The organism is Leisingera sp. McT4-56, from assembly GCF_020514995.1.
Classification (GTDB): Bacteria; Pseudomonadota; Alphaproteobacteria; order Rhodobacterales; family Rhodobacteraceae; genus Leisingera; species Leisingera aquaemixtae_A.
The window spans coordinates 1-112055 of the sequence record NZ_JAJALF010000018.1 but is presented as its reverse complement, the minus strand read 5'-3'; the positions used below and the strand labels follow the sequence as shown (position 1 = coordinate 112055).

Annotated in this window: 98 protein-coding genes and 1 tRNA gene; 49 read left to right on the top strand and 50 right to left on the bottom strand. The window is 65.8% G+C overall.

All coding sequences use genetic code 11. The annotated features are described in order from the left end of the window. Positions 1-82 precede the first annotated feature (82 nt). From LHL23_RS17670 to LHL23_RS17645, 6 genes are all read right to left on the bottom strand, one after another. Positions 83-157, bottom strand: a tRNA-Gln gene (locus tag LHL23_RS17670). A gap of 311 nt (positions 158-468) precedes the next feature. Further along, complete coding sequence (locus tag LHL23_RS17665; protein ID WP_226430911.1) at positions 469-2400, bottom strand: acyl CoA:acetate/3-ketoacid CoA transferase; 1932 nt, start codon at positions 2398-2400, stop codon at positions 469-471. A 224-nt stretch (positions 2401-2624) separates the two neighbouring features. After that, complete coding sequence (locus LHL23_RS17660; protein WP_226430910.1) at positions 2625-4658, bottom strand: peroxidase family protein; 2034 nt, start codon at positions 4656-4658, stop codon at positions 2625-2627. A gap of 233 nt (positions 4659-4891) precedes the next feature. Further along, positions 4892-7258, bottom strand: coding sequence for a response regulator (locus LHL23_RS17655; RefSeq protein ID WP_226430909.1), 2367 nt, complete (start codon positions 7256-7258; stop codon positions 4892-4894). A gap of 25 nt (positions 7259-7283) precedes the next feature. After that, positions 7284-8282 (bottom strand): cytochrome-c peroxidase, encoded by a 999-nt coding sequence (locus LHL23_RS17650; RefSeq protein ID WP_226430908.1) that lies wholly within the window; start codon positions 8280-8282, stop codon positions 7284-7286. A 110-nt stretch (positions 8283-8392) separates the two neighbouring features. Beyond that, entirely contained in the window at positions 8393-9589 is a 1197-nt protein-coding gene (locus LHL23_RS17645; protein WP_222482328.1) for an NnrS family protein, read from the bottom strand. 243 nt (positions 9590-9832) lie between these two features. Here LHL23_RS17645 and LHL23_RS17640 point away from each other — a divergent pair, with 243 nt between their 5' ends. Continuing rightward, positions 9833-10528, top strand: a complete 696-nt coding sequence (locus LHL23_RS17640) for a Crp/Fnr family transcriptional regulator (protein ID WP_222482327.1) — start codon at positions 9833-9835, stop codon at positions 10526-10528. Between the two features lie 60 nt (positions 10529-10588). Here the strand turns inward: LHL23_RS17640 and LHL23_RS17635 are convergent, their stop codons facing one another. The 4 genes from LHL23_RS17635 to LHL23_RS17620 form a co-directional block, all read right to left on the bottom strand. Continuing rightward, the gene (locus tag LHL23_RS17635; protein ID WP_222482326.1) at positions 10589-11110 is read right to left on the bottom strand and encodes a GNAT family N-acetyltransferase; all 522 of its coding nucleotides are present in this window, start codon (positions 11108-11110) and stop codon (positions 10589-10591) included. Positions 11111-11214: 104 nt separating this feature from the next. Further along, the gene (locus LHL23_RS17630; RefSeq protein WP_226430907.1) at positions 11215-11661 is read right to left on the bottom strand and encodes a GNAT family N-acetyltransferase; all 447 of its coding nucleotides are present in this window, start codon (positions 11659-11661) and stop codon (positions 11215-11217) included. A 14-nt stretch (positions 11662-11675) separates the two neighbouring features. Continuing rightward, entirely contained in the window at positions 11676-11933 is a 258-nt protein-coding gene (locus tag LHL23_RS17625; protein WP_226430906.1) for a YjhX family toxin, read from the bottom strand. A gap of 300 nt (positions 11934-12233) precedes the next feature. Continuing rightward, entirely contained in the window at positions 12234-12443 is a 210-nt protein-coding gene (locus LHL23_RS17620; RefSeq protein ID WP_222482323.1) for a hypothetical protein, read from the bottom strand. Positions 12444-12567: 124 nt separating this feature from the next. Between LHL23_RS17620 and LHL23_RS17615 the strand changes: the two genes are divergently transcribed. Genes LHL23_RS17615 through LHL23_RS17590 form a run of 6 tightly spaced genes read left to right on the top strand, consistent with a single transcriptional unit; the run spans position 12568 to position 17455 of the window. Continuing rightward, entirely contained in the window at positions 12568-13020 is a 453-nt protein-coding gene (locus LHL23_RS17615; RefSeq protein WP_226430905.1) for a c-type cytochrome, read from the top strand. Positions 13021-13032: 12 nt separating this feature from the next. After that, complete coding sequence (locus tag LHL23_RS17610) at positions 13033-14376, top strand: cbb3-type cytochrome c oxidase subunit I (RefSeq protein ID WP_222482322.1); 1344 nt, start codon at positions 13033-13035, stop codon at positions 14374-14376. A 3-nt stretch (positions 14377-14379) separates the two neighbouring features. Then, positions 14380-15174 (top strand): CbbQ/NirQ/NorQ/GpvN family protein, encoded by a 795-nt coding sequence (locus tag LHL23_RS17605; RefSeq protein WP_222482321.1) that lies wholly within the window; start codon positions 14380-14382, stop codon positions 15172-15174. Positions 15175-15178: 4 nt separating this feature from the next. Beyond that, a complete protein-coding gene (locus LHL23_RS17600) occupies positions 15179-17059 on the top strand; it encodes a nitric oxide reductase activation protein NorD (protein ID WP_222482320.1) in 1881 nt (626 codons plus the stop codon). A gap of 1 nt (position 17060) precedes the next feature. Further along, positions 17061-17234: a hypothetical protein gene (locus LHL23_RS17595; RefSeq protein WP_167592837.1), complete on the top strand. Its 174-nt coding sequence runs from the start codon at positions 17061-17063 to the stop codon at positions 17232-17234. Then, complete coding sequence (locus tag LHL23_RS17590) at positions 17231-17455, top strand: NnrT protein (protein WP_226430904.1); 225 nt, start codon at positions 17231-17233, stop codon at positions 17453-17455. The genes LHL23_RS17595 and LHL23_RS17590 overlap by 4 nt, the downstream gene beginning before the upstream one ends. A 129-nt stretch (positions 17456-17584) precedes the next feature. Here LHL23_RS17590 and LHL23_RS17585 read toward each other — a convergent pair whose 3' ends face one another. Continuing rightward, positions 17585-17830, bottom strand: a complete 246-nt coding sequence (locus tag LHL23_RS17585) for an EF-hand domain-containing protein (protein ID WP_226430903.1) — start codon at positions 17828-17830, stop codon at positions 17585-17587. 320 nt (positions 17831-18150) lie between these two features. Here LHL23_RS17585 and LHL23_RS23575 point away from each other — a divergent pair, with 320 nt between their 5' ends. Next, positions 18151-19275, top strand: a complete 1125-nt coding sequence (locus tag LHL23_RS23575) for a GNAT family N-acetyltransferase (RefSeq protein WP_226430902.1) — start codon at positions 18151-18153, stop codon at positions 19273-19275. An 89-nt stretch (positions 19276-19364) separates the two neighbouring features. Here the strand turns inward: LHL23_RS23575 and LHL23_RS17575 are convergent, their stop codons facing one another. The 8 genes from LHL23_RS17575 to LHL23_RS17540 form a co-directional block, all read right to left on the bottom strand. Beyond that, on the bottom strand, positions 19365-20507 hold the full coding sequence (locus LHL23_RS17575; RefSeq protein WP_226430901.1) for a M56 family metallopeptidase: 1143 nt from the start codon (positions 20505-20507) through the stop codon (positions 19365-19367). Then, entirely contained in the window at positions 20497-20913 is a 417-nt protein-coding gene (locus LHL23_RS17570) for a BlaI/MecI/CopY family transcriptional regulator (protein WP_019298165.1), read from the bottom strand. The genes LHL23_RS17575 and LHL23_RS17570 overlap by 11 nt, the downstream gene beginning before the upstream one ends. Before the next feature lie 245 nt (positions 20914-21158). Further along, the gene (locus LHL23_RS17565) at positions 21159-21437 is read right to left on the bottom strand and encodes a DUF2160 domain-containing protein (RefSeq protein WP_226430900.1); all 279 of its coding nucleotides are present in this window, start codon (positions 21435-21437) and stop codon (positions 21159-21161) included. Beyond that, a complete protein-coding gene (locus LHL23_RS17560) occupies positions 21437-22234 on the bottom strand; it encodes a carbohydrate ABC transporter permease (protein ID WP_226430899.1) in 798 nt (265 codons plus the stop codon). The genes LHL23_RS17565 and LHL23_RS17560 overlap by 1 nt, the downstream gene beginning before the upstream one ends. Before the next feature lie 13 nt (positions 22235-22247). Further along, positions 22248-23111, bottom strand: coding sequence for a carbohydrate ABC transporter permease (locus LHL23_RS17555; RefSeq protein ID WP_039189202.1), 864 nt, complete (start codon positions 23109-23111; stop codon positions 22248-22250). Further along, positions 23111-24211, bottom strand: coding sequence for an ABC transporter ATP-binding protein (locus tag LHL23_RS17550; protein ID WP_226430898.1), 1101 nt, complete (start codon positions 24209-24211; stop codon positions 23111-23113). The genes LHL23_RS17555 and LHL23_RS17550 overlap by 1 nt, the downstream gene beginning before the upstream one ends. A gap of 7 nt (positions 24212-24218) precedes the next feature. After that, the gene (locus LHL23_RS17545; protein WP_226430897.1) at positions 24219-25283 is read right to left on the bottom strand and encodes an ABC transporter ATP-binding protein; all 1065 of its coding nucleotides are present in this window, start codon (positions 25281-25283) and stop codon (positions 24219-24221) included. Positions 25284-25439: 156 nt separating this feature from the next. Next, complete coding sequence (locus tag LHL23_RS17540) at positions 25440-27173, bottom strand: ABC transporter substrate-binding protein (protein WP_222482311.1); 1734 nt, start codon at positions 27171-27173, stop codon at positions 25440-25442. 267 nt (positions 27174-27440) lie between these two features. Between LHL23_RS17540 and LHL23_RS17535 the strand changes: the two genes are divergently transcribed. Together LHL23_RS17535 and LHL23_RS17530 are read left to right on the top strand one after the other, a co-directional pair. Then, the gene (locus LHL23_RS17535; protein WP_226430896.1) at positions 27441-28559 is read left to right on the top strand and encodes a THUMP domain-containing class I SAM-dependent RNA methyltransferase; all 1119 of its coding nucleotides are present in this window, start codon (positions 27441-27443) and stop codon (positions 28557-28559) included. A 97-nt stretch (positions 28560-28656) separates the two neighbouring features. Continuing rightward, positions 28657-29457 carry a TIGR03084 family metal-binding protein gene (locus LHL23_RS17530; protein WP_226430895.1) on the top strand — a complete coding sequence of 267 codons (801 nt, stop codon included), beginning with the start codon at positions 28657-28659 and terminating at the stop codon, positions 29455-29457. 63 nt (positions 29458-29520) lie between these two features. Here the strand turns inward: LHL23_RS17530 and LHL23_RS17525 are convergent, their stop codons facing one another. Further along, positions 29521-30369 carry a 2-dehydro-3-deoxygalactonokinase gene (locus LHL23_RS17525; protein ID WP_226430894.1) on the bottom strand — a complete coding sequence of 283 codons (849 nt, stop codon included), beginning with the start codon at positions 30367-30369 and terminating at the stop codon, positions 29521-29523. Between the two features lie 810 nt (positions 30370-31179). Between LHL23_RS17525 and LHL23_RS17520 the strand changes: the two genes are divergently transcribed. From LHL23_RS17520 to LHL23_RS17510, 3 genes are all read left to right on the top strand, one after another. After that, positions 31180-31863 carry a sugar transferase gene (locus LHL23_RS17520; RefSeq protein WP_226430893.1) on the top strand — a complete coding sequence of 228 codons (684 nt, stop codon included), beginning with the start codon at positions 31180-31182 and terminating at the stop codon, positions 31861-31863. 74 nt (positions 31864-31937) lie between these two features. Continuing rightward, positions 31938-32864: an exopolysaccharide biosynthesis protein gene (locus LHL23_RS17515; protein WP_226430892.1), complete on the top strand. Its 927-nt coding sequence runs from the start codon at positions 31938-31940 to the stop codon at positions 32862-32864. A 115-nt stretch (positions 32865-32979) separates the two neighbouring features. Continuing rightward, positions 32980-34230 (top strand): DUF874 domain-containing protein, encoded by a 1251-nt coding sequence (locus LHL23_RS17510; protein WP_226430891.1) that lies wholly within the window; start codon positions 32980-32982, stop codon positions 34228-34230. A gap of 164 nt (positions 34231-34394) precedes the next feature. Here the strand turns inward: LHL23_RS17510 and LHL23_RS17505 are convergent, their stop codons facing one another. Further along, on the bottom strand, positions 34395-35765 hold the full coding sequence (locus tag LHL23_RS17505; protein ID WP_226430890.1) for an oligosaccharide flippase family protein: 1371 nt from the start codon (positions 35763-35765) through the stop codon (positions 34395-34397). 237 nt (positions 35766-36002) lie between these two features. On the opposite strand from LHL23_RS17505, the gene LHL23_RS17500 reads away from it, so the two are divergent. Further along, a complete protein-coding gene (locus tag LHL23_RS17500; protein WP_226430889.1) occupies positions 36003-37211 on the top strand; it encodes a glycosyltransferase in 1209 nt (402 codons plus the stop codon). Positions 37212-37348: 137 nt separating this feature from the next. On the opposite strand, the gene LHL23_RS17495 is transcribed toward LHL23_RS17500, so the two are convergent. From LHL23_RS17495 to LHL23_RS17460, 8 genes are all read right to left on the bottom strand, one after another. Beyond that, positions 37349-38185 (bottom strand): glycosyltransferase family 2 protein, encoded by an 837-nt coding sequence (locus LHL23_RS17495; RefSeq protein ID WP_226430888.1) that lies wholly within the window; start codon positions 38183-38185, stop codon positions 37349-37351. Further along, positions 38182-40686, bottom strand: a complete 2505-nt coding sequence (locus LHL23_RS17490) for a hypothetical protein (protein WP_226430887.1) — start codon at positions 40684-40686, stop codon at positions 38182-38184. The genes LHL23_RS17495 and LHL23_RS17490 overlap by 4 nt, the downstream gene beginning before the upstream one ends. Then, the gene (locus LHL23_RS17485) at positions 40683-41621 is read right to left on the bottom strand and encodes a hypothetical protein (protein ID WP_413229484.1); all 939 of its coding nucleotides are present in this window, start codon (positions 41619-41621) and stop codon (positions 40683-40685) included. Before LHL23_RS17485 ends, LHL23_RS17490 begins: the two co-directional genes overlap by 4 nt. Continuing rightward, positions 41618-42307: a 4'-phosphopantetheinyl transferase family protein gene (locus LHL23_RS17480; RefSeq protein WP_226430886.1), complete on the bottom strand. Its 690-nt coding sequence runs from the start codon at positions 42305-42307 to the stop codon at positions 41618-41620. The genes LHL23_RS17485 and LHL23_RS17480 overlap by 4 nt, the downstream gene beginning before the upstream one ends. Next, positions 42304-46869 carry a MupA/Atu3671 family FMN-dependent luciferase-like monooxygenase gene (locus LHL23_RS17475; RefSeq protein WP_226430885.1) on the bottom strand — a complete coding sequence of 1522 codons (4566 nt, stop codon included), beginning with the start codon at positions 46867-46869 and terminating at the stop codon, positions 42304-42306. The genes LHL23_RS17480 and LHL23_RS17475 overlap by 4 nt, the downstream gene beginning before the upstream one ends. Continuing rightward, positions 46866-47882, bottom strand: a complete 1017-nt coding sequence (locus LHL23_RS17470; protein ID WP_226430884.1) for a glycosyltransferase family 2 protein — start codon at positions 47880-47882, stop codon at positions 46866-46868. The genes LHL23_RS17475 and LHL23_RS17470 overlap by 4 nt, the downstream gene beginning before the upstream one ends. Before the next feature lie 5 nt (positions 47883-47887). After that, on the bottom strand, positions 47888-54340 hold the full coding sequence (locus LHL23_RS17465; protein WP_226430883.1) for a type I polyketide synthase: 6453 nt from the start codon (positions 54338-54340) through the stop codon (positions 47888-47890). A 261-nt stretch (positions 54341-54601) separates the two neighbouring features. Beyond that, positions 54602-56065: a hypothetical protein gene (locus tag LHL23_RS17460; protein ID WP_226430882.1), complete on the bottom strand. Its 1464-nt coding sequence runs from the start codon at positions 56063-56065 to the stop codon at positions 54602-54604. A 192-nt stretch (positions 56066-56257) separates the two neighbouring features. Between LHL23_RS17460 and LHL23_RS17455 the strand changes: the two genes are divergently transcribed. Then, on the top strand, positions 56258-57010 hold the full coding sequence (locus LHL23_RS17455; RefSeq protein WP_226430881.1) for a WecB/TagA/CpsF family glycosyltransferase: 753 nt from the start codon (positions 56258-56260) through the stop codon (positions 57008-57010). 7 nt (positions 57011-57017) lie between these two features. Here the strand turns inward: LHL23_RS17455 and LHL23_RS17450 are convergent, their stop codons facing one another. The 4 genes from LHL23_RS17450 to LHL23_RS17435 form a co-directional block, all read right to left on the bottom strand. Then, positions 57018-57968 (bottom strand): glycosyltransferase family 2 protein, encoded by a 951-nt coding sequence (locus tag LHL23_RS17450; RefSeq protein ID WP_226430880.1) that lies wholly within the window; start codon positions 57966-57968, stop codon positions 57018-57020. Next, positions 57965-59002: a glycosyltransferase family 2 protein gene (locus LHL23_RS17445; RefSeq protein WP_226430879.1), complete on the bottom strand. Its 1038-nt coding sequence runs from the start codon at positions 59000-59002 to the stop codon at positions 57965-57967. Before LHL23_RS17445 ends, LHL23_RS17450 begins: the two co-directional genes overlap by 4 nt. 92 nt (positions 59003-59094) lie before the next feature. Beyond that, positions 59095-62721 (bottom strand): translocation/assembly module TamB domain-containing protein, encoded by a 3627-nt coding sequence (locus tag LHL23_RS17440; protein ID WP_226430878.1) that lies wholly within the window; start codon positions 62719-62721, stop codon positions 59095-59097. Beyond that, positions 62718-64520, bottom strand: a complete 1803-nt coding sequence (locus tag LHL23_RS17435) for an autotransporter assembly complex protein TamA (RefSeq protein ID WP_226430877.1) — start codon at positions 64518-64520, stop codon at positions 62718-62720. The genes LHL23_RS17440 and LHL23_RS17435 overlap by 4 nt, the downstream gene beginning before the upstream one ends. A 474-nt stretch (positions 64521-64994) precedes the next feature. On the opposite strand from LHL23_RS17435, the gene LHL23_RS17430 reads away from it, so the two are divergent. Next, complete coding sequence (locus tag LHL23_RS17430; RefSeq protein ID WP_226430876.1) at positions 64995-65261, top strand: hypothetical protein; 267 nt, start codon at positions 64995-64997, stop codon at positions 65259-65261. 87 nt (positions 65262-65348) lie between these two features. After that, entirely contained in the window at positions 65349-65936 is a 588-nt protein-coding gene (locus LHL23_RS17425; protein ID WP_409996788.1) for a hypothetical protein, read from the top strand. 58 nt (positions 65937-65994) lie between these two features. Here the strand turns inward: LHL23_RS17425 and LHL23_RS17420 are convergent, their stop codons facing one another. From LHL23_RS17420 to LHL23_RS17410, 3 genes are all read right to left on the bottom strand, one after another. Further along, the gene (locus LHL23_RS17420) at positions 65995-66978 is read right to left on the bottom strand and encodes a type I glyceraldehyde-3-phosphate dehydrogenase (RefSeq protein ID WP_226430875.1); all 984 of its coding nucleotides are present in this window, start codon (positions 66976-66978) and stop codon (positions 65995-65997) included. Between the two features lie 121 nt (positions 66979-67099). Continuing rightward, entirely contained in the window at positions 67100-67414 is a 315-nt protein-coding gene (locus LHL23_RS17415) for a hypothetical protein (protein WP_226430874.1), read from the bottom strand. A 66-nt stretch (positions 67415-67480) separates the two neighbouring features. Then, positions 67481-68257, bottom strand: a complete 777-nt coding sequence (locus LHL23_RS17410) for an IclR family transcriptional regulator domain-containing protein (RefSeq protein ID WP_226430873.1) — start codon at positions 68255-68257, stop codon at positions 67481-67483. 213 nt (positions 68258-68470) lie between these two features. Between LHL23_RS17410 and LHL23_RS17405 the strand changes: the two genes are divergently transcribed. The 3 genes from LHL23_RS17405 to LHL23_RS17395 all read left to right on the top strand — a co-directional run bounded on the left by LHL23_RS17405 (position 68471) and on the right by LHL23_RS17395 (position 71563). Beyond that, complete coding sequence (locus LHL23_RS17405) at positions 68471-69919, top strand: glutamine synthetase family protein (RefSeq protein WP_226430872.1); 1449 nt, start codon at positions 68471-68473, stop codon at positions 69917-69919. Positions 69920-70108: 189 nt separating this feature from the next. Beyond that, positions 70109-70468, top strand: a complete 360-nt coding sequence (gcvH, locus tag LHL23_RS17400; RefSeq protein ID WP_039183528.1) for a glycine cleavage system protein GcvH — start codon at positions 70109-70111, stop codon at positions 70466-70468. A gap of 198 nt (positions 70469-70666) precedes the next feature. Further along, positions 70667-71563, top strand: coding sequence for an ankyrin repeat domain-containing protein (locus tag LHL23_RS17395; protein ID WP_226430871.1), 897 nt, complete (start codon positions 70667-70669; stop codon positions 71561-71563). A gap of 25 nt (positions 71564-71588) precedes the next feature. Here LHL23_RS17395 and LHL23_RS17390 read toward each other — a convergent pair whose 3' ends face one another. The 3 genes from LHL23_RS17390 to truA form a co-directional block, all read right to left on the bottom strand. After that, positions 71589-72524 carry an NAD(P)-dependent oxidoreductase gene (locus LHL23_RS17390; RefSeq protein ID WP_226430870.1) on the bottom strand — a complete coding sequence of 312 codons (936 nt, stop codon included), beginning with the start codon at positions 72522-72524 and terminating at the stop codon, positions 71589-71591. A gap of 79 nt (positions 72525-72603) precedes the next feature. Continuing rightward, entirely contained in the window at positions 72604-73338 is a 735-nt protein-coding gene (locus LHL23_RS17385) for an NYN domain-containing protein (RefSeq protein WP_226430869.1), read from the bottom strand. Between the two features lie 182 nt (positions 73339-73520). Then, the gene (gene truA / locus LHL23_RS17380) at positions 73521-74288 is read right to left on the bottom strand and encodes a tRNA pseudouridine(38-40) synthase TruA (RefSeq protein ID WP_222482282.1); all 768 of its coding nucleotides are present in this window, start codon (positions 74286-74288) and stop codon (positions 73521-73523) included. A gap of 112 nt (positions 74289-74400) precedes the next feature. On the opposite strand from truA, the gene LHL23_RS17375 reads away from it, so the two are divergent. Genes LHL23_RS17375 through LHL23_RS17365 form a run of 3 tightly spaced genes read left to right on the top strand, consistent with a single transcriptional unit; the run spans position 74401 to position 77254 of the window. Further along, positions 74401-75816 carry a YcjX family protein gene (locus LHL23_RS17375; protein ID WP_226430868.1) on the top strand — a complete coding sequence of 472 codons (1416 nt, stop codon included), beginning with the start codon at positions 74401-74403 and terminating at the stop codon, positions 75814-75816. Continuing rightward, positions 75813-76268, top strand: a complete 456-nt coding sequence (locus LHL23_RS17370) for a GNAT family N-acetyltransferase (protein ID WP_226430867.1) — start codon at positions 75813-75815, stop codon at positions 76266-76268. Before LHL23_RS17375 ends, LHL23_RS17370 begins: the two co-directional genes overlap by 4 nt. Then, entirely contained in the window at positions 76265-77254 is a 990-nt protein-coding gene (locus LHL23_RS17365; protein ID WP_226430866.1) for a YcjF family protein, read from the top strand. The genes LHL23_RS17370 and LHL23_RS17365 overlap by 4 nt, the downstream gene beginning before the upstream one ends. A 105-nt stretch (positions 77255-77359) precedes the next feature. Here LHL23_RS17365 and LHL23_RS17360 read toward each other — a convergent pair whose 3' ends face one another. Beyond that, entirely contained in the window at positions 77360-77782 is a 423-nt protein-coding gene (locus tag LHL23_RS17360) for a group III truncated hemoglobin (RefSeq protein WP_226430865.1), read from the bottom strand. A gap of 157 nt (positions 77783-77939) precedes the next feature. On the opposite strand from LHL23_RS17360, the gene LHL23_RS17355 reads away from it, so the two are divergent. The 6 genes from LHL23_RS17355 to LHL23_RS17330 all read left to right on the top strand — a co-directional run bounded on the left by LHL23_RS17355 (position 77940) and on the right by LHL23_RS17330 (position 86281). After that, positions 77940-79247 (top strand): SDR family oxidoreductase, encoded by a 1308-nt coding sequence (locus tag LHL23_RS17355; RefSeq protein WP_226430864.1) that lies wholly within the window; start codon positions 77940-77942, stop codon positions 79245-79247. A 1-nt stretch (position 79248) separates the two neighbouring features. Next, complete coding sequence (locus LHL23_RS17350) at positions 79249-79737, top strand: DUF2269 family protein (RefSeq protein WP_226430863.1); 489 nt, start codon at positions 79249-79251, stop codon at positions 79735-79737. A 294-nt stretch (positions 79738-80031) separates the two neighbouring features. Continuing rightward, on the top strand, positions 80032-83034 hold the full coding sequence (ileS, locus tag LHL23_RS17345) for an isoleucine--tRNA ligase (RefSeq protein ID WP_226430862.1): 3003 nt from the start codon (positions 80032-80034) through the stop codon (positions 83032-83034). A gap of 236 nt (positions 83035-83270) precedes the next feature. Then, on the top strand, positions 83271-84014 hold the full coding sequence (locus LHL23_RS17340) for a hypothetical protein (RefSeq protein WP_226430861.1): 744 nt from the start codon (positions 83271-83273) through the stop codon (positions 84012-84014). Between the two features lie 151 nt (positions 84015-84165). After that, on the top strand, positions 84166-85245 hold the full coding sequence (locus LHL23_RS17335) for a transporter substrate-binding domain-containing protein (protein ID WP_222482273.1): 1080 nt from the start codon (positions 84166-84168) through the stop codon (positions 85243-85245). A 13-nt stretch (positions 85246-85258) separates the two neighbouring features. Further along, a complete protein-coding gene (locus tag LHL23_RS17330; RefSeq protein ID WP_226430860.1) occupies positions 85259-86281 on the top strand; it encodes a transporter substrate-binding domain-containing protein in 1023 nt (340 codons plus the stop codon). Positions 86282-86297: 16 nt separating this feature from the next. Here LHL23_RS17330 and LHL23_RS17325 read toward each other — a convergent pair whose 3' ends face one another. Then, positions 86298-86648, bottom strand: a complete 351-nt coding sequence (locus LHL23_RS17325) for a hypothetical protein (RefSeq protein WP_226430859.1) — start codon at positions 86646-86648, stop codon at positions 86298-86300. A gap of 116 nt (positions 86649-86764) precedes the next feature. After that, positions 86765-87142 carry a hypothetical protein gene (locus LHL23_RS17320; RefSeq protein ID WP_226430858.1) on the bottom strand — a complete coding sequence of 126 codons (378 nt, stop codon included), beginning with the start codon at positions 87140-87142 and terminating at the stop codon, positions 86765-86767. A 190-nt stretch (positions 87143-87332) separates the two neighbouring features. Between LHL23_RS17320 and LHL23_RS17315 the strand changes: the two genes are divergently transcribed. Beyond that, positions 87333-87785, top strand: coding sequence for a methylated-DNA--[protein]-cysteine S-methyltransferase (locus LHL23_RS17315; RefSeq protein WP_319005218.1), 453 nt, complete (start codon positions 87333-87335; stop codon positions 87783-87785). A gap of 44 nt (positions 87786-87829) precedes the next feature. Here LHL23_RS17315 and LHL23_RS17310 read toward each other — a convergent pair whose 3' ends face one another. The 7 genes from LHL23_RS17310 to fsa form a co-directional block, all read right to left on the bottom strand. Next, the gene (locus LHL23_RS17310) at positions 87830-88201 is read right to left on the bottom strand and encodes a hypothetical protein (RefSeq protein WP_226430856.1); all 372 of its coding nucleotides are present in this window, start codon (positions 88199-88201) and stop codon (positions 87830-87832) included. A 207-nt stretch (positions 88202-88408) separates the two neighbouring features. Beyond that, on the bottom strand, positions 88409-89101 hold the full coding sequence (locus tag LHL23_RS17305) for a CDP-alcohol phosphatidyltransferase family protein (RefSeq protein WP_222482267.1): 693 nt from the start codon (positions 89099-89101) through the stop codon (positions 88409-88411). A gap of 39 nt (positions 89102-89140) precedes the next feature. Beyond that, positions 89141-89353 carry a hypothetical protein gene (locus LHL23_RS17300; protein ID WP_226430855.1) on the bottom strand — a complete coding sequence of 71 codons (213 nt, stop codon included), beginning with the start codon at positions 89351-89353 and terminating at the stop codon, positions 89141-89143. Between the two features lie 114 nt (positions 89354-89467). Beyond that, the gene (locus LHL23_RS17295; protein WP_226430854.1) at positions 89468-89695 is read right to left on the bottom strand and encodes a GDCCVxC domain-containing (seleno)protein; all 228 of its coding nucleotides are present in this window, start codon (positions 89693-89695) and stop codon (positions 89468-89470) included. A gap of 50 nt (positions 89696-89745) precedes the next feature. Beyond that, a complete protein-coding gene (locus LHL23_RS17290) occupies positions 89746-90666 on the bottom strand; it encodes a tyrosine recombinase XerC (RefSeq protein ID WP_226430853.1) in 921 nt (306 codons plus the stop codon). Continuing rightward, positions 90663-91370, bottom strand: a complete 708-nt coding sequence (locus LHL23_RS17285) for a DUF484 family protein (protein ID WP_226430852.1) — start codon at positions 91368-91370, stop codon at positions 90663-90665. Before LHL23_RS17285 ends, LHL23_RS17290 begins: the two co-directional genes overlap by 4 nt. A 221-nt stretch (positions 91371-91591) precedes the next feature. Continuing rightward, positions 91592-92245, bottom strand: coding sequence for a fructose-6-phosphate aldolase (fsa, locus tag LHL23_RS17280; protein ID WP_222482264.1), 654 nt, complete (start codon positions 92243-92245; stop codon positions 91592-91594). A gap of 81 nt (positions 92246-92326) precedes the next feature. On the opposite strand from fsa, the gene LHL23_RS17275 reads away from it, so the two are divergent. The 4 genes from LHL23_RS17275 to LHL23_RS17260 all read left to right on the top strand — a co-directional run bounded on the left by LHL23_RS17275 (position 92327) and on the right by LHL23_RS17260 (position 97433). After that, positions 92327-94522 (top strand): primosomal protein N', encoded by a 2196-nt coding sequence (locus LHL23_RS17275; protein ID WP_226430851.1) that lies wholly within the window; start codon positions 92327-92329, stop codon positions 94520-94522. Positions 94523-94740: 218 nt separating this feature from the next. Further along, a complete protein-coding gene (locus tag LHL23_RS17270; protein ID WP_226430850.1) occupies positions 94741-95976 on the top strand; it encodes an MFS transporter in 1236 nt (411 codons plus the stop codon). Between the two features lie 136 nt (positions 95977-96112). After that, complete coding sequence (locus LHL23_RS17265) at positions 96113-96985, top strand: 50S ribosomal protein L11 methyltransferase (protein ID WP_226430849.1); 873 nt, start codon at positions 96113-96115, stop codon at positions 96983-96985. 103 nt (positions 96986-97088) lie between these two features. Further along, entirely contained in the window at positions 97089-97433 is a 345-nt protein-coding gene (locus LHL23_RS17260) for a hypothetical protein (protein WP_226430848.1), read from the top strand. Between the two features lie 174 nt (positions 97434-97607). Here LHL23_RS17260 and LHL23_RS17255 read toward each other — a convergent pair whose 3' ends face one another. Then, complete coding sequence (locus LHL23_RS17255) at positions 97608-97826, bottom strand: DUF1127 domain-containing protein (protein ID WP_222482260.1); 219 nt, start codon at positions 97824-97826, stop codon at positions 97608-97610. A gap of 327 nt (positions 97827-98153) precedes the next feature. Here LHL23_RS17255 and ruvC point away from each other — a divergent pair, with 327 nt between their 5' ends. From ruvC to LHL23_RS17180, 15 genes are all read left to right on the top strand, one after another. Then, on the top strand, positions 98154-98651 hold the full coding sequence (gene ruvC, locus LHL23_RS17250) for a crossover junction endodeoxyribonuclease RuvC (protein ID WP_222482259.1): 498 nt from the start codon (positions 98154-98156) through the stop codon (positions 98649-98651). Beyond that, entirely contained in the window at positions 98648-99337 is a 690-nt protein-coding gene (gene ruvA / locus LHL23_RS17245) for a Holliday junction branch migration protein RuvA (protein WP_226430847.1), read from the top strand. Before ruvC ends, ruvA begins: the two co-directional genes overlap by 4 nt. Positions 99338-99512: 175 nt before the next feature. After that, complete coding sequence (gene ruvB, locus LHL23_RS17240) at positions 99513-100532, top strand: Holliday junction branch migration DNA helicase RuvB (protein ID WP_226430846.1); 1020 nt, start codon at positions 99513-99515, stop codon at positions 100530-100532. 244 nt (positions 100533-100776) lie between these two features. Continuing rightward, the gene (locus tag LHL23_RS17235; protein ID WP_226430845.1) at positions 100777-101445 is read left to right on the top strand and encodes a hypothetical protein; all 669 of its coding nucleotides are present in this window, start codon (positions 100777-100779) and stop codon (positions 101443-101445) included. Next, positions 101445-101987: an RNA 2',3'-cyclic phosphodiesterase gene (gene thpR / locus LHL23_RS17230; RefSeq protein WP_226430844.1), complete on the top strand. Its 543-nt coding sequence runs from the start codon at positions 101445-101447 to the stop codon at positions 101985-101987. Before LHL23_RS17235 ends, thpR begins: the two co-directional genes overlap by 1 nt. Positions 101988-102172: 185 nt before the next feature. Beyond that, positions 102173-102556, top strand: coding sequence for a tol-pal system-associated acyl-CoA thioesterase (ybgC, locus tag LHL23_RS17225; protein WP_226430843.1), 384 nt, complete (start codon positions 102173-102175; stop codon positions 102554-102556). A gap of 106 nt (positions 102557-102662) precedes the next feature. Next, positions 102663-103358, top strand: coding sequence for a protein TolQ (gene tolQ / locus LHL23_RS17220; RefSeq protein ID WP_222482253.1), 696 nt, complete (start codon positions 102663-102665; stop codon positions 103356-103358). Between the two features lie 4 nt (positions 103359-103362). After that, a complete protein-coding gene (locus LHL23_RS17215) occupies positions 103363-103854 on the top strand; it encodes an ExbD/TolR family protein (protein WP_226430842.1) in 492 nt (163 codons plus the stop codon). 15 nt (positions 103855-103869) lie between these two features. Next, the gene (locus tag LHL23_RS17210) at positions 103870-105015 is read left to right on the top strand and encodes an energy transducer TonB (protein WP_226430841.1); all 1146 of its coding nucleotides are present in this window, start codon (positions 103870-103872) and stop codon (positions 105013-105015) included. Continuing rightward, entirely contained in the window at positions 105012-106337 is a 1326-nt protein-coding gene (gene tolB / locus LHL23_RS17205) for a Tol-Pal system beta propeller repeat protein TolB (protein WP_226430840.1), read from the top strand. Before LHL23_RS17210 ends, tolB begins: the two co-directional genes overlap by 4 nt. 92 nt (positions 106338-106429) lie before the next feature. Continuing rightward, entirely contained in the window at positions 106430-106933 is a 504-nt protein-coding gene (gene pal, locus LHL23_RS17200; RefSeq protein WP_222482249.1) for a peptidoglycan-associated lipoprotein Pal, read from the top strand. Positions 106934-106937: 4 nt separating this feature from the next. Further along, complete coding sequence (gene ybgF / locus LHL23_RS17195) at positions 106938-107792, top strand: tol-pal system protein YbgF (protein ID WP_226430839.1); 855 nt, start codon at positions 106938-106940, stop codon at positions 107790-107792. Beyond that, positions 107789-109042: a tRNA lysidine(34) synthetase TilS gene (gene tilS / locus LHL23_RS17190; RefSeq protein ID WP_226430838.1), complete on the top strand. Its 1254-nt coding sequence runs from the start codon at positions 107789-107791 to the stop codon at positions 109040-109042. Before ybgF ends, tilS begins: the two co-directional genes overlap by 4 nt. Before the next feature lie 78 nt (positions 109043-109120). Further along, positions 109121-111034, top strand: coding sequence for an ATP-dependent zinc metalloprotease FtsH (gene ftsH, locus LHL23_RS17185; protein ID WP_222482246.1), 1914 nt, complete (start codon positions 109121-109123; stop codon positions 111032-111034). Positions 111035-111195: 161 nt separating this feature from the next. Beyond that, positions 111196-111804 carry an MOSC domain-containing protein gene (locus LHL23_RS17180; protein WP_226430837.1) on the top strand — a complete coding sequence of 203 codons (609 nt, stop codon included), beginning with the start codon at positions 111196-111198 and terminating at the stop codon, positions 111802-111804. Positions 111805-112055 lie beyond the last annotated feature (251 nt).

The window sequence follows — 112055 nt, the reverse complement described above, 5'->3', positions numbered from 1 at the left end:
CGTGAACCACTGGGGCCGAAAACGGGGGCAATCTTGCTCTCTCGAGCTCTTCAGCGTCTTATTCTGTTTGGAGAGAGGCCGATGGCTGGGGTGGTAGGATTCGAACCTACGGTACACGGTACCAAAAACCGCTGCCTTACCACTTGGCTACACCCCATCGGTGAGGCGCTGTCTAAAGTTTGTTGCGGGGGGGTGCAAGGGGGTTTTTGAAAAAAAATGCAGTTCTTTTTCTGGCTGCTCCGGAAATCCTTCCGCGCTCCTTGCTGTAGTGGCGGGCTGGGCATCGAGAAGTGCCGGAAAACGGCTTTATTTCAATATGATGCCTGGCTCTGGAGGCACTGCTTTCGGGGGCGGGGAGGCCCGGAAATACGCCGCTGAAGCGGAGGCGGATGGCTGCCGGGAGGGCGCGGAACGGCGGTGCGGGGCAGGGGCCGGCCCGCTGCGGGGCCGGCCCTGGCGGTGGTGCTCTCAGGAGCCCCAGATCGCCTGATGCGCCTCTTCGCCGCTCTCGAAGATATGCGGCTGCACGCCGCGGCTGGCGAGCTCGCCCTGCATCTTCAGGCGCATGAAGGCGCTGGTGGTGTAATGGGCTACCGAGGCGCTGTTTGCCTCCAGCGTCCGTCCGACCGAGGCGGAATAGTCGTCCTGCAGGTCCTCGGCGATGCGGAAGCCGTTCTGGTTCATCACCATGCTGACATCCCGGCCGCTTCTGGCAAAGGCGTCCCGCAGCACGCGGTCCAGATCCTCGACATCCTGCTTCTTTCGGACGCTCCAGCCTTCGAGGTTGAGGAACATGGTGTGGCGGGCGGCGTCATAGGTGACGCGTTCGGAAAGATTGAGGTTCAACAGGTCGTTCATCAGCCCCATCGGCTCATCCCGGAAGATGCGTGCATCCATGAGGGCGACATTTTCGATGATGGGCTTGAACTCCATCTGATCCAGAATGTCGCGCTGCAGGTCGATGCCGGGGGCGATCTCGATCAGCTCCAGCCCCTTGGGGGTCAGCTGCAGCACGCAACGTTCGGTCACATACAGCACCGGCTGCGAGCGTTTGGAGGCATAGGGCCCTGAGAAGGTGATCTGTTCGATCAGGCGCACGAATTTCTTGTTGCGGCCTTCCTGGACGATGCGCAGCTCGCCGTTTTCCACCGCCACTTTCAGCCCGCCCGCAGTGAAAGTGCCGGCAAAGACCACGGCACGGGAGTTCTGGGAGATGTTGATAAAGCCGCCGCAGCCGTTCAGGCGGCCGCCGAAGCGGGAGGCATTGACGCTGCCCTCGGCGTCGCATTCGGCCATGCCGAGGCAGGTCAGGTCCAGCCCGCCGCCGTCGTAGAAATCGAACATCTGGTTCTGGTCGATGATGGCGTCGGCATTGGCGGAGGAGCCGAAGCTGGAGCCGCCTGCCAGCACCCCGCCGACGGCGCCGGCTTCGGTGGTGAGGGTGATATAGGGGGTGGCCTTTTCCTCGTTGGCCACAGCGGCGACGCCGTCAGGCGCGCCGACGCCGAGATTCACGGCGCCGTTGGGCGGCAGCTCAAACGCCGCGCGGCGGGCGATGATCTTGCGCTGGTCCAGCGGCATCTTGGGGATGCCTTCAACCGGCACCCGGATTTCGCCCGAAAGCGCGGGATTGTGCTGCACGCCGTAGTTCATCCGGTGCATCTCCGGATCGTCGGCTACGCAGACGCAGTCCACCAGCAGGCCGGGGATCTTCACGTCCTTGGGCTTGATCGAGCCGTCCTCGACGATGCGCTCCACCTGGGCGATCACGATGCCGCCGTTGTTGTGGGCCGCCATTGCCTGGGCCAGGCAGTCCAGCGTCAGCGCCTCGCGCTCCATGCTGATGTTGCCGGAGCGGTCGGCGCTGGTGCCGCGGATGAAGGCGACGTCGATCTTGGTCGCCTTGTAGAACAGCCATTCTTCACCATCGACCTCGTGGTAGCGGACGATGTCCTCCTCGGTCACCTTGTTGACCTTGCCGCCGCCGTGGCGCGGGTCAACATAGGTGTGCAGGCCGACCTTGGAGAACAGGCCGGGCTGGCCGGCGGCGCAGGCGCGGTATAGCTGCGAGATCACCCCCTGGGGCAGGTTGTAGCCGCAGATTTTGTTCTCCTGCGCGGCCTGGGCGACCTTGGGCATGCGGCCGAAGTTGCCGGCAATCACCCGGCGCAAGAGGCCGTCGTGATGCAGCCGCCCGGTGCCCAGCCCCTTGCTGTCGCCGGCGCCTGCGCACATGATCAGGGTGAGGTCGCGGGGGGCACCTTCTGCCAGGAAGCGCTTTTCCAGTGCCGCGTGCAGCATTTCCGGGATGCAGCTTTGCACAAAGCCGGTGGTGGTCACGACGTCGCCGTCGCGGATCAGCGCCATTGCCTGGTCTGTGGTGGTTGTCTTGTCTTTCATGGCGGCGCGTCCTTCCCGATCCTGTCGCCCTCCGCCATGCCGTGCAGCGCTGCGGAGATTTGATCGGGAATCTTAGGCGCGGGACGGGCCGCTGGTGTCCATTGATTGCGTCAGCAGACAAGGGAGTTACGACATCGCGGCCGGGCAGCCGGCTGTGAAGTTTCCGATCGGCGGCGGCACTTTCCGCGCCGGGCGCAAATGTATGCCGCCGCCGGCTGAAACCGTCAGAAAAAGCTTGCGCCGGAGTCGAGCCAGTCGTCCAGCGTGATGCCCTCAAAGGTCACGGAACAGTTGTTGCCGAAGGTGAACATCAAGCCGTTTTCTGTATCCTGCGCCTGCGCGGTGAAATCGTGCGGGCCGGTAATCTTGGTGAAATCGGTGCCAAGCTCGAAGTCGGAAACCGTATCATTGCATCCCTGCTGGCTGTTGAAGACAAAGCAGTCGGCACCTGCGCCGCCGGTGAGGTAATCGTCCCCCATGCCGCCTTTCAGGGTGTCCCGGCCTGCGCCGCCGTCCAGGGTGTCGTTGCCGCGGTTGCCAAGCAGGCGGTCCCTGCCGCCGCCGCCGGACAGCTCGTCCCAGCCCTTGCCGCCGGCAAGCCTGTCGGCCCCGGCGCCGCCATCCAGGCAGTCCGCCCCGGCGCCGCCGGCCAGGCTGTCGCGTCCGCCGCCGCCTTGCAGGTCGTCGCCGCCGCCCAGGCCGGCCAGGACGTCATCGCCCCTGCGGCCAAAGATGAAGTCCTGTCCGCTGCCGCCTGCAAGCAGGTCGTCATCGACGGTGCCGGCAATCCGGTTCATCGCGGCAAAGACGTCCTTTTGCAGCGCCTGCACATCGGTGTTGCGCAGGATGACGTCGGACAGGCTCGTGTCCCAGAGCGCTTTCAGCTCTTCCGCCGGAATGCCTTCGCGCCCTTCGCTCCAGAACGGGTCGCCGTCGCGCAGGCGGGTGAACTGGTCGATCATGACCAGCGCGAAGGTTTCACCCAGCAGCCCGTTGCCAATGGCGTCTTCGGCAAGGCCGCCGGTCCAGGCGTCCACCAGGTCTGTGTCGCCATAGGCAAGTTCGAGCTTGGCGGCCAGCGCAGCGTCCGAGGTGATGTCGGAGAAGCTCTCGGCGCGGGACAGGCCCAGGGCTTCGCGCAGGTCATTGTAGCTGGCCACGCCCATGTCGCGGCCGCGCTGGATGTTCAACGCCGCCAGGTCCAGCCCGCCGGCACCCGGCGGCCCGAACAGGAAGGAACGCACGTCCTCCACCACCTGGGTGTCGATGGCTTCGGAAGTCTGGGTGGCAGCCCCGCGCAGGACATTTTCGATCATGCTGTCCTGGCTGACCAGATGCGGCTGGAAAAACGCATCGCGCAGAGCCAGCGGGTCCAGTTGGGTGCCATTTTCGGTGACCCGCTGCAGATTGGCCGACAGCAGCGTATGCCCCAGCCGGTAGACGGCGCCGGAAAATTCGATCGCAATCCCCGGATTCACGTCCGGGTCATAGCCCTGGTAGGCGCCAAAGGCATCATCGCCAAGCAGGATTGGCAGAAATTCCTTGAAGGTGATCGCCTGCACCAGCGCCTCGACCCGGGCGCGGGCGGCCTCGAACAGTTCATCATCCGTCAGCGACGGATCCCTTGCCGCCAGTTCCTCGACCAGCCGGTTGTGCTCGCGGGTGAACAGCGTGTGCATCGAGGTCAGGGCAACATTTTCGGCGGCACGGACATCGCCGGTCAGAAAGCCATCGCCTTCGAGGTTCAGGAAATGTTCCTCGGTCATCTTCAGCTTGCCGCCTTCATCCCGCATTGCCGCGACCATCTCTTCGGTTGAACCGTAGATCATCGAGGCGTCGATGCAGGCGGTGATCTCATTGAGGAATTCACCCTCGTGCTGTTCCACACGGGTGAACGGAATGATGGCTTCGCCGGTGCCGAAGGGATCAAAGAACGGATCGCCGGCCGGAACCTCGATGTTTGCTTCGATACCGCTTTCGGCCCCGGTCAGCGACAGATCGTGGTCCAGAAACTGGCCCCAGATCCACAGGAAGTCCGAGGCTCCGGCGGCATTGACTGTCTCGCCGTCCTGCGCCGACAGAAGGTTTGAAAGCACGCGCGCGTTCGGCCGGTCCGCACCCGCCATTTCGCCATCCGGCCCCAGCGCGCTGCCGGCCATTCTCAGCAGTTCAGTGCCGGTTGCGCCCCAATCGGGATTGTCTGGATTTGCGGACGTGCCATCGGAGGGCCGTGGGGCCCCGATCTGTAAACTGGACATGTGATCCCCCAATCACTCGTAAAAACAGCCACCGGAAATGCCATCGCGCGGACCGGAAACGCCAGCGCGTCCAGTACCGGTAAATGCTTTATCCCCCGCAGATGCAGCCATGCCGGGCTGCACCTTCACAGGTAGCGCTTCACGATTTCGTGTCAAACCGTGTGCCTGCGTGAAGGAGCCGGTGCGGATGGCCTGCACCTGCCTTGGAGAAGCAGTGCGCAGGACCGGAAATCTCAGGCCGGCCGGGCCTTCTGCTCTGCTGGGGCCGCCGTCCAATAGGCGATGTATTCAAGCAGTTCCTTCTTGCGCACGGGTTTGGACAGAAAGCCCGTCATCCCGGCTGCGCGGCAGGCTGCCTCATCCGCGCTCAGCACATTTGCGGTAAGGGCAAGAACCGGGCAGGGGGCGCGGCCGTTTTCCTGTTCCCAGGCCCGCAGGCGGCGGGTGGCTTCAAGCCCGTCCATCACCGGCATCGACATGTCCATCAGCACAAGATCGAAGGTCTGCGCCGCAAATGTGCTGACCGCCTCCTGTCCGTTGCTGCACATGGTCAGCTGGATGCCAGTGGGGGCCAGCATCTTCTTCAAGACCAGCTGGTTGGTCCGGTTGTCCTCAGCCGCCAGCACCCGCAGATGGCTGAGGCTGCCCGGCGCTTGCGTGGCTCCGGGATGCACGGGGGCGGGCGATTGCGCTGCGTCAGGGCCCATCGCTTCCTGCAGCGCCTGCAGCAGCAGCCGGTTGCGGGCAGGCTTCATCAGCACGTGCACGGTCTTGCAGCTTCTGAGCGCCTGATAATCCGCCAGCAGCTGGCTGCCGGCGCAGAACACGATGGGCAGCTCCCGGCAGCCCGGCAGCGCGTGCAGACGCTGGCAAAAACCTCTGGCGTGCTCCAGCGGCAGGCTGGTTTCCACCAGCACCAGATCCGGCCGCCTCTGTTCCGCCGCCATCGCCTGCAGCTGTGACAGCAGCTCCGGCAGCCCGTCCGGGGCCAGCGTACCTGCCCCCCAGTATTCAAGCTGGCGCAGCCGCACCTCGCGGGAAAACGCGAGGTCCGAGACGACCGCCACCTGCTTGCCCGCCAGCGGCAGTGTGCGGGCCGCGGCCGGAGCGGCCACCGGCAAGGGCAGGCAGACCGTGAAACAGGAGCCTTTGCCCGACTCGGAAACCACGTCAATCCGCCCGCCCATAGCCTTGGCCAGGCGCGCGGAGATGGCCAGCCCCAGCCCGGTGCCTTCGAACCGCCGGGCGGTGGTGCTTTCGACCTGTTCGAAGGCGTGGAAAATCTGGCTGATACTGTCTTCGGGTATGCCGACGCCAGTGTCGCGCACGTCAATGCAGAGCGGGATGCCGTGGCAGGTGTCGTAGTTTAGGGTGATGCTCACCTGGCCCTTGAGCGTGAATTTGACGGCATTGCCCACCAGGTTCATCAGGATCTGCCGCACCCGGCCGCTGTCGCCGGTGAAGACTGCCGGGGTGCCTTCGGGAATGTCGATGCAGACTTCCACTCCTTTGGCGGTGGCGCTGGGCGACATCAGCGTGGCCACGTCATAGATCACGTCGCGCAGGTTGAACGGCTGCTCCAGCAGCTGCGCCTTGCCGGCCTCCAGCTTGGAGAAGTCTAGGATATCGTTGACAATGCGCAGCAGCGCCTCGGAAGAGGCCAGAATGGTGCCGGCGCAGGACTGCTGTTCGGGGGTCAGGCTGGTTTCGTTCAGCACTTCCGCCATCCCCAGCACCCCGTTGATCGGGGTGCGGATCTCGTGGCTCATGGTGGCCAGAAAGCGGGATTTCGTCTCGGTGGCGGCTTCGGCCCTGGCTTTTTCCTGCAGCAGGCGGTCGGCGATCCGCTTCTTTTCCTCCAGGCTGGTTTCCAGCGTGTCGAGCGCGGCAAAGACGGCGGCAATCTCGTTGTCGCCTTCCGGGGCTTCCGGCTGCTCGCGGGTGGCCAGCCGCCGCAGCTTCCGGGCGGCCTGCTGCATCGCGGCAGAGAAGCCGCGCGCTTTGCGAATGGCAAACATCAGCGCTGCGGCCATCAGCAGCGTGGTTCCCGACAGCCCCAGCACCAGTATGCGGGTTAGGGTTTCCTTTGCCTCCGCTGCTGCCGTTTCGGCATGCTGCGCCGCCAGCGCCGTTACGGCCGCCGCCTGCTGAGTCACCGTCTCGCTGCTCATCGTGAGCGAGCTGAGGGTGGGGATGTGCTGCGCGGGCTTGATGCCAAGAAGCACAACCGCCTTGACGCACCACTCCGACAGCGCGGTGTCCAGCGCCACAACCTGCTCCCGCAGCGGCGGGGTCAGCGGCAGACGCATCAGCGCTCCCAGATCACCGTTGATCTGATTCAGATACGCATGAAACTGGCGCGCCACCTCCTGCTGCTGGACCAGCCGTGTCATGGCCAGCACGTCCTGGGCATAGACCTGGGCAGCTGTGATGCCGGCAGTGACGCTGCTGGTCCGGCGGGTGACTTCCAGTGAGGCCTCGAGCACGGCATCCTTGCGGGCAGAAGCAAAGAACGCCATGCCGCCGACCAGCAGTGCCGCCAGCAAGGCCGCGACTGCGATCACCAGGACCGGCAGGACGATGGAGCGCCTGATGCTCATGACTGGAAGCCTTCAGCCGCCTGCATCAGTTGGCCGGCAAAATAGGGGTTGGCACATCGGTTTCCGTATCGGTCAGCGTTTCGAGAAAGGCGATCAGATCCGAAATCTCCTCTTCCGGGATGGCAAACCCATTGATCTCCGGAGAGCGGCCGGCCTCAGCGCCGCCGGCTGCATAGTGGCGGATCACTGCGCGCAGCGATCCCAGGGAGCCGTCGTGCATAAAGGGCGCCCGCAGCGCGATATTGCGCAGGCCGGGGGTCTTGAACCGGAAGTTCATGTCCTCATCCCACGGTTCCAGCCCGCCAGCACCCAGGTCGCTGCCCCGCAGCCCGATGTCATGCAGCTGGTTGTCCGTGAACATCCAGCCGGTATGGCAGGATGCGCAATTGGCGCGTCCGGTGAACAGCGCATAGCCGCGTTTGGCAGCCTCGGAAACCGCGGTCTCATCCCCTTCCACCCAGCGGTCGAAACTGGCTACGCCGCTGACAATGGTGCGCTGGTAGGTGGCCAGTGCTTTCAGGATGGTCTCCTTGCGGATGCCGCGGTCTGGAAACAGCCGTTCGAACCAGGACTTGTACTCGCGCACGGCCGTCAGCCTGGCAATGATGCCGTCGAAGGTGGCGTTCATTTTCGTCGGGTCTGTGATCGGTCCGATCGCCTGTTTCTCCAGGCTGGTTGAACGCCCGTCCCAGAGCAGCGGCATGATCCAGGCAGCATTCAAGAGCGTCGGCGCATGGCGGAGCACCGGCGTATTCGCTGCGCCGATGGGTTTTGGCACCGGCACTTCCCAGCCGAAGGACGGGTTGTGGCAGCTGGAGCAGCTGATGTTCTGCCCGCCGGAAAGGCGCGGATCGAAGAACAGCATCTTGCCGAGAGTGGCAAGTTCCCGGCTATAGGGGGCCTCATCAGGAAACGGCACCGTGTCCGGCCGACGGAACGTGTCGAGCCCGGCCGGCCCGGCCAGGCTCTGAGCAGTCCAAAACAGCAGCGGCAGCACGGCAGCGGCAGCAGCTTTCCACCGCATTCAGGACCTCCTCTTCCATTCCAGACCTTTGTTAACCGGAATATCACTGTCTGAGAAGGCCGTTAAAATTGCGTGAGCCAGGCCTTTATTGCCGCACCCTCAGGCGCGGCCTAGGGCTGTGCTTTCGACACCTTCTTCGGGCCGAGCCGCCGGGTGACAAGCCAGGGGCCGGTTTTCAGCACCATCAGCGCAAAGCCTGCGGTCCACAAGACGGCAGAGACCGTGATGCCGTCCCAGCCAGCGGCCAGTTCCGTGCTGCCCGCGATGCGCGCCGCGGCGGCGCCCAGCAGCAGCATGAAGGCAACGGTCAGGGCAGGGCCGGCCGCCAGCGGACGGCCGCTGTGGCCCATGGTGGCGCGCATCATCACCGCAAGCGTCATGCCGCCAATGGCACCGATGCCCAGGATATGCGCCGCCGCCGCCGGCTCCAGCAGTCCGAAGGGGACGCCGCCCGCAGCGATCAGCCCCGCGGGTATCAGCGCATAGGCCAGGTGCAGCATCAGCAGCAGCGGATCGGGCAGGGTGGCAAGGCCGCGCCAGCGTGCCAGCCGCAGCGTGTGCAGCAGGCCTGCACCCAGCAGAAGCGCGCCGCTGACAGCGGCCCAGGGCGCCGCGGTCCAGGCCAGCAGCGCCGCCGCGCCGAAGACCAGCGTCACGGCGTCGAATTTGCCAAAGGGCACCGGCATCTTTTCCGCCCCGTGCTTGGCCAGCCAGTTGCGGGTGAAGCTGGGGATGATCCGGCCGCCGATCAGCATGATCAGGAAGATCAGAACCGCAATGCCCAGGCGGCGCGAGACATCGGCCGCGCCCCCGGACATCGCCTCGATGTGGAAGCAGGCGTTGGCCACGCCCAGCAGGGTGACCGGCACCAGGACCTTGAGGTTGCGCCAGTTTTCACCGGCGATGATTTCCCGCGCGATCATGGCAATCACCGCGGCCAGAAAGGCGCAGTCGGCAGCCATCACCCCCAGCGCGGGCAGCCCCAGCCAGCCCGCCGCCGCCAGCCGCCCCAGCAGCCACAGGCCGGACAGCAGCGCCAGCGGCCAGCCGCGCGCGGGCAGCCGCCCGGTCCAGTTCGGCACCGCGGTGAACAGGAAACCCGCCACCACCGCAGCGCCATAGCCGAAGATCATCTCGTGAATGTGCCAGTCGGAAGGCTGGAACACGCCGCTGTATTCCAGGCCGCCCTGCCAGATCAGCAGCCAGGCGGGAACCGCCAGCAGGGCAAACAGGCAGGCGCCCAGGAAAAACGGCCTGAAGCCGAAGGAAAAGAGAACAGGTCCGGTGTATTCGGTTCGCGCAGCCATGAAGGCCTCCAAGCGTCCGGGCAGATGAAAGGCGGGCGGCACTGGTCAGGTGCCGCCCGCCGGCTCAGCGCAAGGGACGCAATCTTTCGCCGAACCCCGTGGATCAGCACCGGCGGGCAGGGAGGAGGGAGGCTCTCCCGGTTCCGGATTCCCGTTTTTTCCCGCACGGTTGTTTCCTCTGGCGTCACTATGCGATAACGGCGGGGTGATCTCTTTGTCCTTCAGCAAACTTGCGGTGCATTCTTGTCCAAGCTCGACGAAAGCCTCCTGACCGGGCTGCCGCCCTTCAGCCTCCTGGAGCGCAGCCAGATCCGCGAAATCCTCGATCAGGCGCTGCCCAAGCGCTATGACGAGGGGGCGGAGATCTTTCACGAAGGCCATGACGCCGAGCGGTTTCACCTGCTCTTGGACGGCTACATCCGGGTGGTGAAGACCACCGAGGGCGGCGAGCAGATCATCGCGCTGCATATTTCACCCGGCCAGCTGTTCGGCATCGCGCCGGCACTGAACCGCGACACCTATCCGGCCACCGCGGTGGCGGCCTCGGAATCGCTGGCACTGTCCTGGCCGGTGCGGTTGTGGGGAGAGTTTACCGCCAAGTACCCGGGTTTTGCCTCCGAAAGCTACAGCACCCTGGGCCAGCGGCTGGGGGAGATGCAGACCCGGATCACCGAGCTGGCCACCCAGGCGGTGGAGCAGCGGGTGGCGGCGGCGCTCTTGCGGATGGTGAATCAGTCGGGCCGCAAGGTGGAGGAGGGGATCGAGATCGCCTTCCCGGTGACCCGCCGCAACATCTCCGAGATGACCGGCACCACGCTGCACACCGTCAGCCGCCTGCTGTCGGCCTGGGAGAAGGACGGCATCGTGCATTCCACCCGCAAGCACATCGTGGTCACGGCCCCGCATAGGCTGGTGGTGCTGAGCGGGGCGCAGGGGTAGGGGGCAAACCAGACATCCGGCATAGAACGCCAAATGTCTGGTTCAGGATGAAACCTGGCGTCACTCGCGCCCCGATGTGTCCCACCAATGCGGTTGCATGAACTGCGGGATCGCCTGTGTCTTGCCGCTCAGTTTCCCGACCGTTCCGGGTGTCAGCTCAAGTGCCATCCATGCCTCCGGTGCTGTCAGCAGATCCGGGTAAGGCGTCTGTTTGTCAGTCGGCGCAAAACCATACCGAGGGTAAAAGGCCGGGACGCCCAGCACGAACACAGCATCCGCTCCAATGGACTTCAGGTGTTCGATACTGGTTTCCATCAACTCCTTGCCAACGCCGTGGCCTTGGAAGACCGGTGACACGCCGCAAGGTGCGAGCAGGTAGCACTTTATGTCCGGGCGGTCCTCGAAGACAAATGGCGTGAACAGCACGTTGCCTGCAAACTGCCCGTCGCGTTTTACACTGATCGAGACCGTGTCCGGGTGGTTGAGGAAGCTTTCCGCAAGTTTTGCGATTTCCGGTCCTTCTTCTTCGCCGAATGCCAGGCGGTGAACATTTATGATGCTCTCTTTTATCGTTTGGTCCATTTCAGTATTCCTTGTGATGAGTGGTTCGCGCGCCGGGCAATGACGTTGCATGCGGCGCGCACCGGTTGGCCGTCCCCCGCAAGGGACAGCCTGTTGAAAGAGAGTCAGGCACCGGGCATTGACATCTTCCGGTTTACCTGTCCGGACGGTTCATGGATCTCGTCCTCGATAAACTCGAAACCGTAGCGTTCGTAGAACGGCCGCCCGATGGCGTTGTCGCGGAAGACCTCGACCTTCAGCGGCCCTTTCAGGCCAACGGCATGATCGACGAGCGTCTTTCCATACCCTCTGCCATGCCTGGATGGGTCCAGAAACAGGCCACCGATTTCATTGCCAAGCAGGGCAATGAAACCAATGACAGTTCCTGCATCCTCCAGCACATAGGTTTCCGCATTGGGCAGATAGATGTCGCGCATTGCCTGCCGCACCTCTGCCACGAATTCCCGGGTGAGAAACGGATGAGCGAGCGCGTTGGCCTTTTGCCAAACAGCAATCACCGTCTCGGTGTCATCGGCGTGATAGGGGCGGATCGAAATAGTGTTGTCTGTCATTTGCTTACCCTTGTCTATCGCTGGTTCATTTGCGAACGCACGGATTGGTTCCCTAAATGCGTAATGCGATAGGGGTGGCCATTCTTCGATTTGATGAAGCGCTTGTCTTTCAGGCGCTTGAATACGTCCATCGTGCAGGCTGAGAAGACAAAGCCGTCACGTGTAAAACATTGAACGGATTGCACCTTACCATTGTCAGCGCGCGTGTATTTTATCTCGCCGCCTAAGGCGAGCTCATGCAAAACACGTTGCTCGTGCTTTGAGATGTTCATTGGGATGTCTCGATTTTATGAAAGCACAGAAACAGGGCACCCAGCGTAGCGCGTGAGTGTGCCTATCTTTGTTGGTGTTCCTGAATTTGCTTCGCCAGGAACGGGCGTTAGGCCCGGGTCTCTTTCATAAAATCTCCATTGCAAGAGGCAACTCGCCTCAAGCGCCTCTCGTACTTAGGCTCCAACTTTAGAAACGTCAATTGGCTTGGCAAAGGAGCGGCGCGAATCCAGCGGAGCTTCGCTGCAGGGGAATCCTTGGTGCGTTTGGGCTCGCTGCGGTCACTCCTTCCAAAACGTGGGCTATGCCCCCACCATCCCCCGCAGCTGCTCCCGGAACGCCATCTCCTCCAGCCCGTATTCCTCGCAGGCGTCGATCAGCGTGTGGAACGGCGCGATCGGGCAGCCGGGGCAGAGCATCTGGCGGCGCATGAATTCGCCGGCACAGTCGGGCCAGTGGTGGAACAGTTCTGACAGGGGCAAGTCGGGGTCGTCGAAGTCGGGTCGGCGCATCGGGCTTCCTCCTTTTCCTGCATCTTGCGTGCAGCAATGCGCCCGGTCTTTGCGCTTCAACAACATATGAGACGGTGCGCGGGTTTACGCAGAATACATCCGCAACTGTACTCAGGACCGCGATATGTCAGAGATACTTACCAAGTCGCGGGCCAGGAACGTGTTCTACGGGGGCTCCTTGTTCTTCGTCGTCGTGTTCGTGGCCATGACCGCGCATAGCCACCGATTCATCGTAAACAAATCCACAGCTGGCATGGAGCTGACCGACGAGGTGCGCCAGGGCAAGCATGTGTGGGAGCGCCACTCCTGCATCAATTGCCACACGCTGCACGGCGAGGGCGCCTATTTCGCACCCGAAGTCGGCAACGTCATGACCCGCTGGGGCGTGCTGGACGACCCCGAAGGCGCCTATGAAATGCTCGACGGCTGGATGAAGGCGCAGCCCTCCGGCGTCGAGGGCCGCCGCCAGATGCCGTTCTTCGACCTGACGGAAGAAGAGACCAAGGCCTTGTCCGAATTCCTGCGCTGGGCGGATCAGACCGATACCCAGAACTGGCCGCCGAACGACGCAGGCTGAGGGAGAGAAACAATGAAATATCAATCTCAAAAAGTGGCCTATGCCTATTTCATGGTGGCAATGGGCCTGTTTGCCATTCAGGTTCTGGGCGGCCTTCTGGCCGGCTGGATCTATGTCTGGCCCAACACGCTGAGCGAGCTTCTGCCGTTCAACATCGTGCGGATGCTGCACACCAACGCGCTGGTGGTCTGGCTGCTGCTGGGCTTCTTCGGCGCCGCCTATTACCTGATCCCCGAGGAATCCGAGCGTGAACTGTTCTCGGTCAAGCTGGCCTATATACAGCTGGCCATTCTGGTGGTCGGCACCCTGGGCGCCGTCGGCTCCTACCTCGTCGGCATCCACGGCGGGCGGGAGTTCCTGGAACAGCCCTTGTGGGTTAAGTTCGGCATCCTGGTTGCGGCGGTGATCTTCCTCGTGAACATCTCCCTGACCGTGCTGGCGGGCCGCAAGACGGCGATCACCAACATCCTGCTGATGGGTCTGTGGCTGCTGTCGCTCTTGTGGATCTTTGCCTTCATCAACCCGGACAACCTGTCGCTCGACAAGATGTACTGGTGGTTCGTTGTCCACCTGTGGGTGGAAGCCACCTGGGAACTGGTGATGGCCGCAATCCTCGGCTACCTGATGCTGAAGCTGACCGGTGTTGACCGCGAGGTGGTGGAGAAATGGCTCTATGTCATCGTTGCCCTGGCTCTGTTCTCCGGCATCCTCGGCACCGGCCACCACTTCTTCTGGATCGGCACCCCCGGCTACTGGCAGTGGATCGGCTCGATCTTCTCGACCCTGGAAGTGATCCCGTTCTTCGCGATGATGAGCTTTGCCTTCGTCATGGTCTGGAAGGGCCGCAAGAACCACCCGAACAAGGCCGCTCTGCTGTGGTCGCTGGGTGCATCCACCGTGGCGTTCTTCGGCGCCGGCGTCTGGGGCTTCCTGCACACGCTGCACGGGGTGAACTACTATACCCACGGCACCCAGATCACCGCCGCGCACGGGCACCTCGCGTTCTACGGCGCCTATGTGGCGATGAACCTGGCGATGTTCACCTACGCGATGCCGCAGCTCAGGAACCGCGACCCCTATAACCAGGTGCTGAACATGGCGTCCTTCTGGCTGATGACCGGCGGCATGGCCTTCATGACCTTCGTGCTGACCTTTGCCGGCACCATCCAGACCCACATGCAGCGCATTGTCGGTGAATACTTCATGGACGTGCAGGACCAGCTGGGACTATTCTTCCTCATGCGCCTCGGCTCTGGCGTGGTGGTTGTGCTGGGTGCACTGCTGTTCATCTACGCAACCGTGGTGGTCCGCCGCGAAGTCATCAAACCCGGCCCCGCGGCCGTGGCGGGAGAGTAAGCCATGAACGCTATGAACATGCCTTCTGTTCCCTTCTACCGTCCCGCAGGCGATGAATGCACCGTCTTCGAGATGGCCCAAGCAAACGGTCTGCCCCTTCTTTTGAAGGGGCCCACCGGCTGCGGCAAGACGCGGTTCGTGGAACATATGGCAGCCCGGCTCGGGCTGCCCCTCCACACCGTTGCCTGCCATGACGACCTGTCGGCCGCCGACCTGATCGGGCGCTACCTGCTGAAGGGCGGCGAAACGGTCTGGGTGGATGGCCCGCTGACCCGCGCGGTGCGCGAGGGCGGCATCTGCTACCTCGACGAGGTGGTCGAGGCCAGGAAGGATGTGGCGGTGGTGCTGCACCCGCTGACCGACGACCGCCGCCGCCTAGTCATCGACCGCACCGGCGAGGAGCTGGCCGCGCCCAAGCCCTTCATGCTGGTCGCGAGCTACAACCCCGGCTACCAGAACATCCTGAAGAAGCTGAAGCCCTCGACCCGGCAGCGCTTCCTGTCGATCGGCTTCGACTTCCCGGAAGCTTCCGCCGAAACCGCGGTGGTTGCCGCCGAGAGCGGGCTGGACGAGGACCGATCCGCTGCGCTGGTGCGGCTGGCGGGCCATATCCGCAAGCTCTCCGGCATGGACCTGGAGGAAGGTGTCTCCACCCGCCTCTTGATCTACGCCGCCACGCTGATTGCCAAGGGCATGAGCGTGGAGCGCGCGGTGGAGGCCGCCATCATCGAACCCCTCAGCGACGAGGCCGACGTGCAGCAGGCGCTGCGCGACCTTGCCGCCAGCGTCTACGGGTGATGCCATGATTCACGCTCTCGACCTTCTGGAACCCGAAGAAACGGTTGGCAACCTGTGGCATGGCATGGCCACACGGATCGGCGCCGCAGAGGATGGTGCTGAGCACACCGTCCGGTTCGAGGACATGCGCGCCAGCGTTGCGGCGCTGTTCCGGGCGCTGGGCGGGGCCGGGGGCGTGGAGATCCAGGTGGCGCCCGCGGTGCTGTCGGACCATCGTCCGGACCGGCTGCGCCGCATCGGCACCCCTCGGGAAATGGTATACACCGCCAGTTTCGACGGCGAGCGCCTGCGCCTGCCGCCGGAAATGTCAGTCTTTCCAAGCCCGGAGCTGAACCGCAAGGCCTACCTGTGGCTGGCCGCAATGGCCGCCTCGATCGAATTGCCTGAGCGCAACGAAGACCGGTATCAGGCCGATCAGCTGGAGATCGCTGCCAATGCCCGCGCCGCGGACAAGGTGTTTGCCGCCTGTCCCGGGCTGCGGTCTGCCTATGGCGCCTTCTGTGCGCATATTGCCGAGACCCGCAAGCGCAACGGCCTGCCGCGTTCCGAAGCGCGGATCGAACGGATGGTGCTGGATCAGATCGGCACCGACTGCCGCATCGCCGAGCCCTGCACCTGCACCGCGCCGCGCGGCTACCGGACCTATCAGCCGGTGCCGTTCTGGCTGCGCCTGCCGGTGCCGCAAGCGGGCAGGGGGGCAGCCCCCGCAGCGGATGAGGAGATGAAGACCCCGGGCCTTGCTGTCTCCACCCGCAAAACAGCCAAGCGGCAGGATCAGGACCAGACCACCCGCAAGGACAGCTTCATCGTCCACCGGTTCGAGTCCATCCTGTCCTGGGCCGAGAGCCTGAACATCAACCGGATGGTGGATGACGACGACAACGAGAATGCCCAGAAAGCGGCGGAGGATCAGGACAATCTCACCCTCTCGCAGCATATGAAGCGCGCGGCCTCGCGGCTGCGGATCTCGCTGGACCTGTCGCCGCAGGACGCCGAGCATGAACGGCTGGCGGGGCAGTTCACCTATCCCGAATGGAACCACCGGCTGGGCAAGCACATGCCCGCGCACACCTGCGTGCTGGAGGCCGAAGGCAAGCCCGCGGACAGCTTCCATCCCGATCCGCGGCTGGTCGCCCGGGTGCGCCGCCAGTTTGCGCCGCTGCACCCGCGCCGGGTGATGCTGCCGCGGCAGCTGGACGGCGACGAGCTGGACCTGGAAGCGGTGGTCAAATCCCATGTCGATCTGGCCTGCGGCCAGCAGGGCAGCGACCGGGTCTGGCAGGCCAGCCGCCCGATGGCCCGCGACCTGAGCGTGGCAGTGCTGATGGACTGCTCCCGCTCCACCGAGGCCACGGTCGGTGACCGCCCGGTGATCGAGACCGCCCGCGAATCCCTGGCAGCGCTTGCAGGCGGCATTGCCACCGCGGGCGACCGGCTGGGCATCTGGGGGTTCTCCTCCCTGCGCCGCGACCGGGTGTTCCTGACCCGCGCCAAAGGGTTCGAGGATCCGATGTCCGAGGCGGTCACCGCCCGCATCGGTGGCTTCAAGCCCGGCCACTACACAAGGCTCGGCGCGGCAATCCGCCATGCCTCCGCCCAGCTGGCAGAGGAAGGATCCGAACGCCGCCTGCTCTTGGTGCTGACCGACGGCAAGCCCAACGATCTGGACCACTATGAAGGCGTGCATGGCATCGAGGACAGCCGCATGGCGGTGCGCGAGGCGCGCGCCCTGGGCCAGTCGGTGCATGGTGTGGTGATCGACGCCGACGGGCAGGACTGGTTTGCCCGCATCTTCGGGCGCGCGGGTTTCACCCTCTTGCCCGACCCGGACAGGCTGCCGCGCGCACTGCCGGAAATCTATCAATCCCTGACCATGGAGCACTGAGATGAAACGCATCCTCTCTTTGGCCCTGCTGGCCCCCTCCAGCGCCTTTGCCGCCACCTTCGAACGCCCGATCCCGCAGCCGCAGACCGAAACCGCGGAATTCTGGTTTCTGATAGGCTCTATCGCCCTGATCGTCAGCCTGGGGTTTGTCCAATACCTGGTCAGCCGGCGATGACACCGCGGCCTTCCTGGCGGCTGCTGGCGGCGCTTTACCCGTTCGGGGCGGGTGCGGCGGCCATCAACATCTTCTTTGCCTCGCTGATTGGCAGCTGGATCGGCTGGCGGGTGCTGACCCCCTACGAATCGGTGGCATGGGGGCTGCTGCTGGGCTTGCCAGTAACCTATGTCTTTGCCCGCCACATCGAGCGGCTGAAGCGGCAGGCGGACGGCGGCTGACCCTCGCGGCGGCATGAAACAGACAAGGCCCTGCACAGCAGGGCCTTGTCTCGTTTTGAGATCAGGCGAACAGCGGAAAAGGCAAGGCGGCCCGTTTTGCGAGGGGGGGTGAGCCGCCTTGCCGCGGGATCAGCCAGCCGCTGCCAAGAGGCCGGCTTCCTCCGCTGCCTTCACCTCGGTCAGATCCGCCTCGCCGTCGGCATCGGCGTCGATGGTCGCAAAGGTTTCCTCTGTCAGGTCGGGAAACACTGCCTGCAGCTCTTCCAGCGAATAGGTGCCATTGCCGTCGGTATCGGCCTCGGTGATGGTATCCATCGCCGCCAGCGGCGAAGCGGCCAAAGCAGCAAAGGCGGCGGTCAGCGCAAATTTGTTCATGTGAGACACTCCATTCAATTGTTTTGGTCTTCCTGAGGCCACGGTCTTCCGCGTGCCGTGGGCCAGTGCTAGGCCGCCGCGGCGCTTGCTTCCATGCTCTTGCCGCAGGGTTGCAGTTTCCGGCGCGGGGCTGCCGGATTGACCCGGTCCGCTCGGCGCTTTGCCGCTCCGGAAACGGGCTGATCCTTTCTCCGCCCACGGCCGGGCACCGCGCTTGCGGTAATCTGCCTGCCGCAAGCGCTGAAATTTCCGCCGCGCGCGTGGAAAAGGCCCGGCAGCCGTCTAGATTGCTAGGTGTGTGCTGAGGAGCGGCGGGTATCGTGGCTGCAAGGACAGAAATCATTACCAGTCTTGATGCGCTGGAAGCGCTGCAGCCTGCCTGGGCAGAGCTGCACGGCGCCTCTGGCGGCGGCCCGTTCTCGTCGATGGATTGGATGCTGGCCTGGACCGCGGCCTTCGGCAGCGAAGCGGTGCCGCGGATCGGCTGTGTGTGGCGTGACGGCCAGCTGACGGCGGCGCTGCCGCTGGGGCTGAAACGGGAACCGCTGTGGCGGGGCGGGCCGCGCCTGCGTAAACTGTCGATGCTGTGCAGCAACCGGGCCGGGTTCCACGATGCGCTGGCGGTTCCGGGGCATGAGGCGGATGCCGCCGCGCTGCTGGAAGAGATGCTGGCGGCCCGGGATTGCGATGTCGCGGATCTGGCCCCGATGCGGGCCGCCGGCGCCTTTGGGTGGATGGCCGCGGCGCACCGCGGCGGCCATTTGCGCAGCCGCCAGCGCCAGGAGCTTCGCGCAGCGCTTTGCCGCCATGACGACGGGCTGGACGCCTGCCTAGCGCGGCGCAGCCGGAAATTCCGCCGCTTGCTGCGGGCCGGGCACCGTGCGCTGCAGCAAAGGGAGCACGAAATCCTGACCGCAGACCGACCGGGCGGCGGCGCGGATCGCATCCTCGACGGGGTGCTGGCCCTGTCGGCGCGCAAAGTCCGCCTGGGCACCGGCGGCGGCAGCAGCCAGCGCACCCGCGTGTTCTTCGAGGAGCTTTGGCGGCGGCTATCGGCCCGCGGCAGGATGGTGCTGCATCTGCTGACCATTGACGGCCGCCCCGCGGCCAGCAGCCTGTGCGCCGAGGCGGGCAGCATATCCTACAGGCTGGCTCTGGACTTCGACGTGACCCATGGCCGGGTATCCCCCGGCCGGATCATGGCCTGGCGGGGGATCGAAACCGCCGTTGCGCGCGGGCTCAAGACCTCCAACACCCTGCGTTCGACGCAGTTTCTGGATCACCTCGGTGACAGTTACGAGACGTTCCACCGGCTGCGGATCTGCCGCCGCTACCGCCGGGCCGACCTGTGGCTGGCGGTGCGGGAACTGCTGCGGCCGGTGGGGCAGAAAGCGCGCAAGCTGCAGCAGCTGGCGCCCCGGAAAAATTCCGCTTTTTTTGGCTGAAAATGCCGGAGGCAGGATGAAACTGCCGTCCCGGCCCGCGGGCATGGCAAAAGGCAGGCCGGCCCGGTCAGCTTAAATCGGCGGCAGGTTTATTGCGACGGGACAGCAAAGCCGCCGTTTAGCGCGCTGACGGCAAGGTCCGGGGCGCTGTTGCGGGTTGCCATGCGCTCCAGGTTGACGATGGTCGACAGCATGATGCGGTCATGGCTCCAGTCGCTGGGGCGCTGCAGCAGCATCGCCGTTGCCAGCACCACGCCGGCCATCGCCAGGGAGACCAGACCCCAGCCCAGCGAGTTCGGCCCCCGCGGCTGAACCGCCGTCACCGCGATGATCCGCCGTTGCAGCGACGCGCCGCGGCGGGTTTCGCGGCGGTCAACCAGCGCCACTGCAGGGCTGCGGCGCATGAACAGGGCCGGGCCGCGGGCTGCATGAGCGCAGGCGCGGATCAGACATTCGCAATAGGCGCGCACATCGAAAGAAGGCCGCGCCATCAGCGCCTGGTCACAGGCAAACTCGCGCAGCAGCCGCACCTCTCGGCGCCACAGGTAAAAGGCCGGGTTCCAGAACAGCAGCGGGCGCAGCATCTCCAGCAGAAACTCGCATTCGATGTCGCGCTGGCGGAAATGCTGCAGCTCATGGGCGATGGTCAGGCGCAGGTCGCGCGGGTCGTTCAGCAGCGACGAGGGCAGCACCACATAGCGGCAAAACGGCCCGCGGGTGGAATAGGCCACGCGGATGTCATCGGACACCATCAGCTGTACCCGGCCGATGCGTTTCCAGACAAAGGCACCCGCCAGATTTTGGCGCAGCCGGAAGACGGAAACCGCCACATGCGCCAGGCAGATCAGCGCCCCGGCGGCAAAGGCTGCGGCAATGGTTTGCGCCCAAGCCGGCTGCAGGCTGGTGAGGCCGCGCACCGCGTCCTCGCGCAGGCCTAGGGTGGCCTCGAACGTGTCGGCGCTCATGCTGACGTTGCCCTGCAAGTACTGCGAAACCAGCATGTCGGAGAAATTCGGCGGATGGGCGATGACGAACCGGGTGAAGGCCAGGATCAGCAGGGGCGAGGCCGCCAGCAGCACCGTCATGCCATTCAACAACCGCAGCTGCGGCCGGTAGGCGCGCCCCAGCGGGCTGCGTGCCAGCGCCTTGCGGGCGGCGAACCACAGCAGGGTGCCCGCCAGCAGCAGGATATTCAGATCAATATAGGCATTCAGCAGAACATCAGCGTTCATTATCCCCCAGCCTTTCCTCCAAGAGCGCCCGCATCTCCTCGAGCATCTCGTCGGTCACATCCTCATCATCGACCAGCCGCGCCACCAATGCGGCGGGCGCGCCGTTGAAAAGCTTGCTCGAAAGGTTTTTCAGAGATGTTTTCTGATACTCTGCCTTGGGAACGGCGGGGCGGTAGACCAGGGAGCGGTCCTTGCGCTCGCTGGTGAGGAAGCCCTTCTGTTCCATGATCTTGAGAACCGTGGCCACCGAGGTGTAGGCGCGTTCCTGCATCTTGTTCAACTCGGCAAGGATATCGCGCACGGTGCCGCCGCCCATGTCCCAGACGACGGTCATGAATTCCAGCTCAACCTCGGTCAGCAGGGAAGTGTCGTGTTTCTTGCGCATCGCCTCGGCAGTCCGGCTCATTTGATCGTTCCAGTCATGCTAGGGGAAGCAGGCTTCCGTGAAAACTATTTTTTTAGAAGATGCGCGGCGGCGGGGCTTTTGTTGTCAAAATGTGTGCTGCCGCGCGAGTCTTCTCAGCAGGTTGCGGGGTGATCGGCCAGTCTTCGGGACGGTGCCTGGCGCATCGGTTCAAGGTTTTGGCTGAGAAGGCCTTGAAGGGCAGGTTTGCCTTCAAGGCCTGTCCCGATTTTGTTTGGGATCGCTGGTCAGACCTTCCAGAAGCAGAAGACGCCCCAGGCGATCGACAGCCCCAGCGGCCACCACAGCGGCATCCCCACCAGTCCCAGCCAGGCCAGGAAGATGTAGGAGGTGCCCAGAAGGCTGATGAACAGCCGGTCGCCGCGGGTGGTGGTGAGGCCGAGCACGCCCTTGCGGGCCGCGCCGCCGGGGTGGCGGATTTCGGCGATGATCAGCACGGCGATGGCGCTGAAGATGCCGATGAACAACAGGGCAGTGGGCCAGGTCCAGGCCATCCATGAAAGCATTACACCCTCCCCATCGCGAAACCCTTCGCGATGTAGTTGCGGACAAACCAGATCACGATGGCGCCCGGAATGATTGTCAGAGTTCCCGCAGCCGCCAGCAGCCCCAGTTCATAACCCGCGCTGGAGGCGGTCTTGGTCATGGTGGCGGCAATCGGCTTGGCGGCGACGGCGGTCAGGGTCTTGGCCAGCAGCAGCTCCACCCAGGAGAACATGAAGCAGAAGAAAGCTGCCACACCCACGCCCGCCTTGATCGACGGCACAAAGATCGTCGCAAAGAAGCGCGGGAAGGAATAGCCGTCGACAAAGGCGGTCTCGTCCAGCTCCTTGGGCACGCCGCCCATGAAGCCTTCCAGGATCCAGACTGCCAGCGGGATGTTGAACAGGCAGTGCGCAAGCGCCACGGCTAGGTGGGTGTCGAACAGTTCGACGGCGGAGTAGAGCTGGAAGAACGGCAGGGCAAAGACGGCCGCAGGCGCCATCCGGTTGGTCAGCAGCCAGAAGAACAGCTGCTTGTCGCCCAGGAACCGGTAGCGGCTGAAGGCGTAGGCCGCCGGCAACGCCACCGCGATGGAGATCACCGTGTTGATCGACACGTAGGCAATCGAGTTGATGTAGCCCCAGTACCAGCTGGGATCGGTGAAGATGGTCGTGTAGTTGTCCAGCGTGAAAGTCTGCGGGAACAGCGAGAAGCCCGACAGGATTTCATTGGTCGTCTTGAAGCTCATCGCCACCAGCCAGTAGATCGGCAGCATCAGGAACAGGATATAGACGATGGGGACAATGGATCGTTTCTGCATCGTGATCCCTCCCTTAGTTCAGGTCGTCCTTGGTCATCAGCGTGTAGAACAGCCAGGAGACCAGGAGCGTGATTGCGAAATAGATGAGCGACATGGCAGCGGCGGGGCCGAGGTCGAACTGGCCAAGCGCGATTTTCACCAGGTCGATCGACAAGAGCGTGGTGGAGTTGCCGGGGCCACCGCCGGTCAGCACGAACGGCTCGGTGTAGATGTTGAAGCTGTCCATGAAGCGCAGCAGGATGGCGATGGTCAGCACCGTCTTCATCTTCGGCAGCTGAATGAACCGGAACACCGCCCAGTTGGAGGCGCCGTCGATCTTGGCCGCCTGGTAATAGGCGTCGGGGATCGACACCAGGCCGGCATAGCTCAGCAGCACCACCAGCGAGGTCCAGTGCCAGACATCCATGGTGACGATGGTCACCCAGGCCGCAACCGGATCCTGCGTCATGTCATAGGAGATGCCCAGCACATGGTTCAGGAAATAGCCCAAGAGGCCGATATCGGGCAGGGTGAAGATGTTCCACATCGCGCCGACCACGTTCCACGGGATCAGCATCGGCAGCGCCATCAGCACCAGGCACACCGGAACCCAGAACCCCTTGCGCGGCATCGACAGCGCAATGGCGATGCCCAGCGGCACCTCGATGATCAGGATCAGGAAGGTGAACATGAACTGGCGGCCAAGCGCCGCGTGGAACCGGTCGGAGCGCAGGATCTGCTGGAACCAGTCCAGGCCCTGCCAGAAGAACACGTTGTCGCCAAAGGTCTCCTGCACCGAGTAGTTGACCACCGTCATCATCGGAATGAGCGCGTTGAAGGCGACCAGCGCCAGCACCGGCAGGACAAAGAACCAGGCTTTCTGGTTTTCGGTTTTCATCAGGCTGCTCCTTGTTCGCCGGTGGCATTGGCCGGGGCAGTGGCAAGCCAGCCGTCCACGTAAAGCCGGGTCATGTCCTGGCGGAAGGCCAGGTGCACGGCGCTGCCTCTTTCCGGCGCGGCGCCTTCGGTCACGGCGTTGATGCGGCAGCCGCCGGCCTCGCATTCCACCACCGTGTGGCGGCCGATGTCAGAGACCTTGGTGACCGTGGCGGGCAGGCCGTGGTCCGCCAGCGAGACGAACTCCGGGCGGATGCCGATTTCGGTCTGGCCGTCTGCTGCACCCCGGATGGGGCCTTCGAGTGCAATCTGCTGGCCGGCAAACACGGCAGCGCCGTGCTGCAGCTCGCAGGGCAGGATGTTCATCCCGGGCGAGCCGATGAAATGGCCGACGAACGTATGCGCAGGGCGCTCGAACAGCTCCACTGGTGTGCCGATCTGCACCACCTCGCCCAGCTGCATCACCACCACCTGATCGGCGAATGTCAGCGCCTCGGTCTGGTCGTGGGTGACGTAGATCATCGTCGCCTTCACCCGCTGGTGCAGCTCCTTCAGCTTGGAGCGCAGCTTCCACTTCAGGTGCGGGTCGATCACGGTGAGCGGCTCGTCGAACATCACAACGTTGACGTCCTCGCGCACCAGGCCGCGGCCCATGGAGATCTTCTGCTTGTTGTCGGGGCTGAGGCCCGCGGCCTTCTGCTCCAGCATCTCGGTGACTTCGAGCATCTCGGCAATTGCCATCACCCGCTTGTGCACGGTGGCCTCGTCCCGGCCGCGGTTCCTGAGCGGGAAGGCCAGGTTGTCGTAAACCGTCATGGTGTCGTAGATCACCGGGAACTGGAACACCTGGGCAATGTTGCGCTGGTCCGGGGGCAGGGCGGTGACGTCGTTGCCGTCGAACAAGATCTGGCCCTCGGACGGCACCAGCAGGCCGGAGATGATGTTGAGCAGGGTGGATTTGCCGCAGCCCGAGGGGCCGAGCAGCGCATAGGCGCCGCCGTCGGTCCAGTCGAGATCGATTTCTTTCAGCGCGTAATCCGAGGCGGATTTGGGCGTTGAAAGATAGCTGTGGCGCAGTTTGGAGAGAGTTATTTTAGCCATTGATGCCTCACGCCGCGCGGCTGCCGTCGGGGGCAAAGAAGTATGCCTGCGCGGGATCCATGTAGAAGTCGTGCAGCTCGCCCACCTGGTAGGGATGGACGCCGTGGGCCAGCGAGACCCAGCTGCCGGAGCCCATGTCGAAATGGGCAGAGCTTTCAGAGCCGGAGAGTTCCGTCACCTGCACTTGGCCTGACAGCTGCACATCGGCGCCGTTGCGGGGCTGCGGCAGCACGTGGTGCGGGCGGATCGCGATGGTGTAGGTGCCGTCGGCCAGCCCGGCGGCGTCGCCGGCCAGCTCCCAGGTGACGCCTGCGCCCAGCCGGGCCATGCTGCCCTGCTTAGTGATCTCGGCGGTGTTGATCGGCGGGTCGGAGAACACCCGTGCCGCATCGACATTGCCGGGGTTGCGGTAGATCTCTGCGGTGGGGCCGAACTGGGTCACCCGGCCGTCACGCATCAGCGCGGTCTTGCCGCCCAGAAGCAGCGCCTCTTCGGGTTCGGAGGTAGCATAGACCACGACCGCGCCGCGGCCGGCAAACAGCTCGGGCAGTTGGTCGCGCAATTCCTCGCGCAGCTTGTAGTCGAGGTTGGCGAGCGGTTCGTCTAGGAACACCGCACGGCTTTCCTTGGCAATCGCCCGGGCCAGGGCGCAGCGCTGCTGCTGGCCGCCGGACAGCTCATGCGGGCGGCGGTGCAGCATAGGCTTCAGCTGCAGGATCGCCGCGGCTTCCTCGACGCGGGCCTCGATTTCCGACTTCGCCATTCCAGCCACCTTCAGCGGCGAGGCGATGTTTTCGAAAACCGTCATATGCGGGTAGTTGATGAAGAACTGATGCACCAGGCTGATGTTGCGCTTCTGGGTGCTGAGACGGCTGACATCCTCGCCATCCATCAGCACCTGGCCGCTGGCCATCGGGTCGAGGCCCGCCATCAGTTTGATAAGAGAGGTCTTTCCGGAGCCGGTGGCGCCGAGGAGGACGTTAAAGTGACCGGGCTCCAGCAGCAGGGAGGTTTCTTTGATGTGCTGAATGGCGCCGACGCGCTTGGTCACACCCTTGAGTTCGAGTGCCATCTTGCTTTGACTTTCCGGCAGGCGGCCTGTTTGCGCGCGGGGCAGGGGCGCGCTCTTGTCTTGGGGAAGAAGGCCCCGGAAGACGGGAAAGGGTCTCCGGGGCCTGATGCAGCCCGGCCAGATGATGGGGATCGCTGGCCGGACCGGGAGGAGGCCTTAGTTGGTTGCCCAGCGGGCTACCAGCTCGTCATAGTTGACGGTCTGGCCCTGCGGCTTCTCGTTCTCCAGCGGCGGTTTGGCGCCGCCATTGGCGTACCACCACTCCGCGTCCTTCTCTTCGTTCAGGCGCGGGCCGCAGCCGCCATAGACATTCGCCTGCTCGTCTGCGCGCTGCATACGGGCCATGGTGATGTCCATTTCCTCGGCCAGACGGTCCATTGCTTCCTGCGGCGTGAAGGCGCCGGAGTTCACGTCACCGATCTGCTGCCACCAGATCTGGGCCAGCTTCGGATAGTCCGGCACGTTGATGCCGGTCGGCGACCATGCCACACGGTCAGGCGAACGGTAGAACTCGACCAGGCCGCCCAGCTTGGGTGCGCGCTCGGTGAAGCTTTCGTGGTTCACGGAAGAATCGCGGATGAAGGTCAGGCCAACGTGCGATTTCTTCACGTCCACGGTCTTGGAGACCACGAACTGGGCATAGAGCCAGGCAGCCTGGGCGCGGTCCAGCGGGGTGGACTTGAGGAAGGTCCAGGAGCCCACGTCCTGATATCCGACCTTCTGGCCTTCTTCCCAGTAGGGGCCGTGCGGGCTGGGCGCCATCCGCCACAGCGGGTTGCCGTCGCCGTCAACGGTGTTGTTGCCTTCGGACTGCGGCTTCACCATGTCGGCGGTGAAGGCGGTGTACCAGAAGATCTGCTGCGCCACGTTGCCCTGGGCCAGTGCCGGCAGCGACTGGTAGAAGTCATAGGACGCGGCACCCGGAGGCGCGTATTTGCGCAGCCATTCGTCCCACTTGCGGATCGCGTAGACCGCTGCCGGGCCGTTTGCCGCGCCGCCGCGGGTCACGCTGGCACCGGCCGGGTTGCAGGAGCCTTCTTCCATGCGGATGCCCCATTCGTCGATCGGCACGCCGTTCGGCTCACCCTTCGAACCGGCACCGGCCATCGACAGCCAGGCATCGGTCATCCGCCAGCCAAGGTCCGGCGCGCGCTTGCCGTAATCCATGTGGCCATAGATCGCGGTGCCGTCGATTTCCTTAACCTGCTCGCTGAAGAACTCGGCGATGTCCTCATATGCGGACCAGTTGACCGGAACACCCAGGTCATAGCCGTACTTTTCCTTGAACGCGGCCTGCAGGTCTTCGCGGTCGAACCAGTCCTTGCGGAACCAGTAGAGGTTCGCGAACTGCTGGTCGGGCAGCTGGTACAGGTCGCCGTCAGGGCCGGTGGTGAACTGGGTGCCCATGAAGTCATCCAGGTCGAGGCCGGGGTTGGTCACGTCCTTGAACTCGCCTGCCATCATGTCGGTCAGGTTGTACGCCAGCTGCAGACGCGAGTGGGTGCCGATCAGGTCGGAGTCATTGACATAGGCGTCATAGAGGTTCCGCTTGGTCTGCATCTGGGTCTGCACGGCCTGAACGACCTCGCCCTCACCCAGGATCTGGTGGTTCACCTTGATGCCGGTGATTTCCTCGAAGGCCTTGGTCAGCACTTCGCTTTCGTAGCTGTGGGTCGGGATGCCTTCCGACAGTACGTTGATTTCCATGCCCTTGTAGGGCTCGGCCGCCTTGATGAACCACTGCAGCTCCGACAGCTGTTCATCCTTGGTCAAAACCGACGGCTGGAATTCTTCATCAATCCATTTTTTGGCCGCCATTTCGTCGGCATAGCCAATTGATCCCGCAACCACCGCACAAACGGCTGCTGCGGAGAGAAGATACTTACGCATCTTTTCCTCCCTGAAAGTCTCTTGAGGCCAGTTGCGCGTTGGCTGCACCTGACTGGCATAGAGCTTTCATAGGTTGGATTATGTTGTCAAACTAATTTTTTAGTAATGAGTAGAGACTTGAATTTATTGCAAAAATTGTGTCGCCATTGGGCGTTCGCGCAATGCCGCAGTGCAGCATCTGCGGTTGTGACGCGGCGGAAATTTCCCTCATGGCGGGATCGGAAAAAACAGTCGCCGCGGCTGGGCTTTGCGTCTAAGGAGGGCAGCATGACGCAAGAAAGCACATTCGAGATCTTCCTGACCGCACCGCCGGGACTGGAACAGGCGCTGCTGGCCGAGGCCAAGGAGCTGGGTTTTGCCACCCCCAAGGCAGTACCGGGCGGGGTCACGGTGCAGGGCAACTGGAGTGAGGTCTGGCGCGCCAACCTGTGCCTGCGCGGCGCCGCGCGGGTACTGGCCCGGATCGGCGAATTCCGCGCCTTCCACCTGGCCCAGCTCGACAAACGGTCGCGCAAGTTTCCCTGGAGCGAGGTGCTGCGCCCGGATGTGCCGGTGAAGGTGGAGGTTGCCACCAACAAGAAGTCCAAGATCTACCACGCCGGCGCCGCTGCCCAGCGTGTGGAAAAGGCAATTGCCGAAACCCTCGGCGCCCCTGTCACTAAGGATGCGGAGCTGACGGTCAAGCTCAGGATTGAGGACAACCTCTGCGTCTTCAGCGTCGACACCTCGGGCGAGGGTCTGCACAAGCGCGGCCACAAATCCGCCGTTGGCAAGGCGCCAATGCGGGAAAACCTCGCTGCTCTGTTCCTGCGCGAATGCGGCTATGACGGGGCTGAGCCGGTGGTGGACCCGATGTGCGGCTCCGGCACCTTCGTGATCGAGGCGGCAGAGATCGCCAAGGGCCTGCTGCCCGGCCGCAGCCGCAGCTTTGCCTTTGAGCAGCTGGCAACTTTTGATGCGGACGCCTGGGCAGAACTGAAGCAGCAAGGCGAGACGCGCGAAACGGGCATGTTGTTCTACGGCTCCGACCGCAACGCGGGCGCCGTGGAGATGGCAGCCGCAAACGCGGATCGGGCGGGCGTGGCCGATTGCACCCGTTTTTCCCAGGCCGCGGTCAGCGACTTGCAGCGCCCGGATGGCCCGCCGGGCCTGGTCATCGTCAACCCGCCCTATGGCGCCCGGATCGGCAACAAGAAACTGCTCTATGCCCTTTACGGCGCATTGGGGCAGGTGCTGACGGAGCGCTTCTCCGGCTGGCGCGTGGGTATCGTCACCTCGGAAACCAGCCTGGCGAAGGCAACCAATCTGCCGTTTCTGCCGTTTGGTGCGCCAGTCGCACACGGCGGTCTGAAAATCCGTCTGTTCAAGACCGCTCCGCTGCCCTGAGGCGGCCGCCCCGGCGGCTCATTTTGTGACGTTTGGTCTCTGTTTCCGGCCTGCGCCCGGCCCGGCTATCCTGCCGGACGGAGCAAAGGGGAGAACCATGCAGCAGGCAGAAGATTTCCGCGCAGAGAGCCGCGCCCTCGCGGCCATCCTTGAGGATCTGCCAGAGGCGGAGTTCCACCGCGAAACCCAGTTCAAGGGCTGGACCATTGATCATGTGCTGGGACACCTGCATCTGTTCAACGCTGCGGCAGAGGCGTCGCTGCAGGGCGAGGACGCCTTTGCCGCCTTCATTGCACCGGTGCTGCGGGACATGCAGGCAGGCCGCTCCATCCTCGAATGCCAGTTTCCCTGGCTGGGCGGCCTCAGCGGCCGGGCCCTGTTTTCGGCCTGGCAGGAAGGGGCGGAGCGCTGCGCCGATGCTTTCGCCGCAGCTGATCCCAAGGCGCGGTTGAAATGGATCGGACCGGACATGAGCGCGCTCAGCTCCGTCACTGCCCGGCAGATGGAGACCTGGGCGCACGGGCAGGAAGTGTTCGACCTTCTGGGGCATGAGCGGCAGGAGCAGGACCGCATCCGCAACATCGCGCATCTGGGGGTGGCGACCTATGGCTGGAGCTTCCGCAACCGAGCGCTGGACGTGCCGGAGCCTGCGCCCTTTGTCCAGCTGACCGGGCCATCGGGGGCGGTCTGGGAATGGAATGCCCCGCAGGACGCGGTTTATGTCAAAGGTTCTGCGGTGGAGTTTGCACGGGTCGTCACTCAGGTGCGCAACATACAGGACACCCGGCTGCAGGTCTCTGGTGCAGCCGCAGAAAACTGGATGCGCATCGCCCAGTGCTTTGCGGGCCCGCCGGAAAACCCGCCGGGCAAGGGGGCGCGTTTCAGGGCAGGCGGCTGAAGCTTCGGCCCCGCGAGGTCTGGAAACCCCGAATAATGCCTGCGCCGCAGACCGGCGCCGTGATCAGTTACCAGCCCAGGCTTTGCTCAGCCCTTCCAGCGTCATGCGGCTCGGGTCTGCCACTGTGACCGGCAGCCCTTGGGCCTCCAGCGCCGCGGCATAAAGCGGCTGCAGCGGCGCCTCCGCCAACAGCGCCGCATTCTGGCCCAGCCAGTAGGGGCGGGCGGCAGCCAGTTCAGCGCCCAGCAGCAGCCCCCAGAGCCTGCCGCGTGCGGTGTCCGCCTGCAGCTGCCCCAGCGCGGCCTCTGCCTGCAGTGCCGCCAGCCGCGCCGCCAGCAGTTCCGGCTTGGCTATGCCATCCGCCGCCGCCTCAGCAAGCGCTTCCTTGCTGCAGTCACCGGCGGCCGCCAGCGCCATCTGCTGTGCCACCGCCGCCGCCAGCTGCCCGGTCAGCGCGCTTTGAAAGCTGACCGCCTCCTTGGCACTGACCTGTACCCAATGGGTCGCACCGGCGCCCGGCAGGCAGATCACCCCGTCCCAATCCGGGTTCAGCTGCAAAAAGCCGCGGAGCCGGGCCGCCGCGCCCTGCATCAGACCCGCGGGCGACGGCTGGCAAAGCCCCGGCAGGGCATGGACGGTCAGCTCTTCCAGAAGTGTCGCGGCCAATGGCAGCTCCGCGGGCACTGCGGGCACTGCCTGCGGCGGCACCAAACTGCTGCCGCCCAGCACAACCGGCTGCGCCGCGCCTGCCAGCATCTGCCGCAAACCGGCGGCCAGCGCCGCCGGGCGGCTGTCCGGCAGCTGCAGCACCTGCGCCGGGCCTGCGGTGCTGCCGCTAACGGTCCAGGCGGTCAGTGTGTTCGCGTCCAGATTGGCGGCCAGCCAGCTGGCGCCGCTGCCGGGAGGTTGCATGATGCCCTCGCTTTTCTGCCATCGCTTTGCGCTGGCTTATGGCGGTGTTTCCGGGCTCCGGCAAGTGTCCAGCCGTTCGGGCCGCTGCCTTGGCTCAGCCTTTGCGGTCCGGGCGCGGGGCCATGCGGGTCCTGTGCTGCTGAGCGGTGATCTGCCGCGCGCTATTTCGGGGGCATTGCGCAAATCCCGGGCAGTGCGCCAATTGCGGGCAAAGGGCTGTTCCCGCTTTGGAACCGCCATTTCGCCGCGTAATTACGAAACCTTTGCATTCGGATACTGCCCGGCGGGCTGCACAGCAATATCGGGATATGCCCGCAGCACGGGTGAAGCTCCTTCTGCCGGGACGCCTTGATTCTGCCACACATTTACCGGCATGCTCAACAAATCCGGAGAAATCGACCCACTGTTTCCTCCTTTGCCTTGTTAAACGTGCGAATTCGGGCCATTTTCCCGCAAGATCCAGTTTTTACGCGCAATTGTCTAAATTTGTCTTAATTAGGGCAGAGTGCTGAAAGGCACCGCCGCCGGGGAATTGGCGGCAGCTGAAGAGCAGCGCGGGCGCGTGGGGGCGCGCCCCGTTTCGAACCTGAAAATCAGTAGCGGCAATCCGTGGCCATTGGCTTGCGGGCTGTCAGGTCGAGTTTTGAACGCCCGCCGCGTCCGGCGGCGGCCCAGCCGGGTGAATCGGCTGGAATGAGGGGAAATGGAATGAGAAATGCGGTTCCCGGAGGGGCGGGGCTGACTTTTGCAAGGGCTGAGGCAAAGGGCGGGCAGGCTGCCGGCACCGTTCCCTTTCTCCACCCGCTCCGCATGCAGCCGGCAAACATGAATGCCGCGCTCAAAAACCTTGCTCCGGCACGGCAGCCCGAACCCGGGACAGGCAGCAGGGCGTACTCCGCGGGCGGCAAACGGGTTCTGGACCTGCTGCTGGTCCTGCTGAGCCTGCCGGTCGTGCTGCCGATTATCGCGCTGTGTGCCGCTGCGCTGTGGCTGGAAGGCGGGCGGCCGTTCTACACCCAGGCGCGGCTGGGCCGCGGCGGCCAGCAGTTCCGCATTCTGAAGCTGCGCACCATGGTGCGGGACGCCGATCAGCTGCTGCAGCATTACCTGGAAAGCGATCCGGCGCTGCGCCGGGAATGGGACGAGACCCAAAAGCTCAAGAACGATCCGCGGATCACCCCGGTCGGCCGGGTTCTGCGCGCCACCTCGCTGGATGAGCTGCCGCAGCTGTGGAACGTGGCCGCGGGCGACATGAGCCTGGTCGGCCCGCGCCCGATGATGCCGGAGCAGCTGCCGCTGTATGGAGACGCCTCTGCCTATTTCAGCCTGCGGCCGGGAATCACCGGCCTCTGGCAGGTTTCTGTCCGCAACGAGGGCAGTTTTGCCTGCCGCGCTCAGGCGGATGCGGACTACCGGCGCCGGCTGTCGCTGGGCCGCGATCTGGCGCTGATCTGGCGGACCGGCAAAGTGGTGCTGAAGGGGACGGGATATTAACGCCTTTGTGGTCTGCTGCCCCGGCGCCTGAGGCGCAGGCAGCGGATCCGCCGGCCATTGCAGGGAGCGCGGATGTGAAGCATTTTACGGTATCAGGGGCCGTTGCCGCCAGCCCGGTGCGCGGCCCGCAGACCATGCGGGAGATTGACGAGGACGGCATGACCGAGCAAGGCTTCAAGCGGTTCCGCCGCCGCCGTGCCCCGGCGGCCGCCACGCCTTCCTCCGCAGGCGCGGACGCTGGCCGCCCGCTGGCCGCTCCTGTCTCAGTCGGCTCCGCTCAGCTGCCTGCCACCCTGCCGGAACCCTGGGAGCGGATTGCCCGGGTTCCTTTCGACGGCGCTGCCCAGGAACGGTCACGCCTGCCGCTGGTCAGCCGGTTCCGCACTGCGCCTGCGGCCAAATCCTTTGACCTGTTGCGCACCCGGCTGCTGCACACCCTCAAGGCGCGCGGCTGGAAGCGGGTCGCCGTCACTGCCCCCGCGTCGGGCTGCGGCACAACGTTTTCGGCTGTCAACCTGGCGCTCAGCCTGGCCCGGGTGCCGGGCAGCCGCACCGTGCTGATGGATATGAATTTCCGCCGCCCCGGGGTGGCGCAGGCGATGGGGCTGCAGGCGCCGGGGGATATGTCCGGCCTCCTGTCTGGTGCCGTCCGGATGGAGGATCACCTGCTGCGGCCGCTGCCGTCGCTGGCGGTCGGGCTGAACGTCATGGCGGGGCAGGATGCTGCCGAAATCCTGCACGGCCGCAGCTGCGCCGAGGCGGTGGACGATCTGATGCTGCGCAGCGGTGCCGATACCGCCCTGTTCGATCTGCCGCCGGTGCTGGAGCATGACGATACTGCCGCCTTTCTGCCGCAGGTGGACGGGGTGCTGCTGATCTCCGACGGCACCAGCACCACCGCCGCGCAGCTGGCCGCCTGCGAGAAGATGCTGGCAGGCCACACCCAGCTTCTAGGCGTGGTGCTGAACCGGGCGCGCACGTCGGACAGCCCGCTGAACTGAGTGCTGAAACGCCATAGTTTCGCCCGGTTGCTATGGTTATAACCGGGCGTCGGCCCCTGTGCGGCCGGCAGGCATTGGAATAGGCCGGGCAGACCGGCGGGTTGAGAGCAGGCAGATGGGGCCGATATACACGCTGGGCGATTTTCTCGACATGGTGCGGCGCAGGCTGTTCACCATTGCCTGCGTGTTTGTGATTGGCTGCCTGGTGTCGCTGTGGTTTGCCGCCAGCCAGCAGCATGAATACGAAACCGCCGAAGTGCTGCAGATCACCCAGCCGCAGATTGCCGGAGAGCTGGCCAAATCCACCGTCGAAGGCTCCTCTGCCCGCCGCATGCAGCTGATTGAACAGCGCCTGATGGCGCGGGGCACCCTGCTGGAAATCATCGGGAAATTCGGCCTCTATGCCGATCAGGAGTCGCTGACCGAATTGCAGAAGGTGGTGCAGCTGCGGACCGCGGTGCAGATCACCGGTGTTGCCGCTGCCCGCGAAGGCTTTGCCGACGACGGAACCATCTCGGTGCTGACCATCACCGCCCGGATGCCCACGGCGGAACAGGCGCAGCAGGTCGCCAGCGAATTCGGCCGCCGCACGATTGAGCTCAGCATTGCCACCCGCATCGACCAGGCCCGCGAGACCCTCAGCTTCTTTGCCGAGAAAGAGGCCGCCCTGGCGGATCAGGTCGCGGCGCTGGAGGATGAGATCGCGGCCTACCGCAACGAAAATGACGTGACTTTGCCGGGCACCATCGAATTCCGCCGGGCTGAAATCGCCGCGATGAACGAAGGCTTGCTGGAAATCGCCCGCGAGCGGATCGAGATCCGCCGCGCTGCCGACCAGGCCCAGGCAACAGAGCGTCCTGCCACCGCCCGCCGCTTGCAGGAGGAGGCGGAGCAGCGTCTTGCCACCCTGGACGCGCAGGAGGCGCTGCTGACGCAGCGCAAGGCCGGGCTCGAGGCTTCCTTGCAGACAACCCCGGAGGTGGAGCGCCAGCTGGGCGCCTATGACCGGCGGCTGGAGCAGCTGCAGGGGGAATTGGCACAGATGACCGCCCGCCGCAACGAGGCCGAGGTCGGCTTCCGGCTTGAGACCAGCCATCAGGCAGAGCGGCTGACAGTGATCGAACCGGCGCCGCTGCCGGACTACCCGGTGACCGGCGCCCGCAAGACCAAGGCGCTGATGGGGGCTGCCGCCAGTGTTCTTCTGGCGCTGCTGGCCGCCTTTTTGCAGGAACTGCGCCACCCGGTGCTGCGCACCGCCGCGCAGATGGAGCGGGAAACCGGTCTGGTGCCGGTGGTCTCGATCCCGGTGATGGAAACCCGCCCGCCGCGCCGCGGGGTGATCGGATTGTTCCGGCGCAAGGCCTGAGCAGCGCTGCCTGCTCCCGGCAACACCTCTGTAAACCGCCTGCCGCGCCCGCGGCAGTCACGCGTTCGCCCAGGCGGGCGCGTTCCGCTCCCGTCTGGGTGAACACTCAACGACTTGACTTAATCAGCGGCGCTGCCTGAACTGATTGGCGAATAATGGTGTGCTCAGTGCGCATTCAGCGCCGCCGCCATCGCAGCGGCCTCCGTCCAATGCCAGCTCAGCGCCGCGCCGCCTGCAATGACGGCCAGCAGCGCATAACCCGCATCATGCAGCGGGTCCCAGACGTGATGCCTGCGCGCCAGCCGCAACAGCACCGGATAGGCCGCCAGCATAGCCAGCCCCAGCGCCGCAATGCCGCCTGCCAAGCCGAACCAGGCCACGCCGCCCAAGAAAAGCCCCGTCTGCAGGCAGGCCCGCGCGGCGGAAAACACAAAGAAGCCGCGGCTGTCGCCCGCCGCCAGCGCCGCCTGGTCATAGGTCATGGTGATCACCGCAGGCGCCAGCGCCAGCGCGATCAGCACGATCATCGGCCCGGCCTGCAGGTACCGGTCGTCATAAAGGAACTGCACCAGCCACGGCCCGGCCCAGGCCATCAGCAGCAGCAATCCCAGGATGCCGCCCGTCAGCCCGCAACGCAGCTGCCGCTGCCGCCGCAGGTTCTCCGGCGCCTCCCTGGCAGGTTTGTCGCGGTAAACCGGGATCATCAGCCGCTGGTTCACCGCATGGCCCAGAAGCATGGGAAAGCTCGCCAGGAAATAGCCGATGTTGTAGATCCCCAGCACCTCCAGCGGCACGAACTTGCCCAGGATCGCCCGGTCCCCCTGCGAGGTCAGGAACCAGAAGGCGGTGGACAGGAAAATCCACTTGCCGAAATGAATGAGCTCCCGTGCCGCCGCCTTCTCCCAGCGGAACCGGTTGGCCGCCCCCGGCAGGCCGTAGTGGCACAGCGTCAGCTTGGCCGCAGCCTGAATGACCCCGCCCAGCACCAGCGCGATCACGGACTGTGTGGCCAGCGCCAGTACAATCATCGCCGCCAGCCCGATGGCCTGGCCCGCCAGGTCCAGGGCCGTGACCCGCCCTGCCAGCAGATGCCGGTGCGCGGTTTCGATCCGGGTGGGGTTGAAGCCGGCGATGGCCAAGCCCGCGCCGGCAATGGGGAGGTAGATCAGCAGCTCCGGCGCGCCGTAAAACGCGGCCGCGGGCCAGGCCAGGAGCGCGGTCAGCGCCCACAGCCCAAAGCCGCGGATCACCTGGATGGTCCAGGCGGTGTCCAGGAACGCCGGATCGTCGCCGCGCCTGTTCTGCGCGATTGACGGCCCGATGCCCACGTCCGAAAACAGCGACAGACCCACCGTCACCACCGTGACCAGCGCCATCAGGCCAAAGGCCTCGGGAAACAGGATACGCGTCAGGATCAGGTTGGAGGCCAGCCGCAGGGCCTGGCTGCCGCCATATCCGATCATCAGCCAGGAGGCTGAGCGCAGCACCCGCGCCATCATCCCCTGTCCGGCAAAGAGCGAAGCAACCCGCTGCATGTCCGCGCAATTCCCCAAAACTCCGGTGCCGCAGGCTAGGCGGGCCGGGCAGGGGCGTCAATTGCGCGGGCGCCCGCGGCGGTGCCAGGCTGTGCAAGCAGCAGAAATTCTTCAACAATCCCGACGCCTGTGCCGCATTCTCCACGCCTGCGGGACAAGCGGTGCCGGGCGCTGGGCAAGCCGCCAAACCGCCGCTAACCTGCCGCGGATACATGCCTTTGCCGGGAATTCTCTGCGTTGAAAATCGCTTATGTCCTGAACACCTATCCGCAGCCCTCGCACAGCTTCATCCGCCGTGAGCTGCAGGCGCTGGAGCAGCAGGGCGCGGCGGTCCTGCGCCTGGCAATGCGGCCCTCTGATACCGCGCTGGCCGACCCCGGCGATCAGGCAGAGGCCTCGCGCACGGAATATGTGCTGAAGGCTGGCCCGGGCCGCCTTCTGGCGGCGCTGGTGCAGGAGGCCTTGGCGGCACCGCGCCGTTTTTCAAAGGCGCTGGCGCTGGCGTTTCAACTGGCACGCGCCTCGGACAAGGGAGTGCTGCGTCACCTCATCTATCTGGGTGAAGCGGCCCATGTGAAACAGCGCTGCGCGGCGGAAGGCGTGCAGCACATGCACGCGCATTTCGGCACCAATTCCGCGGCGGTGGCGATGCTGGCGCATGTGCTGGGCGGTCCCGCCTACAGTTTCACCGTGCACGGCCCGGAAGAATTCGACGCGCCCCATGCGCTGTCGCTGGGAGAGAAGATCAGCCGTGCCGCCTTCACCGTGGCGGTCAGCAGTTTCGGCAAGAGCCAGCTGAGCCGCTGGGCGCCTTTTGGCAAATGGGACAGCCTGAAGGTGGTGCATTGCGGCATCGAGCCGGAGCGTTTCGCGGACCCCGCGCCGCTGCCCGGGGGGGCGCTGCGGCTGGCCGCCATCGGGAGGTTTGTTGAGCAGAAGGGCCAGATGGTGCTGGTCCGCGCCATGGCGCAGTTGGTGGAGAAAATCCCGGATGTGCATCTGGCGCTGATCGGCGACGGCGGGATGCGTCCGGACCTGGAAGCCGCGATCGCTGATCACGGGCTGCAGCAGAACATCACCCTCACCGGCTGGCTGGCAGAGGACGGCGTGCGACGGGAACTGGCCCGCGCCCATGCGCTGGTGATGCCCTCCTTTGCCGAGGGCCTGCCGATGGTGGTGATGGAGGCGATGGCCGCCGCCCGCCCGGTGATCGCGACCTATATCGCCGGCACGCCGGAACTGGTGGTGCCGGGTCAGACCGGCTGGCTGGTGCCTGCGGGTGATGAAGCGGCGCTGGCAGAGGCGGTTCTGCAGCTGGCGAAAACCCCGCCGGATCAACGGGCCGAGATGGGGCAGGCCGGCCGCGCCCGGGTGCTGGAGCGCCACGACAGCGCCAAGGAGGCGGCGCGGCTGGCCGCGCATGTCCGCCAGGCCATTTCCGGGTAGCAGCCGCGGCACTCCCGCCCGCCGCCGGTGCATCAGCAGACGCTCCGCTCCCGCTGAGCCTGGCCCAAGGCCGCCAAGGGTGTTCCGGCGCAGCCAGGGCATCCTGCGGGCGCGGGAGCATCTCGGCCTTTGGGCTGTCAGCGGCCGCGGGTCCAGCGGGTGCGGGAGGCAAACAGCGGGGTTTTCACCGCCAGCGCAACCGCGCCGTAGGTCAGGAGCGCGGCCGGATCGCGCAGCAGCAGGCGCAGCGCCGTGCCACCGCGGGCCCGCGGCGTGTCCTCGTTTCTCAGCAGCTCCGGGTATCTGGCGGCCACTTCCGCCACACCGGCATTCTGCCGCCGCCGCACTTTCACAAGATTGCGGAATCCCTCCACCATCGGCCAGCTGTATGGCGCCGCCACTTGCACCCGCTCCTGCGGGGCAAAGTTCAGCCGGGCAAAGATGTCGTCGGCAATGATGTCCGGCCACTCTCCCCAGCGCTGCCGCCCGGCGCGGGTCATCGCAAAAATGCCAAACCCCGGCACCCCGCTGGAGAAGAACGGCAGCCGCACCCACAGCCGCGCATAGGCCCGGGTCACCGCGCTGAGGGCCGGGGCCACCTGCGGTCGGCCGCTGGCATAGAGGGGGGCGTCCAGGGACAAGGCCGCGGCAAGCTGCGGGATCAGTTCGGGCGAGACCCGGACATCGGCGTCCAGATAGATCAGGATATCCCCGCGCGCCGCCGTATCGCCGGCATTCAGCGCGCCCAGTTTGCCGCCCTCTGGCAGTTCCAGCACCTGGAGGTCCCAGCCTGCGGGCGGCAAAGCAGCACGGGCCAGTTCCGCGGTGGCATCGGTGCAGCCATTGGCCAGCACCAGCACCTCTGCCGTCATGCCCGCGGACAGCGGGTCCGAGGCAAAGACCGCCTGCAGGCATCCTTCGATATAGTCCGCCTCGTTATGGGCCGGGATCAGGACGGAGACTTGCGGGGTCATTTCACCGCCTCCAGCGCATCCCAGCGCGGGTTCCCGTCGCTCAGGGTGCGCAAGGCGCCCCAGCTGCCCCATTTTCCGGGCGCCCCGACGTCGGCATAGGCGGTGAACAGGCTGCCGCCGAGCGCCTGCCAGCCGGCCAGCAGCTCCCGGTACAGCGCGCCCATCTCGGGACTGTAGTTGAAGTGGGTGAAGAAGGCGGTCAGCGCCGCGTCCTCCACCATCGGGCCAATACCCACCACATGGCTGCCGCCTTCGTACATGATCAGCTCCAGCCCGTGTTCTTGTGCAACCCCGGCGTGATAGGGCAGCACCCGGCCCAAGAGATCCGCCAGCGTGTCGGTGCCGTCGCCCGAAATCAGCCCGTCGCGCAGTTCCGCGCCGGCCTGGGCGCTGGCAGCATCATATTGATGCCGAGCGGTAAATTCCGCGGCTGCAGCGCCCAGCAGCCCGCGTTCCACGGCCACGGCCTGCGCCTGCTCATGGCTGCCGGCGATCCAGGCGCGGACCTGCCCGGCGCGCTCCTTCAGCCCCAGCACACCGCCGAAATAGCCGGTCACCGCATAGGCATCGAAATAGGCGGCAGGCGCCAGCCGCCCGGCCTCCTCTGCTTTCCACAAGGGCGCTGTCAAAACCTGCTCCTCCAGCCCCAGCCAGCCGGTCTGCGAGGAGACCACCCGCACCAGCCGTGTGCTGCCCTCGCCAAAAACCTCCGTCCAGATCTGCGCCACCTCCGCCGCGCGGCCGCCGTAGAACTGCATCCACAGCCCGTCGCCGCCCCAGCGCGCCTGCGCCTGGGCGTCGGCCCAGGCCGCCTGCTGGAACTGCCAGTTCCAGACCTCGTTGGAGTATTCCACATAGGCGCGCAGCGCCTTGCCCAGCCCGCGCTCCACCAGCCGGGCAAATTGCCGGACATAGGTATCATCCGCCATATGCGGCATGGTGAACCAGGGATCGGCGCCCAAGGTGTTGGCCAGCGCCAGCATCACTTCCGCCGGAACCCCCTTCAGCGCCCAGGTGTAGTCAGACGGCAGCGGCCTGTCCTCCCATCCGGTCTGGGCGGAGTCGTTGGCGGCCATCCAGTCCATGAACCGCAGCGCGGCAAAACCGTCCAGATGGTCCAGCCAAACCGGGTTGAACAAGGCGCCGCTGTCATAGGCGGCCAGATGCTCTTCCTTCACCACGGTGATGTTGCGCACATAGCCGCCGCCGCGGCCCATCCGCTGGAGGCGGATCTCCACCGGGCCGGGGCCTGGGGTGAAATCGAACCGCACCTCGCCCTTGCCATAGCGGACATTCTCCGCCCGTCCCAGAACCTCGACAATGCCCTCACCCTCGTACCGCAGCACATAGCGGCCCTTCAGCGATACCGCCGTTTCCGGCAGATCGGTCAGGATCACCGTGCCGATAGAGCCCAGTTCCGGCGGGATTGCGGTGGGCCAGCCCGCCGGGTCCAAATAGCCGGCGGCCAAAAGATCGTCATGATCCGCGCCGCCCCATTGTCCGGGCAGATGGCCGATCCAGGGGCGCGCGGTCTTGAAATGATCCAGGAACGGCGCCTGGGTGCTCCAGTCGGCAATGGCTGCCAGATTGATGGCGATGGGCTGGCGGGCCGCCGGAGCAGCCGGTGCCGGCGCGTCCTGCAGCACTGTTGCGTTCAGCATGGGCAGCGGCGGATCCTGCGGCAGCGGGCCGGGATCCGCGGGCAGCGCCGCAGTTCGCACGGCCTTCCCTTGGGCAGCGGCCCAGGCGATCTGCTGCAGCCGCGCAGCCAGATCTGGCGCGGGTGCGGGATAGGGCTTGCCCCAGCGGTCTGACAGCCGGTGCGGCAGGCCCGCGGGATTGTCGCCTGTCAGCACCGCGTATTGCAGCAAGGCTAGGAAGTAGAAACCGGTCGCATTGGGGTGGATGTCATCGGCAAAGACATCGCGGATGCTGGCCAGCCCCGGCATCGTTCCGGCCCGGATCGCATCGTCCAGCCGCGCTATCGCCTGGCCCGCGGGCAGCAATTTCACGGTGCCGTCGGCGGCGGCATTCACGTCATCAACCACCGCCTGCCAGTGCGGCAGATCCTGCTGCAGCCGCACCCGCCACGGCACATCCGCGCCGTCGTCAAACGGCACTGCGGCACCGGTGCCGCTGTCCAGGCTGTGCCAGGTTTCCTGCAGGTAGAACTGCACCTCCGGATTGGCCGCGCGCGCCAGCTCGTAGAACTGCGTGACCGCTTGTCCCGTGCCGCTCCATTTCAGATGGTTGGCCAGCGGGATCGCCTCGGTCACGATCACCGCGTCTGCGGCCTGCTGCAGCCTTTCACGTGAATCAACACCCTCGGCGCTGCTGCTGTGCTGCCAGTTGTAGCTGAGCGGCGCGCCATTGATGATCTGCGCCTCGACTGCGGTCTCTGCGCGCGCGTCCAGCAACTGCTCCAGCATCTGCGGGTTGTCACGCCCGAACAGCGAATGGCCGATCATCACAACCGAGGTGATCAGCGCCTCCAGCATCATGCCGGCGCTCCCGCGGCGGCAATCCCGGTGCGGGGCAGGGCGCGCACGGTGTCCCAGACGATCTGCTGCACCCTGGCCGCGGCGTCATCGCTGAACGCCTCAGCCGGGGTGCCATCCGCGCGGCTCAGCTGATGCGGCAGGCCCATCGGCGCGCGCTGGTACAGCACCGCGAAATGGGTCAGCGCAATCACATATGCGCCCAGATCGTTGATATGAATGGTGTCCAACCCCCCCTCGGGTGTGCGGGCAAACAGCGATTCACGTGAAGCCAGCCCCGGGATCTCCCCGGCCTCCGCCGCGCGCGCAACCGCTGCCAGCACCTGCCCGCCGGGGATCAGATACACCGGCTGCTGCGGGTTGCGGCGGCTGTACGGCCCCAGCAGCTGGCGTGTCCACAGTGCCTCCAGATCACCTTCAATCCGCTCCAGCCAGCCGCCCGGGTCATCCAGCCTGTGCCAGGTCTCGTAAAGATACAGGCGCGTCTCCGGTGACGCCTGCCGTGCCAGCTCCGCCCATTTCCCCAAATACTTGGCAGCATCGAAATACTTTATCGCATCGCGCAGCTCGACCATTTCGGTCAGCACTGCCGCATCATATTCACCGGAACCGATGGCCTCCCTTGCATCGCGGAAAGCCGGCGCCTTGTTGGCCGTAGCGAAATCGAGAATGTCCTCCCCCGGCTCCCAATGCGCCCTGAGCGAAGTGCCTGATCCCAGCTGGCTGTTATATTCATGCCCCGCGGGCGCCAGCTGCGCCAGCATATGCGGCATGTCCGGGCCGACCAGCGAATGGCCAAGGTGGAACACCTGCAGCGGCCTCTGCGGCGGGGCCAGCGGCGGCGGCACCGGCACAGACCGGCTGCGGGTTGCAAACACCATCAGCCCCAGCGTTGCGGCTGCCGCGCTTGCGGCCAGAAACCCGCGCCGCGCCATCATCCGCGCCCCCGGATTTCTGCCGTGGTCATGATCAGGCCCGCGCCAACCGCAAAGCGTCCGCCAACCGCCTCGCCGCGCGCAAACGGCGGCCGGTCGGCGGTGAAAAACGCCTGGTAGGCGCCCGCCGCCAGATCAAACTCCAGCTCCATCCCGTCAAATCCGTAAAACGCCCGGCTCAGCGTGTACTGGGCCTTGTAGGCCGCTTCCTTGGCGGAAAAGATCACCTTGGCCATCTGCCCCGGATTGTCCTGCCGTTTCAGCCAGGCCTGTTCCCGGTCAGAGCAGATGGCGGGCAGCAGCTCGTCCTTCAGCGGCACGTCTTCCTCGACGTCGATGCCCAGCCCCTGCACCGCGCCTGTCCGCGCCAGCACCGCCATCGCGCAGCTCTTGGTGTGGGTGATAGAGCCGACCAGCCCCGCGGGCCAGACCGGCGCCCGATCGCTGCCGACCTGCACCGGGGCAGGGGGCACGCCCAGATGCAGCATTGCCTGATGCACGGCGTCGCGGCCGGCGGCAAATTCGTTGCGCCGTTTCTCCACCGCGTTGGGCGACAGCCCCGCGGCTTCCTCAGCCAGCGGCGCAGGCGGGGTGCCCAAGGGGTCTGCCCCGGCCAGCGCCACATCGGCAGCAAAAAGCGGCCGGACCAGGGCCAGCCGCTCTGCCAGTCTGCTTTTGGTGTCCGTCATCCGGTCCTTGCCCTGCGGTTTGCCCGCATGGCCCGCCGTTTCGACATGGTGCCGGCGCGGTCAGGCCCTGCGCTGTCCTGGGGCATTTCTTCCGTATTTGCCGGGGTGCCTGCAAGCCCCTCGATGTGGGCGGCAAGCCCGGCAAGGGTTGGAAAGCGGAAAATGTCGGTGATCGACAGGGTTGCAGTGCCCAGTTCCGTGCGCAGTTCCCGGTGCGCCTGCACCGCCAGCAGCGAGTGGCCGCCAAGGGCAAAGAAATTGTCCTGCGCCCCGATGCCGCTGACCCCCAGGATGCGGCTCCAGACCGTGGCGATCCGGGCCTGCGCGCCCGCGTCCAGCGCCACCGCCGGGGCGGGTTCAGCCCGTTCCGGCTGCGGGTCCGGCAGTGCCTTGCGGTCGATTTTCTTGTTCGGTGTCAGCGGGAAAGCATCCAGGGTGACGATATGCGCGGGCACCATGACCTCGGCCAGCTTCGCGGCGAGAGCCTGCTTCAGGCCCTCCCCGGAGACCGGCGTTGAGGCGGTGATATAGGCAACCAGCTGCTCTGCACCAGTTTCGCCGCGCGGCACCGCCACCGCACCGGTAATACCGGGCTGCGCCGCCAGCGTCGCCTCGATCTCACCCAGCTCGATCCGCTGGCCGCGAATCTTCACCTGGTGGTCGGTGCGGCCCAGGAAGGCGAGGCTGCCATCCGCCGTCCAGCGCGCCAAATCGCCGGTGCGGTAAAGGGGCGTTGCAGCGAACGCTGCGTCTACAAAACGTTCAGAGGTCAGCTCCGGCCGCTGCCAGTAGCCCGCCGTGACGCCCGCGCCGCCGATGTACAATTCGCCGGGTGTCCCTGTAGGCACAGGCGATTGATTTTCGTCCAGCACGTAGACCTGCGTGTTGGCAACCGGCGTGCCGATTCCGGCTGTCCCCGCAGGGACGGCGCTGATTTTCTCCACCGTCGACCAGATCGTCGTCTCGGTCGGCCCGTACATGTTGTGGATCTCCGCCTGTGTGGCCTCGCGCAGCGCCTGCACCAGATCGCCCGGCAACGCTTCGCCGCCCACCAGCAGATGCTGCAGCCGGCCCAAGCAGGCGCTGGCATCCGGGTCCGCGGCAATCATCCGCGCCATCGAGGGCGTGCACTGCATGTGGCTGACGCCGTGGCGCACGATCTGCGCCGCCAGCGAAAAGTCATCCGCCTCCAACTCCTGCGGCGCGTTCGACAGCCGCAGCACCTCGGCCAGCGGCCTCAGCCCTTCCAGCACCACCGCCGGCGCGATGCCGTAGTCGATCAGGCAGGCGATCTCATCGACGCCGATGCGCTTCAGCTGCTCCACCCGCTGACAGGCGTCCTGGATGGTGCCGAACAACCCGGAGTCCTCGAAGTAGCGCTCGAACGCGAAGTCGAGGATCGCCTCCAACTCCTCCTCCGACAGCATTGCCAGGTCCATCTCGAAGGGGTTGTTCACGCCCTCGGGTTTCTTGAAGGCGGGGAAAGCCCAGGCGTATTGCTTGATCAGCCCGGCGGCGGAGCGCAGGTAATCTTTCATCGGCTCCCGCGCCACCCGGCGGGCTTCGCCTCGGGTGCATGCCAGATAGGTGTGCAGCATCAGCGTGACCTTGAAGTCCGCCGGGTCATGGCCTGCCTCGCGCAGGGCGTCGTGGTAAATGCGGATCTTGCCAGCGACCTCCTCGATGCTCTGGCCCAATAGGTGGGTCAGCACGTTGGCCCCGATCTGTCCGGCCTCGCGCCAGGTCTCCGGGTTGCCCGCGGTGGTGACCCAGACCGGCAATTCCTGCGAAACCGGGCGGGGCTGGGTGATCACGGCGTGTTCGCCGCCGTCTTTGCGGGGGAAGGCCACTTCCTCGCCGCGCCACAGCTTGCGCACGGTTTCGATGGCCTCGAACATCGCGGGCTTGTTGGCCGGCGGGGTGTTTTCGGGGCGCAGGATGAAATCATCCGGCTGCCAGCCGGAGGCAAAGCCGATGCCGGCACGCCCCGCGGTCAGGTTGTCGATTACCGCCCATTCCTCGGCAATCCGCGCCGGATGGTGCAGCGGCGCCACGCAGGAGCCGGAGCGCACCCCGATGTTCTGCGTCACCGCAGCAACCGCGGCGCCGGTGACGGACGGGTTCGGGTAAGGCCCGCCAAACGCATGAAAGTGCCGTTCCGGCGTCCAGACGGCGTTGAACCCGTGGCTATCGGCAAACTTGGCGCCATCCAGCAGCAGGTGGTATTTCCGCGGCCCCGGCCCGTCGTCATTGCCCCAGTAGAACAGGTTGAAATCCATCTTGCGGGAGCTGAAGGCAACCGGCCCCTTGGACAGCTCCAGCCGGCTTTCGTCGCTCGACAGCACCAGTTTGAACCCGCGCGTGAGCGTCCAGAACAGCTCCAGCACCGAGATGTCGAAGCTGAGGCTGGTCACCGCCAGCCAGGTGTCGCCAGCCTGGTGCGGGATGCGCTGGTCCATGCCGGTGAAGAAGTTCGCGACATTGGCGTGGGTGACCATCACCCCCTTGGGCAGGCCGGTGGAGCCGGAAGTGTAGATCAGATAGGCCAGATCGCTGCCGGTGGCGTCGCCATCGGTGTTTTCTCCGGCTGTCCCCGCGGGGACTGTTGCAATGTCCAGCACCAGCGCGTCTGAGGCAGGCAGGCTGGCAGCCAGCGCGCCTTGCGTCACGATCACCTGCGCCCGGCTGTCGGTGATGTAATGCGCGATGCGGTCGGCCGGGTAGGCTGGATCGAGCGGAACATAGGCGCCGCCGGCCTTCATTACCCCAAGCGCGGCAAACACCAGCTCCGGCGCGCGGCGGATGTGGATGCCCACATGCACGCCCGGTTTTACGTTCATTTCACGCAGGCGCGCGGCAACTCCGTTGGCGCGGGTGTTCACCTCGGCATAGGTGAAGCTTTGGCTCTCGAACACCAGCGCGGTGGCGTCCGGGGTCCGGGCAGCCTGCGCTTCAAACGCCGCGTGGATTGTCAGGTCTGCGGGATAGTCCGCGGAGGTCTGGTTCCAGTCCTCCAGCAGCAGCTTGCGCTCTGCCTCGGGCAGGATCGTCAGTTCCGCAACCGGGCGGCTGCTGTCCTCAGCAATGGCGCTCAGCACCAGCTCCAGCCGGGCGGCGAGCAGGGCAGCGGCGTCAGGTGTCAGGGCAGCCGCGTCACAGTGCAGCACCATGGCGCCATTGGCCAGGGACACCGTGGCGGTGCAGCCATCAACCGCTGCATCGCACCCCAGCATCAGGCCAATGCCGGGCATGGGCTGCGCCGAAATTTCTGGTGCACGGGCCGCCAGATCCTCGGCAAAGCCGCCGTATTTCCGTGCCTTGGCAATGCCTTGCGCAGTGCATTCCACCAGTTCGGCGACGCTGTCCTGCCGCCGTGCCTGCAAGGGCACCCAGGAGGAGATCAGGCCGGGCAGGCCCTCCGTCCCTGCCACCGACAGCGCTGCATCGCCGGCCTCCGCGCCGCTGCTGAGCAGGGCGAAGGCGACGGCAGCTGCTGCCGCTTGCTCTTCGCTCAGACCGGCAGGCAAGGCGATGTCCCGGCGGATGATCCCGTTGCCGCCTGTACTGGCGGAGAGCGGCACCTGCACTGGCTGCATCGCGGCAAGCCGCTGGCGCCAATGGCTTTCGCCTCTTTGAACCGCAGCGAGGCGGGCGGTGAGTTTCTCCGCCTCCGCTGCGGTCAGGGAGGGAACCTTGTCTCCGGCTTTGGCCAGAGTGGATATGTCCAGCGGCTGGCCCGAAGGCGAGGTCAGGCGCGACAGGGTGAGGGCGCCGTCCGCTGTGGCAACAGTCAGCCTGTCGAGGGCCGCGTCCAGCACGGTGCCGGGGGTGCCGCTGCCCGTGGCAATTTCCGCACCGCCGGCCAGCACCACGGTCCCGCCAATGCGCAGCTTGGCGGCGCAAAGCGGGTTCCAGTAGCCGCCGGTATCAAGCGCCCGCACCAGCCGGGCCAGCTCTGCCGCCGGGCGGGTGAAGTCCAGCATTCCGCCCGCCGCCGGGCGGTCGGATTTCCCGAAGTATCGGCGCTGGCTCAGGTCCTGCCTTTTCCGGTTCAGTTCCCCGGTTTCCAGCTGGGTGATGACCTCGCCAAAGCTGTCCATCGCGGCTGCGTAGCATTTGGAGTTGAGGCTGAAGGCCGTCTCGTCCGCTGCCACGTCAAACAGCCGCTGGGCCAGGATATCGCCCTCATCCACGCCGCCTTCGATCAGATGCCAGGTGATGCCGTGCTGCGCCTCGCCGTTGATTAGCGCCCAGTTCGGGGTGTTGAGGCCCGCATAGGCGGGAAGAGGACCGTCGTGAAAGTTGACCGCACCCTTGGCAGCCTGCGCCAGCACCTCATCCGGGATCACCGCGAGGTTGGCGATGGACAGCAGCCAGTCGAAGCCGCCGGACAGCGCGCGCTGGTTGTCCAGCAATGCCAGCCCCTTGTCCGCGGCCCAGGCGCGGATGTCCTCATCCTGCGATACCACCGCCCGGATCTGGTGGCCGCGGGCCAGCAGTGCATCGGCGCAGCCGATCAGAAGGGATTCATTGCCGATCAGGGCACAGGTGAATGCGGTCATTTCTGCTCCTTTGCAAGCGGAGAAGGGAGGCGCGTTTCCGTAGAGGGTGAGCGGCGCTGCGCAAAGAGCGCGCGCAGGCTGTGCAGGCAGAGATCGCGCAGGAAATGCGGCGGATCAGCCTGCGGCTTGTTCTGGATCAGGCGGCGCAGGCCGTAAAGCAGGCTGCCGCTGATGCGGGCCAGCGTGGCAGCGGCGGCATAGATGCGGCCGTGGTTCTTGACGAAGTAATGCAGGCGCGAGTCGAACCAGTAGCCGGGCGTGCGCTGCCAGCCCTTCATGCCGGTGGAGGCGGAACCGATATGCGCCACTTCGCTGGCGGGCACGTAATGGGTGCGCCAGCCCGCGCGGGCGGTGCGGCGGCACAGGTCGGTTTCCTCGAAATAGAGGAAGAAGGTCTCGTCAAAGCCGCCCACGGCCTCGACCGCCTCGCGGCGGATCATCAGGCTGGCGCCGGCGGTCCAGTCGACCTGCACTTCTGCCTTCGGCATCTCCATGGCGACCACCCAGGGCTTCAGCAGCCGGGTGAAGATGCCGGTGCGCACGCTGGCTTCGAACTCGCTCGCGACGGAGGGAAAGCGGAAGGCGGTGCGGTGCGGCGTCCCGTCCGTGCCGCGCACATACGACCCTGCCAGCCCGGCGCCGGGATGCTCCCGCAGGAAGTCGCGCAGGGTGCGGATGGTGCTGCCCTGCACAAAGGCATCGGAGTTCAGGAGATAGTAGAACTCCGGCGCGGTACCGTCTGCCAGGCCGGTGTTCAAGCCGATGTTCATGCCGGCGCCAAAGCCGCCGTTCACCGGCGAGGCGATCACCCGCACCCGGTTGCTGTCCAGCCAGCCGCGGGTTTCTGCCGCTGCCCGGAGCCGGTCATAGGAGCCGTCGCCGGAGCCGTTGTCGATGATCAGAAGCTCTCCTGGCAGGTCCTCCAGCTCGCGCAGCGCCGCCTCGGCAGATTGCAGGGTCATTTCCGGCGTGCGGAAATTCAGAAGGATGATGAGAATGCGCTGCTGGGTCATGCCGGTCACTCCGCCGCCTGGACGGTGCGCGATGGGCCGGACGCCGCCGCCCGGTCGGCGGCATCCAGCCGCGCCTTGACGCCTGCTGCCAGCACGCTGACGTTCGGCACCAGCACCATGCTGTCATGGTCGCCTGGCACCTCTTCCACCTCGACGGCGGGCGCCCATCGGGTCCAGTCGTTGTCGTGGAACACATACTCGCGTTCGCCGCTGACCCAATTGCCGCCGCTCACCTGCCATTTGCGGTCCAGCGGCGGGCGGAACAGGGTCAGCGGGCCGTCCCAGTGTCTAAGGGCATAGGCCGCGACCGCGGCGCGGAAGGCCAGTTCGATCTTGCGGTTGTTGAACTCCGGCAGGGCGCCGGTTTCCGCCGGTTTGGCGCGGCGTTTCCCGAGCTCCCAGGCAATGCGGTTCCCGGCCCATTCGCCAAGGTAGCCTATCCCTTTGCTGCGCAGCTCTGCCAGCTTGATCAGCGCCTTGTCCTGCCGGTTCAGGGCCGGGCGCACCGGCAGCGGGGTGTCCAGCAGGATCAGCGAAGCAGTGTCCTGGCCCTGGTCCTTCAGTTGCTGCGCCATCTCATAGGCGGTGATGCCGCCACCGGAGAAGCCGCCCAGCAGATAAGGGCCGTCGGGTTGGACCTGGCGGATCTCGCTCAGGCAGCTGCGGGCGGCGTCTTCGATCTGGTCATGCGGCGCATCACCGCCCACCAGCCCCTTGGCCTGCAGGCCATAGACCGGGCGGTCCTTGCCCACCAAAAGCGCCAGGTGCCGCAGGTTCAGCACGTTGCCGAACATGCCCGCGACCAGGAAGAAGGGCCGCCGTCCGGTGCCGTCGCCGGGGTGCAGCTGCACCAGGTGGGTGAATTTCGGCTGTTCCTCCGCCGTCTGCGGGGTGTCCCCTGGCTCTGTCGCAACGCCGCCGCCGGTGCGTTCGATGATCCGTTCGGCCAGTGCGGCGACGCTGGGGGCTTCGAACAGCACCGACAGCGGAAATTCCACATCAAAGGCGCGTTTCACCTGGGCAAACAGCCGCACTGCAAACAGGGAATGGCCGCCGAGGTCAAAGAAGCTGTCCTCGATCCCCACCTGGCGGACACCGAGGAGGGAGGCAAACAGCGCGGCCAGCTGCTCCTCCACCGGGTTGCGCGGTGCCACGTAATCGGTGTCGAGCTGCGGCCGGTCAAAGGTCTGGGCCTCTGCCTGGGCAGGTGCGCTTTGATCCGCCTGGGCGATCAGCGCGGGCAGGTCGAGCGAGGAGACCACCACCTGCGGCAGGCCGGTCCCTAGGGCGCGGGCCAGCGCCGCGCCACCCTCGCTGGCCTTGATGCCGTTTGAGATGTTCAGCTGCAGGCGGCGTTCCTCCGGCGACAGCGGCTGCGGGCCGGCGGCAGGCTCCAGGCCCAGCTGGGCCGCGGTGGCGTCCGCTTTGCCCGGTTCCCCGGCGGTGCCGAACCCGCCCGCCAGGCGCTGCATCCGGAAGCCCTCGATCTCCACCAGCACGGTACCGTCCGGGTCCGTCAGGGTGACGTCGAACGCCGCGGAGGCGCTGTCGGGGGTGCCGGACAGGCGCACATGGCTGAAGATGGATCGGGTCAGCGGCGCAAAGACCCGGATCGTGCCATAGGACACCGGCACCCAAAGCGCCTTGCCCTCGTATCCGGGGATCAGCTTCATGGCCCAGCCGGTGGCCAGGTCCAGCAGGCCGGGGTGCAACAGGCAGCCGTCCTGCGCCGCAGCTTCTGGCAGCGACAGCGACGCCACCCCCTCGCCATCGCCAAGCGCGGCGCGGTCCAGCACCTGCCAGCGCGACCCGAAATTCAGATGCGCCTCCTGCGGGGAATGCAGGCGCCCGTCTTCAGGCGCCTGCTCCTCCGGGCATTGGGTGAAAATCTTCTGGAGGTTGAGCGCGACGGGGCGTTCTGCCGCCGCCGCAAAGGCCAGCATAGCCTGACAGTTCAGACGGTAACCATTTGTAAACTTCGAGTAAACAAAGAGTTCATAACCATTTTCATTAGCTTCGAGCTTAATCAGCGCATCGCGCGGGCTGTCTTCGTCCGCAATCAGAGGGCGCAGGAAATAGAGGCCGCGGATTTCGAACGGGCCTTCGGCGCCGGTTGCCGCCAGCGCCTCGGCGGCCATCTCGATATAGCCGGTGCCGGGCACCAGGGCGGTGCCATCCTTGGTCCGGTGCTCATCCAGCAGCCAGTCTGCGGTGCTGAAACGGGGAGTGAAGATGCGGTTGCCGGACGCGTCATAGCCCTGCTGCTGCAGCAGCGGCTGCGGGCAGGGCTCGGGCGTGCTGGCACCCGCGTTTGCGTTGCGGCTGGCCATGGCGTCGGCGGCCATGCCAGTGTCCGCCCAGACGCCCCAGTCCACGGCAATCACCCGGGTCCGGCCGCCCGCGCGGTGCTTGGCCCAGGCATTGAGGTATTCGTTGGCGGCGATGTAATCCACCTGGCCCGCGGGCCGGGTCACGGCGGAGGAGGAGGAAAACAGCACCATCAGTTCCAGGCTGCCGTCAGGGAACACCGCGTCGAGCGCGCGCAGGCCGCTGGCCTTGGGTGCCAGGACCTGGGCGATCTGGTCCTCGTCCTTGGCCAGCAGCGGGCCGTCATTGATGACGCCGGCGCCGTGGATCACGCCGGTGACGGGACCGAAGGCGTCCTCGGCCTGCGCGCGTGCCTTGCGCAAGTCGCCGCTGTTGCAGACATCGGCAGCCAGCGGCAGCACCTGGCCCTTGCCACCCGCCTCCAGCGCCATGACAGCGCGGATGCGCTGGGCGGTGCGGTTCGCCGGGCTATGGCTGGCCAGATAACGCTCCCAGGCCGCGCGCGGCGGCAAGCCGCCGCGGGAGATCAGCGTCACCCTGGCGTCATAATAGCGCATCAGTTGGCCCGCGATGGTCAGGCCGATGCCGCCATAGCCGCCGGTGATCATGTAATGGCCGCCCTGTTTGAAGGGCGGGGTTTCCGGCTCAGGCAGCGGCTGCGGGCGCCAGCTGAGCTCGAACCGTTTCTCCCCGCGCCAGGCGGCCGAAGTGCTGGCGGGATCGGCCATCAGCTCTTCCAGCAGGCGGGAAGTGATATCGGCCTGCGCCGGGTTGCGGCGGGCAAAGAAACCTTGCGGCGCCTGCGGCAGTTCGATGTCCACGGCAGCGCAGGTCAGCCCCGGCAGCTCCCGCGGGATGACGCCCAGGGGGCCTGCGATCATTGCCTTTTCCGGATAGGGCAGGGCCTCGCCGCGCACCTGCGCGGCGCCGGTGGTAAAGACCGTCAGATGCGCAGGAGCGGGCAGGTCGGCATTGCCCAGCTCCTGCGCCAGCGCGGTCAGGGAATGGAAGCCCATCTCAAGATTGCGGTCAAAGAAGGAGGAGCCGGGGCGGAAGCTCTCCTGTTCCGTCACCAGCCAGAAATGCGCGATGCGGTCCGGCAGCAGCCCGGCCTCTGCCAGATCCACCAGCAGCGCGCCATAGGCCGCGCGGCCCTGTTCCGGCGGCAGCACATAGGCGTTGGGCGCAAGCTGAGCATAGGTGTCGCCTGCGCAGACCCGCGCGACGCTGTGGCCCGCGGCCTCCAGGCGCTCGGCCACTTGGGCGGCGCGGCCGCAGTCATCCTCGAAGATCAGCCAGGTATGCGGCTCCTGATTCAGCTCTTGCGTCACGTCCAGCGCACAATCGGCCAGCCGCGGGCGCCAGGCGGGGCGGTAGCCCCAGTTGCTCAGGTCCTCATGGCGGGCAGGGGTCTCGGACTCTTCCGCGGCAGCAGGTTTGCCGGGCTCGATGAAATAGCGGCTGCGCTGAAAGGCGTAGCCGGGCAGCGGCAAGCGGTTGCGGCGCGCCTCGCCCCAGATCTGTTCCCAGTCGGCCTCCACCCCGCAGGCCCAGAGCCGGCCTATGACGCCGAAGAAGTAGCTGTCATCCATCACCTGCTGATCCGAGTGCCGCAGGGAGCTGAGCACTTGGCCGGGCTTCACCGCGGGTGACATTTGCGCCAACGCGCTCAGCGCCTTGCCGGGGCCGACCTCCAGGAACACCCGGTCCGGGGTCTTGGCGAGGGTGCCGATGCAATCGGCAAAGCGCACGGTGTTGCGCAGCTGGCCGACCCAGTATTCGGCATCGGTGGCCTGTTCAGCGGTCAGGGCCGTGCCGGTGCGGTTGGAGATCACCGGCAGTTTGGGGGCCGACAGCTTCAGGGAGCGGATGAAATCGCCATACTTCTGCAGGATGCCGTCCAGCATTCGGGAATGGGCGGCAATGTCGATCTGAATGCGCTGGTGTTCGACCTCGCGGGCGGCCAGGTCTGCGGAAAGGCGGTCCAGCGCCTCTTGCGGGCCGGAGACGGCGGTGAGCGCAGGCGCGTTCACGCTGGCGATGTCCAGGTCTTCGCCGATGATGGCCTCAACCTCGGCCAGGGGCAGGGCAATTGAAAGCATGCCGCCCGCAGGCACGGTGTCGAACAGCCGCCCGCGCAAGAGGACCAGATCGATGCAGTCCTCAAAGGAGATAACACCGGCCAGGCAGGCAGCAGTGTTTTCGCCCATCGAATGGCCGACCAGCGCGGCGGGTTTGATGCCCCAGCTGATCCACAGCTGCGCCAGCGCGTATTCGACGATCATGATCAGCGGCAGCTGCACAGAGGGCTGCTGGAGCTTGGCATTGGCGGCGTCGTCTCCACCCTCTTCCGGCAGCCAGATCGCGCGGATGTCGTAGTCGAGGCTCTTTTGCAGGTGCTCCAGCCCGCGGTCCATCCACTCGGCAAAGACCGGCTCGGTCTCATACAGGTCACGCGCCATGCCCGCGTATTGCGCGCCGCCGCCGGGGAACATGAACACCACCTCAGGGCTGCCGCCGAGGCGGTCATGAGTGAATACCTTGCGGGGATCGTTTTCTTCAATCAGGTCAATGGCTTCGGCAGCTGTCTCCGCCACCAGTACCCGCCGCTTGGCAAAGCCGCGGCGGCCTTCTTTGAGGGTGTAAGCGACGTCGGCCAGATCGGCCTCGGGGTTGGCTTTCAGATAGTCCGCAAGGGCCTGGGTGTTGGCGTCCAGCGCCGCCTTGGACTGGCCTGAGACGCAGAGGATCTGGAACGGGAAATCGCTTTCCTCGGACGGCGCCCGTTCGGGGGCCTCTTCCAGGATCACATGCGCATTGGTGCCGCCGACCCCCAGCGAGTTGATACCGGCCCGGCGCGGCCCCTTGTGCGGTGTCCACGGGGTGAGGGCGGCGTTCACGCGGAACGGCGAGGTTTCGAAATCAATCGCCGGGTTCGGCGCCTCAAACCCCAGCGAGGGCGGGATTTCCTTGTGATGCAGCGCCAGCGCGGTCTTGGTCAGGCTGGCAACGCCGGCCGCGGTGTCCAGATGGCCAATGTTGGTCTTGACCGAACCGATGCGGCAATACCCGGTGTCCTGCGTGCTGGCGCGGTAGGCATCGGTCAGGGCGGAAACCTCAATCGGGTCGCCCAGATAGGTGCCGGTGCCGTGGCATTCCACATAGTCGATGGTCTCCGCCGGGGTGCCCGCGGCTGCCAGTGCCTTTTGCACCGCTGCCGACTGGCCGCCGACGGAAGGAGCGAGATAGCCCGCCTTGTCGGCACCGTCGTTGTTGATCGCAGAACCCTTGATGACAGCCCAGATGTGGTCGCCGTCGGCAATTGCATCCTCCAGCCGCCTGAGCGCCACCGCCCCGGCGCCGGAGCCGAATACGGTGCCCTGAGCCCTATGGTCGAAGGCGTGGCAGTGGCCGTCGGGGGAGAGGATCTCGTTTTCCTTGTAGAGGTAGCCGCGGCCCTGCGGCAGTTCGATGGTGACACCGCCCGCCAGCGCCATGTCGCACTCACCTTCGCGTAAGGCCTTGCAGGCGTAATGCACCGCCACAAGCGAGGTGGAGCAGGCGGTCTGGACGTTGACCGAAGGCCCGTGCAAGTCGAACACATGGCTGACGCGGGTCGACAGGAAATCCTTGTCGTTGCCGGTATGGCGCAGCAGGAACATGCCCACGTCATCGACCAGCGCAGGATTGGAACAGATGTTGAAGTAGAAATAGCTGCCCATGCCGCAGCCCGCGTAGACGCCGATGGGGCCATTTATGCTTTCCGGCGGGTGGCCTGCGTTTTCCATCGCGCCCCAGGCAACCTCCAGGAACTTGCGGTGCTGTGGGTCGAGGATCGCCGCTTCCTTGGGGCTGAAGCCGAAGAACTCGGCATCGAATTCGTCAAACCCCTGCAGCCGGGCGGTGGCGGGCACATAGTTCGGGTCGGCCAGGACAGAGGCGCGTTCGCCATTTGCCAGCAGCGCCTCGCGGTCCAGAACCTCGATGGATTCGATGCCTGCGCGCAGGTTCTGCCAGAACGCTTCGGCAGAAGCAGCGCCCGGAACCGTTACCGACAGCCCGACAATTGCAATGTCGCCGGCTGATTTGCTCGCGGCAGCGCCCCCCGCTGCGGATGTCCGATCCTGCATCGTCAATATCTGACCCCACTGGCCTTTCGCAAACAGCCCGGCACGCCGCAGCCAGTCCGCTTAGCGAAATTGGCAGGGCCTGCCGGACAGGTGTATTTTCGGCTGCCAGGGTTCTCCCCGGCGGTTGGCCCGGCCTGGCGGCATGGATCCCCATCTGTTCCGCGGGGCCGGGTGAACTCAAATTTACTTTCGTCAATCCATGCGGCTGTCCTAAGGACGCATTGTGTCAATTTCGGCCGGAAAAGCGGAAAGATTGCGGCATCACAAGATGCTGCGCCGCTCTGGCCCGGCAGTGTCAGGCATCAGCGCCTGCGTCCCGCCAAATAGTGCCGGTTTTGCGCGGAACAAGTCCGGATAAAGCAGCCGTTCGGCGTAGCCCAGCACCGATCCGGCGCACATCCAGGTGATTGGAATCAGAGTGGCATTCAGCAGCATGTCCATCATGGTGGCGGCCAGGATCAGCGCAATCGGAGCGGCATAGGGCGACAGGCTGCCGCGCGGCGCGCGGCCGGCGGCATAGGCCAGCAGCACCAGCGGCGCCGCCAGAAGGCCCATCTCGGCGATATAGCCCAGCCAGCCGAAGGTGCCGAAGACGATGATCCAGCGGCCGTCCGGGATCGACAGGATCTGCCCGGTTTCCGCGTGCCGCACCAGGTTGCGGCCCCAGCCGCCCCATCCGAACCAGGGCTTTTCAGCAGCGCGGGCCAACAGCTGCGCCTCGTTCTCAAAGCGGTAGTTCAGCGAATGCGCCCGCTCGGCGCTGATGGTGCTTGCCTGAGCCACCAGCTCCTCTGTCGGCACCAGCCCGGTGTTGCGCAGCATCGGGTAGACCACTGCGATCAGTGCCAGCAGCAGGGCCGTTCGCAGCTGCCAGCGCAAGGGTGCCAGCGCCACCACCGGCACAAAGGCCAGCGCATAAGCTAGCGAGGCGAGGCTCTTGCACAGCACCAGAACCGCAAACAGGTAGGCCGCGGCCAGCGCCAGCCGGATGCGCGCCCCGCCTGCGGCGGTGCGGGCCAGCGCGGTGGCCGCCAGCAGCGCCGACATCATGAAAAAGGCCAGCCACAGCGCATGCGGCAGGAACACGATGGGGCGGAAGCCGCCCTGGCGGATCATCTGGCTGAAATCATGCTGGAAAAAGCCGTAGATCCAGACATTGATCTGCGGGCTGAAGCGGATCTCGATCAGCGACGGAACGGTATAGGCCAGCGCGCCGATCATCAGCGCCAGCAGCAACTCGCGCTGGGCCTCCGGCGTGGACAGATACCGGCGCGCCAGCAGGAAGGGGATCAGCACGATCACCTGGTTGATGATCACCGAGCCCAGGTCGCGCCAGCGCAGCCCCGGCAGCTGATCGGTCAGAAAGATGATCGGGTCGGAATTGGCGATCTGGCGGAACAGGATCGGCTCGCCATTGGTCAGCACGGTGGGGATGACCCCGAACACGAACAACAGCACCAGCACCCGCACTGCGGGATGGCGCGGCAGCAGCGGCACCGGCCTGCGCAGCAGGAAGGCACACAGCACAAAGGCCATCACCGAGGGGATCGCGAACTTGTCCATGTCCGGCACCAGCGGCAGGTCGAACTCGGCCAGCGGCGGCAGCAGCAGGTAGCCCGCAATGATGCACCACAGGATCGCCCGCTCCAGCGGCAGGCGCCGGAACAGGATCAGGCTGGCCAGCGGCCAGGCCAGCAGCATCAGATAGGCCAAAGCGTTGGGCAAAGCCCCGTGCTCCCTCAGTTCCCCGGTATTTGCGTCAAACTTTACCTGTTGCGCGCGGCGCTGTCGCGCGGATTTGCAACAACGGGTTAACGGTGTGCAGCTTTGCCACGCCAGCAGGGGCGCCGCGTCCGGCGGGCTGGCCTGGCGGCACCGGCGGCGGTATCACGGGGCGGAACGCAACCGGGGAGCCACATGTATTTCGAATGCCAAGGCCGCCGGATTGCGGTGAACACACCCGCCCGCGCCCGGCTGGAGGCTGAAATCAGCGCCCGCTTCAGCGCGGGGCAGGGCTTTGCGCTGGCGACGCTGAACCTGGATCACCTGGTCAAGATGGAAGCGTCGGCGGCGTTCCTGTCTGCCTATCAGGCGCAGGACCTGGTGGTGGCGGACGGGCGCCCTATTGTTTGGCTGTCACGCCTTGCCCGCCGCCCGGTGGAGCTGATGCCGGGCTCCGACATGGTGCTGCCGCTGTCCCGCCTGGCGGCTGAGGCCGGGGTGCCGGTGGTGCTGGCGGGCAGCACAGAGGAAGCGCTTAACGATGCTGAAGCCGCTCTGACAGCGACGGTGCCGGGTTTGGAGATCGCCTGGATCCATGCCCCCTCGGGCCGCTTTGACCCCGACGGCGACGAGGCAGACCAGATCCTGCACCGGCTGGACGAAACCGGCCCCTGCCTGTGCTTCCTGGCGCTGGGCGCCCCCAAGCAGGAGCAATTTGCCCAGCGCGGGCGCAAGCAGGCGCCTGCGGCCGGCTTTGCCTCTGTCGGGGCCGGGCTGGATTTTCTCGGCGGCCACCAGAAGCGCGCCCCGTCCTGGGTCCGGGCCATTGCGATGGAATGGCTGTGGCGGGCGCTGTCCAGCCCCGGCCGTCTGCTGCCGCGCTACGCGAAATGCCTGGCCATCCTGCCCGGGCTTGCCCTCGCAGCCTGGCGTATCCGGGACCGCTGATGGCGGGCTACTTGTACTCCAATATGCCGCGCGCGCTGCCGCGCCAGCGGTGCCAGTAAAACTCCAGCGCGCCCGCGGCCTCGGCAAATTTCCCAAGCACCGAAAACAGCGCCCGTTCAAATCCCATGCGGCGGGACAGCCGCAGTACCTGGGCCGGGTAGATGAGCGACGCGAGCATCAGCAAGGGATGTGCCAGGGCTGCCAGCGCAATGGCGACAGGCAGGGCGGCACCCCACAGCAGGGCGCGGCGGGTCTCCGCTACCCAGTGGCGCTCCACCCCCGCCCCATGCAGTGCCGCGCCTTCGGCAAAGGCATGGCCTGCGCGGCGGCTGCGGTTCCACCATTGGCCGAAACGCAGCATCTGCGCGTCATGCAGGGTCATCTCTGCCTCCAGCCGCCAGATCTGCCAGCCCGCTCGGCGCAGGCGCAGGCACAGTTCCGGCTCCTCACCGGCGATCAGCCCCTCGCGGTAGCCGCCCGCGGTATAGACCGCCGCCACCCGCATCAGCGCGTCACCGCCGCAGGCCTTGGCCTCGCCAACGGGCGTGTCCCATTCCGCATCGCACAGCCGGTTGTAGACTGACACCTCAGGAAACCGCTCCCGCCGCCGCCCGCAGGCCACCGCGGCCTTGGGATGTGCCTGCATGAAATCCGCGGCGGTGGCGATCCAGTCCGGGTCCACCTCGCAGTCGCCATCCACGAATTGCACAAACTCGATCCCGCTCTCCAGCACAGCCAGCCCGGCGTTGCGGGCGCGGGCGGCGGTGAACCGCTGGCTGAGGTCCAAATTCACCACCGCGGCGCCCAGATCCCGCGCCGCCGCTGCCGATCCGTCACTTGACCCGCTGTCGACATAGACCAGCTGCTGCACCTGGCCTTGCAAGGAGCGCAGGCAGCGGATCAGCCGCTCCCCTTCGTTGCGGCCGATGACCACGGCGGCGATGGGTGCGGCACTCATGCGGCGTCCCCGGCAAGATAGGCACGGTACTGCGGCGACGGGCGCAGAAAACCCCGGCGCTGCAGCTCTGCCATACCTGCATCTTCAACAGCGTCCTCGGACCACAGGCTGAGGTCCGGCCGCGCCCGCATCGCGTTGCTGCGGCGGCGGTCCTCGCCGTGCTCCGATACCGCTTCCGCCTGGATCTGCAGATCCCGCGCCAGGCTGTCGCCGGCGAATTTGTAATGGCGGATCAGCCCTTCCATGTCCGCGACCCGCACCCCGGCTGAGGCATGCGGATGCACCGCCGCCTGCACCCCCGGACCGTTGAACACCACCGGGTGCTTGCTGAGGCAGCAGTTTTCGCCAAAGACCTTGCCGCGCACGCCGCCGAACAGCATCTGCGCGCCGCCGGGCGGCAGGCAGTTCTGGCGCAGGTAATAGGCAAAGCCGGTGTCCTCAGACGTGTAATCGGCCGCCCGCACCGCGCTGATGTCGGAAAAGCGGAAGCTGCGCACCGCTTCGGCATAGGAAAGCCCGGTGGCCGCGGACAGCGGCTCCTTGGGGAACATTTCCAGCATCTCGGCTTGCAAGGCAGTATAGCCCTGCTGCGTCAGGTAGCGGGTCAGCCCGGCCAGGCCGGCGGTTTCGCTGCCTTCGAAATCAAACAGCTCATCCATGTCGGCAAACAGGCACCAGCGGTCCTGTCCGTAACGGTCTGCGGCATAAGCGCGGAAGGTGTTCTCAAACTCCAGCCAGGGCAGGGGAGACTGCAGCACCGCAGTGCCCGGCTCCTGCCGGATGCGCTCGATTGTGCCGTCGGCAGAGCCGTTGTCGAAGAACACGAAGGCCGAGACGCCAAGCCGCCGGTAGTGGTCGAAAAACACGTCGAGGTAATAGGCGCCGTCACGCACCAGGGCAATCAGCACCACCTGGTCCGGCACGGCAAAGCGGCGCGCAGGCCCGTGCAGATGGCGCAGCGAGGTGCGGAACCTGGCGCGGTGTGCTGCGCGGCTGGCGCGGTCCGCCAGCCTTCGGGTGATTGATCTGCCCACCGTTCCCCTGATCTGTGGTTGCCCGGATTTCTGCAGGCAGCTTGGCGGCTTATTGCGCCAGCCGCAAGTCCTGCCTGCACAAGCTGGGCCCGTCAGTAATCGCGCTTGAAGAACAGGCCCAGCCCGGTTTCCCCCTCGCTGTCCACCGTGCCCTGAACCGTCAGGCTCTTGGTGATATCCAAGTTGATGCTCAGTTCGCTGTCGCCCTGGGTGTTGACGTTGAAATCGGTGTAGACGTTTTCCGCCACATAACCGCCCAGCCCCAGCTGCCCGGTGCCCAGGTTGTCGGTGCCGATATCGACGGTATCGGCGCCGGTGGCCTGGCGCACCTTGCTTTGGGCGCCGCCGCCGCGGCCGCTGAGGGTCAGGGCCGAGCCTGCAAGCCGGGCCAGCGCCAGCGGCGACAGGTCGCCGATGTTGTCGCCGAACAGCAGCAGCGCCAGGGCTTCCTCGCTGGGCCGCGGCGGGTCCGAGGTCACCTTGATCTCCGGCGCATCGACCCGGCCGGAAATTTCCAGCGTCGCCGTGCCCTGGCCGGTAGCGGCAGTGGATTTGAATTCCAGATAGGGTTTCAGGTCGCCCAAAAGTGTGATCCGTCCCTCATCCAGCTCCAGCCGCCGGCCCAGGATGTCGAAGGTGCCGCGGATCAGGCTGATCTGGCCGGAGGGCGAGGGGCGCGCTGTTGACCCGCGCACGCGGATCTGGCCGCCCAGCTCAGCGCGCAGGCCGCGGCCGCGGGCAAAGATCCTGGACGGCGCGTCGATCAGGACGTCCAGCGCCGTCCTGCCTGAGCCGCCGCCGCCGCCGTTGTTGCCGGTCAGCCCGGCACGGGCCAGGGTCTGGCGCACATCGCGCGGCGCGCCGGCGTGGCGGACCGGCGGGATCGGTGCGGAAGAGACCGAGCCGCCCGCTGTGTTCAGGTTGATATTCGTCTCACCGACATTGATCCGGCCGGCCAGCTTGTTGTCGCCGGCCATGGCGCCGGACATTGCCAGGCTGCCGTTCAGCAGGGTTTCATAGGACAAGTGGTCGGTGACCACCACATCGCCGATGGCAATCTGCAGGTTGCCGTTGAAGGGCGGCAGCAGCCCCACCGGGCCGCTGATCCGCACCGTGCCGCCGTCGCGCGGGCGGGCGGAAAGCTGCAGCTGGGCGCTGGAGCTGGCGATGGAAACCGTGGCGTTGATGTCATCCACCCGCTGGGCGGCCGCCGGAATCGCCAGCGAGGCGCCGGGGACCGAGATGGTGCCGCTGACCCCGTCCAGCGCCGGAACCCCGCGCAAGGCCATGTCGAAATTCGCGGGCCCCTGCATCAGGTTGGGCGAGAGAAAGGGATTGAGTCCCTCCAGCCGCAGGGTGCCCCTGGCGGTCACGTCGGCGGTGCCCTCGGCTTCGTTCCAGCTGCCCTCGATGCGGCTGTCGATGCCCGCCGGGCCGCTGGCGGTGCTGTCCACCGTCCAGGTCCCGTCGCGCCGGGCGGCAGTGCCGGTGGCGGCCAGCCGTCCGGGCAGGTCGGGCACCAGCTGCTGCAGTTCTGCTATCACCGCATCAAAGCGCAAATCGGTGCTGCCGTTGCTTTCGGTAAAGCGGGCCTCGGTCTCGACCGCAATCCCGGCAGGGCCGGCGGCCGTGCCGGCAACCTGCCACTCGCCGTTGCGCCGCTCTGCCGTGCCTTCGGCGCTCAGCCTGCCTGCCAGCTGCGGCACGAAGCGTTCCAGCTCATTCCAGGCGGCGGCAAAGGTGAAGTCGGCGTCCCCTGCCAGCGTGACAGACCCGTCCAGCTTTGCACTAGAGGTGTGCGGCCCCTTCAGTTCCGCGACGCCGCTGAAGGTGTCGCCGGCCCGGCCAAGGGTGGTGGCCAGCTCCAGCGTGCCGGGCGCCTGCGGCAGCAGCACCTCCAGCCGGGTGAGCCGGGCAGTGATGTCCATCTGCCCGGACTGGTTGCTGAGCGTGCCTGCCGCCTCGGCCTCCAGCGCACTGCCCGCCAGCGCAAACCGGTCGATGGCAATGCCGTTTTCATCCCGCGCGGCCTTGAGGTCCAGCGTGGTTGTGCCCGCCAAAAGCTCATCCGCCTGGGCAATGCCCGCCGACAGATCCTGCGCCTGCAGCGAAAGATCAGTGTCAAACCCGCCGGTCAGCGGGGTGAAGGATCCCTTGACCGCGGCCTGCACCGCACCGCCCAGCGGACGGCCCGCCAGATCGGAAAACCGGCCCAGATCCGCAGCGCCCGCCGTCAGGTCTGCGGTGACTTTCAGCCCCTCTTCCAGCCCGTCGAAGGCCACATCGCCAGCGGCCTGATAATCACTGCCGCGCAGCTCCATGTCCGTGATGTGCAGCGCGCCGGGCCCATCGGTGCTGAGGGTCCCTTCAAAGCGGATTTCGTTGCCAGTGGCCTTGGCCAGCGCCGGATCGCGGGGCTGGAAACCGCTGAGGCCTGCTGTAACCCGCCCTTCCAGCTTAAAGCCGCTGGTCTGGTCCAATGTGCCGCGGCCGGAGATCCCGGCAGTATCCACCAGCGCGCCGGGATGGCTCAGCTGGTTCACAACCCCGTCCAGCACCCAGCGGCCTTCAAGGGTTTTCTGCAGCTGCAGGTCCGCCTTGGCCAGGGTGGTCTGCCCGCCGCCAAAGGGCAGCGCGGCAGCGGCCTGGCCTGCGGGCGGGGTGATTGCGGTTTTCAGGTTGGCGGTAGCCAGCTTGCCGCCCGCATCTAGCGCCGCGGCGCCGGTGATCCGCAGGGCGTTGGTGTGCAGCACCAGCGTGTCCAGTGTCATTGCGCCGCTGCCTTCCCGCACCCCTTTCACGTTGAGCCGCAGGCCGGGGCCGAAGAACGGCCGGTGCACCGGCGGCAGCAGCACGTCGATATTGCCGCCGAGGTCGGCGGAAAACCCGATGTCGCGCGGCGCCTCGGGGGCGGCGTCCTGGGGCAGGGGCCGGGCCGCCAGCACCACCTGGCCGCCCAGCCGCTCGGTGCCATTGGTGCTGAAGGTGATATCGGCGGTGAAATCCGTCACCGGGCCGCTGCCCTTGGCGGTCAGCTGCAGGTCGGGGTTGCCGGGCAGGTCCAGGCCGCGGGAGATCAGCCCGCCTGGCGCTTCGTCTGCCGACAGGTCGAGGGTGATCTGCTGGGTTTCATTGGCATAGCCCGCCTCCAGCCGCAGGTGGTCGCCGGGCTTGTCCAGCCGCGCGGCTTCCAGCTTTGTGTCCAGCGCACCGTCCGCCAGTTTCAGCGAACCCTCGACCCGCAGGCTTGCCGCGGTGCCGGCCAGCGCCTCGCCCAGCTCGATCCGGGCTGCCTTGATCTGGCCGAGTTCGATGGCCACCGGCAGTTCAGGCAGGGCAAAGGGTGTGGTCTCCGCCTCCGGCAGCTCCGGGTCCGGCGGCAGCGGCTCCGGCGCGCGTGCCACCTCGATGCGTTCCGCCGACAGCTCATTGACGGAGAACCGCCCGCGCAACAGCTCCAGCCGGTTCCAGTCCAGCACCGCGCCCTCGACGGTCAGCCAGATGCCTTCCTCGTCGGCCACGGTGATCTTCTTGATCTTGGCTTGCGAGGAAAACGCCCCCTCCAGCCCCGACACGCTGATATAGCGGCTGTCGCCGGACAGGGTGTCCTCCAGGAAATCGACCAGCAGCCCGCCGGCGCCCTCCGTGGCGGTCTCTTGCGCCGCGGCCGGAAGTGCCGTCAGGCCAGCGGCCAGGAAAAAGGCAAGATGCTGTCTCAAAACGCCTGTCCTATCCCGATATAGAATTGCAGCCCGTCCTCGCTGCCGCCGTCCACCGGATAGGCGAGGTCGAGCCGGATCGGGCCGATGCCTGCCACGTCATAGCGCAGGCCGATGCCGGCACCGGCATGGCGCGACGAGGAGCCGGAGACGAAACTGTCCGCGTCGACAAAGCCAAGGTCATAAAAGCCCACCAGCGAGATCTTGTCGGTGACCTTGCCCCGCACCTCGGCGGACAGGGCCGCAAAGCTGCGCCCGCCCGCGGTGCCGCCGCCCGCCGGCACACCCAGCGACTGGTATTCATGCCCGCGCACGGTGCCCGCGCCGCCGGAGAAGAACAGCAGAGTCGGGGAGATTTCGCTGAGCGATGGCCCGACCACGGAGCCGAGCTGCAGCCGCCCGGCCAGCACGATCCGGTCATCCGCGCCCAGCCCGTAATAGGTGCGCCCGTCGCCCTTCAGCTGCAGGCCGGATTCGCTGCCGTCAAAGCCGATGAAGGGCGATGCGCTGCCTTGCAGGAAATAACCGCTGGCGGGGTTCACGCGGCTGTTGCGGGCGTCGTACTCGGCGCGGAACCTGCCAGCCACGTATTTGAAGCGGCGCTTGCCGAACACGTCCTCTGCCAGGGTCGAGGATACCCCCAGCGCGGCCTCCACAAAGAAGGTGTCCGAAAACGTCCGCCGCGCGCCGATGGCGCCAAAGACCCTGGTGGCGGTGTAATGCTCTTCGTCCAGCCGCTCCGCCTCTGCCAGATAGAAGATGCTGTCATCCGGCCCCAGCTTGGCGGGCCGGTCCAGCCGCACCGCGATGCGGCCGTCGATGTCATTGCTGCTGCCGATGCCGCTGAGCCGGGCCTCGATCCGCAGTTTTTCGGCGTTGCCGAACAGGTTGCGGTGCATCCAGCTGCCCGACAGCTCCAGCCCGTCGGAGGAGCTGACTTCGGCGCCGAAGGTCAGGCGGCGCGGCGGCAGGTCCTCGAACTGGGCCACGAAATCGAGGGTGCCGTCCGGGTTCGGCTGCTCCGCCTCGCGCAGTACCACAGAGGAAAAGGTGCCGGTGCGCCGCAGCCGGGTGGCGGATTTGGAAACCAGGTCGGGGTGGAATTCCTCGCCTTCCGGAAAGCCGGCAATGCGGCGGATGGCCCCTTTGCGCACCTTGGTGTCGCCGGTGATCCGCATCTGCCCGAACCGCAGCTTCGGTCCCGGAGCCAGCCGCAGTTCCGCGTCCAGCCGCGCCTGCAGGTGATTGGCAGTGATGTTCTGATCCACCACCTCGGCCTTGGCATGGCCGCTGCGGCGCCAGGCCCGCACGCCGGCAATGGCCGCATCTCGGATCACACCGGTGCCAGCCGGTTTGCCGGTGGCAAAGCCTTCAGGAATCTCCACATCGCTGTTTTGCGGATACGGCGCCAGCTCTGCCTTGCCAAAGGCGAACCGCGGGCCGGGTTTTACGGTGATCTCCACCTTGCGGACGCTTTTCGGCGGGTTCAGCGGCTGGATCTGCGCCGCTTCCTGCCCGTCCAGGCGGATGTTCACCACCGGCGAGAAATGCCCCGCGTCATAAAGCACCTGCACCAGGGTGCGGTAGTCCGACAGCGCCGCGGCCAGCAACTCTTGCACATTGGTCTCGCCGCTGGCGGCAACCGAGGCAGAGGCGCCGCGCAGCCGCTCTGCAAGGGTGCCGTCCGCCCCGGGGGCCTGCAGCGTCGCTTCGGCAGCGGATACCGCAGGCGGCAGCAGCGCCATCAGGCTGAAGGCCATGGCACAAGCCAAGCCGTTTGGACGGATGGAAAAATTCATGTCTGCTCCCGGCAGCGGGCTTAAAATATCGGGCCCGGAACCACGGCAGGCATCCGGCGCTTGATGCAAGCCTAGCACGGGAAATTTGCAGGATGGAACCAGCAAAGCGGCGGCATTCCGCCGGTGCCGCGCGGCGGCGGATTGCCGCGCATCGGCCAGCCGGGAAAATCCGGCGGGCAATGGCTATTGGAAAGGCTGGCAAAGTATGTACTAGTTTAAATCAGCTCCGGCGAATTCATCCGCCGGAGCTGTCACTGTTTAACCAAAGCACATAAGTAACGTCAGGCGCAGCCACCACTCACAAAGCAGCCAGCCTGACCGGAATGATACCACGCATGATTTTACTGTCCATATAATTGTCAGTTTGATAAAGTTGCGTGGTATCATTTCGCCCTGGCCCCGCCGGGGCAGAAGATTTGATGATCCTGGAGAGCGGTATTGGACCGGTTGAAACCAATTTTTGAACTTCGCGATATGCTTCACCAGATGGAGCGCGACATGGGGCTGGACCGGCTGAGCCGGGCAGAGCGGGACGTGCTGCTGGCCGCCAATGCGCTGACCGAAGCGCCGGGTGAAGCGGTAAAATCAGAGCAGATCCGCAGCCATCGTCTGGTCAAGGGGATCGCCCAGGCCACTTTTCACCGCACCCTGAAATCCCTGTTGGACCTGGGGTTGATCAAGCGGGCCGGCGGCAGCAAGGCCAAGCATTACGTGGTCTGTTTCGATCCTGCGGCAAAGTGACTGCGCCGCTTTTACAATACATTCCAATGATTGCAGGTTTCGCAGCTCCCGTTTAAACGGGACTGTATGATGCGAGTTTTTCAGCAGTTGGCTGGCCTTCAAAGTTTTGCGGTGATTACCGCGGTTTACGTGATCTGCCACGGGCTGACCGCCTGGGTGGTCACACCTGTGCAGGGCCTGTTCCTGCCAGAAGTGACGGTCTTTGCCAGCCTGGTCTACCTGCCGCACGGGGTGCGGGTGCTAGCGGTCTGGCTGTTCGGCTGGCGGGCTGTTCTGCCGCTGGCCGCAGGCGCCTTCCTGTCGGAGCTGATGTTCACCGACGCGGGTGTGCGCCAGCTGATGGAACCGGTGCTGCTGGAGTCCATTGCGGTTGGCGCGGCCGCGGCCTTTGCCGCCTTCGAGATTGCCTGGCTGTTCGGCTGGAACCTCTATGCGGGCCAGTCGCGCCGGGTGTCCTGGACCGGGCTGCTGGCCGTTGGCGCCCTGGCTTCGGTCATTAATTCCGCCGGGCAGTCGCTGGTGTTCTCCGGCCTGATCTTTCCCGGCGACCAGCTGCCCGTGATGGCAGTCTATGCCGCAGGTGACCTGATCGGCCTGGCGGTCTGCATGCTGTTGCTGACGCTGATCTTCCGCTGGCTGCGCCTGGCTGGCAACGGGCGCCGCCCGCAGGAATAGCCAAGCCCGCCGGCGGCGGGCTTGCAGACAGGGCAGCGGTCAGGGTCAGGCGCAGGGCCTATCCGGCCATCATCCGGGCCACATCCAACATCCGGGCCGAAAAGCCCCATTCGTTGTCGTACCAGCCGAACACCCGCACCTGCTGCTCTCCGGCCATGCGGGTTTCCGGCCCCGCAATCACCAGCGACTCGGGCCGCGCCCGCAGGTCAGAGGAGACCAGCGGCATATCGGTCCAGCCCAGTACCTGCGAGGCCGCAACCCCTTCGCGCAGGGCGGCGGTGAACCCGGCTTCGCTCATCGGCGTTTTCAGCTGCGCCACCATGTCGATGGCAGAGACGCTGGCCGTCGGCACCCGCACCGCGGCACCGCTCACGCGCCCTTTCAGATGCGGCAGCACCTCGTCGATCAGATGCATCGCCGAAGTGGTGGTCGGCACCATCGACTGCGCGCCGCCGCGCGAGCGGGCGAAATCGCCGCGCGGCGCGTCCACCATCGGCTGCGAATTGGTGTAGCAGTGAATGGTGGTCATATGGGCGCTGTCGATGCCGGCGATGCCGTCCAGCAGCTTGACCAGCGGCGTCAGCGCGTTGGTGGTGCAGGAGGCATTGGAGACAATCCGCGCATCGCCCAGCGTTTCCTCGTTTGCACCCAGCACAACGGTCAGCTCAGCGGCGGGGGAGGGGCCGGAGATCAGCACCTTTGCAGCGCCCGCCTTCAGCCCGCGCTCTGCCACGTCAGAGGTGCGGGCGATGCCGGTGCATTCCAGCACCAGGTCAACGCCGGACAGGTCCACCTTGGTCAGATCGGGCTCATGGCTGACCGGAATGGACCGGCCCATCACCTGCAGCGCATCACCGCCATGCTCTACCGGATGGGCAAAGGGGCCAAAGGTGCTGTCGTACTGGAACAGATAGGCGCACATGTCCAAAGGCGCGATATCATTGATCCGCACCACGTCGATGCCGTCTCCGCGCGGGGTGGTCAGAATCTGGCGCAGGATGGCGCGGCCGATGCGGCCGAATCCGTTGATAGCAAGTTTCATGCGCAATCTATGGCAGGCGCGCCGGCGCCGCTCAATCCGTCGCTCCCGGGAAAATGATCACATTTCCCAAGAGGATGTTTCAGAAAAACGCTGCAAAACCGCGCATGCGTCAGGCGCGTTCCTATTTGCGGCAGATCACCTGCGCGTAGTAGGTGCCGGTGATGCTGCGCACCATCGTGTCCAGGTTGACGCTGCAGCCGGTGGCCGTGCGCAGGGCCCGCACCGCCTGGCGCGCAGTCAGCACCGCGGGCGGGCGGAACGCCAGATGCTCCAGGTTCAGCCGGGTAGCGCTGTAGCGGCCCGGGGCGTCCTCGACCGGGGCCACCACCCAGTCGCGGCCCAGCACAGTGACCTGCTTGCCTTCCACGCCCTTCGCTCCTGCAGCCGGGGTCAGCGCGACGCAGAGGGCCGCGGCCAATGCAGTCTGTTTCATCATCAAAATGCTCCTGCGGAAATCACTGGCTTCAGCCTAGCGCAGGCCCGGTGCAAAGCAAGATGCAGCTTACAAGTGGTCCACCGCTTCCGCCTGGCGCAGCTCCGCGGCGCACAGTTGCAGGCCGCGCAGCAGCCGCTCGGCATCCGCCTCCGGCTGCGATCCCCGCGGGGCAGAGCACCCCGCCACGATCGGCGTCTGGCCGGGCCGCGACACCGGTACCGCATAGCCGGTGATTCCGGCCTCGAACTCGCTGTCCGTCAGGCAGTAACCCTGCTGCCGCGCTTGTGCGACGCGTTCCAGGATGGAGCCGGGCTCCGTCAGGGATTGGCCGGTATGGCGCGGGATCTCCACCTCTGCCAGCACCGCTGCGGCCTCTTCCTCCGGCAGCCCGGCCAGCAGCATCCGCCCCAGGCTGGTATGCGCCAGCGGAATGTGCGAGCCGGCGGTGAAGCCATAGGTGATATGGCCGTGGTCCACCGTGGATTGCGCCAGCAGCAGAACCCGGCCCTGGTCCAGCATCGCCAGCGTCACCTCGATCTGCATCTGCCGGGCATGGCGGTTCAGGACCGGCTGCACCCGGCGGCCGAACTGGTTGGCCTGCAGAAACCCGCCTGCCAGCGCCAGCACCCGCGGGGTCAGGGACAGCATCCGCCCGTCCTGGCGCAGGTACCCCGCCTGCACCAGCGTCAGCGCCCCGCGCCGGGCGGTGGCGCGGTCCTGGCCGCTGCGCCGGGCGATCTCGGCGAGGGTCATGCTGGGGGTCTCTGCATCGAATACCGCCAGAACCGCCAGCCCCTTGGCAAAGCTCGACGAAATATTCCTGTCCTGTTCTGCTGCCGTCATCCCGATGCCGCCCTGTCCTGATCCCGAAAACACCGCTGGCTGCAGCGGTTTGTGCGAATGCTCGCATGAATGTTCGCTTTGCGAACGCTGTCAAGGCGCAAACCCTCCGCAATATCCAGATTGCGCAACGGGTTGCAGCAATTCCCGCCGCCGACTGGACGTGCGGACATTTCCGGTGCAATTTCAATTAGCTCGCTAGCCAAGAGGCCGCCCATGGCACAAGATTTCACATCCGGCAAATTGGCCCGCCTGGGGCTGCTGACCCCAGAGGACTGCCGCAAGGCGGCCGAGATCACCGCCCGGGCGCAGTTTGACGGGATCGAGACGGTGCGGGTGCTGTTCCCCGATCAGCATGGGCTGCTGCGCGGCAAGACGGTGATGGCAGAGGGTTTTGCCGGTGTTTTCGACCGCGGCCTGAACGTGCCCGCAACCCTGCTGCTCAAGGACACCTCCCACCGCACCGCCTTTCCGGTTTGGGAGGACGGCACCGGGCTGGATGGCCCGATGCAGGGCGCGGGCGACGTGCTCCTGGTGCCGCGCCCGGAGACCTGGCGCGCGCTGCCCTGGTCCGGCCATTCCGCCTGGATCTTCTGCACCCCGGTCTATCCGGACGGCCGGCCCATCCCCTTTGCCTCTTGCGCGGTATTGCGGCAGCAGGTGGAGGCCCTGGCGGAGCAGGGGATGGCGGCCACCTTCGGGCTGGAGGTGGAGTTCCACCTGTTTGAGCTGGCGGACAAATCCGCGGCCCACACCCAGGCCACCCGCCCTGGCGCCCCGGTGCAGACCCGCAACCTGACGCAGGGGTATCAGTACCTCACCGAAACCCGCTATGGCGAGGCGGAAGGCATCCTCGACCTGCTGCGCCGCAACGCCCAGAAGCTCGGCCTGCCGGTGCGGTCGGTGGAAATCGAAATGGGCCCCAGCCAGGTTGAGTTCACCTTTGCCCCCGACGGCGCCATGGCCCAGGCCGACGCGATGGTGATGTTCCGCACCATGGTCAAGGAGGTCTGCGCCCGGAACGGCCTGCACGCCAGCTTCATGGCCAAGCCGCGGCTGGACAACGCCATGGCCAACGGATGGCACGTCCACCAGTCGCTGCAGGACCTGGCCACAAGCCGCAACCTGTTCATGCCGGAAACCGCCGGAATGCTCAGCCCGCCCGCCAGCGCCTGGATGGCCGGCCTCTTGAAATACGCGTCCGAAACCTCGCTGCTGATCGCGCCGACGGTGAACAGCTACAAGCGCTACCTGCCGTTTCAACTGGCCCCCAGCCGCATCGGCTGGGGCGAGGACAACCGCGGCGCCATGCTGCGGGCGCTGATGCAGCCCCATGACCCCGCCAGCCGGATCGAGAACCGCGCGCCGGACAGTTCCGCCAACCCCTATTACGCGCTGGCCGCCCAGATCATCGCAGGCGCCGCCGGCATCAGGGAAGGGCTGGAGGCCCCGAAACCCACCCTGTCGCCCTACAGCGAAGACGCCGAACGCCTGCCGCGTTCGCTGGGGCAGGCGCTGGAAGGCTTCGCAGGCTCGGCGCTCTGCCGCGATGCGCTGGGCGCCGGCACGGTGGACTATCTGCTGCAGCTCAAGACGTTTGAGTGGGAACGCTATCTGGATACCGTCAGCGAATGGGAGCAGGCGGAATATTTCAACCTGTTCTGAGCCGCCGAGGAACAGCTGAGCAACGGGCAAAAAACTCAGCCGCCCCGGAATTTGCCGTCTTGATCGCCAGCCCCGCCCGTTGATACCGTATGCCCGCGTATGCAGGGGTTGTTCCCTGCCATCTGCGGCGCCATTTCCGGCGGCCTGAGACATTTGAAAATCCACGCCTCTTCGAAGGATAACACCCCCATGAAATACACCGAGGAACACGAGTGGCTGCTGCCCGAGGGCGACCTGATCACCGTCGGCATCACCGCCCACGCCGCCGAACAGCTGGGCGAGGTGGTCTATGTCGAGCTGCCCGAGCCGGGCACCGAGGTCTCCAAGGACGACGAGATCGTGGTGATTGAATCGGTCAAGGCGGCGTCCGACATCCTCGCGCCGCTGGATGGCGAGATCGTCGAGGTGAACGAGGCGCTGGCCGACGACCCCGGCAAGGTGAACGAGGACGCCGAGGGCGACGCCTGGTTCTTCAAGATCAAGCCGTCGGATCTGTCGCCGATGGACGATTATATGGATGAGGCCGGCTACAAGGACTTCATCGGCTGATCCGGCTGCGGCCCCGCTCGGGGCCGCCACGCAATTTCCAGCTGCAGACAGCACCTGTGCCTCCGGCCGGTTTGAGCCAGCAGAGGGCAGTGGCGCTGATGCTGCAGAACCGGTAAAGTGCCAGTCTCGGCATGTTTTGGCGCGATGCGCCTGCCATGCTAAACTGCGTCCGTCAGACATTCTGAAGGAGGACGCAAAATGCCGCTGCGCTTCTTCCGGCCAACCCGCTTACTGTTCCTGCTTTTTGTTCTTCCCAGCGCGGCTGCGCCGCAGGCACTGGCTCCCTTGGCTGCCTCGGGCGATATGCCGGCCTTGAAGGCGGCTTTGCCCGAAGGCTCCAGCCCTGACCCGGAAACGCTGGCCAAGCCCCTCTACTTCGCGGCCCAGCGCGGGCAGGAGGAGGCGGTGCGCTACCTGCTGTCTGCTGGAGCGTTTCCTGACTCCGCGACAGACTTCGGCACGGCACTTGGCATTGCCGCCCGCAACAACCACACCGGCATCGTCTCTATCCTGCTGGAGGCTGGTGCTGATCCGAACCTGCCTGGCGGTGAAGACTTGCTGATGCCGTTGCATCAGGCAGCGGAGCGCGGCGCTGTCGAGGCGGCCCGCCTGCTGCTCGGCCACGGTGCCGATGTGAATGCGGGTGCAGTTCGCTACGGGTGGCCCGCGGTTCACTTTGCCGAGCGGAAAGGCCAGACGGAAATGGCCGCATTCCTGCGGGAAATGGGCGCCGGCCTCGCACCGGTTGAGCCTCTGCAGCCAGCGGAGCTGGAAGCCGCCGACCCCGAGGAAGGGCGCGTGCTGGCGTTTGAGTGCGCCGGATGCCACGGCATGGCGCCCGGAGAAACTGGTACGGGACAGCATCCCGGCCCCAGCCTCGCCGGCATTGTGGGCCGGGCCAAGGCGTCGGTCGAAGGGTTCCCTTATTCCGAGGCGATGCTGGCGCAGACAGGCGACTGGACCGCCGAGGAGCTTAACATCTTTCTCGCCGATCCGTTCAATGCCGTTCCCGGAACGGAAATGGGCCGCGGCAACCAGCCAGACCGCGCCGCGCGGGTTGCCATAATCGCCTATCTTTCGAGTCTTGCGCTCTAGCAGGTAAATTGCGCGGGGCAGGGGCTCAGTACCCCCGCTGCCGGTCCACTTCGTGCAGCAGCTCTTCCCCGGCCTCCAGTCGCCGCAGGTTTTCCACCACGTCTTTCAGCGCGTCGCCCAGATGCCAGCCGGACACATGCGGGGTGATCGTGACCTGCGGATGCGCCCACAGCGGGTTGTCCGCGGGCAAGGGCTCCTTGCTCACCACATCCAGCACCGCATGGCCGGGCGTGCCCTTGTCCAGCGCCGCCAGCAGGGCCGGTTCATCCACCAGGTCGCCGCGGCCTGCATTGATCAGCATCGCACCCGGCTTCATCGCCGCCAGTGTTTCAATGTTCATCAGCCCGCGGGTGGCGGGGGTGGAGGGCAGGATCGAACAGACATAATCGCATTCCCCCAGCATCTGCGGCAGCGCCGCCGCGCCGTGGCGGCAGTCCACGCCCTCGATCTCCTTGGGCGAGCGGCTCCAGCCCAGCACCCGGAACCGCATGTCGCGCATCAGGCGTGCTGTCATGCCGCCGATATGGCCGAGGCCCAGAATGCCGACGGTGGTCTCCTGCGGACGCCTTGGCGCCAGCGGTTCCCAGGCACTGCTGGCCTGCGAGGCTGCGTGCGCCCGCATGTTGCGCTGATCGCGCAGCACATAGGCCAGGCAGAACTCGGCGATCTCATGCGCAGGTTCCAGCGGTCTCAGCCGGGCCACGCGCACATGCGGTGCCAGGCTGGGGTGCGCCACGATGGTATCCACCCCGGCGCCCAGTTTTTGCACCAGTTTCAGGTTCGGCAGCTGCGCGGGCAGATCGCCCTTCAGCGCAGAAACCGCCAGCACCGTGATATCGTCCAGATTGCCGGGAGCGGAGATCGGGCGGATATCGGCGCCGGGCGCCATCGCCTGCAGCTGTTCCGCCATCTGTTCCTCGGTATACCAGCCGTCGTGACCGATGCTGATCAGCATTGCCATGCGCGTTCCTCCCTTTGACGCGTCCCGTTTGCGGGACTAAGCCACGGTTCGCGCGCAAGCGAAAGGCTGTTTCCGCCGCTCAGTCCAGCCGCCGCACCAGGATCTGGTTGCCCTCGCCGCGCTTGGTCTCGAACAGTTTCAACGAGGCGATCAGGTCGCTCAGCTTGCGCTTGCCATAGCTGCGGGTGTCGAAATCCGGGAAGGCGGCGGTGATATACTGGCCGATCTGGCCCAGCGTGAACCATTCGTCCTCCTGGCCGATCGCATCCATTGCCCGCACCACCAGCTTGGCCGGGTCCGGCAGTTCTGAGGGCGCATTGCCGTCGACGTCATCCTTCTTGGGCTTTGTCTTGGCCTTGGCCGGCTCTTCCAGGAGGTTCTCCACGTAGATGAACCGCTTGCAGGCTTTCACAAAGGCGGCGGGTGTCTTGCGCATCCCCATGCCAAAAACGTCCACCCCCTGTTCGCGGATGCGGCTGGCCAGCCGGGTGAAATCGCTGTCCGAGGAAATCAGCACAAAACCGTCAAAGCGCCCGGAATGCAGGATGTCCATCGCGTCGATCACCAACGCGATATCCGAGGCATTCTTGCCGGTGGTATTGGCAAACTGCTGGTGCGGCACAATTGCCAGCGCTGCCAGTTTCTCCTTGTTCCAGCCTTGCGGCCCGCCGCCGGCAAAATCGCCATAGATGCGCCGGATGCTGGCCTCGCCGAAGGAGGCGATCTCCTCGAACATCGCCTCGGCGTATTTGGCGGAGATATTGTCGGCGTCGATCAGGACGGCCAAAAGCGGCGGTTTGGTGGTGGCTGCCATTGCGGGTCTCTTCTTCTTGTTATTGCTCAGGGCAGCGGCGCGGGGCGGGCGCCGCGGGGGAAACGGCCGGTGTGATCCGGAATGCTGCGGTTGAGTATGGACAGCCGCCGCCGTGATGCAAGGGCGGGGCGGTGCACAGAGGGTGCACAGGAGGTGTACGGGTGTCACCCCCGTTTATCGGCTCAGGCGAAGGGATCGTCCGGGTAGCCCACTCGCGCCAGATACAGGCCGTGGCCCGGGCAGACCGGCCCGCAGGCCGCCCGGTCGCAGGCCTCCAGCGCGGCTTTCACGTCCGCAGGCTCCCAGGCGCCGGCGCCGACCCGCTCCAGCGTGCCGACAAAGCTGCGGACCTGGTTGTGCAGGAAGCTGCGGGCGCGGACATGGAAATGGATTTCCGGCCCGGAGAAGCCCTGCACCCGCTCCACCCGCAGCTCATCCAGTGTCTTGACCGGGCTGGCCGACTGGCAGATGGATGACCGGAAGGTGGTGAAATCATGGTTTCCGATCAGGTGGTTGGCTGCTTCCTGCATGGCGTCCGCATCCAGATCATGGCTCAGCTGCCAGACCTGGCCCGCGTCATGGGTGGCAGGCGCGCGGCGGATCAGGATGCGGAACAGATACTGTCGCTCCACCGCGGAAAAGCGCGCATGCCAGTCACTCTCCACCCGGGCGCAGTCCACAATGGCGACCGGATCGGGCTTCAGGTGGTAATTCAGCGCTTCCGACAGGCGGAACGGGTCCCAATCCTTGGCCATATCGCAATGCGCGACCTGTCCCAGCGCATGCACGCCGGTGTCGGTGCGCCCGGCGGCGGCGATGGTGTGCTCCCCCGGCTCCAGCCGCGCCAGCGCAGCCTCGATCGCGCCCTGCACGGACGGCAGGTCCTTCTGCCTTTGCCAGCCGGCAAAAGGCTTCCCGTGGTATTCGACTTTCAAAGCAAAACGCGGCATGGCCGGGCAACTAGCAACAGGGCCGGGCCGGGGCAAGCCCTGCGTGCGCTCTGGTATCCCGGCGGGATGCTGCCTATCTTGTCAGCAGCAAGAACAGAGCAGGATCAGGGCCTTGGTGATAACCTCCCTTGCAGACGGGGTGATGAGCGGGGTGGAGAGCGTGACCAGCGGCCTCTCCGCGGCGCTGTTCGACCGGCCCATCCGGCTGGGGGTCACCGGGCTGGCGCGCTCCGGCAAGACGGTGTTCATCACCTCGCTGGTCGCCAACCTGATGGACCGGGGCCGGATGCTGCAGCTGAGCGCCGCGCGCGAAGGCCGGATCGAGGCCGCCTTCCTGCAGCCTCAGCCGGACGACACCGTACCGCGGTTCGATTATGAAAACCACCTTGCGGCGCTGACCGGGCCGTCACCCCATTGGCCGGACAGCACAAGGGCGGTGTCTGAGCTGCGCCTCAGCCTGAAAGTGCGGCCCGCGGGGCTCTTGGCAGGCCTGCAGGGCGCGCGCACGCTGCATCTGGATATCGTCGACTACCCGGGCGAATGGCTGCTGGACCTGGCGTTGCTGGACAAAACCTACGCCGAGTGGTCCGCGGATGTTCTGTCCCGCATTGCCTCCCGTCCGCAGGCGGAACATTTTTTGACAGAACAATCCAAGGCGGTTCCAGCAGGGGCACACGATGAGCCGCAGATCCAGGCCCTCGCCGCGGCTTTCACGGAATACTTGGCCGCCGCCCGCGCCGCCGGTTTCTACGACTGCACCCCGGGGCGCTTCCTGCTGCCCGGCGACCTGGAAGGTTCGCCGGTGCTGACCTTTGCGCCGCTGCCGCAGGTCGGCAGCCCGCCGCGCGGCAGCCTATGGCGGGAGATGGAGCGGCGGTATGAGGCCTATAAATCCAAGGTCGTGAAACCGTTTTTCCGTGACCACTTTGCCCGCATCGACCGGCAGGTGGTGCTGGTGGATGCGCTCTCGGCGATCCACTCCGGGCCGCAGGCGGTGGAGGATCTGCGCCATGCGATGGCCGATATCCTCAGCGCCTTCAAACCGGGGCGCAACCATTTCCTGACCCGGCTTCTAGGCGGCAAGCGGGTGGAGAAAATCCTGTTCGCCGCCACCAAGGCCGACCATTTGCACCACGCCCAGCACCCGCAGATGACCGCCATTATCGAGGCGCTCACCCGCGAGGCGCAGGACCGCGCCCGCTTTGCCGGGGCGGATACTGCGGCGCTGGCGCTGGCCTCCCTGCGCACCACCACGGAGGAGATGCGCCCGCACAACGGCGCTGAGCTGCCCTGCGTGCGCGGCACGCTATTGGACAGCGGCAAACAGGCGGCCTTCTACCCCGGTGCTTTGCCGCAGGACCCGGCCCAGCTGCTGACCCCGGCGCGTCAGGGCGCGGAGCGCTGGCTGGAAGGCGATTATCAGTCGATGGCCTTTGCCCCTGCGCCGCTTACCCTGAAACACGGCAGCGGCCCGCCGCATATCCGCCTCGACCGCGCCGCCGAATTCCTGATCGGAGATGCCCTGTGACCCTGTTCCTGCGCCCCGCCGCGCCTTTGGATGCCGGCACGGTTGGCGATATCCTCTACCATTTCCAGCAGGAGACGGATTGGATGCCCAAGCTCTACACCTCGGCTGAGGTGATTTCCTTTTGCGGCACTATGATCGACCGCGGCTGGGTCACGGTGGCGGAAAGGGGCGGGTGCGTTGAAGGTTTCCTGGCCCGCGACGGCGAGGAAGTCTGCGCGCTCTATCTCGCGCCAGAGGCGTGCGGACTGGGCACAGGCAAGATGCTTCTGGATGCGGCCAAAGCCGCCGCGCTGCGTCTGACTCTGCGCACCTTTGCCGCCAACGCAGGGGCGCAAAAGTTTTACCGGCGCGAGGGCTTTTCTGAAACCAGCCGCGGGGATGGCTCCGGCAATGAGGAAGGCCTACCCGACATTGCTTTTGAATGGCGCGCAGCACAGGGGGCGGCCGCATGACCAAGAAGCCGGTTCTGTTTGACCTGGAGGATGAAGAGAAGGCGCCGCCAGTGGCGGAAGCGCCGCCGGTTCCCGACCCGGCCCCGCCGGCGGTGCAGCCCCCGGCGATGGAGCAGGCTGCCCGGATCGCCGCCCGCCGCCCGTCGCGGCTGGCGCGCTGGTTCTGGGCGCTGCTGGCGGCGGTCATCGGCGCCATGGCCTCTGTCGCGGCCTGGGACTTCGCCGCCAGGCTGATTGACCGGGTGCCGCTGCTGGGCTGGGCCGTCACGGCCGGGCTGGCGCTGCTGCTGTTGCTGGCGCTTGCCATGGCCCTGCGCGAACTGGCGGCGCTGTCGCGGCTGCGGCGTGTCGATGCGTTGCGCCATCAGGCCGGAGAGGCCGCGGATCTGGCTGCGGCCCGCGCCTTCACCACCCGGCTGGAGGCCTTCTATAGCGGGCGCGAGGAACTCAGCTGGCATCAGGCCCGGCTGGCGGAGCGCCAGGACGAGGTGATGGACGGCGATGCACTCCTGCTGCTGGCAGAGGAAGAGCTGCTGGTGCCGCTGGACGCGCTGGCCCTGCGCGAGGTGGAGGCCGCGGCCCGGCAGGTCGCGACGGTAACGGCGCTGGTGCCGATGGCGCTGGCGGATATTCTGACGGCGCTGGTCTCTTCGCTCAGGATGATACGACGGGTGGCAGGGATTTATGGCGGCCGGCCCGGGTTCTTCAGTTCCTGGCGGCTGACCCGTGCGGTGCTGGCGCATCTGGCTGCCACCGGCGCGGTGGCTGCGGGCGATGACCTCTTGGAACCGGTGCTGGGCGGATCGGTGCTGTCCAAGCTCTCCCGCCGCTTCGGCGAAGGGCTGGTCAACGGCGCCTTGTCGGCGCGTGTCGGCGTTGCCGCGATGGAGGTCTGCCGCCCGATGCCGTTCTCTGCGCAGCACAAGCCCAGCACCCGCAAGGTGGTCCAGCGGGCGCTGACGGGATTGTTTTCCAAGGAGAAGTAACGCGCGCCTCAGGCTCATGCGCAGCATGAGCCGTGCCCAAGGCCGCCAAGGCAGCCTGGCGCAGCCAGAGTGCCTGCGGGAGCGGGAGAGCACCTGTCCGGGGGCTCAGAACAGTTTGGGCGGCTGGTCCTTGGGCTGGCGCATGGCCACGATGCCGGTGCGGAAGCCCTCGCCGATGCGGTCGGCCAGGGCGCCCCATTGCAGCGCGGTGCGCTCCGGCAGCTCGGCGCGCAGCACCTGGTGGAACAGGCCCAGCCACAGCGGGAAATGCTCTGCCTTCACATCGGAGCGCGAGACATGCACCCGCATCGGATTGCCGCTGTAGCTGCGCTCGCGCAGGATCGCATTGCGCCAGAAGCCTGCGATCTTCTCCTCATGCTCCGGCCAGTCAGAGACATGGGCGGCAAAGACCGGTCCCAGCACATCGTCCGCACGCACCTGCATATAGAACAAGGCAACCACGCGGGATATTTCCTCTGCGGTGATGTCGAACCGCGCCAGCGGGTTCTGCGTTTCGGTCTCAATCATAATCTGCTCCGGCCTGCTTTCGCCTGTAGATAAGTCGAAGCCACAGCCAGCGGAAGAGGGAAGGCGCATCTGCTGCAGTGCCGGACCGCGGCAGCGCTGGCGCCTGACGCCGCTGCCGCTATGGTGAGCGGGAGATTTGTCAAAAAGGCATTCATTGATGGCGGAGAACACAAGGCGGGTGCTGGTTCTGGGCGCCTACGGGTTTATCGGGGCTGAGGTGGTGCGCGCCCTTCGGACCGCCGGATACGAGGCAGCGGGGCTGGGCCGCAGTGCGGCGCAGGCGGCGCGGGTGCTGCCGGGCGTGCCGTTTGTGCAGGGCGACCTGCTGCAGCTGCTGCGGCCTGAGGACTGGACGCCGCTGCTGCAGGGTGCGGACGCCGTGGTGAACTGCGCGGGGGTTCTGCAGGATATGGCGCCAGGGGAGCTGGAGGCGGTGCACCACACAGCCATTGCAGTCTTGGGGGCGGCCTGTGCAGAGCGGGGCATCGCGGTTGTGCAGATTTCAGCTGCCGGGGCAGGACCAGACGCCGGGACGGAGTTCATGCGCAGCAAGGGACGGGGCGACGCGGCCTTGCGGGCCTCTGGCGCTGCGGCCTGGATCCTGAAGCCGGGGCTGGTGATCGGGCAGGGCGCCTATGGCGGCACCCGGCTCTTGCGGATGCTGGCGGCGGTGCCGCTGGTGCAGCCTGTGGCGCTGGCAGATGCGCCGGTGCAGTGCATCGGCATGGCAGATCTGGCAGAGGCGGTTGCTGCCGCGCTGCAGGGCGGCCTGCCACAGGGGACCTATGATCTGGTCGAAGAGCAAGTGCACACGCTGGAAGAAGTTCTGGCGGAGACACGTAAATGGCTGGGGTTTGCACCGCCCCGCATAGTTCTGCGGTTCCCGGGCTGGCTGCCGCCGCCGCTGGCGGCCTGCGCCGATGCGCTGGGGCGGCTGGGCTGGCGCTCGCCGCTGCGCTCGACGGCGATTGCCGAAATCCAGAGCGGCGTGTGCGGCGATCCCGCCCCGTACCGGGCAGCCACGGGGCGGGAGGTGGCGCCCCTGAACACTGTCTATCAATCGCTGCCTTCAGGGCGTGCGCAGCGGCTGGACGCCCGGATGGCGCTGCTGATGCCGGTTGCGGTCGCCGTGCTGAGCTTGTTCTGGCTGGCTTCGGGACTGATCGGCCTGTGGCAGATGGATGCGGCGGCGAAGGTGCTGACGGATGAGGGGTGGAGCGGCCTGCTTGCACAAGCCAGCGTTGGGTTCTGGTCATTTGCCGATATCGCCCTGGGGCTGGCAATCCTGTGGCGGCCCTGGGCGGTGCGCGCCTGTCTGGGGATGGCGGCGGTCTCGCTGATTTACCTGGCCGCGGCCACTGCGGTTACGCCGCAGATGTGGGCTGATCCGCTCGGGCCGCTGGTCAAGGTGCTGCCGGGTCTGCTGCTGGCGCTGATCACTCATCAACTGCTGCAGGAGCGCTGAGATGGAGGTGGACCTGATCCTGCGCTGGCTGCATGTGATCGGCGCCTGCGTGCTTTTGGGCACCGGAGCGGGCATCGCCTTTTTCATGCTGATGGCGCACCGGACGCGGGATGCGGCGCTGATTGCCCACACCGCCAATATCGTGGTGCTGGCGGACCTGCTGTTTACTGCCACAGCCGTGATTGCCCAGCCGGTCACCGGCGGGTTGCTGGCCTGGCGGCTGGGCTGGCCGCTGAACGCAGGCTGGCTGGCGCTGTCGCTGGGGCTATATGTGCTGACCGGACTGTTCTGGCTGCCAGTGGTCTGGATCCAGCTGCGGCTGCGCGACTTGGCGCGGGCAGCGGCGGAGGCGGGGCAGGCGCTGCCTGCGCGCTATCACCGCCTGTTTGCCATCTGGTTTGCCTGCGGCGTCCCCGCCTTTGCTGCGGTGCTGATGATCATCTGGCTGATGCTGGCGCGGCCGGATCTGGGTATCTGGCTGGTGCGCTGACAGAGAATAATTGGTCGGCGGCACCGCCGGGCAGCGCCCGACCCTCCCCACGGGAGGGCGCTTTGCGCCCGCCCGGGGCCGGTCTCTGCCCTTCGCGTGATGCGCACATCTGCCGCTTTACCCTGCCGCACGCCCGCCCTATAAGGCCTTTCATGTCCCTATTCGCGGCCATCATTATTCGAATTATATCCCCGGCGCTCTGAAACCATTGAGCCGCCGGGCAAAGGCGCTTGAGCCATCGCGCCGAACCGAATATCCCAATTTCCGACCTTGATCATCCAAAGGACGCCCCCGATGTGCGCCGACACGCCTCAGACGCCTGACTATAAAGACACCCTGAATCTGCCGAAAACCGATTTCCCGATGCGCGCGGGCCTGCCCAAGCGCGAGCCCGCCTGGCTGGAGCGCTGGGCCCAGATCGGCGTCTACGACCGCTTGCGCGACAAGGCCGCCGCGGCCAAGGGCACGGGTGCGGAGCGCAAGCCCTTCACCCTGCATGACGGCCCTCCTTATGCAAACGGTCACCTGCACATCGGCCACGCGCTGAACAAGACCATCAAGGACATGATCGTGCGCTCGCACCAGATGATGGGCTTTGACGCGCGCTATGTGCCGGGCTGGGACTGCCACGGCCTGCCGATCGAATGGAAAATCGAGGAGCAGTACCGCAAGAAGGGCAAGAACAAGGATGCGGTGCCGGTTGTCGAATTCCGCCAGGAATGCCGCGCCTTTGCCGACAGCTGGGTCGACATCCAGCGCGAGGAGTTCAAGCGCCTGGGCATCACCGGCAACTGGGATGACCCGTATCTGACCATGAACTACCACGCCGAGGCGGTCATTGCAGACGAGTTCATGACCTTCCTGATGAACGGCACCCTCTACCAGGGCTCCAAGCCGGTGATGTGGTCGCCGGTCGAGAAGACCGCGCTGGCCGAGGCCGAGGTCGAATACCACGACAAGGAAAGCTTCACCATCTGGGTAAAGTTCAAAGTGGCTGAGGCCGGCGGGTTCGTGGCTGCAGACGGCGAGGATGCGGATTTCGCTGGCGCTGACTCTGCGATCGTGGCGCAGGATCTGGAAGGCGCCCATGTGGTGATCTGGACCACCACACCCTGGACCATCCCGTCGAACAAGGCGGTGGTTTACGGCGCGGACATTGCCTATGGCCTCTATGAGGTGACCGGCACCCCGGACGAATGCTGGGCCAATACCGGCGACCGCTTCCTGCTGGCCGACAACCTGGCGGCAGAGGTGTTCAAGCGCGCCCGTCTGGCTGAGGACCAGTACAAGCGCCTGCGCGGCGTATCGGTTGACGAACTGTCCAGCCTGTCGCTGCACCACCCGCTGCACGGCGCTGAAGGCTCGAACGGCGAATGGGACGGTATCCGCGACTTCCGCGCTGCCCCCTTTGTCACCGACACCGAAGGCACCGGCTTCGTCCACTGCGCGCCGAGCCACGGTATGGAGGAGTTCGAGCTCTACCGCGATCTGAACATGCTGGAGCAGATGATCACTTATAACGTGATGGACGACGGCGGCTTCCGCGCCGATCTGCCCTTTTTCGGCGGCACCTATATCCTCAACCGCAAGGGTGGCGAGGGCGATGCCAACAAGAAGATCATCGACAAGCTGGTGGAAGTCGGCGGTCTGCTGGCGCGCGGCAAGATCAAGCACAGCTATCCGCATTCCTGGCGCTCCAAGGCGCCGATCATCTACCGCAACACGCCGCAGTGGTTTGCCTCCGTCGACCGCAAGCTGGACGACGGCATGGGCGAAATGGGCAACAGCATCCGCGAACGGGCGCTGCGCTCGATCGACGAGCTGGTGAAATGGTGGCCGCAGACCGGCCGCAACCGCCTGCATTCGATGATCGAAAGCCGCCCAGACTGGGTGCTGTCGCGCCAGCGCGCCTGGGGCGTGCCGCTGACCTGCTTCACCAAGAAGGGCGCGTTGCCGACCGATGCGGACTTCCTGCTGCGCAATGAAGAGGTCAACAAGCGCATTGTCGCCGAGTTCGAGGCGCATGGCGCCGATGTCTGGTACGAAGACGGCTTCAAGGCCAAGGTGCTGGACGGCATCGTCGACGCGGATGCCTATGACCAGGTGTTCGACGTGCTGGACGTGTGGTTCGACTCCGGCTCGACCCATGCCTTTGTGCTGCGCGACCGCGAAGACGGGACCGAGGACGGCATCGCCGACGTCTACATGGAAGGCACCGACCAGCACCGCGGCTGGTTCCACTCCTCGCTCTTGCAGGCCTGCGGCACCAAGGGCCGCGCGCCCTACCGCAATGTTGTGACCCACGGCTTCACGCTGGACGAGAAGGGCATGAAGATGTCCAAGTCGCTCGGCAATACCATCGTGCCGGAGGAGGTCGTCAAGCAGTACGGCGCTGACATCCTGCGCCTGTGGGTGGCGCAGACCGATTACACCGCCGACCAACGGATCGGTCCGGAGATCCTGAAAGGCACCGCCGACAGCTACCGCCGTCTGCGCAACACCATGCGGTTCATGCTGGGGTCCCTGGGCGACTTCAGCGAGGATCAGCGGGTTGACCCGGCGGATATGCCGGAGCTGGAACGGTGGGTACTGCACCGCCTGGCCGAACTCGACCAGAAGGTGCGCAGTGGCTACCAGTCTTTTGACTTCCAGGGCGTGTTCTCGGCGGTGTTCAACTTTGCCACCGTGGACCTGTCGGCCTTCTACTTCGACATTCGCAAGGATGCGCTTTATTGCGACGGCGACACCTTGAACGCCCGCGCCGCGCGCACCGTGTTGGACATCCTGTTCCACCGCCTGACCACCTGGCTGGCGCCGATCCTGGTCTTCACCATGGAAGAGGTCTGGCTGGAGAAATACCCGGGCGAGGGAAGCTCCGTGCACCTGCAGGATATCCCGAACACGCCTGCAGACTGGCTGAACGAGCCGCTGGCCGCCAAGTGGTCCAAGATCCGCCAGGCCCGCCGGGTGGTGACCGCAGCGCTGGAGGTGCAGCGCACCGACAAGGTGATTGGCGCCTCGCTGGAGGCAGCACCTGTGGTGCATGTGCGCGACAGAGATGCGCTGGCGGCGCTGAAGTCGGTGAATTTCGCCGATATCTGCATCACCTCGGACATCCTGCTGACCAACGACCCGGCCCCCGCCGAAGCCTTCCGCATGCCGGAAGTCGATGGCGTGTCGGTGGTGTTTGAAAAGGCCGACGGCGGCAAGTGCCAGCGCTGCTGGAAGATCCTGCCGGATGTCGGCAGCCACAGCCACGAGGGCGTCTGCGGCCGTTGCGACAGCGCGCTGGGCTAAGCCAGACCTCACCTCTGAATTGTGCGCAGCGCCCGGTCTTAAGGCCGGGCGTTGTCATTTTTACGCTGCTATTGCGGCATTTTCCACACTTTTTCCGGGAAATGCATTGTGTGCCGTCTGATTGGATTCCCCCAAATGTTGACCGGTTTCCCTCAATTGGTTAAGAAAACGTTAATTCCATGTAGATTTTAAACCGTCATTTCAAAATATGGCATGGGGCAGGGGGGCAGTATTCTGTGCTGAAGTTGAAAACGGACGTGCAACCGGCGGGTGCGCCGGGCAGGGCGCGCAGCGCGCAAATCCGGATTGACGGGGTGTCAGCCCCGAAGAACATGAAGATCGACCTGGTGGCGGGCGGCCCCGCAACCAGCCGGAGGCAGCCGGAAACTGCTGCCGGAACGGCTGGCAAGCCTGCCAAAACCGCAGTGCCCTCCATGGTCGAACGGCCGCAAGCCCAAAGCGAACAATCTCCGGAGCCGCAGCCCTTTGCACCGGTTCAAGCGGACAAAGGCGGTGCCCTGGCCAAGCTGGGGCTGGCGGCTGCCGGTCTGGCTGTGGCCTCAGCCATGCTGCTCTATTTCCAGTTCGGCGGCAGCGTGACTGCTGAGGATGCGCAAACGGCAGCGCTTCTGCCGGACTCCTTCGCCGCAGAGGTGCCGGCCGGGGCTGCAGCAGCAGCAGGTTTGGAAGGCTCGCCTGCCAGCGGTGAAGAGGCCCTGGTCGCACGCATTACCGAAGGCACGCTGGCAGCGCTGCGCAGCAAACAGGCTGCCGGGTCTGCCGCGCCTGCCACTGTTGATGGGTCCGCGCTCTACAAGATGGTGCGCAGCGCCGCTGCGCAGGGCCAGTCCGAGGCCTATATCGATCAGCTGGTGAACAGCGCTTACGAGCGCGGTGAAATCACCGTGCCTGCGGGCCTGATCGGCGCTGGCGGGCGGGTTGATACGGCAACGCTTCTGGCGCTGTTCACCGGCAACTGACAACCGGGCTGCGCGCGCATGTGCAGCACCGATTTCCGGAACTGGTCTGTGCCGCCGATGGAGCAGGGCTGGAACAATTGCAAAAACAATAATGTGAAAAGGCACCGGCGGCCGGCTCCGGCTCCGGTGCCAGCCATTTCCCGGGGGGACCATGAAAAACTATATCGCTGCTGCTGCCATGGGGCTGTTTGCCTTGGCGGCCACTTCCGCTGCTGCCGAAACCTGCGGTGGCATCTATACCGTGCAGTCCGGCGACAGCCTGTCGGTGATTGCTGACAAGCTATACAAGGACGCGGGCAAGTGGAGCGCCATCCACAACCGCAACATTGACCAGATCGGCCCCAAGCCGGGGGCGATCCGGGTCGGCATGAAACTCTCGCTGGCCTGCCTCGAAGGGCTGCCGCTGGGCCTGCCGGGCGGCAAGGAAATCAGAGCTGCCGCCCCCGCCGCCGCGGTGCCCGTCAAGGTGGCGCCGGGCAACGCGGCGGTGCGCAAGAAGATCAACCTGCTGACCGGCGACGATTACGCGCCATTCACCTCCAAGGCGTCGCACAACGGCGGTCTGATCACCGAGGTGGTGAATGCAGCAATGACCCAGGCCGCCCCGGCCGAAGGCTATGCCATCCACTGGGTGAACGACTGGTCGTCGCATTTCGACCCACTGCTGTCGAACGCGCTGCTGGATCTGGGCTTTCCCTGGTACAAGCCTGACTGCGAGACGATGCCGGGCAGTTACCGCTGCCAGAACTTCCACTTCTCCGAGCCGATGTTCGAGACCCTGATGCTGTTGTTTGCGCATAAGGACCGGCCGTTTGCGTTCACCAGCGACAGCGACATAGAAGGAAAGACCCTGTGCCGCCCTTCCGGTTACCTGACTTTTGACCTGGACGAGCGCGGCCGCAACTGGATCGCGGAAAAGAAGATTACCCTGAAGCAGCCGCACAAGGTGAAGGACTGTTTTGACATGGTGGCCGCGGGCGAGGCGGATGCGGTGGCAATCAACGAATTCACCGGCCGCAGCGTGATGAAGGAAGCCGGCATCGCCGACCAGTTCACAGTGCTGCCGCAGCCCCTGTCGGTGCTGGGCATCTATGTGGTGGTGCACAAGACCCACCCGCGCGCCGATGAAATGCTGGCGATGATCAACAAGGGCCTGCGATCGATCCAGGAAGACGGCAGCTACCAGGCCATCGTCGAGGACCACATGGCCCGGATCTGGGCCGGGTTCTGAGGGAGGAGGCAGCATGAAACGGCTTTTCTCGCGCCTCTTCCAGCTGGCGGCTCTGTTCACCATGGCGCCGGCCGCGGCCTGGGCGATCTGCGATGTGGACTATGTGGCCCAGCCGGGAGACACGCTGTTCTCCATCGCGGAAACCCACTACGGCGACCGCAACCGCTGGACCATGGTCTATTACCGCAACCAGAAACTGCTGGCGGGCGCCACCGTATTGCCGGGCCGCAAGCTGTTCATCCCTTGCATCACCGGCGCCACTGCACCGGATGCCACCCCACTGCGCCAGGAGAAGGCGGAGCTGACATTGCTCACCGGCAGCGGCTATGCGCCGTTTACCGACCGCACCCTGCCGGGGCAGGGCATGGTGACGGAGCTGATCAACGCCGCGCTTGAGCTTGCGCCGGCGCCGGTCAGCTATTCTGTCAGTTGGGAGGATGACTGGTCCAAGCACCTGTTCCCGATGCTGGACAAAAAGGAATTCGACATGGGGTTCCCCTGGCTCAAGCCCGACTGCGCGGCCGAGCCGGGTAACGAGCGCTGCGCCAATTTCCACTTCTCCGAGCCGGTGATGACCATGCCCATCATGCTGTTCGTGCGGGCAGGCGGCGGCTTTGACTACAGCTCCGACGCCGACATCGAGGGCAAGACCCTGTGCCGCCCGGCGGGCTATTTCACCCACGATCTGAACCGCGCGGACCGGCGCTGGCTGGACGATGGCAAGATCACCCTGGTGCAGCCCGCCACCCCGGCGGACTGTTTCCGCATGGTGGCAGAGGGGCAGGTGGACGCGGCGGCAGTGAACCTGTTCCTGGGCGCCAACACCATCGTGGCAGGAAACCTGCGCGACACCGTGGTGCCGCTGGAAAAACCGCTGTCGGAAGAAGGCCTGCATGTGGTGATCTCCAAGCGCCATTGGCGGGGCACCACGCATCTGTACCGGATCAACGCGGGGCTGCAGAAGCTGCGGGACAGCGGCCGGTTCGAGGAGATCATGTCGCGCCATTTGGAATTGTTCTGGGCGCAGCTGCAGTAAGGGATAGGGCGGCGGTTCAGGCTGACAGGGTTCTGGCCGCCTCGTACCCGTGAAAGGCTGTTCCTGCCGCCAGCACCGCGCCGGTGTTGCGCTGGCAGGCGCATTGCAGCAGCAGGTGCTGCGCCAGCACTGCATTTTCGTTCAGCAGTTCGCCGTCATCTGCGGCAGCGGCGGTGTCCGAAGCATGCGAGAGGGAGCCGGCACCGGGCAGCTGGTGGCCGTCCCGCGGGTTTCCGTCCCGCTCACGCGGCGTGTTATCGGCGGATTCGCTCTGGTCCGGGTCATCTGAGCGGATAACAGGCCGCGCGGTCAGATGACCGCGGTTCGGCTTGATAGGATCTACACGTCCTGCAACTGGTATAAACATAACAGAGGGTCCTTCGCGGTGGCATTGAACCGTTCTTAAGGGAGGATTAACACAACAGGCTTAACAGGTGGTTAACATGCCGCGCGGCCGAGCGAAGTGCCTTTTCCCTGCTGCGCTCAGCCAAGGATGCCGCGGGCCTTGGCATAGTTCGCTTCTGCGGCCAGAACGCTGACCGGCTTGGGCCCTGCCTGGCAGCCGTTCATCAGATCCTGGTAGAAGGCAGTCATGTCGACGCGCTTGACCGGGCGGGTGTCCAGCGCCTCGGCACGGGCGGCGGCGCGGGCGGGGCCGACATACTGGGCGTTCGCGGCCAGGGTTTGATTTGCGGGCAGCGTCTCGCCGCGTGCTGGGCCATGCGGGATACCCTGGCTGGCGCCATGGATCAGAAGTGCGCCGTCCGGCTGGGTGCCGAGGGCCGGGTCCTGCCGGTTTGCGGCCCGCAGGTGCATCTGGCTGCGGTAAAGGCTGGCGGTGCTGGAAACAGAACTGATCATTTTGCTGGCCCTTTAAAACACTGTTGAGACTCCTTTTAATACAATTTGACCCAATCCGGCGGTGAAACCTTAACGGTGGTTAACAGAGTGTTAACAGCAGCCTGCCAAGGCGCGCGCCCGGAGAAACCGCAGCTTGCCATTTGGCGGCATCAGTCCGAGGATGCTGCCGGCAGCAAGCCGGGGAGAGATGATGATTTCAGCAAGTCTTGAAACCCCTGTCGGACCGCTCAGCGTGGCTGAGCGCGACGGGGCCATCGTGCGCCTGGGCTGGACGTCTGAGGGCGGCGGCAACTCGGCGCTGCTCGCGCGGGCGCTGGACCAGCTGCGCGCCTATTTCGCGGGGGAGCTGACTGAGTTCGACCTGCCGCTGCAGGTGGAGGGGTCGGATTTCCAGCGGGCGGTTTGCGACGCGATGCTGGCAATCCCCTTTGGCGAAACCCGCACCTACGGCAGCTTCGCCAAGGAACTGGGTGCACCGCCGCAGCCGGTGGGCAACGCCTGCGGTGCCAATCCGATCCCGGTGATTATCCCCTGCCACCGGGTGCTGGGCGCCACCGGCCTGGGTGGCTTTTCGGGGCAGGGCGGGGTGGAGACCAAGGTGGCGCTGCTGAAACACGAAGGCGCCGCCAGCCTGCTGATCTGATCAGCCTGGCCGCGGGCGCCATCCGGTGCCAGCGGGGGCAGCACTCAGGCGAACAGCGCCTTCACCTGGTCGTACAGCGGCGTGGTGTCCGCGCCGGAGGTTTCGGAGAAATCGCTGATCATCGCCAGGATCACCGATTCCATGTCGGCTTCCGAAGGGGCTTCCGGCGGCACCGGTGCACCTGCTGTCTCCTCGACGGCTTCCGGGCTGACTGCCGCATCTGTCGCGCCGGCTTGCGAGACGGTGTCAGTTGCATCTGCCGGCGGTTGGGCTGCCGCCGCGGCCTCGGCTTGTTTGGCGCGCCAGCCCCAGGCCTTGGCATGGTCGGGCGGCCCGGGCTGCTTGTTGCCGGTCACGGCGTTCAGGGCATTGGTCAGCCCGCCAGAAGCGGCGCCGGGGGTGGAAACGGAATGCATGGCTTTCTCCTGTATTCAACTGCCGCTAGGGCAAATCCAGGGCCAGTGTTGCTCCGCGGGCTGTTAAAACCGGCTTTCCCGCTATGCTGCATTCTGCTGCAAAATCCATTCAAACTTGCCGCGAATTGCCAAAGCCGGTTGGGCAAACGTGAAAAAACGCCGCCGGTTTCGGGCAGCGTTTGCAGTTTTCCGCAGGATCAGGGGTGCTCAGCGCCGTTCAGGCACGATCTGCTGGGCAATGCCGACAAACAGCAGGTAGACGGAGGTTACCACCAGCCCCCAATGCGCCCAGCTTTGCGGATGGAAATCAACCCAGGCGGCCCAGCCGGCAAAGAAAGTCCAGGCCAGAGCCATCGGCAGAGACACCTTGCGCCAGCGCACCGTGCGGACCGGATGAATGAACTTCAGCGGCAGGAACATGGCGATGGACAAGAGCGTCACCAGCACCAGGCTGGTCCAATGGCTGGGCTCCAGCGCAAAGATCACCAGCACCGGCATGTTCCAGACCCCGGGATAGCCGGAAAAGGAGTTGTCCTTGGTCTTCATCCGCGTGTCGGCGTAATACATCGCGCTGCCAAAGGTGATCACGATGATCGCAAACCAGCCGGTCCAGCCCGCCATCAGCCCCGACTGAAACAGGGCAAAGGCGGGAATGAAGACATAGGTCAGGTAGTCGATGATCAGGTCCAGCAGCACCCCGTCGAACTCCGGCGAGTAGCGCTTGACGTGGTAATGCCGCGCCAGCGGGCCGTCGATGCCATCCACCGCAAAGGCCACCACCAGCCACAGGAACATCAGGCTCCACTTGCCGTCCGCTGCTGCCAGCATGGCCAGCATGGCGAAAACGGCGCCGGTTGCGGTAAGCAAGTGAACGGAAAGGGCGCGCAGTTGAGGTGTCATCCGTCCCTGATGGCGAATTTGCCCTTTGGCCGCAAGCGCTCAGTGCAGCTTTGAGCAGAATTCCGTGCCTGCAGGCAACTGAATGCGGGTCACACGGCTGCGGCGGCCCTGGGGGCCTGGGCAGGTGGCGTCAGGAAAGGAAAAGGGCAGCCCCAGAGGCATGTCGCGCTCCCGCTGCTGGATGCCGGGCGGCGGTGCAGGGGCGGCAGGGGCGCCATCGGCAATGAGATCGGCAAAGCCGGCGAAGGTCATGGCAGAATCCTTTCTGGATCGGTTTTTGCCATCAAGCCTGCACCGCCTTAACGGCAGCTTTCCTCCGGCCGCAAAAATAGCGCGCATTTTAATCAACCCGCCCGCGGCGCGGGGTCAGCCGCAGCAGCAATCGCCCTGTTGCACAGGCGGGCAGGGGACAGTTCCGTAAGAGCAGAAAACGCAGCAATCGCCCGGCTTCGGCCGCAGAAGCGTGCGGCAGGACGGGCATTCATGGAACCATTGGCAGGCGTCCTGCGGCATCTCCTCCTCAGCCTCGTGCCCGCAGGCGGGACAGGTCAGAACGCTGGTCAGGATCACTTGCGCAGGGGATGTTTCGGTCATCGGCGGGCCTCCTGCTGACAGCAAAGGCCAGACCGGGCACCCTGGTCAAGTCACGCCTTCGGGTGGGCCTTGTTGTAGACCTCCAGCAGGTGGCTGGTGTCCACTGCCGTATAGGCTTGGGTGGTCGACAGCGAGGCGTGGCCCAAGAGCTCCTGGATGGCCCGCAGGTCGCCGCCGGCCTCCAGCAGGTGGGTGGCAAAGCTGTGGCGCAGCGCGTGCGGCGTGGCGGTCGCAGGCAGGCCCAGCTGGGCGCGGGTCTTGGCCATCACCCCCTGGATCTGGCGCGGGTTCAGCGCGCCGCCGCGAACGCCCCGGAACAGCGGCGCCTCCGGTTCCTGCGGATGCGGGCAGAGGATCAGGTAGCGTTCCACCGCATCGCGGGCGGCAGGCAGCACCGGCACCACCCGTTCTTTCCGGCCCTTGCCGAGAATGCGCAGCACCGGCGGCAGCGGCGCGTCGGCGCCCTTCAGCCCCAGCGCCTCGGAAATCCGCAGTCCGCAGCCGTAAAGCAGCGTCACCACCGCAACATCCCGTGCCGCAACCCAGTCCTGCTGCGATTGCAGCTCCACGGTTTCCAGCACCGCCTTGGCAGCCTCCGGCGCCAGCGGCCGCGGCAGCTTCTTCTGGAACTTGGGGGAGCGCGCCAGCAGCACCGCGGCTGGCTCAAACCCTTCGCGTTCCGCCAGCCAGCGGTAGAAATTCTTGACCGCTGACAGTTTGCGCGCCAGCGACCGCGCACCGGTGCCGGAGGTGCGCTCCGACGCCATCCAGGCCCGCATGTCGGCGGTGGTGATCCGCGCCAGCGCCCCCAGACCCTGCGGCCCGCCGCTGTGCTGGGTCATGAAGGACAGGAAGGCGGTTACATCGCCGCGGTAGGCTGTCAGCGTGTTGGCCGAGGCATCCTCCAGCCCGCCCAGCCGCTCCAGCCAAAGCTGCAGTGCGTCGCGGCAGGCGGGGGAGATCAGGGTCATGACAGCCAGTAGCGCATCGAACGTTCGAAAACGCCGCCGAAGAAGGCCAGAAGATCACTGCCCTGCATCGGCGAGAACTGATGCGGGTCTTCCGATCCCATCACCAGCATGCCGGGCAGGCGGCCTTCACCCAAGTCCAGCATCAGGCAGACCTCGGAGCGGATCCATTCGGCCTTCGGCCCGTAAACCCGCGGGCTGCCGCCCTGTGTCTGACGCAGGGTGACGGCCCGTTCGTGGCCGGCCTGGCCGGCATAGCTTTCGGTGAAGCCGGGGCCAGCCAGCTTCAGCACGCCGGATTTGCGCTCCACCGCTGCACCGCCGGGCTGGGCGGTCTCCAGCACCAAGGCCAGCGCGTGAACGCGCAGGATCTCCGGCATCTCCTGCTCCAGGCAGGCGAGGAAGGCGGTGAAATCCTGCGGTTCCAGCAGCCGCAGCACGGCGCGGTGGATCAGGTTGGTGCCGGCCAGGTTGTCGTAAGCCGCGGCAATCACCGAGCGGTGGGTGTCCTCCAGCCGGTCCAGCCGGGCCGCCATCCGCTCCATCGCAATGCCGCGCAGATCAACGACGTTGGAGCCCATCGCCCGCTCATTGGCGGCGACCAGGGCATTCATCAGGTGTTGATCCTCCAGCACCGCGTCAGGTTTGGCGAGGATCGCCTCGCGCAGCTGATTTTCCAGGCTGGCTGAATTGCTTGAACTGCTCATGGGTGAACTCTTGCGGCTCCGGACCTCTGGCGGGTTTGGTGACGTGTATAACACGGGAAATTTGCAATGCTGAGGAAAAATGCGGCTGCAGCGGAAATTGCCGCCGGGGTGTGCTCCCGCCTGTTGCCGGTGCATATGCATGCCCCGCACCTGCACCGGGCCGCAACAGAAAAAGGCGCCCGGACCGGGCGCCTTTCGTGGTCTTCCGTCTGGCGGGCGGATCAGAGGATCTTGATCTCTGCCGCCTTGATGTCGGCCAGGAAAGCATCCAGGCCCTTGTCGGTCAGCGGGTGGTTCACCATCGCCTTGATCACGGCCGGCGGCGCGGTGATCACGTCGGCGCCGATGCGGGCCGAATCCAGCACATGGTTCACAGAGCGGATCGAGGCGGCCAGGATCTGGGTCTCGAACCCGTAGTTGTCATAGATGGTGCGGATGTCCTCGATCAGCTCCATGCCATCCAGGTTGATGTCGTCCAGACGCCCGATGAACGGAGAGATGAAGGTCGCGCCCGCCTTGGCCGCCAGCAGCGCCTGGTTGGCGGAGAAGCACAGGGTCACGTTGACCATGTGGCCGTCGTCGGTCAGGGTTTTACAGGCTTTCAGGCCGTCCCAGGTCAGCGGCACCTTCACCGCGATGTTCTCGGCGATCTCCACCAGCTTGCGGCCTTCGGCGATCATGGTCTCGGCATCGGTTGCGGTGACCTCAGCAGAGACCGGCCCGTCGACCAGATCACAGATCTCCTTGGTGACCTCGATGATGTCGCGGCCGGATTTCTTGATCAGCGACGGGTTGGTGGTGACACCGTCCACCATGCCCAAATCATTGAGCTCGGCAATCGCGTCGATCTCGGCGGTATCTACGAAGAATTTCATGGGGCAGTCCTTTGGATGGGTTGGCCTCGGTCGCCACAGCCTTTACCTCATGCATATGCAGGCGGCAACAAGGCGGATGGCGTGAGCGGGCAGGAGTTCTTTCAGGCAGGTGAAAGGGTCGGGGTTCTGACCACGCAGCCCCTTGACCGGCTGCTGGATTACCGCGCGCCGGAAGGCGGCTGCTACCTGGGTGCCTATGTCGAGGTGCCGCTGGGGCCGCGCAAGGTTCTAGGCGTGGTCTGGGGGGCGGGTGCCGGAGATTTCGATTCGGCCAAGCTGCGTTCGGTGATCCGGGTGCTGGACGTGGCGCCGATGCGCAGCGAGATGCGCCAGTTCCTGGGAAAGGCCGCCGACTATACACTGACCCCGATGCCCGCGATGCTGCGGCTGGCAACCCGCGCGCCGGGGCTTTCCGATCCGCCCTCAATGCGCAAGATCCTGCGCCGGGGCGACGGTGTGCCGGACCGGATGACCGACGCCCGCACCCGTGTGCTGGAGGTGCTGGAGGAGTATGGCGGCCTCGCCTTCACGCCCAAGGAGCTCGCCGATATGGCCGGTGTGACACCCTCGGTGGTGAAGGGGCTGGTCAAGCAGGGCGCCCTGCGCGAGGAGGAAGCCCCCCGCGATCTGCCCTATCCGCATCTCGACCCGGAACTGCCCTCCAAGCAGTTGACCGAGGATCAGGCGAAGGCCGCCGCTGTGCTGGCCGAGGCCGTCCACAGCGGCCGCTACGGCACCACGCTGCTGAAAGGCGTCACCGGTTCCGGCAAGACAGAGGTGTACCTCGAGGCCGTCGCCGCCGCCTTGCGCGCCGGGCGGCAGGCGCTGGTGCTGCTGCCTGAAATTGCCCTGACCGCCGAATTCCTCACCCGCGTTGAGGCCCGGTTCGGTGCCAAACCCGCCGAGTGGCACTCCGGTGCCACCATGACTGAACGCCGCCGGGTCTGGAAAATGGTCGGGCAGGGGGCGGCGCAGCTGGTGATCGGCGCCCGCTCGGCGCTGTTCCTGCCGTTCCGCGACCTCGGCTTGATCATCGTCGATGAGGAGCACGACACCTCCTACAAGCAGGAGGACGGGGTCCTGTACAACGCCCGCGACATGGCGGTGCTGCGCGCAGCCATGTGCTCGGCGCAGGTGGTGCTGGCTTCGGCCACGCCGTCCCTTGAGACTTGGGCCAATGCCGAGGCCGGCAAGTACAACCGGCTGGACCTCACCTCCCGCTTCGGCGCTTCGGTTCTGCCGGAGATGCGCGCGGTGGATATGCGGTCAGAAGACCTGCTGCCCTCGACCTGGATTTCGCCCACCTTGAAGCAGGCAATGAACCTCAGGATGGAACGCGGCGAGCAATCGCTCCTGTTCCTCAACCGCCGCGGCTTTGCCCCGGTCACCATCTGCCGCGCCTGCGGCGCGCAGGTGGCTTGCGATCATTGCGACGCGCGGATGGTCGAGCACCGTTTCATGAAGCGGCTGATGTGCCACCAGTGCGGCGAGACCAAACCGGTGCCGGAGGTCTGCCCCTCCTGCGAGGTGGAGGGCAAGATGGCCCCGGTCGGCCCAGGCATCGAGCGGCTGGCGGAAGAAGCCACCGGCCTGTTCCCGGAGGCCCGCATCGCGGTTCTCAGCTCCGACCTGTTCGGCTCTGCCCGCGCGCTGAAGCAGCGGATCGAGGAGATTGCCGCAGGCGAGGCGGACATCATCCTTGGCACCCAGCTGGTCGCCAAGGGCCACAACTTCCCGCTGCTGACGCTGGTGGGGGTGATTGACGCCGACCTTGGCCTGCAAGGCTCCGACCTGCGCGCGGCGGAGCGGACCTTTCAGCTGATGCGCCAGGTGGCGGGCCGGGCAGGGCGCGCCGAACGCCCGGGCGAGGCGCTAATGCAGACCTTCCAGCCCGAGCACCCGGTGATCCGGGCGATCCTGTCGGGGGATGAGGAAAGTTTCTGGAAAGCAGAAGCCGCCGAGCGCCAGGCCGCAGGCGTGCCGCCCTACGGGCGGATGGCCGGGATCATCCTGTCGGGACCGGATCTGGCGGCGGTCTTTGATCTTGGCAACGCCATGGCCCGCAACGACGGTCCGCTGCGCCAAATCGGCGCCCAGCTATTTGGTCCGGCGCCTGCGCCCATTGCCCGGGTCCGCGGCCGCCACCGGGTGCGGCTGCTGGTCAAGGCGCCGAAAGGCGTGCCTTTGCAGGAAGCGCTGGCCCGCTGGACCGCGCCGCTGCGGCTGAAGGGCGACTTGCGCCTCAGCATCGACATCGATCCGCAGAGCTTTTTCTGAAAACAGCCAGGGGGCTTTGCACCCTCGCGCCCTCGGCGCTCACCCCCAGGATACTTTTAGCCAGATGAAGAACGGATCCTTTGTTCATCTGGCCGCAAATATCCCGGAGCGTGCGGCAGAGCCTCGCATTTCCAGTCTCTGCGCGCTGGTGCGGAGCTTAATGTGCAGGCGGGTTTTCCCCCTCGCCAGACCGGCGCAACAGGCGTAAACCCTTGCTCATGTTCAAACCGATGCCCCTTTCCGAAGCCCAGGGCCTCCCGTTCTGGCGCCGCCCGGTGACGCTTCTGTTCCTGATGGCGCTGGCGATGCCGATTGCCTTCAACACCTGGAGCGCGCTGCTCAACAACTTCGTGATCGAGGCGGCCAATTTCGACGGCGCCGACATCGGCCTGTTGCACACGGTGCGAGAAATTCCGGGCTTTCTGGCCGTCGGTGTGATCGCGGTGATCCTGTTCGTGCGCGAGCAGGTGCTGGGGCTGATCTCGCTGGTGCTCTTGGGCGTGGCCACCGCCGTCACCGCCTGGTTCCCTTCGCTTGGCGGCCTCTTGATAGTGACTCTGCTCAGCTCCATCGGTTTCCACTACTACGAGACGGTGAACCAGTCGCTGCAGCTGCAATGGCTGCCCAAGGACCGGGCGCCGCAGACGCTGGGCTGGCTGGTTGCGGCCGGATCGGCGGCAACGCTGGTGGTTTACGGATTGATCGTGCTGACCTGGGAAAGCCTGGGCCTCAGCTACAATACTGTGTTCCTGGCCGCAGGCGGGCTGACTGCCGCCATCGCGCTGTTTGCGCTCTTGGCCTATCCGCAGTTCGATGCGCCGCACCCGCAGACCAAGAAGCTGGTCCTGCGCAAGCGGTACTGGCTCTATTACGCGCTGCAGTTCATGGCCGGAGCACGGCGGCAGATCTTCGTGGTCTTCGCAGGCTTCATGATGGTTGAGAAATTCGGCTTCGAGGTGCATGAACTGACCGGGCTTTATCTCGTCAACCTGGTGATCAACATGACCGTGGCGCCGCTGCTGGGCAAGGCCGTGGCCGCCTTTGGCGAGCGCCGCACGCTGATCTTCGAATACGCAGGCTTGGCCATCGTCTTTGCGGCCTATGGCGGCATCTACTGGTTCGGCTGGGGCGTGGTGATTGCGGCTGTGCTCTATGTGGTCGACCATGTGCTGTTTGCCCTGGCCCTGGCGCTCAAGACCTATTTCCAGAAGATCGCCGACCCGGGTGACATTGCCCCCACCGCCGCCGTGGCCTTTACCATCAATCACATCGCCGCGGTGTTCCTGCCGGTGCTGCTGGGCCTTCTCTGGGTCTATGAACCAGGCCTGGTCTTTGCCCTGGCGGCTGCCATGGCGCTGGTGTCGCTGTCTCTGTCGCTGCTGATCCCGCGCCACCCGGAACCGGGCAACGAGACCATCTTCAGCAAATACGCACGGCCTGCGCCGGCCGAATGACCCTTCCGCCCAGCCAAGGGGCGGAGCGCCCGCGCACAGGGTGAGCGCGGGCGCTGTCTGGCTTGCAGCCAGGCGGATGCTTGACGCGGGGCGCGCGGCGGCCTAGGCGCTTGGCAACAGTTTCAGGAGCAACGCCATGCCCACATACACCGCCCTCACCACGCTCACCGCAAAAGCTCAGGCCGAAGCGCTCGGCGAAGCCATGGAGCGGCTCATCCCGGAACCCACCGGCATTGGCGTCTTCGAAATGGAGGACGGCTCCGGCCTGTGGGAGGTTGGCGGTTATTTCACTGAAGCGCCCGACGAGGCAGGCCTCGCACTGCTGGCCGCGATGCATGACGCCAAGCCCTTTGTTGTCTCCGAGGTGCCGGAAACCGACTGGGTCGCCCATGTGCGCCGCGAGCTGGCGCCGGTCGAGGCGGGCCGGTTCTTTGTCTACGGGTCGCATGACGCGGACAAGGTGCCGGCGGACAAGATCCCGCTGCTGATCGAGGCGGCGATGGCCTTTGGCACCGGCCACCACGGCACCACGCTCGGCTGCCTCAAGGCGCTGGACCACCTGCTGGATCAGGGCTTCCGCGGCGAAAGGGTGGCCGACATCGGCTGCGGCACCGCGGTGCTGGCAATGGCTGCCGCCCGGGTCTGGGACGGCGCCATCCTGGCCAGCGACATCGACGAGGTTGCGGTCGAGGTGGCCGAGGCCAACCTCAAGGCCAATGGCATGGAAGGCCAGGTCGCCTGCCTGGAGGCGGCTGGCTTTGACAACCCAAAGCTGCAGGCGCAGGCGCCTTATGACCTGATTTTTGCCAACATCCTGAAAGGGCCGCTGGTTGCCCTGGCTCCTGACCTGACCGCGAATCTGCGTCCCGGCGGCTATGCGATTCTCTCCGGAATCCTGAATGAGCAGGCCGACGACGTGGTTAGTGTTTATGCACAGAACGGCGCCAATCTTGCGCGCCGGGAGGAAATTGGTGAATGGACAACGTTACTTCTCCGTAAAGCGGGCTGATTGAATCAAGTTTGCGGCAAATTTGAGGGGCTTGCCGCAATTTCGCCCCATTTTTAGCCAATGATGGGCTACCCGCTGGTGGGGGCCAGTTCGGAGGCTCGTAATGGGCGAACATCGTGATCAGTTCCAGTCGCGCTTGCAGCAGATCAACCGCAAGCATATGGCCATGTCCGGAGGCTATTCCGCAAAGATGCGGCCGGACGGGCTTTTGGTAATCAAGCCGCACCGGGTGCAATCCCGGATTTCGGCGCGCACGCTGGTGTTCCTGGCGGCATTCTTTCTGCTGTTCAAAGGGTTCCTGATGGCTGCGCTTGGCTTTGACAGCTATGACGAGCGCGTCAGGACGCTCGCCGTCGGCAGCGTGGTTGAGCGTGCCGGCGCCTACATCATGCAGGCGGATCCCGTTTCCGTCTTTATCGCCCAGAACATCGGGCCGGTTCTGCGCTGAGCAAAGGGCGGTTACCGGGGCTGGAAAAGGCCGCTGCGGGGGGGGCAGCGGCCTTTTTCGTGCCCGCGCCAAACCGGCGGCGGCCAGGCAATAAAAAACGCCGCGGCCCTGCAGGGTCCGCGGCGTTTCCCTATGCGCCCCGAGGGAGGAGGCAGGGCGGTAAAGGGGAGAAGCTCAGAGGACGGTTTTGCCGGTGGCAACGTTCTCGATGTCACCGCGGCACATGCCGATGTCGGCCAGCTCGCGGTCGGACAGGCCGGACAGGGCGTTGCGGGTTGCGCGCGCGTCGTTCCAGGCGGCGAATGCGCCTGCAGCAGCGGCAAACAGGTCGCCGAAACGGCCAAACAGGCCGGTGGAACCATAGGTGGTGCGGGTGGTATCAAATGCGGCCATATCCGTGTCCTCTGATTAGCTGTTAGCATCCGTCGCGGTGTTGCGATGGGCGGCATCTAGTGGCGAAATTTTTGTGCGGCAAGGCATGAAATTGCATGTGTCATATGCGCTGTGCGCATAGCTATTTTCTATGTAAACAAGGGCTTTGCGGCGGCTGCCGGAACTGACGCGAAAATGTCGCTCCTGCCTCTGCAATGGGTCGTTTCCAGGCCGGAATTGCGGCCTGTGCGGTATCGGACCAGCGGCGAAAGCAATTGGACATGTTCGCGTTTTGTGCTAATCGTGGAAAAAATAATTCTGAACCAGCGGGCAGGGACCGGGCACATCATGCGGATTTTGGGAATTGATCCGGGGTTGCGGAACCTCGGATGGGGCGTGATCGAATCGCGCGGCACCCGGCTCAGCCATATTGCTAATGGCGTCTGCACCTCCGACGGCGATGATCTGGGCGAGCGTCTGCTGTCGCTGCACAATCAGGTATCCGAGATCATCGAAGAGTTCGCTCCGGATCAGGCGGCGATCGAACAGACCTTCGTGAACAAGGACGGAGCCGGCACGCTGAAGCTGGGCCAGGCGCGCGGCGTGGCGCTGCTGACGCTGGCCAAGGCCGGCCTGCCGGTGGGGGAATACGCCCCGAACCGGGTCAAGAAGACGGTCGTGGGTGTCGGCCATGCCGAGAAGGAGCAGATCATTCACATGGTCAAGCTGCAGCTGCCGGGCTGCCTGCCGAAAAACGCCGATGCGGCGGATGCGCTGGCGATTGCGATCTGCCACGCCTATTACGGAGGCACCCAGCAGCGCCAATTGAGGGAGAAACGCGCATGATCGGCAAACTGACGGGCCGCCTCGACTACCGGGCGCAGGATCACGTGCTGATCGACGTGCGCGGCGTCGGCTATATCGTCTATTGCTCCGACCGCACGATGGCCGCGCTGCCCGGGATGGGGGAGGCCATCGCGCTTTACACCGACATGGTGGTGCGCGAGGACCTGATGCAGCTATACGGCTTCACCTCGCTGGTGGAGAAGGAATGGCACCGCCTGCTGACCTCGGTGCAAGGCGTGGGTGCCAAGGTGTCGCTGGCCATCCTCGGCGCGCTGGGGCCGGACGGGGTGAGCCGCGCAATTGCGCTGGGCGACTGGGCCTCGGTCAAGGCGGCCAAGGGCGTCGGTCCCAAGACCGCGCAGCGCATCGTGCTGGACCTCAAGGACAAGGCGCCCGGCGTGATGGCAATGGGCGGCACGGTTGTGGATGCGATGGACGGCCCGGGGCTGGAGGTGGTTGATGACGCCGATCCCGGACCCGCCGCCAAACCGGCCCGCAAGGCGCCGCCGAAGAAGCCCTCAGGGGCAGCCGCTGCCTCTGCCGGGGCGCTGTCGGCTTTGGGCAATCTGGGCTACGGGCCGTCGGATGCCGCTGCCGCAGTGGCCGAAGCCGCCGCGACCTATCCGGATGCGGATGAGCCGGAACTGATCCGTGCCTCGCTGCGCCTGCTCGCGCCGAAGGGGTGACTAAGTTGTTGCGGATATCGGATGTCACGCCCGACCGAGAGACCGGGCAGCGCCCTTCCCGCCCCCCGTCAAACCGAAGGTTTGCCTCCGGCAAAACGGGCGGGCGCATCGCTTCCTGCCCCGCCGGGACGGGCGCTGCCCTTACCGCGTTCCCTCTAGTTGCGGAAACACTGACATGATTGACGCCGACCCCGCCCTGCGCCCCGAGCCGCTGCCGGAAGACAACGACCGCGCCCTGCGCCCGCAGGGCCTCAGCGAATTCATCGGCCAGGCCGAAGCCCGCGCCAACCTGCGCGTCTTCATTGAGTCCGCCCGGCGCCGCGGCGAGGCGATGGACCACACGCTGTTCCACGGGCCCCCGGGCCTCGGCAAGACCACCTTAGCGCAGATCGTGGCGCGCGAGCTGGGGGTGAACTTCCGCATGACCTCCGGTCCGGTGCTGGCCAAGGCGGGCGATCTGGCGGCGATCCTCACCAATCTTGAGGCCCGCGACGTGCTGTTCATCGACGAGATCCACCGGCTGAACCCGGCGGTGGAGGAAGTGCTTTATCCGGCGATGGAGGATTTCGAGCTGGACCTGGTGATTGGCGAAGGCCCGGCGGCCCGCACCGTCCGGATTGAGCTGCAGCCCTTCACCTTGGTCGGCGCCACCACCCGCATGGGTCTGCTGACCACACCGCTGCGCGACCGCTTCGGCATCCCGACCCGGCTGCAGTTCTACACCATTGATGAACTCTTTGAGATCGTCAGCCGCAACGCCCGCAAGCTGGGCGCGCCGGCAGATGACGCCGGCGCCCGCGAGATCGCGCGGCGCGCCCGCGGCACCCCCAGGATCGCTGGGCGGCTCCTGCGCCGCGTGGTGGATTTTGCAGTGGTCGAGGGCGATGGAACCATCACCCGGGAGCTGGCCGATGGCGCCCTGACGCGGCTGGGGGTGGATCAGCTGGGGCTCGATGGCGCCGACCGCCGTTACCTGCGGCTCATTGCCGAAAACTACGGCGGCGGCCCGGTGGGGATCGAGACGATCTCAGCGGCCCTCAGCGAAAGCCGCGACGCGCTGGAGGAGGTGATCGAACCCTACCTGTTGCAGCAGGGGTTGATCCAGCGCACCCCGCGCGGGCGGATGCTGGCGCAAAAAGCCTGGACCCACCTGGGAATGGCGCCGCCGCGCAGCCAGAACGACTTGTTCGGGTAACACCGGCGGGCACTGCAATAAGTGGTGGTGCCCTATACGTGTAGGTGCCGCGCCGCTGTGCGGCGCGGCACCCGGCGGGGATATTTTGGGCAAGAGGAAGTGGGCCGCGCCGCGCCAGCGGCGCCGGGCCCAAGGCTGGTTCCGGCGGCCTGGCACAGCCAGGAGGCCGGACACGCGCGGGAGCCGACCTCTTGCCGCCGCGCGGCGCAGGCGGCATAGACGGGGCAGGATCAAGGAGACCCATATGACCGCCCAGCTGCCAGACCTGACGCCGGAGCAGATCGAAGCCCTGTTCACCCGCAATGACGGCTCTTACGCCTTTGCCCGCTGGGGGCGGCCGGTGGCGCCGATCGTGTTCGGGGTGCAGGACGAGACCCTCAAGACCATCAAGGGCGCTCTGGAGGCGGTTATGACGCTGGCAGGCCACCAGATGGCCGAGACCGATCCGGAGCTTGGCTCGAACCTGATGTTCTTCTTCTTCCGCGACTGGGACGAGCTGCTGGAGGTGCCGGATCTGGACCGGCTGATCCCTGGGCTTGAGCCGCTGGTCGCCCGGCTGAAGGAGGCGGACGCCAGCCAGTACCGCGCCTTCCGCTTTGACGAACAAGGCGGCATCAAGGCGGCGTTTGTATTCCTGCGGATGAAGGGCACGATGGCGCAGATGCCGGCCGAGACGCTGGCACTGACCCAGGCAGTTCAGGTGGCGCTGATGTGGGGCGATGCCGCCTTTGCCGAGGCCTCGCCCTTGGCGGTGCTGCCAGAAACCGGCGCCACCATCCTGCGCCCTGAGATCGCCGGCGTGATCGCGGCGGCTTACGACCGAATGATGCCGGTGGCGGCACAGGACAAATCCCACGCCCTGCGCCTGTTTGCGCGCCTGCAGGCGCCGGCGGCGGAGCAGCCGCAGTCCTGATGCGGGCCTTCGTTGGCCTGCCCCTGCCTGATGCAGCCCTGGACGCGCTGGAACGTGTGCAAGAAGGGTTGACCGCCGGGCGGCATGTGCCGGCAGAGAACATGCACCTGACGCTGGCCTTCCTGGATGACCAGCCGGAGGCAGCGCTGCAGGCTCTGCATCAGATGCTGGCGGAGATCAGCGTGCCGCCTTTGACGCTGACCTTCCGCGGGCTTGACACCTTTGGCGGCAAGCTGCCGCGGGTGCTGGCGGCTGAGGTGCAGAAGACGCCTGAGCTGACCGGGCTGCGCGGCCAGATCCGCGGCGCCTGCCGGCAGGCCGGGGTTGAGCTGCCCCGCGAACGGTTCCGTCCGCATGTGACGCTGGCACGCTTTCCCCGGCATCTGGAGGCGGGGCAGGTGGAAAAGATCGCACGGTATCTGGCAGAGGCGGCGGATTTCCGGCTGGAGTGCGCAGCAGAGGCATTTGCCCTGTTCCAGTCCACGCTGGCGCCAAGCGGTGCACGCTATGATGTGCTGGCGGAGTATGCGCTGAGGGGCTGATTGCGCGACAAGGGCCGCATAGTCCCGCGGGGGGCAATCGCGCCGCCCCATAGAGGCGGGCCATGCCGGAGGTATGCTTGGAGCATGACGCGGCCCGGCCTGCAGCCGGGCGGTTGCTGGCGCACAAACCGCTGTTGGTTTTCTGCCAGTTGCATTAAGTTTCCGCCGGAAAACAGGAGCAGGCAATGAACCACCAATTCCCCGTCCGGGTCTACTACGAGGACACTGACATGGGCGGGATCGTCTATCACGCCAATTACCTGCGCTTCATTGAACGGGCCCGCAGCGACTGGGTGCGCGGTATCGGAGTGGATCAGAACGCCATGCGCGAGGCTGGCCTGATCTATGTTGTGCGCCGGATCGAGGCGGATTACCTGGCGCCTGCCAAGTTCGACGAGGAGCTGCTGGTCACCACCACAATGCACAACGTCACACCGGCCCGGATGATCCTGAATCAGGAAGTCACGCGCGACGGCCAGCCGTTGTTCCGCGCCCAGGTCACCATCGTATGTATCACCTCGGGCGGCAAACCGGCCCGGCTTCCGGCAGAGATTCGCGCATTGCGGTAACAATTGGCGCCCGCCCGCCTGTTTTGTTGGCCTTTGCCATTGAACTGCGCTAGCGTCTTGCCAAATAAGGCCGGATAAACGGCCGGGAAAACCGTAGAGCAGGCGAATGGAAGCAGAAACTCTGGCGCTGGCGCAGGAGATTGATTTCTCCATGTGGGGCCTTTTCGCGCGGGCCACCGTAACCGTGAAACTGGTGATGCTGATGCTGGTGGGGGCCTCAATCTGGTCCTGGGCGATCATCATCCAGAAAACCATCAACTACCGCCTCGCCCGCAGGGAAGCGGATGCCTTTGACCGGGCGTTCTGGTCCGGCAATCCTCTGGATGAGCTGTTTGAGCGGCTGGGGGCCGAACCCTCGGGCCAGGCGGCGCGGATCTTCTCGGCCGGCATGAGCGAGTGGCGCCGCAGCCACCGCAGCGACGGCGGGCTGATCCCCGGCGCGCAGGCGCGCATCGACCGGTCGATGGATGTCGCCATCGCCAAGGAAACCGAGGGCCTGCAGGGCGGGCTGTCGGTGCTGGCCACCGTGGGCTCCACCGCGCCGTTTGTGGGCCTGTTCGGCACCGTCTGGGGCATCATGACCGCCTTCATCGAGATCGCGGAGCAACAGAACACCAACCTCGCCGTTGTGGCGCCGGGCATTGCCGAGGCGCTGATGGCAACCGGCCTGGGGCTGCTGGCGGCAATCCCGGCGGTGGTCTTCTACAACAAGCTGAGCGCGGACAGCGACCGCATCATCGGCGGCTATGAGGCCTTTGCCGATGAGTTCGCCACCATCCTCAGCCGCCAGCTGGACTCCTGACGCCATGGGTGCCGCTGTCCAGCAGCCTTCAGGCGGTGGCAATCGCCGCCGGGGCCGCCGCCGCGGGCGCGGCCGGCCGATGTCCGAGATTAACGTGACGCCCTTTGTGGACGTCATGCTGGTGCTTCTGATCATCTTCATGGTGGCCGCACCGCTGATGACCGTTGGCGTGCCGGTGGAGCTGCCCAAGACCGCAGCCGGAGCCTTGCCCGGGGATGAGGAAGAGCCGCTGACCGTGACCATGACCGCCGGGGGCGGGGTGGAAATCCAGACCACGCCGGTGGCGCGCGACGAATTGGTGCCCAAGCTGCGGGCGATTGCGGCAGAGCGGACCTCGGACCGGGTGTTCCTGCGCGCTGACGGTCGGATTGCCTATGCCGACGTGATGCAGGTGATGGGCGCGCTGAACGCGGGCGGTTTTTCCAACGTCGGGCTGGTCACTGATACCGGCGGCCCGGCCTTGGACGGGCGGCAAGCTGACAGCACGGGGCAGTAGGCGGGGACGCGGACGGTGCAGACCGGAACCAAGATCTCTCTTGCCGGGCACGGATTGCTGATGGGATGGGTTGTCTTCGGCGCCTGGTTCCCGTCCGAACCCCTGCCGTCCAACGTGCAGCAGGTGGCGCTGATTTCCGCCGAGCAGTTCGAGAAGCTGAGCCAGCAGCGCCAGGCGCCGCAAGTGGCGCCGGAGCCTGCGCAGCTAAATGAGCCCGCCGCGGTGCAGCCCGCGCCGGATCCGGAGCCGCAGGCCGATCCGGAACCGGAGATTGCCCGGCCCGAACCGGTTGTCCCGGCGGCGCCGGACCCGCAGGTGACGGATCGCCCGGAGCCGCAGCCGGAGCCGGACGTGCCTGTTGAACTGCCTTCTGCCGCGGAAGAGCCGGAAGTGGCCTCGCTGGTGCCGCAGTTGCGCCCCGAAATGGCGCCGCGCCCGGTTGACCGTGTGGCGCCGGAGCCGGTGGCGCCGCCGGAGCCGGACACGAAGATCGACGATATTGTCCAGCCTGAGGTCGCGCCGGAGGAAGGTGCCGAGACCGAGCAGGACGTACAGGAAGCCACCGCGCGGGAAGCGGCCAATGACCGGATCGTGACCGAGGAGAACGAGGGCGAGGATGTCGCGACCTCTGCTGCGCCGGCCGTGTCCAAGCGCCCCAAGACCCGGCCCGCCCGGCCCAAGCCGGAGCCGGAGCCGCAGGTGACCGAAGCGGCGCAGTCCGCGGAACCAGAGCAGCCCGCAAAGACGCAGCAGTCTGACACCTCTTCTGCGGTGGCGGATGCGCTCGCCGAAGCGCTGGCCGGCGGCGCCGATGTTGTGGCGCCGGAACCCTCGGGCCCGCCGCTGACCCTGGGCGAGAAGGATGCGCTGCGGGTCGAAGTCTCGCGCTGCTGGAACGTGGGATCGCTGTCGACGGACGCGCTGAAGACCACGGTTGTCGTCAGCGTGTCGCTGGCGCAGGACGGCAAGCCTGACACCGGCTCCATCCGGATGCTGTCGAGCACCGGCGGATCTTCCTCGGCGGCGAAACAGGCTTATGAGGCCGCCCGGCGGGCGATTATCCGCTGCGGGGCGAGGGGGTTTCAGCTTCCCCCTGAAAAATACGCGCAATGGCGTGATATTGAGATGACATTCAATCCTGAAAGGATGCGGATCAAATGAGGAAAATACTGGCAGCTCTTCTGATCGGTGCCGCGGCGGCGGCAGGGGCAGGCGCGGCCATGGCTCAGGATGGCCCGCTTCGAATCGAGATCGACCAGGGCGTGATCGAGCCGTTGCCCTATGCGGTGCCGGATTTCGTGCCCGAAACCCCGGCGGCGTCGGAATATGCCGCCCAGATCGCGCGGGTGATCGCGGCGGACCTGAGCGGCACCGGCCTGTTCCGGGAAGTGCCGGCCAGCGCCCATATCTCCAAGGTCACAGGGTTCGACAGCCCGGCGAAGTATGCCGACTGGAAGGCGGTGAACGCGCAGGCGCTGATCACCGGCGCGGTCAGCGTGAACGGCAACCAGCTGACAGTGCGCTTCCGCGGCCACGACGTATTTGCCGAAAAGGAGCTGGGCACCGGCCTGCAGTTCACCGGCACCACCGATGGCTGGCGGCGGATGGCGCATAAGGTGGCGGATGCGATCTACAGCCGGATCACCGGCGAAAGCGGCTATTTCGACAGCCGCGTGGTCTATGTCTCCGAAAGCGGCCCCAAGAACGACCGCCGCAAGCGGCTGGCGGTGATGGATTACGACGGCGCCAATGTGCAGTACCTGACCAACAGCGCTTCGATCGTGCTGGCGCCGCGGTTCTCGCCCACCGGCGACCGGGTGCTCTACACAAGCTATGAGAGCGGGTTTCCGCAGATCCATGTGCTGGATGTGGGCCAAGTGCAGCGCAAGGTGCTGTCCAGCGGCGATGGCACCATGAGCTTTGCGCCGCGGTTTGCACCGGACGGTCGCACCATTGTCTACTCGCAGACCCAGGGCGGCAACACCGACCTGTTTTCGATGGATATCCACACCGGCGCCAAGACCCGGCTGACCTCTGCACCCTCGATCGAGACGGCGCCGTCGTTTTCGCCGGATGGCAGCCAGATCGTGTTCGAAAGCGACCGTTCCGGCAGCCAGCAGCTCTATGTGATGCCTGCAGGCGGCGGCGAGGCGCGGCGGATCAGTTTCGGCCAGGGGCGCTACGGCACGCCGGTGTGGTCGCCGCGCGGCGACATGATCGCCTTTACCAAGCAGAACAAGGGCCGGTTCCACATTGGCGTCATGCGCACCGACGGCAGCGAGGAACGGCTGCTGACCGCTTCCTTCCTGGACGAGGGGCCGACCTGGGCGCCGAACGGCCGGGTGATCATGTTCACCCGTGAAAGCCAGGGCAGCGCCGGGCGGGCGCTGCTGTATTCGGTGGACATCACCGGGCGCAACCTGAAACCGGTGAAAACGCCGGACGGGGCGTCGGATCCGGCCTGGTCGCCGCTGCAGAATTGAAAGTATTAATTTGGCGGGGATACCCGCATAGAACCTGACCCGGGCATGTGTTAATTTCCGGGCAAGAAACGCAAAAGGAATAGGCAGACGATATGAGCGGTTTGAAATTGGCAGTAGCGGCTGTTGCCGTTCTGGGCCTGGCGGCCTGCAGCAACAATCGGTGGGACGACACGGCAAATGGCGGTGCCGGCGCAGGCGCCGGACTGGGGGCGGGGGCGCTGGACCCGGCAAGCCCGGCCTATTTCCAGCAGACCATTGGCGACCGCGTGCTGTTTGCAGTGGACCAGTCGACCCTGTCGCCCGCGGCGCAGGGCATTCTGCAGGGCCAGGCGCGCTGGCTGACCCAGAACGCCGACTATGTGGTCACCATCGAAGGCCACGCGGATGAGCAGGGCACCCGCGAGTACAACCTGGCACTGGGTGCCCGGCGCGCCAATGCCGCGCGGGAATACCTGATTTCGCAAGGGGTTGCAGGGCACCGGATGAAGGTGGTCAGCTACGGCAAGGAGCGCCCGCTGGAAATTTGCTCGGAAGAGGCCTGCTATGCCAAGAACCGCCGTGCGGTCACCGTGCTGGCCGGCGGCCTGACGGGGTAAAGCCATGAGACGCCTGCGCACTGTTCTTTTGACCTCCGTGATGCTGCTGCCGCTGCCGCTGGCGGCGCAGGACCAGCAGACGCTGGCAGACGTCCGCCAGGAGCTGACCGTTCTGCATGTCGAGATCCAGCGGCTGAAGCGGGAGATGTCGACGACTGCTGCGCCATCGGTGGATGTGTCCGGTGATACGGTTCTGGACCGGGTTGCCGCAATTGAGAGTGAATTGCAGCGCCTCACCCTGCAGACCGAGGAGCTGGGACACCGGATCGACCGGATCGTGACCGATGGCACCAACCGGATCGGCGATCTGGAGTTCCGCCTGGTCGAGCTGGAAGGCGGCGATGTCGGCGCGCTGAAGGAAACCACCACTTTGGGCGGCGGTGAGCTGCCCTCGATTGGCGGACCGGCCGCCCTGGACGGTGCGGGCGTGCCTGGCACGGGCGCCGTTGGCGGCGGGGCGGCAGGCGGTGAACTGGCGGTTGGTGAGCAAGCGGACTTTGACGCTGCTGAAAAGCTGCTGGCCGAAGGTTTGTATCAGGACGCTGCAGAGAAATTCGCGGCCTTCAACCAGGCCTATCCAGGGAGCCCGCTGGCGCCCGCAGCTGAGTTCAGCCGCGGCAAGGCGCTGGACGGGCTGGGCGACACCCGCGAAGCGGCACGGGCCTATCTGGCGGCCTTCACCGGCAATTCTGCCGGCCCGGTGGCCCCCAGGGCCTTGTTCGAACTGGGCGCCGCCCTGGGCCGCCTTGGCCAGACCGATCAGGCCTGTGTCACGCTGTCTGAAGTCGGCGTGCGTTTCCCAGGTGTTGCGGAGGAAGCTGACGCCACTGCAGAAATGGCCAAGCTGGGCTGTTCTTGACAGGCGTGCGGCGCGATATCCTGGGATTGCTTCGCAGCCAGTTCCAATCGGCGCAGACCGGAAGGCTGGGCATTGCGCTGTCCGGCGGCAGCGATTCGATGGCGCTGATGCATCTGATGCATGAGGCCTTCAAGGATGAGCCGGTTGAGCTTTTTGCCGCCACCATCGACCACGGGCTGCGGCCGGAAGCGGCGGCTGAAGCCCGCTGGGCAGGCGAGGCGGCTGAAGCGCTGGGGATTGCCCATGAGGTGATCCGCTGGGAGGACGGCCCCGGCAAGGGCAACCTGCAAAGCCAGGCCCGCGAGGCGCGCTATGAACTGCTGTGCAGCTGGGCCAAGCGCAACAGCATTCCCATCCTCTGTGTCGCCCATACTGCGGATGATCAGGCGGAAACCCTGCTGATGCGGATGGCGCGGGCGGCGGGTGTTGCGGGCCTGTCCGGCATGGCGCCGCGCCGTGTCCACAAGGGCGTCACCCTGCTGCGGCCGCTGCTGGAAGTGACCCGCAGCGAATTGCGCCAGTACCTGCAGGAGCGCGGCATCGAATGGTGCGATGACCCCAGCAACAGCGATATCCGGTATGAGCGGGTGAGGGCGCGCCGCGCACTGGCGGAGCTGGCGCCGTTGGGGCTGACGCCGACGGTTCTGTCCCGGGTTGCGGAAAACATGAGCAAGGCGCGCGAGGCGCTGGACTGGTATGTGTTCCTGGCCGCCCGCGACATGGCGCATGTGCAGGCCGGCGCAGTGGTTCTGTGCCAGCGCAAGTTCCGCACCCTGCCCAGCGAGACCGGCTACCGACTGCTGGTCAAGGCGATTCAATGGGTGGCGGGCACCCCCTATCCGCCGCGCCGGGTGCCGATGGAGATCGCGGTCCTGGCGGCGCGCGGCGGCGGCGCGGCCACCGTTTCGGGCTGCCATCTGCTGACAACCACCAAGCAGATCTGGATCTGCCGGGAGGCCAAGGCGGTCGAGCGCATCACGGCGCTGCCCGGCCAGGTCTGGGATGACCGGTGGAAGGTTTTCGGAGGCGATGCAAAGGGTTGCGAAGTGCGCGCCCTGGGGCGCGACGGGCTGTTCAACTGCCCTTCCTGGCGCGCAACCGGCGTGCCAGGCACCGTTCTGGAGACCAGCCCGGCGGTGTGGCGCGGGCCCGAGCTGATCGCTGCGCCGGTTGCCGGAATGGCCAACGGCTGGGCGGCGGAACCGGCGGCAAACGAAGAAGAGTTCTTTGCGTCCCTTTTATCGCATTGAACCTGCTCGAATGATCCTTATTTTAAGCACAACGCAGGCGGCCTGAGAGGTGCGCCTTACTGATAGGGAGAACTTTCCTTGGGCAACGCTCGCAATATCGCCTTTTGGGTTGTTCTGTTTCTGCTGATTCTGGCGCTGTTCAATCTGTTCAGCGGTTCCGGCAGCACGATGCAGAGCCGTGAACGCACATTCTCGGACTTCGTCAGTTCGGTAGAGACCGGCAAGGTCAGCACCGTTACGCTGGACGGCGAACAGGTCCGTTACACCACGACCGACGGGCAGAACTACGTCACCATCAAGCCGGGCGATGCCGAAGTCACTTCGCTGCTGATCGACAAGAACATCCCGGTGCGGGCAGAAAAGCAGCAGCAGTCGGGCTTCCAGTCCTTCCTGATCACGCTGCTGCCGTTCCTGCTGCTGATCGGTGTCTGGATCTACTTCATGAACCGGATGCAGGGCGGCGGCAAAGGCGGCGCCATGGGATTCGGAAAATCCAAGGCCAAGATGCTGACCGAGAAGCACGGCCGCGTCACCTTTGACGACGTGGCGGGCATCGACGAAGCCAAGGAAGAGCTGGAAGAGATCGTCGAATTCCTGCGCAACCCGCAGAAGTTCTCGCGCCTGGGCGGCAAAATCCCCAAGGGCGCGCTGCTGGTCGGCCCTCCGGGCACCGGTAAGACGCTGCTGGCGCGTGCCATTGCGGGCGAGGCCGGGGTTCCGTTCTTCACCATCTCCGGGTCCGATTTCGTCGAGATGTTCGTCGGCGTCGGCGCCTCTCGCGTACGCGACATGTTCGAGCAGGCCAAGAAGAACGCGCCCTGCATCGTCTTCATTGACGAGATCGATGCGGTGGGCCGCCATCGCGGCGCCGGCTATGGCGGCGGCAATGACGAGCGCGAGCAGACCCTGAACCAGTTGCTGGTCGAAATGGACGGCTTTGAGGCCAACGAGGGTGTCATCATCCTGGCGGCCACCAACCGCAAGGACGTGCTGGACCCGGCACTGCTGCGCCCGGGCCGCTTTGACCGCCAGGTCACCGTCGGCAACCCCGATATCAAGGGCCGCGAGAAGATCCTGGCGGTGCATGCCCGCAAGACCCCGCTGGGCCCGGATGTGGACCTGCGCATCATCGCCCGCGGCACCCCCGGTTTCTCCGGCGCCGATCTGGCCAACCTGGTCAATGAAGCAGCGCTGATGGCCGCCCGCGTCGGCCGCCGCTTTGTCACCATGGAGGATTTCGAATCCGCCAAGGACAAGGTGATGATGGGCGCCGAGCGCCGCTCGATGGTGCTGACTCAGGACCAGAAGGAAAAGACCGCCTATCACGAGGCCGGCCATGCCGTCGTCGGCCTGGCGCTGCCGCTGTGCGACCCGGTCTACAAGGCCACCATCATCCCGCGCGGCGGTGCCCTGGGCATGGTGGTCAGCCTGCCGGAAATGGACCGGCTGAACTATCACCGCGATGAGTGCCAGCAGAAACTGGCGATGACCATGGCGGGCAAGGCGGCGGAAGTCATCAAGTATGGCGAGGATCATGTCTCCAACGGCCCGGCCGGCGACATCCAGCAGGCCAGCCAGCTGGCCCGCGCCATGGTGCTGCGCTGGGGCATGTCGGACAAGGTCGGCAACATCGACTATGCCGAAGCCCACGAAGGCTACTCCGGCAACACCGCAGGCTTCTCTGTGTCCGCCCACACCAAGGAGCTGATCGAGGAAGAGGTGAAACGCTTCATCCAGCAGGGCTATGAGAAGGCGCTGGAGATCCTCAAGGACAAGACCGAGGAGTGGGAGCGGTTGGCGCAGGGGCTTCTGGAGTACGAGACCCTGACCGGCGAAGAGATCAAGCGGGTGATGAACGGCGAGCCCCCGCAGGCCGGCGACGACGAGGATGACAGCGAGGATCAGGGCAATGCCTCGGTCACCGCGATCCCCAAGGCCAAGCCCAAGAAAACCCCGCCGGAAGGCGGTATGGAGCCAGAGCCCTCCGCCTGATCTCCCAAGAATTTGCCCCCGGAAGCCGCTGGCCTCCGGGGGTTATTATTTGCAGTCTTGCTGTCCTGGATCACAAAAAAGCATCGCAACCGGTCTGGCCCCGGCCTGCTCTGCCTGTATGCTCGCCCGTCACAACGACTTATTGGCGAGGGAGAGCTGACATGCCGGTGCTGCGGAAAACGGAATACACAGGGCAGATTACCTGGCTGGGCTATGTTCCCGCAGGCAGCGGCCTGCAGGCAGTGCCGTCGGACCGGCTGGATCTGGGCTTTGGCGGCATTGCCGGGGAACGCCACCAAGGCGATAACCGCGCCTCCTGCGTGCGGGTGCGCAATCTCTATCCCGAGGGCACCGAAATCCGCAATGTGCGCCAGTTGACCATCCTGTCGGAAGAGGAGCTGGCGCTGATTGCCGCGGACATGGGGATGGAGACCGTGAACCCTGCACATCTCGGCGCCACCATCGTGCTTCGCGGCATCCCGGACCTTACCTTTGTGCCGCCGTCCTCGCGCCTGCAGGGGCCGGACGGGGTGACGCTGACGGTGGACATGGAAAACCGCCCTTGCGTGCTGCCCGGGCGGGAAATCGAGAAGGACCGCGCAGGCTTTGGCGCCCGCTTCAAGCCTGCGGCACAGAATCGGCGGGGAATCACCGCCTGGGTGGAACGTCCCGGCAGCCTTGAGCTGGGCAGCGAGTTGGCTCTGTTTGTTCCGGATCAGCGCGCCTGGGTGCCGCAAGCGCCCCCTTTCCGGGAAATGGGTTTCCTTTAAGGAACCGAGGAGGGGCCTGCGAGAGACCTCACGCCGCTTCAAGGCGGGATAATGTCGGAAATCAAGCGCGTCATTTGCCGCATATTGGCTAAGTCTATCGCGAAACCGGCATCGCTGTGCCGGCGATTGTATGCAAACTCAGCAGGAACCTTGCCATGAGCTACAAGAGTGACATCGAGATTGCGCGTGAGGCGCAGAAGAAGCCGATCCAGGAGATTGGCGCGAAGATCGGGATTTCCAGCGACGACCTG

What these genes read in the sequence shown, in the direction of transcription:
- LHL23_RS17665 (WP_226430911.1), bottom strand. Translation starts at nt 2,400, where the DNA reads ATGAAAGACAAGACAACCACCACAGACCAGGCAATGGCGCTGATCCGC.
- LHL23_RS17660 (WP_226430910.1), bottom strand. Translation starts at nt 4,658, where the DNA reads ATGTCCAGTTTACAGATCGGGGCCCCACGGCCCTCCGATGGCACGTCC.
- LHL23_RS17655 (WP_226430909.1), bottom strand. Translation starts at nt 7,258, where the DNA reads ATGAGCATCAGGCGCTCCATCGTCCTGCCGGTCCTGGTGATCGCAGTC.
- LHL23_RS17650 (WP_226430908.1), bottom strand. Translation starts at nt 8,282, where the DNA reads ATGCGGTGGAAAGCTGCTGCCGCTGCCGTGCTGCCGCTGCTGTTTTGG.
- LHL23_RS17645 (WP_222482328.1), bottom strand. Translation starts at nt 9,589, where the DNA reads ATGGCTGCGCGAACCGAATACACCGGACCTGTTCTCTTTTCCTTCGGC.
- LHL23_RS17635 (WP_222482326.1), bottom strand. Translation starts at nt 11,110, where the DNA reads ATGGACCAAACGATAAAAGAGAGCATCATAAATGTTCACCGCCTGGCA.
- LHL23_RS17630 (WP_226430907.1), bottom strand. Translation starts at nt 11,661, where the DNA reads ATGACAGACAACACTATTTCGATCCGCCCCTATCACGCCGATGACACC.
- LHL23_RS17625 (WP_226430906.1), bottom strand. Translation starts at nt 11,933, where the DNA reads ATGAACATCTCAAAGCACGAGCAACGTGTTTTGCATGAGCTCGCCTTA.
- LHL23_RS17620 (WP_222482323.1), bottom strand. Translation starts at nt 12,443, where the DNA reads ATGCGCCGACCCGACTTCGACGACCCCGACTTGCCCCTGTCAGAACTG.
- LHL23_RS17615 (WP_226430905.1), top strand. Translation starts at nt 12,568, where the DNA reads ATGTCAGAGATACTTACCAAGTCGCGGGCCAGGAACGTGTTCTACGGG.
- LHL23_RS17610 (WP_222482322.1), top strand. Translation starts at nt 13,033, where the DNA reads ATGAAATATCAATCTCAAAAAGTGGCCTATGCCTATTTCATGGTGGCA.
- LHL23_RS17605 (WP_222482321.1), top strand. Translation starts at nt 14,380, where the DNA reads ATGAACGCTATGAACATGCCTTCTGTTCCCTTCTACCGTCCCGCAGGC.
- LHL23_RS17600 (WP_222482320.1), top strand. Translation starts at nt 15,179, where the DNA reads ATGATTCACGCTCTCGACCTTCTGGAACCCGAAGAAACGGTTGGCAAC.
- LHL23_RS17595 (WP_167592837.1), top strand. Translation starts at nt 17,061, where the DNA reads ATGAAACGCATCCTCTCTTTGGCCCTGCTGGCCCCCTCCAGCGCCTTT.
- LHL23_RS17590 (WP_226430904.1), top strand. Translation starts at nt 17,231, where the DNA reads ATGACACCGCGGCCTTCCTGGCGGCTGCTGGCGGCGCTTTACCCGTTC.
- LHL23_RS17585 (WP_226430903.1), bottom strand. Translation starts at nt 17,830, where the DNA reads ATGAACAAATTTGCGCTGACCGCCGCCTTTGCTGCTTTGGCCGCTTCG.
- LHL23_RS17575 (WP_226430901.1), bottom strand. Translation starts at nt 20,507, where the DNA reads ATGAACGCTGATGTTCTGCTGAATGCCTATATTGATCTGAATATCCTG.
- LHL23_RS17570 (WP_019298165.1), bottom strand. Translation starts at nt 20,913, where the DNA reads ATGAGCCGGACTGCCGAGGCGATGCGCAAGAAACACGACACTTCCCTG.
- LHL23_RS17565 (WP_226430900.1), bottom strand. Translation starts at nt 21,437, where the DNA reads ATGCTTTCATGGATGGCCTGGACCTGGCCCACTGCCCTGTTGTTCATC.
- LHL23_RS17560 (WP_226430899.1), bottom strand. Translation starts at nt 22,234, where the DNA reads ATGCAGAAACGATCCATTGTCCCCATCGTCTATATCCTGTTCCTGATG.
- LHL23_RS17555 (WP_039189202.1), bottom strand. Translation starts at nt 23,111, where the DNA reads ATGAAAACCGAAAACCAGAAAGCCTGGTTCTTTGTCCTGCCGGTGCTG.
- LHL23_RS17550 (WP_226430898.1), bottom strand. Translation starts at nt 24,211, where the DNA reads ATGGCTAAAATAACTCTCTCCAAACTGCGCCACAGCTATCTTTCAACG.
- LHL23_RS17545 (WP_226430897.1), bottom strand. Translation starts at nt 25,283, where the DNA reads ATGGCACTCGAACTCAAGGGTGTGACCAAGCGCGTCGGCGCCATTCAG.
- LHL23_RS17540 (WP_222482311.1), bottom strand. Translation starts at nt 27,173, where the DNA reads ATGCGTAAGTATCTTCTCTCCGCAGCAGCCGTTTGTGCGGTGGTTGCG.
- LHL23_RS17535 (WP_226430896.1), top strand. Translation starts at nt 27,441, where the DNA reads ATGACGCAAGAAAGCACATTCGAGATCTTCCTGACCGCACCGCCGGGA.
- LHL23_RS17530 (WP_226430895.1), top strand. Translation starts at nt 28,657, where the DNA reads ATGCAGCAGGCAGAAGATTTCCGCGCAGAGAGCCGCGCCCTCGCGGCC.
- LHL23_RS17525 (WP_226430894.1), bottom strand. Translation starts at nt 30,369, where the DNA reads ATGCAACCTCCCGGCAGCGGCGCCAGCTGGCTGGCCGCCAATCTGGAC.
- LHL23_RS17520 (WP_226430893.1), top strand. Translation starts at nt 31,180, where the DNA reads ATGCAGCCGGCAAACATGAATGCCGCGCTCAAAAACCTTGCTCCGGCA.
- LHL23_RS17510 (WP_226430891.1), top strand. Translation starts at nt 32,980, where the DNA reads ATGGGGCCGATATACACGCTGGGCGATTTTCTCGACATGGTGCGGCGC.
- LHL23_RS17505 (WP_226430890.1), bottom strand. Translation starts at nt 35,765, where the DNA reads ATGCAGCGGGTTGCTTCGCTCTTTGCCGGACAGGGGATGATGGCGCGG.
- LHL23_RS17495 (WP_226430888.1), bottom strand. Translation starts at nt 38,185, where the DNA reads ATGACCCCGCAAGTCTCCGTCCTGATCCCGGCCCATAACGAGGCGGAC.
- LHL23_RS17490 (WP_226430887.1), bottom strand. Translation starts at nt 40,686, where the DNA reads ATGATGCTGGAGGCGCTGATCACCTCGGTTGTGATGATCGGCCATTCG.
- LHL23_RS17485 (WP_413229484.1), bottom strand. Translation starts at nt 41,621, where the DNA reads ATGATGGCGCGGCGCGGGTTTCTGGCCGCAAGCGCGGCAGCCGCAACG.
- LHL23_RS17480 (WP_226430886.1), bottom strand. Translation starts at nt 42,307, where the DNA reads ATGACGGACACCAAAAGCAGACTGGCAGAGCGGCTGGCCCTGGTCCGG.
- LHL23_RS17475 (WP_226430885.1), bottom strand. Translation starts at nt 46,869, where the DNA reads ATGACCGCATTCACCTGTGCCCTGATCGGCAATGAATCCCTTCTGATC.
- LHL23_RS17470 (WP_226430884.1), bottom strand. Translation starts at nt 47,882, where the DNA reads ATGACCCAGCAGCGCATTCTCATCATCCTTCTGAATTTCCGCACGCCG.
- LHL23_RS17465 (WP_226430883.1), bottom strand. Translation starts at nt 54,340, where the DNA reads ATGCAGGATCGGACATCCGCAGCGGGGGGCGCTGCCGCGAGCAAATCA.
- LHL23_RS17455 (WP_226430881.1), top strand. Translation starts at nt 56,258, where the DNA reads ATGTATTTCGAATGCCAAGGCCGCCGGATTGCGGTGAACACACCCGCC.
- LHL23_RS17450 (WP_226430880.1), bottom strand. Translation starts at nt 57,968, where the DNA reads ATGAGTGCCGCACCCATCGCCGCCGTGGTCATCGGCCGCAACGAAGGG.
- LHL23_RS17435 (WP_226430877.1), bottom strand. Translation starts at nt 64,520, where the DNA reads ATGAATTTTTCCATCCGTCCAAACGGCTTGGCTTGTGCCATGGCCTTC.
- LHL23_RS17430 (WP_226430876.1), top strand. Translation starts at nt 64,995, where the DNA reads ATGCTTCACCAGATGGAGCGCGACATGGGGCTGGACCGGCTGAGCCGG.
- LHL23_RS17420 (WP_226430875.1), bottom strand. Translation starts at nt 66,978, where the DNA reads ATGAAACTTGCTATCAACGGATTCGGCCGCATCGGCCGCGCCATCCTG.
- LHL23_RS17415 (WP_226430874.1), bottom strand. Translation starts at nt 67,414, where the DNA reads ATGATGAAACAGACTGCATTGGCCGCGGCCCTCTGCGTCGCGCTGACC.
- LHL23_RS17410 (WP_226430873.1), bottom strand. Translation starts at nt 68,257, where the DNA reads ATGACGGCAGCAGAACAGGACAGGAATATTTCGTCGAGCTTTGCCAAG.
- LHL23_RS17405 (WP_226430872.1), top strand. Translation starts at nt 68,471, where the DNA reads ATGGCACAAGATTTCACATCCGGCAAATTGGCCCGCCTGGGGCTGCTG.
- gcvH (WP_039183528.1), top strand. Translation starts at nt 70,109, where the DNA reads ATGAAATACACCGAGGAACACGAGTGGCTGCTGCCCGAGGGCGACCTG.
- LHL23_RS17395 (WP_226430871.1), top strand. Translation starts at nt 70,667, where the DNA reads ATGCCGCTGCGCTTCTTCCGGCCAACCCGCTTACTGTTCCTGCTTTTT.
- LHL23_RS17390 (WP_226430870.1), bottom strand. Translation starts at nt 72,524, where the DNA reads ATGGCAATGCTGATCAGCATCGGTCACGACGGCTGGTATACCGAGGAA.
- LHL23_RS17385 (WP_226430869.1), bottom strand. Translation starts at nt 73,338, where the DNA reads ATGGCAGCCACCACCAAACCGCCGCTTTTGGCCGTCCTGATCGACGCC.
- truA (WP_222482282.1), bottom strand. Translation starts at nt 74,288, where the DNA reads ATGCCGCGTTTTGCTTTGAAAGTCGAATACCACGGGAAGCCTTTTGCC.
- LHL23_RS17365 (WP_226430866.1), top strand. Translation starts at nt 76,265, where the DNA reads ATGACCAAGAAGCCGGTTCTGTTTGACCTGGAGGATGAAGAGAAGGCG.
- LHL23_RS17360 (WP_226430865.1), bottom strand. Translation starts at nt 77,782, where the DNA reads ATGATTGAGACCGAAACGCAGAACCCGCTGGCGCGGTTCGACATCACC.
- LHL23_RS17355 (WP_226430864.1), top strand. Translation starts at nt 77,940, where the DNA reads ATGGCGGAGAACACAAGGCGGGTGCTGGTTCTGGGCGCCTACGGGTTT.
- LHL23_RS17350 (WP_226430863.1), top strand. Translation starts at nt 79,249, where the DNA reads ATGGAGGTGGACCTGATCCTGCGCTGGCTGCATGTGATCGGCGCCTGC.
- ileS (WP_226430862.1), top strand. Translation starts at nt 80,032, where the DNA reads ATGTGCGCCGACACGCCTCAGACGCCTGACTATAAAGACACCCTGAAT.
- LHL23_RS17335 (WP_222482273.1), top strand. Translation starts at nt 84,166, where the DNA reads ATGAAAAACTATATCGCTGCTGCTGCCATGGGGCTGTTTGCCTTGGCG.
- LHL23_RS17330 (WP_226430860.1), top strand. Translation starts at nt 85,259, where the DNA reads ATGAAACGGCTTTTCTCGCGCCTCTTCCAGCTGGCGGCTCTGTTCACC.
- LHL23_RS17325 (WP_226430859.1), bottom strand. Translation starts at nt 86,648, where the DNA reads ATGTTTATACCAGTTGCAGGACGTGTAGATCCTATCAAGCCGAACCGC.
- LHL23_RS17320 (WP_226430858.1), bottom strand. Translation starts at nt 87,142, where the DNA reads ATGATCAGTTCTGTTTCCAGCACCGCCAGCCTTTACCGCAGCCAGATG.
- LHL23_RS17315 (WP_319005218.1), top strand. Translation starts at nt 87,333, where the DNA reads ATGATTTCAGCAAGTCTTGAAACCCCTGTCGGACCGCTCAGCGTGGCT.
- LHL23_RS17310 (WP_226430856.1), bottom strand. Translation starts at nt 88,201, where the DNA reads ATGCATTCCGTTTCCACCCCCGGCGCCGCTTCTGGCGGGCTGACCAAT.
- LHL23_RS17305 (WP_222482267.1), bottom strand. Translation starts at nt 89,101, where the DNA reads ATGACACCTCAACTGCGCGCCCTTTCCGTTCACTTGCTTACCGCAACC.
- LHL23_RS17300 (WP_226430855.1), bottom strand. Translation starts at nt 89,353, where the DNA reads ATGACCTTCGCCGGCTTTGCCGATCTCATTGCCGATGGCGCCCCTGCC.
- LHL23_RS17295 (WP_226430854.1), bottom strand. Translation starts at nt 89,695, where the DNA reads ATGACCGAAACATCCCCTGCGCAAGTGATCCTGACCAGCGTTCTGACC.
- LHL23_RS17290 (WP_226430853.1), bottom strand. Translation starts at nt 90,666, where the DNA reads ATGACCCTGATCTCCCCCGCCTGCCGCGACGCACTGCAGCTTTGGCTG.
- LHL23_RS17285 (WP_226430852.1), bottom strand. Translation starts at nt 91,370, where the DNA reads ATGAGCAGTTCAAGCAATTCAGCCAGCCTGGAAAATCAGCTGCGCGAG.
- fsa (WP_222482264.1), bottom strand. Translation starts at nt 92,245, where the DNA reads ATGAAATTCTTCGTAGATACCGCCGAGATCGACGCGATTGCCGAGCTC.
- LHL23_RS17270 (WP_226430850.1), top strand. Translation starts at nt 94,741, where the DNA reads ATGTTCAAACCGATGCCCCTTTCCGAAGCCCAGGGCCTCCCGTTCTGG.
- LHL23_RS17265 (WP_226430849.1), top strand. Translation starts at nt 96,113, where the DNA reads ATGCCCACATACACCGCCCTCACCACGCTCACCGCAAAAGCTCAGGCC.
- LHL23_RS17260 (WP_226430848.1), top strand. Translation starts at nt 97,089, where the DNA reads ATGGGCGAACATCGTGATCAGTTCCAGTCGCGCTTGCAGCAGATCAAC.
- LHL23_RS17255 (WP_222482260.1), bottom strand. Translation starts at nt 97,826, where the DNA reads ATGGCCGCATTTGATACCACCCGCACCACCTATGGTTCCACCGGCCTG.
- ruvC (WP_222482259.1), top strand. Translation starts at nt 98,154, where the DNA reads ATGCGGATTTTGGGAATTGATCCGGGGTTGCGGAACCTCGGATGGGGC.
- ruvA (WP_226430847.1), top strand. Translation starts at nt 98,648, where the DNA reads ATGATCGGCAAACTGACGGGCCGCCTCGACTACCGGGCGCAGGATCAC.
- ruvB (WP_226430846.1), top strand. Translation starts at nt 99,513, where the DNA reads ATGATTGACGCCGACCCCGCCCTGCGCCCCGAGCCGCTGCCGGAAGAC.
- LHL23_RS17235 (WP_226430845.1), top strand. Translation starts at nt 100,777, where the DNA reads ATGACCGCCCAGCTGCCAGACCTGACGCCGGAGCAGATCGAAGCCCTG.
- thpR (WP_226430844.1), top strand. Translation starts at nt 101,445, where the DNA reads ATGCGGGCCTTCGTTGGCCTGCCCCTGCCTGATGCAGCCCTGGACGCG.
- ybgC (WP_226430843.1), top strand. Translation starts at nt 102,173, where the DNA reads ATGAACCACCAATTCCCCGTCCGGGTCTACTACGAGGACACTGACATG.
- tolQ (WP_222482253.1), top strand. Translation starts at nt 102,663, where the DNA reads ATGGAAGCAGAAACTCTGGCGCTGGCGCAGGAGATTGATTTCTCCATG.
- LHL23_RS17215 (WP_226430842.1), top strand. Translation starts at nt 103,363, where the DNA reads ATGGGTGCCGCTGTCCAGCAGCCTTCAGGCGGTGGCAATCGCCGCCGG.
- tolB (WP_226430840.1), top strand. Translation starts at nt 105,012, where the DNA reads ATGAGGAAAATACTGGCAGCTCTTCTGATCGGTGCCGCGGCGGCGGCA.
- pal (WP_222482249.1), top strand. Translation starts at nt 106,430, where the DNA reads ATGAGCGGTTTGAAATTGGCAGTAGCGGCTGTTGCCGTTCTGGGCCTG.
- ybgF (WP_226430839.1), top strand. Translation starts at nt 106,938, where the DNA reads ATGAGACGCCTGCGCACTGTTCTTTTGACCTCCGTGATGCTGCTGCCG.
- LHL23_RS17180 (WP_226430837.1), top strand. Translation starts at nt 111,196, where the DNA reads ATGCCGGTGCTGCGGAAAACGGAATACACAGGGCAGATTACCTGGCTG.